Origin of the sequence: Polaromonas sp. (genome assembly GCF_029945685.1) — a bacterium.
Taxonomy (GTDB): domain Bacteria; phylum Pseudomonadota; class Gammaproteobacteria; order Burkholderiales; family Burkholderiaceae_C; genus Polaromonas.
Map to the genome: position 1 here is coordinate 1 of NZ_JAQSDA010000025.1, position 108181 is coordinate 108181.

Genomic DNA, 108181 nt, shown 5'->3' on the forward strand with positions numbered 1-108181 from the left:
CGCAGGGGACCCGGACCATCGGGTCGCCTTTTCTTTGGTGACTTTCTTTTGGCGACGCAAAAGAAAGTTACTTGCTGCCGGGCAACCCCCGGCATGCCTCGCCAACCGAATGCTTTCAAAATCAATACCGCGGCTGTAACGAGCCGGGGTTCGAGGGGACACCCATGACTCCACAAACAAGACCCCTCGACGGCATCACCGTCATCTCCCTCGAACACGCCATCGCCGCGCCGTTCTGCACCCGCCAGCTCGCCGACCTGGGCGCCCGCGTGATCAAGGTTGAACGCCCCGGCGCCGGCGACTTCGCGCGGGCCTACGACCAGCGAGTCGATGGCATGGCCTCGCATTTTGTCTGGGTGAACCGCTCCAAGGAAAGCCTGACGCTGGACCTGAAGCAACCCGCCGCACTGGCTGTGCTCAAACAGCTGCTGGAAACCGCCGACGTGCTGGTGCAGAACCTCGCGCCGGGTGCGGCCGCGCGCATGGGCCTGGGCTATGACGATCTCCGCGTCGCCAACCCGAAAATGATCGTCTGCGACATCTCCGGCTATGGTGACGACGGCCCTTACCGCGACAAGAAGGCCTACGACCTGCTGATCCAGAGCGAAGCCGGCTTCCTGTCAGTGACCGGCACACCCGACGAGCCCTGCAAGGCGGGCAACTCGGTGGCCGACATTGCCGCCGGCATGTATGCCTACAGCAGCATCCTGGCCGCGCTGCTACAACGCGGCAAGACCGGCCAGGGCTCGCACATCGACGTCTCCATGCTCGAGTCGCTGGCCGAGTGGATGGGCTACCCCATGTATTACGCCTACGCCGGTGCCACACCGCCGCCGCGCAGCGCGGCATCCCACGCGACCATTTATCCCTACGGCCCGTTTGTGGCTGGTGACGGCGGCACCGTCATGCTCGGGCTGCAAAACGAACGCGAATGGGTGGTTTTCTGCAAGCTCGTGTTGCAGCAGCCTGCGCTGGCGACCGATCCGCGTTTTGACAGCAACGCGCGGCGCAACGAACACCGCGATGCGCTCAAGGCCATCATCCTTGCGGTCTTTGCAGGCATGAGCACCGCCGAGGTGACCACCCGGCTCGACGGGGCGCAGATTGCCAACGCCCGCATGAACAGCATGGCCGAACTCTGGGCGCATCCGCAGCTGAAGGCGCGCGACCGCTGGCGCCAGGTGGCTTCACCGGTTGGCGACATTCCCGCCTTGCTGCCGCCGGGCCGCATCAACAGCTTCGACTACCGCATGGACCCCATCCCCGCCGTCGGCCAGCACACCCGCGCCATCCTGCGCGAGCTGGGGCAGGACGATGACGCCGTTGCCGCGCTGCAGCAGACAGATGCTATTTAATTGATAGCTGCTTGCGCTTTACCCATAAGGGCCGGCGCCTGATTTTATTAAAAATACGGACTCACCATGAGCAACACCCCCACCGCCCAACTCGCCGCTTTCGCCGCTGGCCTGACTTTCGACGCCATTCCTGCGACCGTCGTGCGCAAGGCCGAAGACCTGCTGGTGGACTGGTTTGGCTCGGCCATTGCAGGCAAGGGCTCGCGCCCGGTGGAAACCATCACCCGTTTTGCCGCCAGCATGGGGCCGACCGGCGGCGAGGCCGAAGTGCTGATCAACCGCAGCCGGACCAGCGCCTACTTTGCCGCCATGGCCAACGCCGCCGCCTCGCATGTCGCCGAGCAGGACGACGTGCACAACGGTTCGGTGTTCCACCCCGCCACGGTGGTGTTTCCGGTGGCGCTGGCGATGGCGCAGACGTTCGGTAGCAGCGGACGGCAGATGCTCACCGCCGCCGTCGCCGGTTACGAGGTGGGCATCCGTGTCGGCGAATTTCTGGGTCGCTCGCACTACAAGGTGTTTCACACCACCGGCACGGCAGGCACCCTGGCCGCGGCCGCCACGGCGGGAAGCCTGCTGGGCCTGAGTCCGGCGCAGATGCAGCATGCCTTCGGCTCGGCCGGCACACAGTCGGCCGGGCTCTGGGAGTTTTTGCGCACGGCCGCCGACTCCAAACAGCTGCACACCGCGCACGCTGCCGCCGCCGGCCTGATGTCGGCCTGCCTCGCATTGGACGGTTTTACTGGCGCGGCCCAGATCCTCGAAGGACCGCAAGGCATGGCCGCCGGCATGTCCAGCGACGCCGATCCCGCCAGGCTGACCGCCGGCCTGGGCGCTCGCTGGGCCACCGCAGAGACCTCGTTCAAGTACCACGCGTCCTGCCGCCACACCCACCCGGCGGCAGATGCGCTGCTGCAGGTCATGCAGGCGCACCAGCTGGCGCCCGCCGACATCGCCAGTGTGGTCACCCATGTGCACCAGGGCGCCATCGATGTGCTGGGCCCGGTGCTGGACCCGGCCACGGTGCACCAGAGCAAGTTCTCCATGGGCACGGTGCTGGCGCTGGTCGCACGTTTCGGCCACGCCGGTCTGGTCGAGTTCGACAGACATTTCCGCGAAGACGCCACCACGGTCCTGCGTGACCGGGTCACGATGTTGCTGGACGCCGAAGTGGACGCGGCCTATCCGCAGCGCTGGATTGGCAAGGTCACTGTCACCACGCTAGATGGCCGCGTGCTGCAAGGCAGGGTGGACGAACCCAAGGGCGACCCCGGGAACACCCTGAGCCGTGAAGAGATCACCGCCAAAGCCCTGCGGCTGGCCGCCTTCAGCGGCGGCGCAACGCCGGGCGATATGCGGTCGGCGGTCGATGCCCTGTGGCAGGTTGCGTCATGGCCGCGTGTGGGCCCGCTGCTCGAAGGCAAGGCATGATCGAGTCCGCCAGCCAGCCATTGGCGCTGGCCCGCTCCTTTCTGTTCGTGCCGGCCACCCGGCCCGAGCGCTTTGCCAAGGCGCTGGCCTCGGGGGCGGACGCCGTCATCATCGACCTCGAAGACGCGGTGGCCCCCGGCGAAAAGGTGCAGGCGCGGCAAGGGTTGGCGCAGGCCTGGCCGGGCCTTGCAGCGCAAGGGCGCGCGCGCGTGATGGTGCGTGTCAATGCGGGAAACACCACCTGGCACGGCGACGACCTGAACCTGCTGGGCGCGCTGGTTGGGTCGGGTGTAGCCGGTGTGGTGCTGCCCAAGGCGGAACATGCAGCCCAGCTCTCGCACGTGGCGGCGGTACTCGGCCCGGCGTGTGCGCTGGTTCCGTTGATCGAATCAGTCGCCGGTCTCGATGCCGCCGATACCCTCGCGCGTTGCCCCCAGGTGCTGCGGCTGGCCTTTGGCAACATCGACTTCCAGGCCGACGCCGGCCTGGCCTGCGGTCCGGACGAGGCTGAGCTGACGGCGGTGCGTCTTGCCTTGCTGCTGGCCACGCGCCGCGCGCAGCTGCCCTCGCCGATCGACGGGGTGAGCGCCGACACGCAGGACGCGGCTCAGCTTGCGCACGATCTGCTGCGCAGCCGCCGCGGCGGCTTCGGTGCCAAGCTGTGTATTCATCCCTCGCAGGTGGCGGCGGTCAATGCGGCCTTCACCCCCAGTCCGTCCGACATCGACTGGGCGCGGCGCGTGCTGGCTGCCAGCGAGGCCGCAGGCGGTGGTGTGGTCAGCCTGGATGGCCGCATGGTGGACATGCCGGTGCTGCTGCTGGCGCAGCGCACATTGGCCCGTGCAGGCCATGGGCACTGAAGTGCGGAACATGCCTGAGAAGGGTTTGTCCGAATGTTTTCCGGAGCCATTCGCCGCAAGATGGAGCCCTTACCCCCATCTGCGACAAGATGGCATTTCCCCAGAGGGGAGATCCGGCCCGACCCTGCTGCAAAACCATGCCCGGGCATCGGTTTGTACGTATGGCGATTGAGCGCTGACAAGTCTATATTCCCACACAGACGGATGCCCAATTCGCACTCTTTTTTTAACCAGGAGACATCATGAAAACCATCCATCGTTTGCGCCGCACCCTTCTTGCCACGGCCCTTGCTGCCGGTGCGCTGGCTCTGCCGTTCGCCGCTTCGGCCCAGGCGCCCATCGTCATCAAGTTCAGCCACGTGGTGGCCGAGCAGACGCCCAAGGGGCAGGGCGCGCTGAAGTTCAAGGAGCTCGCCGAGAAAAAACTCCCCGGCAAGGTCCAGGTGCAGGTGTTCCCCAGCTCGCAGCTGTTCGGTGATGCCAAGGAACTCGAGGCGCTGCTGCTCGGCGACGTGCAGTTCATCGCGCCTTCGCTGTCCAAGTTTGACCGCTACACCAAGAAGATCCAGGTCTTCGACCTGCCTTTCCTGTTTGACGACATCGAGGCAGTGGACCGCTTCCAGTCCGGCCCGCAGGGCAAGGCCTTGCTGGAGGCCATGAAGGGTCGTGGCCTGCTCGGCCTGGGCTACTGGCACAACGGCATGAAGCAGTTGTCCACCAACAAGGACAAGCTGGTTCGCCCTGACGATGTCAAGGGCCTGAAGTTCCGCATCCAGGCGTCCGACGTGCTCGAAGCGCAGTTCCGTGCGCTCGGTGCCAACCCGCAGAAGATGGCTTTCGCCGAGGTCTACCAGGCCCTGCAGACCGGCGTGGTCGATGGCCAGGAAAACACCTGGTCCAACATCTACTCGCAGAAGTTCCATGAAGTGCAGAAGACCATTGCCGAAACCAACCACGGCGTGATCGACTACATGGTTGTGACCAATGTCAAATGGTGGGACGGCCTGCCGGCTGACGTGCGCAAGGGCCTGACCGAAGCCATGACCGAAGCCACCGCGTACGCCAACAAGCTGGCGCTGGACATCAATGAAGCCGACCGCAAAAAGATTGCCGACGCGGGCAAGGCCAAGATCCAGAAGCTGTCCAAGGACGACGTGGCTGCCTGGCGCAAGTCCATGGAGCCGGTGTGGAAGAAGTTCGAAGGCGACATCGGGCGTGACCTGATCGACGGTGCCCTGAAGTCCAACAAGTAACCACAAGGAAAGGGCCCGCCAGGCGGGCCCTTTGTACATCTATGCGCTGGCTGGAACATTTGGAGGAGGGTCTGATCACCTTCCTGATGGCGGCAATGACCCTGGTCACCTTCATGCAGGTGATTGCACGTTACGTTTTCAACTACAGCTTTGTCTGGGCGCTGGAACTCACCGGCGTCATGTTTGCGTGGCTGATCTTTGTGGGCATGTCTTACGGCGTGCGTGTCGGTGCCCACATCGGCGTCGATGCGGCGGTCAAGTTGCTGGGCAAACGCCCGGCCCGCGTGGTCGAGTCGATTGCCGCCTCGCTTTGCATCGCGTACGCCCTGATCGTGGCTTTCGGAAGCTACCAGTATGTCTACAAAATTTACAGTGTCGGCATCCTGATGCAGGACATTCCCATCCAGACCTGGATACCCCGCATCATCCTGCCACTGGGTTTCCTGCTGCTGGCCTTCCGCTTTGCGCAGGTGCTGTGGCGGCTGGCCACCGGCCAGGAAGTGCACCTGCTCGGTGACGAAGCCAAGGATGCGCTCAAGCTTCAGGAAGAACCGGCCGTCGGCGAGGTGCGTTCATGACCATTGCCACACTGTTTATCCTGCTGCTGGTCTTCATGGCACTGGGCATGCCGATCGCGGTGGCGCTCGGCCTGTCGTCCCTCCTGACCATTCTGGTATTTGCACAGGACTCTCTGGCCTCACTGACGCTCAAGCTGTTCGAGACCTCCGAGCTGTACACCCTGCTGGCCATTCCGTTTTTCATTCTCGGCGGCAACTTCATGACGACGGGCGGGGTGGCGCGGCGCATGATTCGTTTCGCCAATGCCTGCATCGGGCACTTTCGGGGTGGCCTGGCCATGGCGTCGGTGCTGGCCTGCATGTTGTTCGCCGCAGTGTCGGGCTCCTCGCCAGCCACGGTGGTCGCCGTCGGGGCCATCGTGATTGCCGGCATGGTCAAGGCCGGTTATCCGCAGAATTTTGCAGCGGGGGTCATCTGCAACGCAGGCACGCTCGGCATCCTGATCCCGCCTTCCATCGTGATGGTGGTTTACGGCGCCGCGACCGAGACTTCCGTCGGCAAGCTCTTCATGGCCGGCGTCATACCGGGCCTCCTGCTCGGGCTGATGCTGATGCTGGCCATTTACGTGCGGGCCCGCATGCTGAATTTGCCGCGCCAGCCGCGCGCGCCCCTGGTCGAGATCCTGAAGGCCGGCCGTGACTCGCTCTGGGGCCTGCTGCTGATCGTCATCATTCTGGGTGGTATCTACGGCGGCATCTTCACGCCAACCGAAGCTGCGGCCGTGGCCGCGATCTACGCCTTTTTCATTGCCGTGTTTGTCTACCGCGACATCGGCATGAAAGAGGTGCCCAGGGTGCTGCTGGATTCCGGCAAGGTCACCATCATGCTCATGTTCATCGTGGCCAATGCGCTGCTGTTTGCGCATGTGCTGACGACCGAACGCATTCCGCAGACCATTGCCGAAACCATCATCAGCTGGGGCATGCCGGCCTGGCAGTTCCTCGTGGTGGTCAACATCCTGCTGCTGATTGCCGGCATGTTCATGGAGCCGACCGGCATCATCCTGATCATGGCGCCCATCCTGTTTCCCATTGCCACAAGGCTGGGCATCGATCCCGTTCACCTGGGCATCATCATGGTGGTGAACCTGGAGATAGGCATGGTGACGCCGCCGGTGGGGCTGAACCTGTTTGTCACTGCGGGCATCACCAAAATGTCCATTCTCGGTGTGGCGCGCGCGGCCCTGCCGTGGACGCTGGTGCTGTTGCTGTTCCTGATGATCATCACCTACGTGCCGGCCATCACCCTGTTCCTGCCCAACATGCTGTTCTAGGGCGCGCCCGGCCTGCCGGTGAACCGATGAGCGCCGCCCCCACGGGCGGCGTTTTTCATGGAAGCTTGATATCAAATTGGCCTCCAGCCCAGTCGGGATAAGCGCGAACAGCTATAAAAACAGGAGTAAATCCGCTGGATGTTCTGCCCCGGCCGGGTGCCCGCAACGGCCACCCGGCCTCAGCCCGGCTGCGGCGTCTTCGGCGTGTAGTCGCAATACGGCGCCACCGCGCACTGCCAGCACAGCGGCTTGCGCGCCAGGCACACATAACGCCCGTGCAGGATCAGCCAGTGGTGCGCGTCCACAAGATACTCGGGCGGAATGCGCTTGAGCAGTTTCAGCTCGACTTCCAGTGGCGTCTTGCCCGGCGCCAGCCCGGTGCGGTTTCCCATGCGGAAGATATGCGTGTCCACCGCCATGGTCGCTTCGCCGAACGCCGAGTTGAGCACCACGTTGGCCGTCTTGCGGCCCACGCCGGGCAGGGCCTGCAGTGCCTCGCGGCTGCGCGGCACCTGGCCGCCGTGTTGGTCCACCAGCATGCGGCAGGCATGCATCAGGTGTCTGGCCTTGCTGCGGTACAGCCCGATGGTCTTGATGTAGCCCTCCAGCCCGTCCTGGCCCAGCTCCAGGATCTTCTGCGGCGTGTTGGCCACCGGGAAAAGTTTGCGTGTGGCCTTGTTCACGCTCACGTCGGTGGCCTGGGCGCTCAGCAGCACGGCCGCCAGCAGCTCGAACACGCTGCTGTATTCCAGTTCGGTCACCGGCAGGGGGTTGGCGGCTTTGAGCGTGGCAAAAAAAGGGGCAATGTCGACGGTTTTCATGCCCTGCAGTGTATGGCTTGCCTCGGTGACGCTGGCCCGTGGCGTCCATCCGGCCGGGCAGGCCGGCAGAGCGGGACGTCCTAAGTAAAAACCCTTGGGTGCCTACATATTCCCGAAGGATTGCCGTAATGCAGGGAGTCAGCAGAGAACAAGCTGTCAGGTAGTCAGGTGGGGTGGCTGCGTACAGAAACAGTCAGGAGCAGAGCTCTTGTCGGGACAAGGCAGACGAGGGGGATCTCCTGGTGATGGCCTGCAGCGCACGGGGAAATGGGTTTTACGAGTGGTCCGGCAGCCCGGATTTTTAAGATATCAAGGAAATTTCATCATGAAAAAATTGTTTCAAGGAATCGTGGTCGCCGTGTTGGCGCTGTCATTCAACATGGGTGCCATGGCCACCGCCGACAAGGGGTCGGCCGAAGAAGCCACCGCGCTCGTCAAGAAGGCGGCCGCGTACATGAAAGCCAACGGCAAGGAAAAAGCCTTCGCGGAAATCAACAATCCCAGCGGCCAGTTCAAGGACCGCGATCTGTACATCACCGTTCTGGACATGAGCGGCAAGGTGCTGGCTCATGGCGCGAACGCCAAGCTCATCGACAAGAACCTCATCGAACTCAAGGATGTCGACGGCAAGTATTTCGTCAAGGGTTTTGTCGAAGTTGCCGGCGGCAAGGGCAAGGGCTGGGTCGATTACAAATGGCCCAATCCCATCACCAAGGCCGTGGAACCAAAGTCGTCCTACGTGGAAAAGGTCGACGACATGATCTTCATGGGCGGCATCTACAAGTAAGAACCCACCGGGTCGCATGCCCGGCGCCCTGCCACCGGAGGGCGGCGTCCGGCATGCGGCGGCACCGGCTTTTTTGGTGAATTGACATGGAGAGGAGGGGTTGATCGCAACCGCTCCTTTGGGGTTGCATGCCTGCTTTCCCAGGAATCAACAGTGCGTTAGTTTTGGAGTGATCATGAATTTACGTAGTTTGCGTATCGGGGCGCGTCTTGGAATCGGGTTCGGCATCATCCTGATGATTCTTGTGCTGGTGCTCGTTATCAACACCTGGGTCGGCCTGAAAAACAGGACTGCATTGATCGAGGGGCTGGAGAAAGCCAATGCGAGAAGTGCATTGGCCGTCACCATGCGCAGCGCCCTGCTCGAAGGCGGGATCGCCATACGCAACATCGCCCTCCAGTCAGACGTCGGCGCCATGCAGATGCAGGAGGCGCGGGGCAAGGCCGAGCGCAAGCGTTCCGCGCAGGCACGCGACAAGCTGCTGGCCACCGACCTTTCTGAAACCGAAAAGAAACTCGTGGCAGAGATTGCGCGACTCGACAAGGATATCGAGGCCCCTTTCGCCGAGGCTGTCGCACAGGCCCTGGCGTTCGATCCCGAAGGCGCGGCAAAAATCATTGCTGGCCGCATTGAACCGGCGCACCAGAAAGCGATGACCGAGATCAACAAGATGGTTGAACTGGAGCATGCCAACGTCAACGCAACAATGGAAGAAGCCGTCGCCGCCGGAAAGCAGTTGACGATTCTGCTGTTTGGTCTGGGCCTGGCCGCACTGACCATCGGCGCCGTGCTGGCCTGGGTCTTTACCCGAAGCATCATCCATCCGCTGCGCCAAGCCCTGTTGCTGGCGCAAGCCGTGGCTGGCGGCGACCTGACATCGCGGGTCAAGGTGACCGGCCAGGATGAAGTCAGCGATCTCATGCAGGCCCTGAAAGACATGAACGACAGCCTGGCCAAGGTCGTCGGCAACGTCCGCAGCGGTACCGACACCATAGCGACCGCATCCAGCCAGATCGCCGCCGGCAACCACGACCTGTCCTCGCGCACCGAAGAGCAGGCCAGCTCGCTTGAGGAGACGGCGGCGTCGATGGAAGAGTTGACCAGCACCGTCAAACAGAATGCCGACAACGCCCGCCAGGCCAACCAGCTGGCCGTCACCGCCTCCAGCGTGGCCGTCAAGGGCGGCAGCGTGGTCGCCGAGGTGGTCGGCACCATGGGCGCCATCAATGCTTCTTCCAGAAAGATCGTCGACATCATCGGCGTGATCGACGGCATTGCCTTCCAGACCAACATCCTGGCCCTGAACGCCGCCGTTGAAGCGGCCCGGGCCGGCGAGCAGGGAAGAGGTTTTGCCGTGGTGGCCGCAGAAGTCCGAAACCTGGCCCAGAGAAGTGCGGCAGCGGCCAAGGAAATCAAGACCCTGATCGGCGACTCCGTCGACAAGGTCGAGGAAGGCAGCAAACAGGTGGCCGAGGCCGGCAAGACCATGGACGAGATTGTGGACAGCGTCAAACGCGTGACCGACATCATGGCCGAGATCACGGCGGCCAGCCAGGAGCAGACGGCGGGAATAGAGCAGATCAACCAGGCGATCACGCAGATGGACCAGGTGACGCAGCAAAACGCTGCGCTGGTGGAAGAAGCCGCTGCTGCAGCGTCCTCGCTGCAGGAGCAGGCCAGCGGGCTCAGCCAGGTGGTCAGTGTGTTCAGGCTGGATCAGGAGCAGCTGAACCAGGTGGCGCCACCGCAGCGCGCTGCCTCTGCGAAACCTTCCAACCGGAAAGCCTCGCCCCAACAGCCGCCCAAGGCCAAGCCGGCCATTGCCGGGCCGGCAGGCCAGATGGCAGCAGCCGGGGGCAGCTGGGAAACCTTTTAAGCCATCAGCGCGAGATTCTCCTCCGCAAGGAGTATTTCTTCCTGCGGGGAGACCGGTGGTTGATGGAATATTGACACCGATCAAGTCCCGGTCGGGGTACCGATCGGAAACTATGTATGCATATTGATCAGCCGGTTGGCGAGCAGCGGGCCTTCCAGGGCATGGTCCGGGGGGTCGAGCGCGCTTGACCGGCTTCCAGAAAGAACCATGCCTTCCTCTTCGACCGACCCCCTGGATCCCGGCGGCAGCACACCTGGCGGGGCAGCGGCCCTGCTGGCGGGTTTGCTGGAATCCGCCATGGACGCCATCATCACCGTGGACGAGCAGCAGCGGATCGTCATGTACAACCATGCGGCGGAACAGGTCTTCGGCTGGTCGCGGCAAGAGGTGTTGCTGCAGCCCCTCGAGAAGCTGATGCCCGAGCGTTTTCGCGCGGGTCATGCCCAGAACGTCGAGCGTTTCGGCAACACCGGCGTGACTTCCCGGCGCATGGGCGGGCGCCGGGTCATCCATGGCCTGCGTCGCAATGGCGAGGAGTTTCCCCTCGACGCCTCGATCTCCGTGCTCCAGACAGCCGAGGGCAAGCTTTACACGACCATCGTTCGCGACATCACCGAACTCGACCGTCTTCAGCGGGAGCAGGCCGACAATGACGCCCGCCTGCGCGAAAGCCAGCGCCGCCTGCAGGCGGCGCAGCGCCTTGCACGCATTGGCTACTGGCAGATTGATCTCGACACCAACCTGATGTGGTGGTGCGATCAGGCCTGTGACGTGCTTGGTGTGGAGCGTTCGCTGCTGGACGCTTCCTATGACGGGCTGCTCCGGCTGATCCACCCCGGTGACCGCCAGGCTTTCGCTGCTGCACGTGACGCAGCCGTCCAGGCCGCATCGCCGCTTGATGCCGAGTTCCGGGTGATCACGGGTTCGGGTGGAGAACGCTGGATCCATCTGCTCGGCTGGATCGAAGGTGAGGGCCAGGGGGAGGAATCGCCGGCTCGCCGGCGTACCGGTTTGATCAGGGAGATCTCCAGCCGCAAGCGTTCCGAAGGACTGATTGCCCGCAGTCTTGAACTGCTCAACCGCACCGGAGCGTTGGCCAAGGTGGGCGGCTGGGAGGTGGTGATGGCGTCCACGGCAACCTATTGCTCCGACGAGATTTACCGCATCCATGAGATTGACCCCTCGGCGGCCATCACCCTGGAGGGTCTTCTCGGCTTTTACGCCGCTGAAGCGCAGCCCGCGATTCGCGCCGCGGTAGACGCTGCCCTGCAGCACGGCGCTTCGTGGGACCTGGATCTCCCGCTTCTCACGGCCAAAGGCAGGCGCATCTGGATTCGGACGCAGGGGCAGGCCATCCTGCAGGACGGCACGGTGGTGCGACTTTTTGGCGTGTTGCAGGACATCACTGAAATCAAGGCAGCCGAAGCCGCCTTGCGAGTTTCGAACCACGACCTCGAGGCCTTTTCGTATTCGGTCTCCCATGACCTTCGCTCGCCGCTCAATTCCATCAACGGCTTCAGCCATTTGCTGGCCGGAAAAGTAGCCGGCACCCTGGACGCGCAAGGGGAGCATTACCTGGCGCGCATCCAGGCCGGCACGCAGCAAATGGGGCAATTGATCGACGGTCTGCTTTCGCTCGCCGAGGTCTCACGTGCCTTGCTGGGCGGCGCGCCGGTGGACCTGTCCGTCATGGCTCGCGCCATTCTGGACGATTGGCAGGTACGCGAGCCGGGGCGTCATGTGGTGGTGCAGGTTGAAAAGGGCCTGCAGAGCCGTGGCGACGCCCGGCTCCTGCGGGCGGCGATGGAAAATCTGCTGGAAAATGCCTGGAAGTTCACCTCGAAAAAGGCCCTGGCCGAAATCACTGTCGGCCACAAACCCGGCGCGGACGGTCTGCCGGTGTTTTTTGTCAGCGACAACGGTGCCGGCTTCGACATGGCCTATGTCAACAAGCTGTTTACTCCGTTCCAGCGTTTGCACGGCGTCACGGAGTTTCCCGGCATGGGTATTGGCCTGGCCACCGTCAGCCGCGTGATTGCGCGGCACGGCGGCCGCCTGTGGGCCGAGGCGGCGCCGGAGCGCGGGGCCACTTTTTTCTTTACCCTGCCAGGCAGCGCGGTTGTGGCGAGCGGCGGCACCGACAGCGCCACGCAGACAGGCCCTGGTTGATCTTCAGCGCTGACGGCACCGGGTTACCTGGTACCGAGCCGGCGGCAAAAGCGTGCAGCTTTGGGTTCAGCATGGCGCTGAAAGGCTGCAGGCTGAGAAGGTGCTGGCCCTGGGCAAACATGTCAGCGGACGCGGGCATCGCCCTGCAGGGTTTGCGGCCTGGCCTTGCCGGCCGACAGCAGCCAGCGCAATACCCGCACGCGCGCCGGCCAGGGCACCACCAGCGGCGTGTTGCCGACGGCACGCTGAGCCTGGGACAGCGCGTCCTCCACGCAGGCGTTGTGCAGGTGACGAATTGCCAGTTCCCAGATCAGGGTGGCGCGGCCCTGGGTTTCCATTTCAATGCGGTGCTCCAGCACGCAGTCTTCTGCAGTGGCGCCCAGCACCGTGAAGCTGTGCCAGCCCCTGAAGCCCTCGGGCTCGGTGAACTGGAAGCGAACCGACTCGCCCGGCGTGTAGGCCGTCACAAAGTAGCGAATGGGTCCGTGCCCGCCCGCAGCGCCCACAGCCAGTGGCCGGTCGAGCGTCATGCGCGGCCAATCAGGTGGCCACACGCGGTCGGCCTGCGAGCCCAGCGATGCCATCAGCAGGGCCACCTGCGCCGGCGTGGCTTCCAGCCGCCGCTGGTGGACGTTCACAATGTTCATGCGTCACTCCTTGCGTTGTTGAGCTGCAGCGTGCGCCTGAACAGGTCAAACAGCCGCTCCCAGTGCCGCTCGGCGGCTGACTGGTGGTAAATGCCGGCCCGCCGGGGAAAAACAAAACCGTGCTCGGTGCCCGGGTACCACTCAATGCGGTGGGGCGTGCCGCCGGCGACCAGCGCTTGCTGCAGCGCCTGCACGATCTCGGGCGGTGCCCAGCGGTCGGTTTCGGCGCAGGCAAAGTAGCTTTCGCAGCGGATCATCGGCGCCATCCGGTGCGGGGAGTCGTCGCGCTCGGTCACCAGGTTGGCGCCGTGAATGCAGGCAATGCCGCTGATGCGGTCGGGCAGGGCAGCGGCGGCCGCCATCACGAACGGGCCGCTCATGCAGTAGCCCACCGCGCCCACGCGGCTGGCGTCGGCCTCTGGCTGCGTGTCTACAAAACGCAGCATGGCCTCGGTGTCGCGCACCACCATGGCGTTGGTGAGCGAGTTCATGTGTTCAAACATCACGGCCATCGCCGGCTCTGTGCGTTCGGTCAGCCAGAAATCGCGCGAGCGCCGGTAATACAGGTTGGGCAGTACCACGTAATAGCCGACCGCGGCAATACGCCGCGCCATGTCGTGCAGTTCCTCCCGCTTGCCGGGCGCGTCCATGTAAAACAGCACCACCGGGTGTGGCCCGCCTTCTTCGGGGTACACCACAAAACTGTTCATGGCGCCATCGGCGCCGGAGATGTCAATGTGTTGCTCAATCATGGATGCGCCTCAAACAAAATAAGCCAGCAGCCCCAGGCCATAGAGCACCGTGGCCAGCAAAATGCCGTGAAAAGGAATACTGAACCAGTACACCTTGCCCAGCACCACATAGGCCACCAGCAACAGCAGACCCAGCCCCAGCAGGAAAAATGACTGGAACAGAAACAACGGATGCAGCAGTGCCAGGTAAGCCCATACCGCGCCGAAAAGCATGGCGCCGAAGGAATGGCTGGCGTTAAAACCTGTCCAGGCCCGCCACATCGTCGTCTCGCGGCTGATCACCGGCGAGACCGCCATCATCCTGGCCTTGAGCGCCGGGTCGCGCGGGTCGAATTTCGGCCCCTTGAAGGTAAAAACCAGGTGCATCATGCCCAGCCCGAAAAGGACGGCTGCACTGGCGGCAATGAAGAAGGCAGGTGTGATCATGCCTCCATTCTGCCGCCGCCTTGCCCGGCTGCAAAGCAGGCAGACCCCGCGCGGCACCGTTGCCCGCCCCCAAGCAGGAAGGCGGCGCCCAAATTGGCGACAATGCACAGCAGAAAGAGAGACCACCATGCCCCTGCCATTTGCCGACCGCCTCAACAACGTTGAAACCTCCGCCATCCGCGAACTGTTCAAGCTGCTGGGCAAGCCCGGCATCATCAGCTTTGCCGGCGGCTTTCCCGACAGCGCCATGTTCGACGTGGCCGGCATCCAGGAGGCCGTCAATCTGGCGTTGACGGAAGAGCCCGGGGCCGCGCTGCAATACGGCGCCACCGAAGGCTACACCCCACTGCGCGAACAGCTCGCTGCCTTCATGGGCAGCAAGGACGTGAGCGTGGCTCCCGACGGTCTGATCGTCACCACCGGCAGCCAGCAGGCGCTGGACCTGCTGGGCAAAACCATGATCGACCCCGGCGACAAGGTGATTGTGGAAGGCCCGACCTTTCTGGCCACCATCCAGTGTTTCAGGCTTTACGGTGCCGACCTGGTCAGCGCCCCGGTGGACGCCAACGGCGTGGACACCGACGCGCTGGAAAAACTCATGGCCGAACATAGACCGAAGTTTGTGTATTTGATTCCCACCTTCGGCAACCCCAGCGGCGCCATGCTGAGCCTGGAGCGCCGCAAGAAGGTGCTGGCCCTGGCCGTCAAGTACAACACCCTGATCGTCGAGGACGACCCGTACGGCGACCTCTACTTCAACGAAGCGCCGCCCCCCAGCATCCTGAGCTTGAGCAAAGACGTGCCCGGCAGCCGCGAACTGATCGCCCACTGCGGCAGCATGAGCAAAGTCTTGAGCCCTGGCCTGCGCGTGGGCTGGATGATCGGCCCCGCCGAACTGCTGGCCAAGGCGACCATGTGCAAACAGTTCAGCGACGCCCACACCAGCACCTTTGCCCAGGCGACGGCCGCGCAATACCTGAAAGCCGGCCGCATGCCCGCCACCCTGGCCCGCGTGCGCAAGGTGTACGGCGAACGCGCCGTGGCCATGGGCGCCGCGCTCAAACGTGAACTGGGTGACGCGGTCGAGTTCACGCAACCGCAGGGCGGCCTGTTCTTCTGGGCCCGGCTCACGGGCGCAGGCGGCAAGGCCAAAGACGCCGGCGAGTTTGCGAAGAAGGCGATCGAGCAGGGCGTCGCCTTTGTGCCGGGGGCGCCGTTTTATGCTGGGAATCCGGACATGGCGACCTTCAGGCTTAGTTTCGCTACTGCGGACGTCGCAAAAATCAACGAAGGAATGCAGCGGCTCAAGCAGGCGATTGCGTGATGAAGAAGGCGCTTGCCTTCGCGGCAGTCCTTGTCGCCGCCGCGGCAGCGATGGTGCAGGCTCAGCCGGTGACAGGCGCAAACGACCCTTCCAGTGCGATGCCATCCCTGGCTGCCAACGCCCGACCCGAAAAGCCTTTGTCGCCGGAATATCCGGCGAGGGCCAAACGCCTGGAGCAAGAGGGCCTGGTGATGGTCAGTTTGAGGGTGCTGGCCAGCGGTGTCGTCACCGACGCCCAGGTGCGCTCCAGCTCGGGGTATGTGTTGCTCGACGAAGCGGCGTTGCACTACTTGCGCGACGCGAAGTTTGTTCCGGCGCGGGACCAAAGCGGGGCGCCGGTGGACAGCCTGGTGCAGATTCCAGTGAGCTTCGTGTTGCAGGACTAGAGGCGTTCAGCCGCTGCAATAGAAAAAAAGCCAGCTACGGCGACGTAGCAGGCTTTTTGTCTTGACAGGGCCGGGCCCCGTTGCTCAGCCCGGAAGTTATTCGTCCTTGTCAGCCGTCTCTGCGTTGGTGTCGGGTTTGTCCGTGGTTTCGAGATGTGGTTTCTTGCCGGGCTGAACGCCATGTTCTGCGCCGGGAGCGATCTCTTCGCCGCGGTGTTTCTTTTTCTGCTGAACTTTTTTGTCCGGGGCAATGTTGCGTGGGTCTGTCATGGGGGTCCTGTGGTGGTAGTTGGAAATTCAGGCCCTGAGTAGACCTGGACCTCTTCAGTGCATGCGCGGCAAGCGCGGCACTACCCCCGCAACACCTGAGCTCCTGTGGGAGAGGTCCCACGTCACGCCGAACCTCAAGAGCGCCGGCCCACTCAAACCACGCGCCGGCAACCGTGGCAAAAAAATACCGATAAAAGCGGCGAAAAAATGCAACAGAAGCCGCGCAGCCCATCGGCTGGCTGGTGTCAATTGCTATCAAAGTAGAAGCTGCTTGCGCACGCGGCATAAGGGCTGGAGGCCGATTTGTAGATGACCACGGCGCAGATACCCGGCGCAAGGCCGGGAAGGCGGGGCGAGCGCTGCCGCCCCGGCAGATCAGTTTGCTGCGAAACAGTAGAACTTGCCTGAGCCGCCCGTGCGGACCAGCGCTTCCTGGCTGCAGCCGGCCGACTGGTGCGAGAAGTTCCATGACTTGGCCCAGTTGTCGGTGTTGGGGCCAACGCGGTCGTGGTGGCCGACGATGGCCGAGCCGTCGGTGGAGCTGGTCCACGACTTGCAGGTGGTGTCGGTCTGCGGTGCAAAAGCGGTGCCGTCCGAGCGCGTACCCGTCAGCATGTCATGTTCGTTGGGCGTGTCGCCGCGGCCCTTGATGCCGTTGCCGCGTTCGTCCAGTGCGGTTTCCTTGCCGAGGTTGTTGCCGTTGTGCAGGTGGTCCAGGTTGCGGGCAATCAGCATGCCCTTGGCGTTGTACCAGGGGCCGTTGCCGATGCGGTCACGCGCGTGGGTGGCGGCCGCTGCGGGTGCGGTGGCTGTGGCAAAGGTCGGGGGCGTGCTCAGGTAGGCGCGCCAGGTCTTGTTGCCGGCGCCTGCTGCGCTGGCCAGTTTCTGGCAGTGGGCATCTGCACCAGCCAGGCCGCCCAGGTCGGCGCCTTTGCCGCTGCCCACGCTGGTCACAAAAAAGCTCATCGGGCCGTTTGACGTGGTGGCACAGGCGGCCAGCAGCGCCAGCGTGGCGCCGGCGGCTGCAAGGGTTCGGAACTTGCGCATGGTGGATGTCCTTTGAGGTGGGAGGGTGATGGGTAGATGTGGAAATGGGTGGGCTGGGATGCGCCGTTCAGGTTTGCTGCTTTCCCGCTGCGATCAGCGCAGGATGATTGAACCGCACTTGGGCTCCTGCTGCATTCGGGATGACCCACCCCCCGGGCGCCGTTCGCGCGGCTTTCGCCGGTTTTCCGGTCCACGGGCGCGCTGGCAAACCATCGGCAGCGCCGTTTCGTCCGGCGTCTGCACTTCACCCGTCGCGCTAAAAGCCGGCCATTTCAGGACAACGGAACGCCCATGCCTTGCGCCGGTACGGGTCGGGCTGGAGTGGACAGTGCTCCGGACTGGCCGCCGTGGCAGATTTCTGAAGGGGTCTGCCAGCACCTCTACTCACAGATCCGCAGGCGGCCAGTCGCTGAAGGGAAAGGGCAGGGTCTCGGTGGCGAAGCAGACGAAGCCCGCAATCTGCGCCAGGTAGTGGCCCATGCTGCGGCCGAAGCCTTGCAGGCGCGGGTTGGGCTGGTCGGTGAAAAGGGCAAAACCCAGCTGCAGCAGCGCAACGGCCACCAGCACCCAGGCGGCCAGCTGGAAGGCCGCGCACATCAGCAGCATGAGCAGGGCGCGCACCCACAGTTTGCGTGGCGGTGGCAGGGTGACGAGGGTGTTGTCGGTCATGTCGGCTCCTTCGGGGTAGTCGGAAATAGTGCACGCCCAAGGCGGCGGCAGGCTTGACCTGCATCAAGCCCTGTTCCTGAGCGGGTTGTGCGAAAAAATGGTTTCGCCGCAGGCCAGCAGCTGCGCAAACCCGTTCTCCGGCCGGGCAAGTTCTTCTTCTGTTCCCCTTCTTCCATTTCTTCTTTCATGACTTATCCTTCGGTCAGGAGGCTCCGCCGCGTTTGGCAGGATGGGGCGTGTGATGAGCGACGAGAACATCAAAAATGGAGGCCCCAAGATGCTGATGCAGCGCTTCATGGAAAACTACAAAAAAGCCTGGGAAACCAGAGACGAGTTCCTCCTGGCCTCGCTGTTCACCGAAGACGGCCAGTACCACAACACGCCGTTTGCGGTGCAGACCGGGCACGCGCAGATCCGGCAGTACTGGCAGCGCGTCAAGCTGCAGACCGACATTGTGCTCACCTTCGACATCCTGCATGCCGAGGCGCTGCGCGGCATGGCGCACTGGCACACCACCTACCAGGTCACCTCGGAAGAAATGTTTGCGATGTGGGCCGCCTCCACCGGAACCAGCCAGCTGGCGCGCCAGCCGGGCGACCCCTTGCCGCGCCTGGTGCTCGACGGCGTGGCGGTGGCCGGGTTTGAAGCCGGCGGCCTGTGCCGCGACTTCAGGATCTGGTGGCATTCGGTGGTGGCGTCGTAGGCGGCGCCTGTTGCTATTAAAAGCGTAGCTGCTCGCGTCCATTCCGCATGGGCTTGTGCCCGATTTCATTCAATAAATTCACCAAACCCGCGCTTGACTGAAGCGCGTGGCTCGAACGTTTCACACGTTCTGCTTCTGCATCGGAGGGGGGCTGGCAACGCCGTTCGGGCCGCGCACTTGAACAAAGCCAGATGGATTTCCACCGATTCAAACGGCACAAACACGGTGTCGTCGGGGGAGTGCTTGACTTCGAGTGCACTCGAGCTTTTCCAATCGGGGTCTTTTCAACTTTTTTGCATGAAAGGGTCCTCAACATGAGCACCGAATCGTCAACCAACAAACAGCGGATGCAGGCCATCTTTGCCGAACTGGCGCAAGGCAATGGCCGGCCTTTTGTGGACGCCATGGCCGATGACTTCTGCTGGATCCTGCAGGGCCGGAGGGCCTGGTCGCGACGCTACGAAGGCAAACAGGTGGTGCGGGACGAGCTGTTTCGCCCGCTGTTTGCGCAGTTTGCCGACCAGTACACCAACCAGGCCACGCGTTTCATCGCCGAGGGCGACATCGTCGTGGTGGAGTGCCGCGGCCAGGTGAGCACGAAAAAAGGCAAGCCCTACAACAACAGCTACTGTTATGTCTGCCGCTTCGAAGGCGGCCAGCTCAGGGAACTGGTGGAGTACCTGGACACACAGTTGGTGGATGCTGTGCTGGACGCCCCGGCTTGAACGTTAACCGGCCCTGGTCTTCCTGTCTCCGGTTGCCGCGCGGGCCAGCCACTTGTCGTACAGCGCGATCTTGTGGTTCACCAGCGCCATGGCTTCGTTCAGCTGGTCGGCGCGCTGTTGCACCTTGAGGCGGTGTTGCTGCAGCATCTCGCGGCAGTCGGCCAGTGTGTCCTTGCCCTGGCGTACCAGGCGCGCATAGGCCTGCATGTCGCGCACGCTCATGCCCGAGGCGCGCAGGCGGCTCAGCAGGCCCAGCCATTCCACATGCGCCTGCGAGAACACGCGCCGCCCGCCCGCGTCGCGCGCGGCGCCGGGCATGAGGTGCTGGGCTTCGTACCAGCGGATGGTGTACACGCTGCGTCCGCTCAGGCGCGCGAGTTCGCCGATGCGCAGCGTCGGGGTGTTCTGAAAAGGAAGGGGGGTGCGGGCAGCCATGCGCTGCATTCTGTCGCAGCGCAGCGCGGGTTTCAAGTCCGACCGTCGCGGGCAGGGAGCAGCGCCTTGCGGCGCCCGCTCCCTGCCCGGCAGGCGAAGGGAAATTACTTTTTCATCGCATCCTTGGCCATGGCATCCTTGGCCATGGCGTCTTTCGCCATCGGGTCTTTCTTCATGGCATCCTTTTTCATCGCATCCTTGGCCATGGTGTCTTTGCCCATGGTGTCCTTGGCCATGGCGTCTTTCGCCATAGGGTCTTTTTTCATCGCATCCTGGGCGAAGGCGCTGGCGCCGGCGAACAGCAGGCAGGCAGACAGAAGGGAAGCGGTCAATTTGTTCATGGTAATTCCTTGAATTGGAGTGGATCAATCGTCGAATGAAAACGGCGGGATTGCCGTTGTGTCAGGGGCGCTGAGCAAGCTCAGCTGCCTCCGAACCAGTTGTAGCCCTGGTCTTCCCAGTAGCCGCCAGGGTAGGTGTTGGTCACAAAAATTGCCTGGATGTGTTTGGGGTTCTTGTAGCCCAGCTTGGTGGGCATGCGCAGCTTCATCGGAAAGCCGTACCTGGGCGGCAGCACCTGGCCGTCGTAGGTCAGCGCCAGCAGGGTTTGCGGGTGCAGTGCGGTGGGCATGTCGATGCTGGTGAAGTAGTCGTCGGCACACTTGAAGCCCACATATTTGGCGCTGGTGTCGGCACCCACCTGGCGCAGAAAGCTGGCAAAGGAAACACCGCCCCATTTGCCGATGGCGCTCCAGCCCTCCACGCAGATGTGGCGCGTGACCTGGTCGATCTGCGGCATGGCGCGCAGCTCGGGCAGCGACCACTTGCGCTTGTCGGCGACCAGGCCGGTGACTTCGAGCCGGTAGCCGCTTTCCTCGACCTGGCGGACTTCGTTTTCGCCGTAGTAGGCGTTGAACGGGAAGGGGCGCGTGATCATCGATTCGGGGTAGGTGGGCGCCAGGCGCGTCGGGTCGAACAGCCAGCCCTGCACGTCGTCGTTGACGCGCGAAATCCGGGTCAGGGCGGAGCTGATGCCTTCGCTGTCGTCCAGCACGCATCCGGTCAGCATCGAGAGGCCGCCCAGGGTGAGCGAGGCGCGCAGGAAGTTGCGGCGGCTGCTGCCCAGCTTGTGGGCGTGGGCAATTCGCGCGGTGGCTTCATCGAGCACGGCGGCGCCGTCGATGTCCATGCGGGGAGGGGACTGGATGATCATGGGACAACTCCTTGCGGCAATCGGGTGATGGGCGGTTCAGCGGCCGCGAACCATGTAGAGCAGGGTGCGCGGCACCAGAGCCACCATGACGAGGTGGATCGCCACGAACGCGGCGAGTGCGGCCATTGCAAAAAAGTGGAACAGGCGAGCGCCTTCGTAGCCGCCCATCAGTTCGCGCAGCAGCGGAAACTGCACCGACTTCCAGAGCACCAGCCCTGAGAGCACCAGTAGCAGGCCGTCGGCCATCACAAACAGGTAGGCCAGGCGCTGCACCATGTTGTAGTGCTGCGGGTCGGCATGCGCCAGTTTCCCCTTGAGGGCGGCCAGCACGTCAGCCACGAAGGCCCGCGGCGAGAGCGGGAAAAACTTGCGCCGCAGGCGGCCGGTCGCGATGTTGAAGGCCAGGTAGAGCAGGCCATTGATGCCCAGCACCCACATGGCCGCAAAATGCCACTGCAGCGCGCCGCCCAGCCAGCCGCCCAGGGTGAGCTCGCCGGGGATGGAGAAGCCGAGGAAGGCCGTGGCGTTGTAGATGCGCCAGCCGCTCATGATGAGGACCACCACCGCCAGGGCATTGAGCCAGTGCATGAGCCGTAGCCACCCGGGGTGAATTGTCTGTTTGCTGGGGTTCATGGTAGATGCTCGCGCCTGTTGTTTGCTGTACTGGTCGTTGGTCGCAGCAGGTCCGCATTTATTACAGGGATGGAAAAATTTATTTCTGCGCCCGGGGTGGATTCACGGGCCGCGTGGAGACGCGCCGCCCGCGCCGCAGATGCGGGCCTGGGGCGGCGGGGTGAGGGCGCCCGACTTATTTGGGCGCGTTGCCCGCGTCCAGCACCAGCACGGGCTTGTCGCGGTACAGCTCGGGCAGGGTGGTCTTGAGGTTGGCGATTTTCGGCAGGTCGAACCGCACGATGTAGGGCTGGCGCGGGTTCAGGGTGGCGTAGTCCTGGTGGTAAGCCTCGGCCGGGTAGAAGGCCAGCGGCGCCGCCAGTGGGGTGAGCTGCGTCACGATCTTGCCCGGGAAAACCTTCGCGGCCTCAAGCTGGGCGATGTAGCGTTCAGCCACCTGCTTTTGCGTGGCGTTCTGGTAAAAAATGGCCGAGCGGTACTGCGTGCCCGAATCCGGGCCCTGGCGGTTGAGCGTGGTCGGGTCGTGCGCGACAGAAAAATAGATCTGCAGCAGCTTGCCGTAAGAAACCTGCCTGGGGTCATAGGTGATCTGCACCGACTCGGCGTGGCCGGTGCGGCCTGAGCCGATGAGGTTGTAGTTGGCGCTGGCCTTGTCGCCGCCGGCGTAACCCGACACGGCGTTGAGCACGCCCCGCGTGTGCTGGAACACCGCCTGCACGCCCCAGAAGCAGCCGCCGGCAAACACCGCGGTTTCGCGCCCGGCCTGCGCCGGTGCGGGTATGTCGAATGCCGGTGCGGGCAGCACGACAGCCGCCTCTGACGACGCGGCGCTGGCGCTCCTGCCGCCGCCCACATACACCCAGGCGGACATGGACAACACGCCGCCGACCATGAGAACCAGTGAATTGCGCATACTCATGTTCATGCAGCCTTGAAGTCGAGGGAGACACCGTTCATGCAGTAGCGCAGTCCGGTGGGCTTGGGGCCGTCGTCAAACACATGGCCCAGGTGGCCGCCGCAGCGGCGGCACAAAACCTCGGTGCGTTTCATGAACAGGGTGGTGTCGCTTTCCTCGACCACCGCTTTTTCCAGCGGCTGCCAGAAGCTGGGCCAGCCGGTGCCGCTGTCGAACTTGGTGCTTGAGGAAAACAGCGGCAGGGCGCAGCCGGCACAGGTGTACACGCCGGCGCGCTTTTCCTTGTTCAGCGGGCTGGTGTATGGCCTCTCGGTGCCCGCCTTGCGCAACACGCGGTAGGCGTCGGGCTTGAGAAGCTTCTGCCACTCGGCATCGGTGTGCGTGACTTCATAGCTGCGCGCGGCATGGGCGGCCGAGCTCGGGAACAGGCCGCGCGCGCTCGCCAGAACGGCGGAGAAAGCGCCAAGGCCCAGCAGGGTATGTCTTCGGCTCATCATGGGGTGTCCTTATGCATGGTCTGGGGAACTCAGGTGCAACTCTGCACCGGCTGTTGGTCGACGGGGCCGGGTTTTTCTTACAGCAGCAACGCCAGCAGGGCTATGGCTCTCCGCATGACAGGGATACGCAGCCCGACGGACGGGCGATTCAACTGCCGTAAAAACCTGACGGCGGGCGGGCCGGCGAACCCCGGACGGACAGTCTGGGAAAATGCAGCTTTCACCGTTCAACGAAGCCCCCCATGCCCCTGCCCGCACCGCAAGCCCGAAAACACCTGCACACCCGAGCCGTCGTCTACCGCGGCTACCAACGCGAGGATGGCCTGTGGGACATCGAGGCCGAAATGACCGATGTGCGCACCTATGAGCATGTCCGCTCCGAGCGCGAGGTGCCGCCGGGCACACCCATCCACGGCATGGCCATACGCGCCACGGTGGACGACGGCCTGGTGATTCGTGACATTGCCAGCGCCAGCGACCACGCCCCGTTTGACGAGTGCCAGCAGGGCATCGACCCAATGCAGCGGATGGTGGGTGTCACCATGGGGCCGGGCTGGCGCCAGGCGATCGAAAAGGCGCTGGGCGGCATACGTGGCTGCACCCACCTGCGGGAGATGCTGTTCAACATGGCGACGGCGGCGTACCAGACGGTGCCGGTGTACCGCGGCCACCTGCGCGCGCAGGCCGGGCTGGCAGAGTCCGCCAATGCCGAGCCGCCTTACCACCTGGGCAAGTGCATCGCCTGGGATTTCGATGGCACGGTGGTGCAGCGCCATTACCCCAGGTTTGCCGGCTGGCAGCCGCTGGCCCGAAAAGATTGACCCGTGGACCGGCTGGCCTTTGTTCACCGGTTCTCGTTGGGATTTCCGCTGGCTTGCCAAGCCCGGTGTCGTGCGTGAGCGTAAGCGTAAGCGTGCACGTGAGGTGCACGGCACACTGCATCAGGCCGGCATGAATTGAATGGGACGCCCGTCCTGCAGAAGGCCGAGCGCATCCAGTGCGTGAAGGCTGCCGGCGACCGAATCGGCATGGGCACTCAAGGTATCGGGCAGAAATCGGGTGTAGGTGGGGTCCGTCAACACGTTCTGGCAAGCCTCGCAGTTGCCTCCCACGTCCAGGCTGCTGGGTTCGGGCAGGCCGTTTTCAGCCGCGATGGTCTTCATGAGGTGAAAAGGCCCGTGAACGTACAGCCAATTGAGCAGCACCGATTTCTGCGCTTTCTCCATGGCCCCGTCAAGGTGGGAAGGCTCAAAATGCGGATCAATGACCAGCGACGGGATTTCCGGCACAACGCCGCAGCAGGCCAGCAGTTTGCCTTTTGCAGACAGGGTGGGACCCGTCAGTACATAGGGGCAGGGCCCCAGATGGGAAGTTGCCAGTTTCTGCTTGTCCTGCAAGTCAATTTCGGCGCGACCGGTTTTATTCAGGGGGGAGTCACAGACTGTCAGCAACGCGTCTGCGAGCGGACCGAGTTCAGACCTGATTCGGGCAGAGTTCCACTTGGAGCCCTGGTCTTCCGTGGCCGATATGGCAACGCCGATTCCAAGCTCTAGGCCAATACGAACGGCCCGCCGTACGTTCTCGAACGATACAAATTCTTCGTGGTAGTCGTCCCAGCTGATGGACAGTTCATCCAAGCCCGCCTTTTTCAGGGCAGTCAGGCGTGAAGAGGCGATGTTGTCGCGAACAGCGAAGTGCACACTGGAAACCACACGGGTTTTGAAGCCGCGACGGCTGGCGAGTGAAACCAGGTCAACGAGCTTGCTGCCCAGCAACATGGGCTCGCCACCCGTAAATGCGACCAGACGATACTTTGACGCGTCAAGCGCTTCTATCGTTTGTGCCAGAAGATCGTAGTCGAGCCTATCCTTGTTGCTGGGGCTGGACTTGAAACAACAGTGTTTGCAGGTCAGGGGGCAGGTATAGGTGACGTGCAGCGCAAGCGAGCTCGGCTGCACCGCGCTGGTACTGTTCAAAATGCTACAGCGATTTTGGATGTTGCAACGGAATACGCGCCCGCGGCGACGGCCCAGGCGGTTGCACCGGCGCCACCGTCGTCACCGCCCCGGTACAGTGCCTGAAGATCCCCCAGGGATTTCACACCCGTGAGCTTTCCTGCCAATGCGCCTGAAACGGAGGGGTCAATGGTCAGATCAAACTTCTTGGCAAATGCAGCAGGGTCAGTGGCGAACTTTGCAAACTGTGCGTCGTCTTGCAGGGCCTTGTTGAACTCAAAGTTGAGCTTGGAAGGCTTCTTGATTTCAATGGTCTTGCCGTCAGCGAGCAGTGACAAGTTGGTGGTTTTGATTTCAGCCATGGTGACGACTCCTTCTGTTGAACTGAAAAATTCAGTTGGTACCAAGAATTGGAAACAGTAAAAATGCGCATTCAATATTAGTCAGGCAGTGATCGGCTGTCACGCACTATTTACGTGTGAGAAGACGACTATTTGCTGTGAATTACTGCTTTTGGTTGCCGGGGTATCCCGCATGTCCCGCAATCTGCTTCCGCCATGTCTTGCAGGGAAAAGGTGGTGGTACCGGTGGGTACGGGCGGTGTGCCGCGTAAAAAAGTCGGGTGAGCTGGAGCGACCCGCTCCCGCGCGCAAGGGTGCGGAGTCATACGGTGATTGGTTATAAACAAATAGCGCCTTTTTCCTTTGCGCAAAAATGGGTGATGCAATGATTTCATGCCGTAGTCCGGAAGCTCGGCATCCGGCTCCCCCAACAGGCGGTTTTGTACCTTCTGTCGCCTGCAGAAGCTATCCTACGGACCGCTTCATTTGCAGCGCCTACACTTGCAGGCGATGAAAAACCTCCTCTCCCGCATTCAACTTTTTGTTACGCCCTTGCTGGCGCAGGCGCTGCATCACCTGCGCAACCCCACCCGGCGCGGCGTGGCCCTGTCGGTGGCCGCCATTCCTGCGCTGCTGCTTCTCTATGCGCTGGTCCTGATTCCCTTCACGCCCAGCATCAGCGACCTGCGCAAGGCCAAGGAAGAAAAGCCCGCCCGGGTGCTGTCGATCGACGGCAAGGAACTGGCCGTGTTCAAGCGCGCCAACCGCGACTGGGTCAAGCTGGCCGACATGTCGCCCAGCGTGCTGGCCGCGCTGGTGGCCACCGAAGACCATCGCTTCTACGAGCACCACGGCATCGACTTCAAGCGCACCGCCTCGGCCGTGTTCCAGACTTTCACCGGCGACCTGCAGGGCGGCTCCACCATCACGCAGCAGCTGGCCCGCAACATGTATCCCAAGGAGATCGGGCGCTCGGCCACGGTCACGCGCAAGATCAAGGAAGCCATCACCGCGCTGAAGATCGAGGCGGTCTACACCAAGGACGAGATCCTCGAGACCTACCTCAACACCGTGCCTTTTCTGTACAACGCCTACGGCATTGAAATGGCGGCGCGCACCTACTTCGACAAGTCGGCCGACAAGCTCGACGTGCTGGAAAGCGCCACGCTGATCGGCATGCTCAAGGGCACCAGTTATTACAACCCGGTGCTCAACCCCGAGCGCGCCACGCAGCGCCGCAACACCGTGCTGGCCCAGATGGTCAAACACGGCAAGCTGCCGGAGGCGAAGTTCCAGGCCCTGAAGAAGCGTCCGCTCAAGATTGACTTCGAACGGCAGACCGAGCCGCTCGGCCCCGCGCCGCACTTCTCCCAGTTTGTGCGCCGCTGGCTGATCGAATGGGCCGACCGCAACGACTACAACATCTACGCCGACGGGCTGGTGGTGCGCACCACCATCGACTCGCGGCTGCAGGCCCAGGCCAACCAGGCGCTGATGCGCCAGGCCGACAAGCTGCAGGGCGTGGCCAACGGCGAATGGGGGCCGCGCGCCTGGGCCGCCAAAAAAGACATCGTGAAAGCCTTTGTGCGCGAGAGCCCCGAGTACAAGGCCGCCCGCGAGTCCGGCCAGACCGACGAGGTCGCCCTCAAGCAGCTGCAGGCCGACACGGCCTTCATGCTGGCGCTGCGCCAGGACAAGACGCGGCTGCAGGCCGGCTTTGTGGCCATGGACCCGCGCAACGGCCAGGTGCGGGCGTGGGTGGGCAGCCGCAATTTTGTGCAGGACCCGTTCGACCACGTGCAGCAGGCGCGGCGCCAGCCGGGCTCGACCTTCAAGCCCTTTGTGTACGGCGCCGCGTTTGAAAACGGCGCACGCCCCGGTGACACCTTCATCGATGGCGATGTGGAGATTCCGCTGGGCAACGGCGCCGTCTGGCGCCCGCGGGACAGCGGTACCCCCACCTACGCGCCCATGACGCTTCGCGACGGTCTGGCTTTTTCCAGGAACACCATCACCGCCCAGGTCATGCAGAGCGTCGGCCCGGCCAAGGTGGCCAGCCTGGCGCAGGCCATGGGGGTGCGCCAAAGCAAGCTCGACGTGGTGCCCTCGCTGGCCTTGGGCACCAGCCCGGTGACGCTCAGGGAAATGGTCTCGGCCTACAGCACCATCGCCAACAGCGGCAGCTACATCGAGCCGCTCCTGATCACCGGCGTGGAAGACCGCAACGGCAAGGTGCTGCAGACCTTCCAGGCCGCGGTGCCTGAACAAGCCTTGTCCATTCCTTCTGCGCAGGTGCTGCTGGACGTGATGCGCGGCGTGATTGACCGCGGCACCGGCACCGGCATCCGCTCGCGTTTCGGCATCCAGGCCGACGTGGCCGGCAAGACCGGCACCACACAGGACAACACCGACGGCTGGTTTGTGCTGATGCACTCGCAACTGGTGGCAGGCGCCTGGGTCGGCTTCAACGACAACCGGGTGACGCTCAGCGACTACTGGGGCCAGGGCGCCCACAGCGCGCTGCCCATCGTGGGCGATTTTTTCCAGCAGGCGCTGCGCACCCGGGTGGTGGACACCAATGCGCGCTTTGACGCGCCGCGCGGCAGCGGCCAGGCCGAGCCGGTGACCGAGCTGCCCGTGGTCGACCAGGTCAACGACTGGCTGCGCGGGCTTTTCCCGTCGCCGTCGCAACCCGTCACGCCGCGTCAGCCGCCAGCTGAAGAGCAGGCCATGCCGACGTACACGCCACCGCCACCCGTCTACGCCCCGCCGGTGTACAGCCCGGCACCACCGTCCGCGCCACCGCCGCCGGGCGGCGATCCGCGCTGGGAGCCTATCCCCGGCGCCCGGCCCACGTCGGGGGGCGGCGGCAGCGGCGGCGCACAGCCCGGTGTGGTGATCGGCCTGCCGCAGGGCGAACGCCAGCCGCAGTACGTGCCCCTGCCGCCCGGCCAGGTGCGCTAAACGAGCCGGCCGCGCCTGCGCGCCAAGCGCGTTTGCCGACGCCTGCCTACAATGGGCCGGCGCCTGCCCCTTGAGGTTTGCAGCGCATCAACCAACTTCTTTGCTGCGTGACCACCCCCTCCGTTTCTGCCCCTTTGTCCGCGGCCACGCGCCGCTCCATCGTGCTGCTGTCGCTGGCCACTTTTGCCAGCATGTCGGCCCAGCGCATCTGCGACGCCATGCTGCCCGAGCTGTCGCGCGTGTTTGCCGTCAGCCTGGGGCAGGCGGCGCTGGTGGTGTCGGTGTTTGCGGTGACCTACGGTGTGGCGCAGCTGTTCTACGGCCCGCTGGGCGACCGGTTCGGCAAGTTCCGTATCGTCACCTTTGCCACGCTGGGTTGCTGCGTCGGCAGCGTTGCGGCCACGCTGGCCACCAGCCTGGACATGCTGGTGTGGGCGCGCCTGCTGATGGCGCTGGGCGCCGCCGCCCTGATTCCGCTCACCATGGCCTGGGTCGGCGACACCGTGCCGTCCGACCAGTTGCAGGAAATGCTCACCCGCACCGGTCTGGGCAGCACGCTGGGCATTGTGGGCGGCCAGCTTGCCGGTGGCCTGCTGACCGACGCGCTGGGCTGGCGCTGGGCCTTTGCCTTTCTGACGCTGTTGTTCGGCGTGGTCGGCTCGCTGCTGTGGGGCGACTGGCGCCGGCAGCAGGCGGCCCCGGCTGTGCCGGCGCCAGCAGCGGCCGTGCCCGGCGCGCGGCACGGTTTTGTGAAACAGGCGCTACTCATCATCACCGGCCCGTGGTCACGCGTGGTGCTGTTGATGGCGCTGGTCGAAGGCGCGGCGGGCTTTGGCGTGCTGGCCATCTGGGCCTCGCACCTGCACCGCTCGCTGGGCCTGTCGCTGTCGCTGGCCGGCGCCATCGTGGCGCTGTTCGGCCTGGGCGGGGTGATGTACATGGCGGTCGGGCGCCACATGATCCACCGCTTCGGCCAGCAAAGGCTGGTGCTGCTGGGCGGCCTGCTGGTGGGGCTGTGCGCGCTGGTGCTGGCTTTCACGCCGCACTGGCTGCCCGCCGTGCCCGCCAGCCTGCTGGCCGGCTTTGGTTTTTTCATGTTCCACAACACCATGCAGGCCAACGCCACCCAGATGGCGCCCGGCGCGCGCGGCACGGCCGTCTCGCTGTTTGCTTCTTTCCTGTTCCTGGGCCAGTCGGTGGGCGTGGTGGTGGCCGCCGGCCTGATCAGCCGCATCGGCACCGGCGCGGTGGTGGCGCTGGGCGGCGCCGTGATGGCGGCCGAAGGTGTGTTTTTCGCCTGGGCGCTGCGCCGGCGCGATGCGTAGCGCAGCAGATGAGTGGTCTTTTCCAAATACACGACAGTGAATTGGACTGCTCTCACCCTCGCCCTTTGGGAGAGGGTCGGGGTGAGGGGTTGAGCGGTCCGACTGTCACGAGTTTTGAAACGCTCAATAAGCGCCGTCCTCAGTGGCCCGGCCGGCGCGGATGCGCCATGAAAAAGCGCAGCATCTCGGCACTGGCGTCGGGGCCGTGCGCGTCGGTGTAACTGCCCTGGGTGCTGCCGCCTGACCAGGCGTGCGCCGCACCGTGCACCAGCCAGTGCTCGGCCACCACCGTGCCATCGGGCGCGCGGTGCACGCTGCGTGTGTGGGCACGCCCGCCCGGCGTGGCCAGCTGCTCCACATCCACGCTGCTGCCCGGGCCGGCGCTGGCCGCCACCACCTGTTGGGCGTTGGCGGGGTGCACCGTGGTGTCGGCGTCGCCATGAAAAACAATGGTGGCCACGCCGCTGGCGCTGGCGCTGTCGGGCGCGGGCTGGCCGCCACCTTTCATGGCGCCCAGGGCCGAGGGCAGGTCGGTCGCGCTGCCGGCGGCCAGGCCGGAATGCACACCTACCGCCGCATACAGATCCGGGTAGGCCTTGCCCAGAATCGCCGCCATGGCACCGCCCGCCGACAGGCCGGCCACATACACGCGATCGGCATCCACCGTGTGGGCGGCCATCACCTCGCGCGTCATGCCGGCCAGCAGCGCCGGCTCGCCACGGCCGCGCGCCTGGTGGTTGTGTTTGAACCAGTTCCAGCAGCGCTGCGGGTTGGCCTGCTGCGACTGCGCGGGGTACAGCACATAAAAGCCCTGCGCGGCGGCGAGTTCGTTCATGGCGGTGCCGGCGGCAAAGTCGTCCGGGGTCTGGGTGCAGCCGTGCAGCATCACCACCAGCGGCAGCGCACGCTGCCCCGCGCCCGGCGGAATATAGAGCTTGAAGTCGCGGCGACCGGCAGCGCCGCTGTGGCTGCCGGCGATGAAGCGCCCGGGGCCAGGCGTGTCATTGGCGGGGCGCGGCGGCGCGGGCGCATCAGTGTCGGGCAATTCGCGCGCCACCACGTCGATCACCTCCGCCCTGGCACGCATCGCGCCAGGGGCCGCTGGGGCAGCGGCCGGGGCAGTGCCCGCCAGCGCGGCCTGTATGGCGGCGGTGGCGGCGCGCAGGTCGCCGCTGCGGGTCAGGTCTACGGCGTTGCGCATCATCTGCTGGAAGTCGGGGCTCATCGGGTTCATCAGGCTCTTTCGGTTCTGTTCAGGGGTCAGGCCATGCGCTGCACCAGCGCGGCCTTGACGGCGGGGCTGGCATGCAGGGCACCGAGCACGGTGAGAGATTCAATGGTGGCCAGCGCCAGCGCGGGCGTGACCTCGGGCGCAATCGAGGCCAGCCCCAGCACGCGGATCTGCAGCTTCTCGCCGGCCGCCTGCACGGCCAGCAGGTCGGCCTGACTGTAATGCTGGATGCCCAGCACCAGCGTCTTGCGCGACACCACCTGGCGCACCACCTCGCCGTGGGCGCTGAGCTGGTTGCGGATGGCGGTGCGTATCAGGTCGGTGCGGTTGGCGTAAAACCCTTCCTGCACCAGCAGGTCGATCTGGCCCAGATCCACACACCCGAGGTTGATGGTGATTTTTTCGTCCACCGGCCGGGGCGGGGAGGTCTGCGAGTTTTTGCTGGGTTTGGGCATGAAATCATCTTAGCACCATCTGGATGGATGGTTTATAGATGGTTTCTGTGGTTTTATGCCTTGCCTCCCGATGAGGGGCCAGGGACAGCGGCGCCCGGCCCTCTGATGCGATATTTGATGAATGAAAGCGGCCTTCAGCCCTTACCGGGCGGGCGCGGGCAGCTATTAATCTGGTAGCAAACCGGGCGTCCGTTCACTTGCCGCATACTTCCCCCACCATGGCTACCGCGCCCCGCAAGACCCCCCAAAAGAAGAACCCGCCGGCCGCAAAAGCCGAGGCTGCGCCTGCCAAACCGCGCGCCAAAAAACCACCACGCACCCCGCGCAGCCACCACTACCACGTGTACGTGATCGAACTGTCCGACGAGGTGTGGAACGTGGGGCGCTTCCGCCGCGCCAACCCCGACTACCAGCTCGGCAAACCGTTTGTGTACGTCGGCATGACGGGGCTGGACCCCGATGTGCGTTTCGACAAACACAAGGCCGGCATCCAGTCCAACGTGTATGTGCAGAAGTGGGGTGTGCGCCTGCTACCCGGCCTGTACGCCATGTACAACCCCATGCCGTACGAAGGCGCGCGGGACATGGAGGTGGAGTTGGGGATTGCGTTGCGGGAGTTGGGGTATGGGGTTTGGCAGGCTTGAGAAGTGTTTTTCAACTTGCTGGAGCAGCTTGGGTGATGCTGCGTCATGAATAAGAGTGCGTTTGCCTAGTCTGATTGCAGGATGACGGGTTGTAACCCGAGCTCCATACTTCACGTTTAATGCTATTTGCAGCCCCGTGTTACTCGAACGGGGGGCAAAGCTCGACCATCATTTCGTCCAGCTCCAATGAGTTTGATTGACCAACTTGAGAGAAAGATACGCCGATGGAACGTGTAAAGCCGCGAAAACCGAGGGGCGCCCTCACCGATGAGGCAAAAGCAGATCGAGATGATCGGCGCTCCATCGTGGCTGTAAGGCATACGGTAATCAATGCCGGAATAAGGGGGTTAGCCGTATTAAACAGCGCCGGGGTTGTTGCAATGCTTGGCTTTTTTCAAGCAATTGTGGGGAAAACCGTATTACCTGTCTTCAAACCTTACGGGGTGACGGCGCTGAACGCGTTTTTAATAGGCCTAATCACCGCAACGCTTCTCTTTATTCCCTACGGAACATACATTCAGGAGCGAAACAGAAAATATAAGCGACTCGTCTTGTATTTCTGTTTCATGTTGGGTGCGCTGTCTGTCGGTTGCGTTATTTTCGGCGCCGCAATGATAGTGTGGGGCATCGATAAAGCGTTCATCTGATCTATCTCCTGTGGCGGCGCACAGCATGATGGCGATTCAGCTCTTCTTTTTCATCTTCGGTCACGCCGTGAGGCCATAACACCGAGGTCCGGTGCCTGTCAGCATGACACTTGGCGCATAGAACCTCCAGATTGGCTGGGTGACTGTCTAACTTGTCACCATCGACGTGGTGCACCTGCATTAGGCCAGAGTACAACTTTTGATAGCCGCAATGACCACAGCGCCATCCGCGCAGATTCTTCAGCGCAGTGGATACCTCAGCCCAATCCAGTGGATAGTCCGCTTTCGATGGATCAGGCACCGGAGACAGCAATCCTGCTGACACCAGCTCGGGATTGATTGCACCTATTCGCGCACCCCAATCGTTGCCGTCGAGATCATCGACATTTACGCTGCACGATTGATTTTCTACAGCTAGTTCACGCGATAGCATCTCTACAAGCTCGGTTTCGTGCCACGCTCGTCCCGACTGCGTACCCTGCATTTCTTGGAAGTGTTTAAGTGCGTACGGGTTGTTGTCTTTGCACATCTTCTTTAACAATCGCTGTGTCTCACTCGGTGCGATGTCGGGATTGTCGCGATATTCACCGCACCAAAACTCAAATTCTTCGAGGCTATTCATGGGTCGATTCCTTCTCGTCATAAAGTGTAGCTGACAGGTATTCCCTCTATGAGCCAATTGGCGCCTCTAATATCAAGCTCCCAGCATAGACCGAGTCAGGGAGCGAATACAGGCTCGAACGGCTGGCTAGGTTGCGCCAACCCCAAGTGGGCATTGCTCATGACCTCAATTGGATGCCCCATTGTTTCGGCATTCCACAATCAGTAAGTCGTTCGACAGCGTGATCATTCCCGCATTCATGAGTCGAACACACTAAGCCCCACCCATGCGCTTCGAAGGCACCCTCAAAAGCTGGAACGACGACAAGGGCTTTGGCTTCATCAGCCCCAGCCAGGGCGGGCAGGACATCTTTGTCCACATTTCTGAATACCGGCGCGGTGGCCGGCCGGTACTCGATGAGGCGCTGACCTTTGAAGTGGCGCTCAATCCCCAAGGCAAGAAACGCGCGATGAATGTGCAGGGGGTGGGTGCGCAGCAGGCCGCGTACCAGCCCGAGCGCAGCCGGCGCCCCGTGCGGGTCAGCCGTTCGGGCAACGCGACCGGCGGCGGTCTGAAGACGGTGGTGGGCCTGCTGCTGGTGGCGGCGCTGGGCTGGCAGGCTTATGCGTATTACCAGAAGGTGGCGCCGGCCGGTCGTGCCGGTGAAGCGGTGTCGCCCGCCAGCCAGCCCTTGCTGGACCTGGCGCCGTCACGCGCCGCGACCCCTTCCTTTGTCTGCGACGGCCGGCAGTATTGCTCGCAGATGACGTCCTGCGCCGAAGCCACTTACTTCCTGAAGAACTGCCCGGGCACCAAGATGGACGGCGACCACGATGGTGTGCCCTGCGAAGACCAGTTGTGCAGGTAGTCGCGGCCTGACCGTATTTGACTTGCTATCAATAGCAGAGCTGCTGGCGCCCGACAGACAAGGGCTGCAGGCCGATTTGACCTTCAACTTTGGTTGACAGCCCGTAGCGCGGGCCTGGTGCTGCCAGGTGCCACGCGCCTGTGGTGGGCCCGCTGTCCGACATGCAAGGTGTTACCGCGCCTACACGTGCGCCGTGATCTGGCCTTAAATTGGAGCTTACGTCCGCGGTGCGGACATCAGCAGGAACACAAGTCATGGACATTTCCCCCGGCGGCGAGAAGAAGGCGTCTGTGAGCAAGGCGCATGCGATGGAGCAGCGGGCGGCACAGCGTTTTGGTGTGGCGCTGCGCCTGACGGTGGACGGCGACGAGGGCGCGACGCATGACCTGAGTGCGACCGGGCTGTACTTCCAGTCGGAGCGCAGTTACGAGCCTGGCGCCAACATGGCGCTGGTGCTGGAGTTTCCCGGCACCGGCCGTGTCCACCCGCTGACCTGCGAGGCGCAGGTGGTGCGGGTAAAACCAGCCGGCGACGGCTTCAACATTGCCGTGCGCCTGTTGACGCCGCTGTTTCCCGACCGGGCGTAGCCGGGCAGTCTCCCGCAACCTTGGGCCCCTCAGGCCAGCCCGATGTTTTTCAGCGCGGGTTTCCAGCACTGCATGGCTATTTTTTTGAAACCCGAACCCTTGGGGTGCAACTCGTTGGCCCAGTCGCCCGCGCCCAGGGTGCCGCGGCTGTCCACCACGTGCAGGTGGGCGGGGTCCATTTTCGTGATGTTGTCCAGCACCTTGTAGAAGGCGTCCAGCAGGTAGACCACGCAGGCCTGGTGCAGCTCGGGCTTGACGCCGGCGGCGGTCAGCGCGGGCTGCAGCCAGCCGTCCTTGCCGAACACGCCCTTGCCGTCCGGGATGGCGTAGTCGTAGGTGTGCATGACGATCAGGCAGTCCAGCGGGGTGCGGGTGTAGACCACGCCAATCAGCTTGCGGTAGTAAGTGTCCATACGGTCCAGAAACCCCTGCAGGCCCTGCGGGCCGCTGCGAAAGCAGCCGTTGGCCGTGGTTTCGCCCGAGCAGCTGTCCTTGAGCAGCGGCCGCATGTCGTTGAAGCCGGCGAAGTCGTTGCCGCCGCCGCTCAGGAACACGGCCGACAGGCCGGCGCCATACAGCTTGAGCGTGCTGCGCACGCTGTCGGCGTATTTGCCGTCCACGTAGTCAAAGGCTTCGGCGCCGTTCATGCCCTTGGCCAGAATGACGTGGCTTTTGGGCGCCACGATCTGGCCCAGGTAGTTGGTCAGGCTGCCCCCGAAGAAGGGGTACCAGAACCAGGAGTCGCCGATCGCCAGGATGGTCGGGTTGGCGCCGTCGGCCTTCATTTGCGTTTCGTCCCAGTAGAAGTTGCTCATGCTGTTTCCAGTCAATGAAGTGGATGAGGAGAAAATACTCGCGCTGGCGCCGCCGGCTGTCGTCCCTCAATTGGAGGAGAAAGTGGCAGAAGTCACACAGATTGGCGGGGTGGCAGCGGGTGGCTGGCCCCTGTCACCGCCGTTGCATGCCGGGCGCGCCGGGCGGCATAAACTCGGGGCCACCTTTCCAGGAGACAACACCATGCTTACCCTTTGCGGCTTTCCCGTTTCCAACTACTACAACAAGGTCAAACTCGCGCTGCTTGAAAAAGACGTGCCTTTTGCCGAACAGGTCGTCGGCACGTCCAGCAAGGACGAGGCGGTTCTGGGCGACTCCCCGCTGGGCAAGATTCCCTTTATCCGCACCGAGCACGGCGGGCTGTGCGAGAGCCAGGCCATCCTGGACTACATCGAGGCCGCCTTCCCGCAGCCGCCGCTGCTGCCGGCCGATGCCTTTGCCGCCGCCAAGGTGCGCGAGCTCACCACCTTCATCGACTGGCACCTGGAGATCGTCGCGCGCCAGCTGTATGGCGCGGCCTTTTTCGGCGCCGAGCCGCTGAGCGAGGGCAACCTGGCCCGCATCCGCAAACAGCTGGAGACCAACATCGCCGCCTTCAAAAAGCTGGCGAAGTTTTCGCCCTATGTGGCGGGCGACACTTTCACCCAGGCCGACTGCGCCGCCTTTGCCAGCCTGCCGCTGGTGGGCATGGCCAGCAAGATCGCGCTTGGCGAAGACCTGCTGCTGGCCGGCGGGGTGGACTACAAGGCGTATGTCAAGCACATCGGCGAGCGGCCGTCGGCCCAGAAAGTCGTGGCCGACCGCAAGGCCGCGCAGACCAAGGCGTGAGTGGTCGCCGCTAAGCGATGATGGCGTTTGAACAGCTGATGGCGCAAGCCGTCTACCTTGCCTACCGCGTCGGCGGCTACGCGCTGCTGAACCTGGTGGAAGACCCGGCGCTGCTGGCCATCATCTTCTGCTGACTATCAAATCAATAGCTGCTTGCGCCCGCCGGTATTGGGCTGGAGGCCGATTTGACTTCTAGTCCAGCGCAATCGACTTGAACGATGCCGTGGGCAGCTTGTCGGAGCTGGTGCTGCTCAGCTTGTTGACATCGGTGAGCACCCGGGCGTCCAGCGGGGTCATGCTTTCCTTGGCTTCAATGTGGGTGCCAAGGACGCGCAGGTTCCTGTAAAAATCGGCCTTGCTGGGCGAGACCTTGATCTGGGCGGCCGTGTTCTGGCCATACAGGCGCAGCGCCGAATTCTTCAGCAGCACATTGGAAATGCCGACCGAGAAGTTGTCCCACAGGGCCGCGGGCGCGGTCTCCTTGTCGGAGGCCTTTTCCAGCGCGATTTCGCCGGTCAGCGCGCGCAGCTGGTCGAGCTTCTGGCGGCCGGCCGGCGTGGCGCCGAGTTGCTCCCACTCCTTGCTGGCGGCGTCGAACTTTGTGTTCCAGCCCGGTGTGCCCGCGCTGGCGAACTGTGTTTCCAGCGGGGTGCCGCGGGTCAGCTCGCGCAGTGCCACCGCAAAGTCCACGTAGACAAACTCGAGCTCGGCCACCGACAGCTGGCAGCCCTGCAGGGACACCTCGCGCGTCGTGGGTGCGGTGAAGCCGCGCGTTCTTTCATTGCGGGGCGGAACGATCTTGAAATTCCTGGCGCTCTGGTCTTGCGGCGAGCACACAAAGCGGCAGCTGACTCTTCCGTTGGTGTCGGTGTTGCCGGGGCATTCGCCCTCGCTGGAGCTGGTATTGCCGAGCCGGATGTCAAACCGCCCCAGGTCGCGAAACGGCCTGGGGGTGTTGGGCGAGGCGGATTGCTTGACCAGCAGTTGCAGTGTGGCCTGGGCCGACACCAGCGGCGTGGCTGACGCCAGAACAAGGCTGATGACCAGTGTGCGCATATCAATCTCCTTTTTTGCTCCATCCCGTCAAGACCATCACGGCGTAACCCGCGACCAGAAGCAGTGCGGCCGAAGCCAGTATCTTGGCCAGCGGGCCCGCACGCACGGGCCAGTTGAAGATGCTGGCGTTTTCCACGCGGCATACGCCGTTTTTCAGCCCCGACTGGTAGACCACGAAAACGCCGAGATCGTCCAGCGTTCCGGGGTTTGCCAGCCGGATGTGAAACCTGTAAAGAAAGGACTCGCTGAGATCGCCCAGCGTGAAGTTGATTCTTGGCTCGCCGCCCTCGGTGTAGACAGTGCCCTCGCAGAGCGCGCCCGGACAGGTTTCACCGGCCAGGGGGTGCAGGCCGAGGTTGGCGTCCCGGTTGGATCCGCTGAGGTCTTCCGAGCTCAGGAACTTGACGTTCAGGATCAGGGGCTTGTTGGCGCTGAAGCTCAAGGGCAATGCGGCGGGCGCCTGGCCGCGCATGTAGCCGGTGACCATCAGCTTGCCCGGGCCGAGCTGCTCCTTCTCGAGAACGATCAGGCAACGCTCCAGCCAGCCGGACATCAATGACTTGAGGGTCGATTCGCTGAAGGTGACCAGCGGCACCAGAACGGCCAACACCACGGCCGCCAGCGCGGGGCGAAGGGACTTGACGGCTTCCTGGATGGTCATGCGCTGACTCCTTCAAAACAGAAACTTGCCGTTGGCGGGACCGTCCCGGGTGCCGGCAGGCGCGGGGCTTGTCTCGCCGCGTCCGATGTCACCCAGAGGGGCCCAGCCGCCGGAAGGGAATCCGGAAAATGATTGTTGTAGACCAAAAATGCGGCCTTGTCATCCTGCGTTTGGATGAGACGTGGATGAGACGTGGATGAGCCATTGCCGACGCGTTAAGCTTGACCCATGACCCCCGAACAACTTCTTCACCATCACGACCAGGCCGGTTTCTGGCCCGCCGCCTCGGGCCTGGACGTGCCTGAGGCTTATCAGCGCGCGCTGGCGGTGCGGCAGTTGCGCATGGACCGCGGCGAACAGCCGCGCGGCTACAAGGTGGGTTTTACCAACCGCAGCATCTGGCCGCGCTACCAGGTGTTTGGACCGATCTGGGGCACGGTCTGGGACAGCACCCTGTCGTATTGCGAAGGGCAGGGCGAGGTGTCGCTGGCGGGAACCTGCCAGCCGCGGCTGGAACCGGAAGCGGTCTTCGGCATCGCCGCCACGCCGCCGGCCAACGCCTCGCTCGATGAGTTGTTGGCCTGTATCGCCTGGGTCGCGCCCGGTTTCGAGATCGTGCAGTCGCACCAGCCTGGCTGGAAGTTCGTGGCGGCTGATACCGTGGCCGACGGCGCGCTGCATGCGCGCCTGCTGGTAGGCGCGCGGGTGCCGTTGGCCATGCTCGCCAGCGATGCCCGGACCTTCGAGAAAAGCCTGGCGGCGGCACACATCACGCTGTCCTGCGGCGGGCGGCAGGTGGACCAGGGCATGGGCGCGAACGTGCTCGACGGGCCGCTGCATGCGCTGCAGCATTTTCTGCAGGAGCTGCGCAGCTGCCCCGGCGCGCCCGAACTGCAGCCGGGCGACGTGGTGACCACCGGCACCTGGACGGACGCCTGGCCGGTGGCGCCGGGCGAGACCTGGACGGCGGCATTCGACGCGCCGCTGTCCGGCCTGACGGTCAGGTTCTGCTGATGGCGGGCACCGTTCCCCGGCGCATCCTGCCGGTGATCGTGCTGTCGCAGTTTGCCGGCACCTCACTGTGGTTTGCGGTCAATGCCGTCATGCCCGACCTGCAGCGCGCCTGGGGCTTGCCGCCGGGCGCCGTGGGCATGTTGACCTCGGCGGTGCAGCTCGGCTTTGTGGCGGGCACGCTGGTGTTTGCCTTGCTGATGCTGGCCGACCGCTTTGCACCTTCACGCGTGTTCCTGATCTGCTCGCTGCTGGGCGCGGCGCTCAATGCGGCCACCGTGGGGGTGCAGGGGGACTTCACCTTGCTGCTGGCGCTGCGTTTTGGGGTGGGTTTTCTGCTGGCCGGTATTTACCCGGTGGGCATGAAAATCGCGGCGAGCTGGTACCGCGAACGCCTGGGTGCGGTGATGGGTGTGCTGATCGGCGCGCTGGTACTCGGCACCGCCTTGCCGCACGGCTTGCGTGCGCTGGCCGGTGACGCGGGCCTGCCGGCCTTTGCCGGGGGCGGCTCGCCCTGGCAGGCGGTGGTGCTGGGCGTGTCGCTGCTGGCCGCGCTGGGCGGCCTGGCCACCGCCTGGCTGGTGCCCGAGAGCCCGTACCTGGTGCGCGGCGCGCGCATCACGCCGCGGGCGCTGGGCCTGATCTGGACCGACCGGCGCCTGCGCGCATCGGTGTTCGGCTACTTCGGCCACATGTGGGAGCTGTACGCCTTTTTTGTGCTGGTGCCGCTGATCGTGGCGACCCGGCTGGCCGGCACGTCGGTGAGCGCCGCGGCCTTCTGGATCATTGCGGTCGGCAGCGCCGGCTGCGTGGGCGGCGGCCTTCTGGTGCGGCGTTTCGGCAGTGCGCGCGTGGCGCAGCTGCAACTGGCCGTCAGCGGCGCCTGCTGCGTGGCGGCACCGCTGATGCTGGCCGCGCCGCTGCCGTGGTTCATGGCCTGGATGCTGCTGTGGGGCGTGACGGTCTCGGGCGACTCGCCGCAGTTCTCCACCCTGACTGCGCAGAACGCGCCGCCTGCGGTGGCCGGCAGCGTGCTGACCTTTGCCAATTGCATCGGCTTTGCCATCTCGGTGCTCAGCATCGAAGTTTTCGTGCGGGCCACACAGGCCTGGCCCCTGGCAGTGGTGCTGCCCTGGCTGGCACTGGGGCCGGCCCTGGGTCTGCTGATGGTCAGGCCGCTGCTGCGCAGGCGCGGCTGACGCGCCTGACAAGCCTTGCGTTGAAGCCCCTTGTCGGGGCCGGTCTACGGGCTGTAGGGCGCACCCTACACACTGAAAAGTTGCGTGTGTCGCTACCTTGCCGTGGCACGCTGTTTGCATGCTAACCCTTCGCACAACCGTCCGGTTGCGCAGCAGATGCTGGCTCAGCAGCTTATCTACACCAAGGAATATCGCATGACCTCCACAAGACGTTCACTGCTCAGTCAGGCCTCCGTTGCTGCGGCTGCCGGAACCGCACTCGGCTTTCCCATGATTGCCCGCGCCCAGCAGAATTTCAGCTGGAAGATGACCAGCGCCTACGGCAAGGGTTCACCGTTTTACATGGAAGGGCCGGGCAGTGCGACCGACCTGGCCAAACGCATCGACACGATGTCGGGCGGGCGCCTGAAGATCCAGGTGTTTGGTGCAGGCGAGCTGATTCCGGCGCTGGAAGGTTTCGACGCGGTGCGTGCCGGCACGGTGGAAATGAACCATGCCAACAGCTACTTCTGGACCGGCAAGACCTTTGCCGCGCAGTACTTCACGGCGGTGCCTTTCGGCCTGAACTTCCAGGGCATCAACGGCTGGCTCTACGACGGCGGCGGCCAGCAGCTGTGGAACGAGGTGTATGCACCCTTCGGCATGGTCGCCATGCCCTGCGGCAACACCGGCGTGCAGATGACCGGCTGGTTCAAGAAAGAGATCAAGTCGAGCGCCGACCTCAAGGGCCTGAAGATGCGCATCCCCGGCCTGGCGGGCCGTGTCTATGCGGCACTGGGCGTGGACGTGAAGCTGCTGCCCGGCGGCGAAATTTTTCCGGCGCTCGAGCGCGGCGTGATCGACGCGGCCGAGTTTGTCGGCCCCTTCCAGGACCGCAAGCTGGGTCTGCACAAGGCGGCCAAGTACCTCTACACCACGGGCTGGCACGAGTCGGCCACGGTGTCGGAACTGCTGATCAACAAGGCCGCCTGGGACAAGCTGCCCAAGGACCTGCAGGCCGTGGTGGAAAACGCCTCGGCTGCCTGCAACGTTATCAGTGAAGCCTGGTGCCAGCGCAACAATGCCGAGGCCATGGACGACCTGATTAAAAACCAGGGCGTGATCGCCAAGCCGCTGCCCGACGAGGTGCTCAAGAAGCTGCGCGAGGTCACCAACCAGGTGCTGGCCGAAGCGGTGGCCAAGGATGCGATGACCAAAAAAGTGCACGACTCCTACATGGCGTACAAGAAAAAGTACGACGCCTGGGCCGGCTACAGCGAAGGCCCGTACCACAACAAGATCCTCACGGCCTGACCCGCCCATGACTGACTCAACAACTGCCGGCGCCTCCGGAGGCGCCGCCGGGACGGCGCGCGCGTTTGTGGCGCGCGTCGAGGCCGCGGTGGACCTGATCGGCCGCGCCGCTTCCTGGCTCACGCTGGCCATCGTGGTGCTCATGGCCATTGATGTGCTGATGCGTTACGCCTTCAGCATCGGCTCGGTGTGGGCGCAGGAGCTCGAGTGGCACCTGCTGGCGCCGCTGGTGCTGTTCGGCATGACCTACGCGCTGCTCAAGGGTGAACATGTGCGCGTCGATGTGTTCTATGCGCGCTACTCGCCGCGTACCCAGGCGGCGGTCGATCTGCTGTCGGCGCTGCTGGCCCTTGCGATGGCGGCACTGGTGATCCGTTACTCGATCCAGTTCGTGAGCCAGTCCTATGTGATCGACGAAATCTCGTCCGATCCCGGCGGCCTGACGCACCGCTGGTTGCTCAAGGCGCTGATCCCGGTGGGCTTTGCCGTGTTCGGCCTGATGGCGGCGGCGCAGGGCGTAGCGGCCGCGCTGCGCCTGTTCGGCCCGCAGCCCTCCACTCCGCCGGAGGCCCGGCCATGAGCATGAACGAATGGCTGGCGATCGGCCTGCTGATCGGTTTTTTCCTGATGCTGATGGGCGGCATCCCGGTTGGCATCACGCTGGCCGCCAGCGGCTTCATCTTCGGCTTCATGGGTTTCGGCGAGTCGCTGTTCAACCTGCTGCCGGCACGCATTTACGGCGTGGTCGCCAACTACCAGTGGCTGGCGATTCCGCTGTTTGTTTTCATGGGAGTCATGCTGGAAAAGTCGCGCCTGGCCGAAGACCTGCTCGACGTGATCGGCCACCTGGCCGGCGGACTGCGCGGCGGCATGGCGCTGGGCATCATTGGCGTGGGTGTGCTGATGGGTGCCACCACCGGCATCGTGGGTGCCACCGTGATCACGCTGGGCCTGCTGACCTTGCCGACACTGCTGCGGCGTGGCTACGACCCGGCGATTTCCTGCGGCGCGATCTGCGCCTCGGGCACGCTGGGGCAGATCATCCCGCCCAGCCTGGTGCTGATCCTGCTGTCCGACATCATGCAGCTGTCGGTGGGCACGCTGTTCGCGGCGGCAGTGCTGCCGGGCCTGATGCTGGCCGGGCTGTACGTGAGCTGGATCGTGATCTACGGCATGATCCGGCCCGATTCGATGCCACCGGTGCCGCAGGCCGAGCGTGATGCGGTGTCGCGTTCGCAGCTGTGGCTGCGCGTCGTCAAGGTGGCGCTGCCACCGCTGGCGCTGGTGCTGTCGGTGCTGGGCTCCATCATCGGCGGCATTGCCGCGCCGACCGAGGCCGCCTCGATGGGTGCGCTGGGCTCCATCCTGGTGGTGGCGCTGGCGCGCCGGCTCTCGCTGGCGGTGCTGCGCGACGTGATGCAGACCACCACGCGCATCTCGGCCATGGTGCTGTTCATCCTGATCTGCTCGCAGGTCTTCAGCCTGGCATTTCGCGGCCTGCAGGGCGAAAAGCTGATCGAGGACCTGTTCGCGTTTTTGCCGGGCGGCATCAACACCGCGGTGTGGTTCCTGATGGGCCTGATCTTCGTGCTCGGCTTTTTCATCGAGTGGATCGAGATCAGCTACATCGCGGTGCCGTTGTTTTTGCCGATCTTCGCGGCCGCCGGTGTCGACATGGTCTGGCTGGCCATGATGATCACCATCAACCTGCAGACCTCGTTTCTCACGCCACCTTTCGGCTGGGCGCTGTTTTTCCTGCGCGGCGTGGCGCCGTCGGGCGTGACCACGCGCCACATTTACCTGGGCGTGATTCCGTTTGTAGTGCTGCAGATCCTGGGCATCGTGCTGGTGTTCTTCTTCCCGGCGATTGCGACCTGGCTGCCCATGGCCATCGGCTGGTAGGCGGCCGCAACCGCAGCCGCTCAGCGCGCGATCAGCACCGGCACCGGCGACTCGGCCGCCACCTTGGCGGCCACGCTGCCCAGCATCAGCCGGACGATGCCGGTGCGGCCGTGGGAGCCCATGACCACGAGGTCGGCGCCTTCGTCCTTGACCGTCTGGACAATGCCGTTGGCGGCGGACACGTTTTCGGCCATGCGCGCTTCGAGCTTGACGCCGGCGCCCGGCGCTTCGCACAGGGCCGCGACCCTGGCGTGGGCCTGCGCAGCGTGTTGCTGGGCGGCGTTCATGTAGGCCTGAACGCCCAGCGGGTTGGTCTCGCCGATGCTCAGGTAAGGGTAGGGGTCCACGACATACAGGGCGGTGAGTCTGGCGCCGTGCGTACGCGCCAGGTTGACGGCGAGCTGGGCCGCGTGGGCGGATGCTTCGGAACCGTCGGTCGCCAGAAGAATGTTCTTGAACATGGGAGCCTTGTCTGGTGATGAACAGGCCCTTATCTTGCTGGGGCGCGCGGCCGCTTTCTTGATGTGCATCAAGCCGGGCGCACAGGCGCCCCCCTATATTGGCGGCATGAAAACCCATCCCGCCGCGCACGACCCGGGCCATTCCAGCGAGCCGCTGACCGGTTTTTCCCAGTGTCATCTGGGCATTCTGTCCAAGCTTCAGGCCTTCGGGGAACTGCCTGCGCTCCAGGCGGCGGCGGCCCAGGCCCGAACCATCGCCACCGACACGCTGGCCCTCTTCCACCATGCCGTGTACGAGCACCACGCGGACGAGGAGCGTGAACTTTTTCCGGCCGTGTTGCGCAGCGCGGCCCGGGGCCAGGAGGCCGATGAAGTCCAGACCATGGTGCAGCGCCTGACGGCGCAGCACCGCCAGATCGAGGCGATGTGGAAAAAGCTGGAGCCCGCCGTCAAGGCCGTGGCGAAGGCCCAGTCTGTCGATCTGGACCTCGATGCCGTGGAAGAACTGGTGCACGCCTATTCCTCGCACGCGCGTTTCGAGGAGGAGTTTTTTCTGCCACTGGCCGAAACCATTCTCGGCCGCGACGGCAACCACATGCAGGCGCTGGGCCTGTCGCTTCACTTGCGGCACACGCCGCAGCCCGTCGGCCACATCTGAGGGCGGTGCCACGCGGGCTTGCCGGTGATTCCTGCCCGCATCGCTGTACGATAGCCGGTGGTGCTCGGGCCGATCGGACCTGAGGCCTTTCCTTTCTATCGGTGCATTCCATGAAAAGTCATTCAAGCCCCGGCGGACTCGTTTACTCGACCGAGGCCGGGCGCATGTGCCCGGCTTGCCGCAAGGCGCTGGCCCAGTGCGTGTGCCGCCAGACGCGGCCGCTGCCCCCGTCCGATGGCATTGTCCGGGTGTCGCGCGAGACCAAAGGCCGTGGCGGTAAAAGCGTGACCGTGGTCAAGGGACTGGCCCTGCAGGACGCGGCGCTGGTTCTGGTCGGCAAACAGCTCAAGACGGCCTGCGGCTCCGGTGGCACGGTCAAGGACGGCGTCATCGAAGTGCAGGGCGACCATGCCGCGCTGGTGGTGGACCTGCTTGCCAAACAGGGCTGGACCGTCAAGCGTGCGGGTGCATGAAGCCTGAAGACCTGCAACTGCTGGTGACGCGCGAGATGCCTTTTGGCAAGTACAAGGGGCGGCTGATCGCCGACCTGCCGGGCAATTACCTCGCGTGGTTTGCCCGCGAAGGTTTCCCCAACAACGAGATCGGTCGCCTGCTGGCGCTGATGCTGGAAATCGACCACAACGGGCTGTCCGCGTTGCTGCAGCCCCTGCGCAGGCGCTGACCGGGGGGCTTGTTTCCGGGCAGCGCCAGGCATACGATGAACAGGCCGCTGCGTGAAAGTCGCGCAAACGGCCTGGAAGCAGCAGGAGGCCTTATGCCGCAGTTGATCGCATCGGTTGAGGGGGTCGAAATCAAGCATGTCCACCTGCGCAAGGACCGGACCACGCTGGGCCGGCGGCCGCACAACGACATTGTCTTCAACAACCTGGTGGTCAGCGGTGAGCACTGCGTGTTTGAACTGGAAGGCCTGGCCGACGTGTATGTCGAAGACCTGCATAGCACCAACGGCACCTATATCAACGGCAAGATGATCAAGTCGCGGCAGTTGCTGCATGACAACGACACCATCGCGATCGGAAACTTCAGGATCCAGTACCTTTCGGCCTCGGAAGATTCCGGCTACCACGAGACCGCTGCGATGAAGCTCGAAGGCCATGGCCTGCCGGGCGCGGCGGGTGCGTTGCACGCCAGTTTCAAGGTGCTATCGGGTTCGTCGGCCGGACTGGAGGTGCCCGTGGTCAAGGCGGTGACCACCTTCGGCAAGCCCGATGTCAGCGTTGTGGCCGTTTCCCACCGGCGCTACGGCTACTACGTGGCGCACATGGCCGGCGAGGCCTTGCCGACCCTCAATGGCCAGCCGATCGGTGCCGACGCGGTGCCGCTGGCCCACAACGACGTGCTGGAACTCGCGGGAACCAGCATGCAGTTTTTACTCAAGGACCGTTAGTTCCCGGTCCAGGGCCCGTTTGCGGGTGATTCCGCATATTTTGTATATTAATACCAAAGATTGACAGGGTTTTATAGACCTTTTTTTACGTAAGTTCGTACCCAGATCCTTCCGCAATACCAAGAAGAATCAAGAAGAATCAAGAAGAAGAACAACAGGCTACGCACAGAGCTTGTTTGGAAGGCGCCGGCAGGGCGCCTGTTTCAAGCCTTTTCACGGTCACTGCGCACCGTAGCTGCGTTCCGCGCGAACGCTAAATTCTCTATCCAGAGACAAATTTTCTATCGAGGCGGGAGCCTAACCTCTAGACTATGAGCGTTCACACATTAATCAGGGAAGGCCGCAAACGGCTGGGCATGAGCGAGCAGCAGTTTGCTGACGCTGCCGGCGTCAGCCGCGGGGCCGTACAACAATGGGAAAGACCAGGCGGCACCGCGCCAAAACGTTCCAACCAGCGCAGGGTGGCAGAGCTGCTTGGCGTTTCCGTGGCGGAGTTGATCTCTGGGGGTTCCAATGTCAGCCCGGGCTTTGACGTGAGGGCTGAAGTGCCGCTGATTTCTGAAGTGCAGGCCGGAAATTACACGGTGATTGACAACTTCAATCCCGGGGACGGACTGGAAATGGTGCCGGTGACGGTCGCCATCAAGCGCCACACCTTTGCGCTGCGGGTCCAGGGGGACAGCATGGTGGGCACCAACCTCGACTCCTTCCCTGAAGGCTCCCTGTTGATCGTGGAGCCCGAAATGCAGGCCGTTCCAGGCGACTATGTGATCGCACTCAACAGCGACAACGAGACGACCTTCAAGCAGCTCATCAGGGATGGCGGCGAGCTTTTCCTCAAACCGCTCAACGTGCGCTACCCCATCCGTCCCCTGGGGAGTGCAGAGATCATCGGCGTCGTACGCGAATTCACCAAAAAATTCCGCTAGCCTTTGCGACTGGCACGGACCCCTGACCATCGGTCGGGATAGCACCAAAGCCTTCGGCCGGTATCGGCAGGTTAAAAAAAGTTTTGGTTTAGATAGAAAAATCATCTTTTTCCCCGCATTTGGGTAGACTCCCCAAAAAGGGGGGTACGCGTGCTCGATGATTTGACGGAGCCGGTCGTTCTGGGGCTCTTGCTGCTGGTAGCTGTGGCCGGCGCCTGCGCTCTGCTTTACAGAGGCCATCTGCGGCGCGACGCCCTGCGCAGCATGAGTGCCCCCAGCCAGTGGCCGATCACGGCGCGCGAGCTGGTCGCGCCGGATGAACATGAAGTCTGGCCGTGGTTGCGCGGAGTTTTTGCGGACTACCACGTCATGCTGAAGATTCCGCTGGCGCGCTACACCGCGCCCACCACCCCCGCAGAAAGCAAGGTCTGGCACAAGCGCCTGAGCGGCGTCTACTGCACGTTCACCGTCTGTGGTGCGGACGGAACCGTGATTGGTTGCGTGGACGTCGTGGGAGCAGGCGACAGTGACCGGGCGCACTGGTACGTCAAGGAATCGGTTCTGGGCAAATGCGGCATCCCCTATGTGATGGTCAGCTGCGGCAAGCTGCCGACGGGTGAAAGCCTTCGCGCGGCTTTCATCGGGCAGATCGAGTTGAGCGGGACCGACACGAACGACCCCCTGGCCCTGGAAGCACTGGCCGGCAGCGGATCGCTGGAACTGACGGCCGTCGACCCGATGGAGGCTTCGCCGGTCGAGCCGGCGCGCGGCGATCTGCACGCCAGCCTGGAGCAGCAGCGCCGGCCACGTGTTTTTCCCCCGGCAGGAGTCATCAATTCCTGAGCGCCGCCCGGCAGCCGTTGCGACAGTGCCGCCCGCGCTGCGCTGCTGCTTCCGTGCTTCATTTGGTAACCGTTCCCGCGGCCCTGCTTTGACCGGCGGGGTGTTTGTGACTTATGCTGGCTGCCAGAGGCGGGCTGGATCCGCCAGCGTGTTTACACAAGAAGGAGCTACCGTGAACCTGTCCACATGGCTGATGACTGCGCTGGGCCTTTTGCTGGGCATCGGGCTGGGGGTTCTGGCGCATTGGGGCTGGTCACGCCGGCGCGTCGAACGCAAGCTGCGTCTGCCGGCACGCTGGCTGCTCAATGCCCGTGGCCTGATGACCAGCGAGGAGCAGGAGGTGTGGAAGTGGCTGCGCACGGCGTTTGCGGACCATGCGGTGATGATCAAGGTGCCCGTCATGCGCTTCACGATTCCAAGCACCAAAAACCGGCCCGAAAACAAGGACCAGCACTGGCACGAACTGCTGGAGGGGGTTTACTGCAGCTTCACCGTCTGCACGCTGGACGGCAAGGTGGTCGGCTGTGTCGACGTGCCGGGCAAGCGGGGCCTGACCAAAGCGCAGAAGGACATGAAGGAAAGCCTGTTGCTCGAATGCGGCATTGGCTACACCACGGTGCGCAGCGGGAGCCTGCCCACCGGCGGCGCCATGCGGGCGGCATTTCTGGGTGAAGTCCCGATGTCGGAGGCCGAAGCCGACGAGACCCGGGGCGGCGACAGCAGCTTTCATGCGGCGCTCGACGAGTTCACCAGCGAAAAGGTGCGCGCCGCCAAGGCTGCTGCGCTCAAGGAGCTCAAGGACAAACAGGCTGTCGACACCGACCCGCGGGAGAAAAACCGCAACGTCGGCTTCAACCCCGATGGCACCGGGTCCTTCATGACAGGTGACAAGCCGGGCCGTTTTGCGACCCCCTGGGAAGACTCCTTCACCCTGCCGGCAGACGGATCGCGAGGCAGGTAGTCCCGACACCGGCAGAGGCAGCGCCCCGAGCCTGTGCGGGCGGCCCGGCCGCCTTTTTTTTGCCCCTGAAAGACCTGTCCTACAGACACTCGCGTGGGTCGCGCTGTCGGTCGGGCGTGATCTCCCTCAGGCCGGCCGCGCCCGTCTGCCTAGACTGGGGCATCTTTCACCGTTCAGGACCACCACATGATCACCACCAACCTCGTTTTCCGTGCACACCGCGCCTGGGCCGGCCTGGGGCTGTCCCTGCTCATGGGCGCAGCCCTGGCGCAGGCACCCATCACGGCGACCGGCACCACGGGTATTGATGCCTCGGGCAATGCACAGAAGGAGCGCGCTGCCTGCATGGAAGGCCGGTCCCAGCAGGACCAGGCCACCTGTCTGCGGGAAGTCAACAATGCCGGGGCTGAAAAACGCAGCGGCAAGATGGACAACAGCGGCGCCCAGTTTGAAGCCAATGCCCGCTTGCGCTGTGAAGCGCTCACGGGCGAAGACCGCTCGGCCTGCGAAGCCCGCGTCAGCGGTTATGGCAACGCCAGCGGCAGTGTCGCCGGCGGCGGGGTGATTCGCGAGGTCGAAACCGTGGTGGTGCCGGCCGGCGCCACCTCGGTGCGCATTGAGCCGCAGACCAATGCGCCGGTGCTGCTGGTTCCGGTGCCGCAGAAATAAGTAAATAAAGTACGGCATGGCAGGCCGCCAGGCTGGCCGGACCGATACGATCACCGATGAAAGCAGGCGCCCTTGACTGACAAGCCCAGACATTTTTCCATGTTGCGCGAGTTTCACCTCGCGGATTTCCTCACGCTGTGTAATGCGGCCTGCGGGGTTGCGGGTGTTTTTCTGGCGATGCTGTACGCGGTGGAGGGTGCCAAGGCCTGGTTTTATGCGGCTGCGGCGATGGCTCCGGCGGCCTTTATCTTCGACGTGCTGGATGGCCGCGTGGCACGCTGGCGCAGCCAGCATTCGGCGCTGGGGCGTGAGCTTGATTCGCTGGCAGACATCATTTCATTTGGTGTGGCCCCTGCCGCGCTGGCGTTTGCGGCGGGTCTGCGGGGCGGCTGGGACTGGATCGCGCTGATCTACTTTGTCTGCTGCGGCGTGAGCCGGCTGGCACGCTACAACGTCACGGCGGAAACCTTGTCGGCAGGTGCCGACAAGGTGGCCTATTTCGAGGGCACACCGATTCCCACCAGTGTGCTGCTCACCGCCTTGCTGGCGGTGGCGGCCTGGCAGGACCGTCTGGGAGACCAGCTCTACGGCGGTGTCTGGATGCTGGGCCCTTGGGCGCTGCACCCTCTGTCCCTGCTGTTCGTGCTGTCCGGCACGCTGATGCTGAGCAAGACACTGCGTATTCCCAAATTCTGAGTTCCGCGTTGGGTGATCCTTGTCGTGAAGCCAAATGGGGCTCCAGCCCTTGTGTGGATTGCGCGAGATGCTATCAAAAAGGGAGCGTTGACGCATAGAGTGGCGCGCTACCGGTTGCTGTGTCGGCCGCCACTGACAGAGCCTTTCAGATTCCGCCTATGGAAAAAGCGTCGCGTTTCACCAAAAATAGCGGCATGCCAATCGTTAAAGATACCTCCCCTCCGAAGTCCGCCGGGCTGTCCGCTACACCGCCCCCGGGTGTGTGGGGTTCGCTGGTGGCCTATGTCTCATCGGTGTCGGCGGGCATTGCCGCGGTAGCCGCGCTGGCGACTGTAGGGGTTCCGGTGCAATCCTGGATCACTGCTTTCTGACGACCATGTCGGCCACCCACCGTACCCACCCCTCCGAAAATGGCGAGCCGCTGTCGCCTGGCGGAAAAACCGTGCCGGCGCCTGCCGAGTTTCCGGTCGAGCCCGACCTTGGGCCCGTGCCCCCGCCGGCGCATCCGGAAGAACCCGGAACGGTTCAACCCCCTATTTAAGGCCCGACCCATGACTGCTCCCCTCACGAAAGCGCAGGAAGCCCTGGCAGACTACGACGAGGCGCGGGCGGACTACATGCGTTTTCTGAGCATGGACCCGCCGGACTACAAGGCGGTCAACGACGCCATGGTGGCCATGGACGAAGCCCACATCCGCTTCAAGATGGCGATGGGCGACTCGGACCCGCCTACCCATCTCCGTCCGCTGTAGCAGCCTGGGCTTTCGTCGCTCATAACCAGCCGAGACACCGGCTTTCGTCCCGCTGCATACAATCGTGGCTTCACGCCACGGTCGCCCGGCCACCTACTGAAAGCCCCCCAGTGCAAGACTGCTTTGACGACATTGCCAAATTCAAGGCAGTGCTGGCGGACCAAGGGGTTCCCGGCGCGCTGGCCTTCCTGAACCGCCGCGCGCCGCACCGCTACACGGCCATCTACAAACTCGACGGTGATGTGATGCTGAACGTGGGTATTCACGACCGGCTGGGCCAGGTGGCCTCTCCCTTGCCACCCACGCCCCGCGACCACTCGCTTTGCAGTTTTGTGGAAGCCAGCCAGGCCTTTGTCAGCGAGGATGTCCTGGCCGACCCGCGCCTGGCCACCCACATCCAGCGTGGGCGGATCAATGCCTATGTGGGCTTGCCGCTGTCGCGCGGTCCGAGTCATCTGTACGGCACACTTTGCCAGATGGACCCCGACGCCCAACACCTGCCTGAAGGCGAATACCGCTTTCTGGAAATGGTTGCGCCGCTGCTGCTCGACCACCTGGATTGATGCAGCGGCCGCCCCGGTAGGTGGCCTCCGACATCGGGAGTTTGAGTTGACCTATGCCAAAGTCGGTCCGGCCCGCCCACAATGAGTTACATGTGGGGCAGGGATCGGCCGACCCTGCATCGTGGACCACCCAGCCGGAGATGACATGCAGGCACACCTCACCAGCTCTCACACTCGCCCCACCGTGGCCCTGGCCGACTACGATTTTCTGCGGGCCACTTACGACATGCTGCTGCGCGCACCGGTGCCCGACCAGCGTGCCATCGACGCGGCCTTCGCCGCACTGGACGCGGCCCACGCGCGCCTGAAGGCAGCCCACTTGCAGCGGGTGTTGGGCCTGTTGAACTAGGATTTTTTCATGGCGACCGCGTCTGCATTTTTGCCGACAGCCCGTTCCGGCCCATGGTGGCCCCGACCCTTCTGACCCGTAAAAGCAGGAAAACCCTTGGCGCTCATTACCTATCTCGTTGAGGACAACCAGACCATCCTCGACAACCTGATCGACACGCTGGAAGAGATCGCGTCGGTCACCGTGGTCGGTCATGCCGCCACCGAAGTCGAAGCCACGCGCTGGCTCTCGCTGCATGATGGGCAGTGGCAACTGGCCATCGTCGACATGTTCCTGCGCGAGGGCAGCGGCCTGGGCGTGCTGGCCGGCTGCCGCCAGCGAGAGTCCCACCAGAAGGTGGTGGTGCTGACCAATTTCGCCACGATTGATATTCGCCGGCGCAGCCTGGCGCTGGGCGCCGATGCGGTGTTCGACAAGTCCAATGAACTCGACGAGTTCTTTGCCTATTGCATTGCCGAAACCGCCCGTGACCTGCCGCTGCCGGTGGATTGAGGCCTGAGGCCCGGGCTTTCCCGGCGCCGCCTGTGGTTGTTTGCTGAAAACAGGATGCAGCCCTTATCCTGCAAGCGCAGGCAGCTATCAAAAAAGTAGCATCCGGCCTTGATGACCTGGCCGCGCCGGGGCCCGCTGCTCAGGGGTTCAGCAAGATGGTGACCAGCAGCGAGGCGTCCGTGGTGGCCTGCAGCGCATGGGGCTCGCCGCCGGGCAGGGCCATCAGCTCGCCCGGGCCGAGCGTGCGCGAAAGTCCGGGTGTGCTGACCACGGCCTGCCCCTCGAGGCAATGGATGGTGATTTCCCCGGACACCTGGTGTTCGGGCACGTTCTGGCCGGCCGCCAGCACCAGGCGCATCAGCTGAAGTTTTCCGGTCTTGAGCAGGCTGTGGGTTTTTACATCCGGCAGTTTGCCGGCAAGGGGCTGCACATTGATGACATCGAGCGGCTGCGCGTGGTCCAGGGCCATGGTGTTTTCCTTCGGGGTGGCCTGTCACACTAACCAGCCCGGACGGGTTTGTCCATAGGCAGGGTTCGCCAGCTTCCACGCCCGGTCCGGCGTAGGATAATGGGCGCCAAAAAGGGGCTTTGCGCCACCCACATGCCTGAACTCCCGTGCTTCCGACACCTTGTCCCCCCGCGTCTGGCGCTGCGCGGGTTGCTGCTGGTGCTGGCGCTGCTGATGTTTCCGCTGCTGCATGCGCAGAGCGGCACGCTGGTGATCGGCCAGGAGGGCAGCTACCCCTTGTCGCGCGCCTTCATGGTGCTGGAAGACCGTGCTGGCCAGCTGACCCTGGACGAGGTGCTGCAGCCGGGCCAGCAGGCGCGCTTCAGGCCCGTGGCCCAGAGCGGGTCGGCCACCAATTTCGGCCTGACCTCGTCGGCCTTCTGGCTGCGCATCACGCTGCAGGCCCGGGCAGACACACCGGCGCCCTGGCTGCTGGAGCTCGGCTATCCGGCGATCGACCAGCTGGACCTCTATACGCAGAACCCCCGTGGCGGGTTTGACCACCAAAGGGGCGGGGATCTGCTGCCTTTTGCCAGCCGGGCCGTGCCCCACCGCAATCATGTGTTGCCCGTGACGCTGCAGCCCGGTGCCGAGACCCTGCTTTATCTCCGTGTCCAGTCGGAGGGAACCGTGTCGGCCCCGACCTCCCTGTGGCAGCCGGGGGCACTGTGGCAGCATGACCAGCAGGAATACGCGCTGCTCAGCCTCTACTTCGGCCTGCTGGTCGGCCTGCTGCTGTACAACCTGCTGCTGTATTTTTCCGTGCGCGACCGGGCTTACCTGATTTATGTCGGTTTTGTCGGTGGCATGGCCGTGTCGCAGGCCGCATTGACGGGACTCGGCGGGCAGTTTCTCTGGCCTGGACAAACCTGGTGGAACAGCGTGTCGCCGCCGGTGGGCATGGCCACCGCGGCCGCGTTCGGGCTTTTGTTCGCCCGCAGGTTTCTCGACACTGCCCTGCGCATGCCGCGCATCAACCGCGTGATGCAGCTCCTGACCGGCGCCTGGCTGCTGGCGCTGCTGGCGGGGCTGCTGCTTCCCTACACGGTTTCATCGTGGATGGTGACCGTGCTGGCCATCGTCAGTGTGCCGGTGGTTGTGCTGGCCGGCGTGCTCAGTGTGCTGGAGAAATTTCCCGGCGCGCCTTATTTTCTGACCGCCTGGACGGTGTTGCTGCTGGGGGTGGCGACTTTTGTGCTGCACAACACGGGCATCCTGCCTTCCAACCTGCTGACTTCCAATGCACTCCTGGTCGGTTCGGCGCTGGAGATGGTGCTCCTTTCCTTTGCGCTGGCAGACCGCATCAATGTGGCGCTGGCTGAAAAGGAAAAGGCCCAGGCCGCCAGCCAGGCCGACCATGCCATGGTTGAAGCCCTGCGCCAGTCGCAGGAGCGTTACCGCGCCGTGCTGCAGGAGCGCGAAACCATTCTTGCCAACTCCATCGTCGGCATCGCGTTCCTGACGCCGGAAGGGCGCTTTCGCTGGGCGAACCAGGCCATGCTCGACATTTTTGCCGCCGGCGACCAGCCGCTGACCTCGATGGAGCCGTTTTACCTGTCGCGCGAGGACTACCTGCGTATCGGGGGAGAGGTGGCGGCCTGCATCCGGGCGGGGCAGGCTTACGCGACCGAGATCCAGGTCCGCCAGTGCACCGGTACCCACATCTGGATTTCCCTGTCCGGCAAGGCGGTCAGCCCGCGCGACCTGACGCAGGGCACGGTGTGGGTGATGACGGATATCACCCGGCGCAAGGAGCTGGAGGCCGAGCTGATACGGACCTCGTCGGAGCGGGAAGCCATCCTGAACAGCGCGCTGGTCGGCATCGTGTTGTCGGTGGCGCGCCGGCTGGAGTGGGTCAACGCCAAGTTCGCCGAGATGATGGGCTACACGCGCGAGGACCTGATCGGCCATTCGGCCCTGCAGCTGCACACGGACGCCGCAGCGTGGGAAAACTTCGGGCAGCGCGCGCACGAAGCCCTGAGAACCGCCGGCACCTATACCTGCGAGCAGCAGTTTCGGCGGCGCGGCGGCGAGTTGTTCTGGGTGCAGGCGGGTGGCAGTTGCCTGCAGCCGCTGGACCCGCAGGCGGGGGTGATCTGGACTTTTCTTGACATCACCGAACGCAAGAAATCGGAACAGGATACCCGCGAGGCGCTGCAGCGCCAGCGGGAACTCAATGAGCTGCGCAGCCGTTTTGTGGCCATGACCAGCCACGAGTTCCGCACGCCACTGGCAAGCATCCTTTCATCCGGGGAAATTCTCAAGCATTACGGCGAGCGCCTGCCTGCGCCCGAGAAGACGGAAGTGCTTGACACCATCGCGGCCAGCGTTCAACGCATGACGCGCATGCTCGATCGCGTGCTGCTGATCGGCAAGTCCGACGCCCAGATGCTGGAGTTCGAACCCCGGCCTCTGGACCTTGAAAAACTCTGCCAGCAACTGGTCCGGGAAGCGCGCACCCTGCAGCCTGACAACCCGTGCGAGCTGCGCCTGCTGTTTACGGCCGCGGGCGAGACCGGGCTGCATGACGAGAAACTCCTCAGGCACATCCTGGGCAACCTGCTGTCCAACGCCGTCAAGTATTCGCCGCTGGGCGGTGTTGTGCTGTGCCGTGTTTTTCTGGCGGACCAGCACCTGGTACTGGAAGTGTCGGACAAGGGCATCGGCATTCCTGCCGATGAAATCAGCCACCTGTTCGAGTCTTTTCACCGCGCCAGCAATGTCGGCGCGATTCCCGGCACCGGCCTGGGACTGGCGATTGTCAAGAACGCGGTGGACCTGTACGGTGGCACGATCGAGGTCAGCAGCCTGGTGGTCCCGGCGGGTTCGGGCACCTGTTTCACGGTGCGTCTGCCGCTGGCATTGCAGGCGCAGGACGCGCTGGTGCAACCGGCCCTGCTGTAGGCCGCCTTCAGTTTCACGCCGGCGGCATGGACCGCCCGCGTCAGCAGGCCGGCGTAGCGGTCTGGCCGGAAGGGGGGCTGAACACTTCCAGCAGGCGGTCGAGACCCCCCTCGTTGATGGCAACCATGGCCTGCTCGCGCACCTTCGGCTTGGCGTGGTAAGCCACCGACAGGCCGGCCTCGCCCATCATCGGCAGGTCGTTGGCCCCATCCCCCATGGCAATGGCCTGGTCAGGGGTGATGTCGAGCATGGCGCAGGTCTGCAGCAGCATTTTTCTCTTTTCCTCGCCGTCACAGATGTCGCCCCAGGGCTGGTCCACCATGCGGCCGGTCAGCAGGCCGTTCTCGACTTCCAGCACGTTCGAGCGCGTGTAGTCGATGCCGAGCTCGTCGCGCACCCGGTCGGTGAAAAAGGTGAAGCCCCCGCTGACCAGCAGCACCTTCAGGCCGGCCGCCTTGCAGGCATGCACCAGTTCGGCGGCGCCAGGGTTGAGCTTGAGCCGCTGGTGGTAGACCTCGTCCATGCTGGTGACGCTGACGCCCTTGAGCAGCGCCACACGCCGACGCAGACTTTCCTTGTAGTCGGCAATTTCGCCGCGCATGGCCGCTTCGGTGATGGCCGACACCTCGGCCTTGCGGCCGGCGGCATCCGCGATTTCGTCGACACACTCGATGTTGATCAGGGTCGAGTCCATGTCGAAAGCGATCAGCTTGAAGTCACCGAGTTTGAGATCGGGCGTGGTGAGCTTGACGACAAGGCCGGGGAGGGTTTCAGCGGGGGTCATGCGGGCGTGGCTTCCGTGGTGGTTTTGGGTTGTCCGAGGGATTTCAATACATCGCGAACCATCTGCGCGCGGTCCTTGGGTTCCTTGAGTTCGCGTTCAATGCGCAGCTTGTCGTTGCCGGCCAGCTTGATGTGTTTGTTCTTCTGGATCAGGTGCATGATGGCCATCGGGTCGATGGGCGGGTCCTTCCGGAAGGTGATGTTGATCACGGTGGGCGCAGCATCGACCTTGACCACGCCGTAGGGCTTGGCGATCACGCGCAGGCGGTGCACGTCGATCAGGGTCTGCGCCTGCGCCGGCAGCTTGCCGAAACGGTCCACGATCTCCTCGAGCAGCGCGTCGATCTGGTCGGTATTTTTGGCGGTCGCCAGCTTTTTATAGAAACTCAGGCGCAGATGCACATCGCCGCAGTAGTCGCTCGGCAGCAGGGCCGGCGCATGCAGGTTGATCTCGGTGCTGACATTGAGCGGCGCCAGCAGGTCCGGCTCGCGGCCGGCCTTGAGCGAGGCTACGGCTTCGTTGAGCATTTCGTTGTAGAGCTGAAAACCGATTTCCATCATGTTGCCGCTCTGGTTTTCGCCCAGCACCTCGCCGGTGCCGCGGATTTCCAGGTCGTGCATGGCGAGGTAAAAACCGGAGCCGAGTTCTTCCATCTGCTGGATGGCTTCCAGCCGCTGGCTGGCCTGTTTGGTCAGGCCCTCGATGTCGGGCACCATCAGATAGGCATAGGCCTGGTGGTGGCTGCGGCCCACACGCCCGCGCAACTGGTGCAGCTGTGCCAGGCCGAACTTGTCGGCACGGCTCATCACAATGGTGTTGGCGCTGGGCACGTCAATCCCGGTTTCGATGATGGTTGAGCACAGCAGCAGGTTGTAGCGCTGCGCCACGAAGTCCTTCATGACTTTCTCGAGTTCACGCTCCGGCATCTGGCCGTGCGCCACCGCAATGCGCGCCTCGGGCAGCAGCGCTTCGAGCTTTTCGCGGCGGTTCTGGATGGTCTCGACCTCGTTGTGCAGGAAGTAGACCTGGCCGCCGCGTTTCAGTTCGCGCAGCACCGCCTCGCGGATCACGCCATTGCTTTCGCTGCGCACAAAGGTCTTGATCGCCAGGCGCCGCTGCGGCGCGGTGGCGATCACGCTGAGGTCGCGCAGGCCCTCGAGCGCCATGCCCAGGGTGCGCGGAATCGGCGTGGCGGTCAGGGTCAGCACATCGACCTCGGCGCGCATGGCCTTCATGGCCTCCTTGTGGCGCACGCCGAAGCGGTGTTCCTCGTCGATGATGAGCAGGCCCAGGCGCTGGAACTTCACGTCCTGGCTCAACAGCTTGTGCGTGCCGACCACGATGTCGATGCTGCCGTCGGCGATGCCCTTGATGGCGGCGGTGATCTCCTTGCCGGAGCGGAAGCGGCTCATCTCGGCGACCTTGACCGGCCATTTGGCAAAGCGGTCCACCAGCGTCTGGTAATGCTGCTCGGCCAGCAGCGTGGTGGGCGCCAGCAGCGCGACCTGCTTGCCGCCGGTGATGGCGATGAAGGCCGCGCGCAGGGCGACTTCGGTCTTGCCAAAACCGACATCGCCGCAGACCAGGCGGTCCATGGGGCGCGGGCTGATCATGTCCTGGATCACGGCGTGGATGGCGGCGCGCTGGTCGGCGGTTTCCTCGAAGCCGAAGTCGTTGGCAAAACTTTCGTAGTCGTCCGGCGAATAGCGGAAGGCATGGCCTTCACGCGCGGCGCGGCGCGCGTAGATGTTGAGCAGTTCGGCGGCCGAGTCGCGCACCTGTTCGGCGGCCTTGCGCTTGGCTTTTTCCCACTGGCCGCTGCCCAGGCGGTGCAGCGGCGCCTCGTCGGCGCTGACGCCGGTGTAGCGGCTGATCTGCTGCAGCTGGCTGACCGGCACGTAGAGCGTTGCGTCGTCGGCGTACTGGAGGTGCAGGAACTCGGTGTTGCCCTGGCCCAGGTCCATGTTGACCAGGCCCTTGTAGCGGCCGATGCCGTGCGCGCTGTGCACCACCGGGTCGCCGACATTGAGCTCGGACAGGTCCTTGATCAGCGCCTCGACGTCGCTGACCTGCTCCTGTTTCTTGTTGCGGCGCCGGGTCACGACACCCGCGGCGAACAGCTCGGTTTCGGTGACGAAGTCAATGTCGCCGGCCAGCCAGCTGAAGCCTGTGTTCAGGGCCGCCGTCGCAATGCCGAGTTTTTCGCTGCTGTGCTGGAAGTCTTCCAGCGAATCAAAAGCCGGCGGACTGACGCTGCTGGCGCGCAGGAAATCGAGCAGGCTTTCGCGCCGCCCGTCGCTTTCGGCCAGCAGCAGCACCCGCTGCGGTGTGTTGCGGATATGTGCCTTCAGGCGCGCCAGCGGGTCTTCCGCGCCGCGCACCACCGACATCTCACCGAGTTTCTGGAAGTTCGCGTTGTCGGCCACGTCCTCGACCGCGGGGCGGATGGCCAGCTGCGCGTAGTCGTTGGCGCGGGCATAAAACTGCTCGGTGCCCAGGAACAGCGCTTCCGGCGGCAGGGCCGGGCGGTCCGGCGCACCCTGCACCAGGCGGTAGCGGTCCTTGGTGTCCTGCCAGAAACGCTGGAAGGCCGGTTCCAGGTCGCCGTGCAGGACCACGGTGGCGTCAGTGCCGAGGTAGTCGAACACGGTCGCCGTGTCGTCGAAAAACAGTGGCAGGTAGTACTCGATGCCGGCCGTCGCCACGCCGTTGCCGATGTCCTTGTAGATGCGGCTTTTGGTCGGGTCGCCGTCCAGCAGTTCGCGCCAGCGGTTCCTGAATTTGGCACGCGCGTCGTCATCCATCGGGAACTCGCGGCCTGGCAGCAGCCGCACTTCGGGCACCGGGTACAGGCTGCGCTGGCTGTCGGGGTCGAAGGTGCGGATCGAGTCGATCTCGTCGTCGAACAGGTCCACCCGGTAAGGCACGGCCGAACCCATGGGAAACAGGTCGATCAGGCCGCCGCGCACCGCATATTCGCCGGGGCTCACGACCTGCGAGACGTGGGTGTAGCCGGCCAGGGTGAGCTGGCTCTTGAGCTTGGCCTCATCGAGCTTTTGCTTGACCTTGAAGTGAAAGGTGTAGCCGGCCAGGAAGGACGGCGGCGCCAGACGGTACAGCGCCGTGGTGGCGGGCACGATCACCACATCGACGCCGCTCTCCTTGTCGCGCTGGCCGCCGGAGACATGCAGGCGCCACAGGGTGGCCAGCCGTTCGCTGATCAGGTCCTGGTGCGGCGAGAAAGTGTCGTAGGGCAGGGTTTCCCAGTCGGGAAACAGGGCACAGCGCAGGTCAGGCGCAAAAAAGGCCAGCTCGTCCAGCAGGCGTTGCGCCGTGGCCGCGTCCGCGGTGACGATGGCGGTGAGGCGACCGGCCGCTTTTTCCCGCAGGCCCAGCTGCGCCAGCAACAGGGCGTCGGCAGAGCCGGCGGGTTGCGGCAGGGTGTAGCGTTTGCCAGGGAGAAGTTTGGGTAAATCCATGAAGCAGTCGGAATGGGGTGACAGAAAAGCGGCGGAAAAAAGGAAAACACCCCAAACGGTGCGGAGTGGGGTGTGAACGGCCCTGGCTGGCCTTTGAGTCCCTGATTTTAGAATCTATGATCAGGCCATGACGCCGATCCCGCCAAAATCCCTGGTTCCCCGCTTTTTTGCGCTGATTCCGTGCGCGGGTCAGGGCATGCGCGCCATGGACGAGAGCGCTGCTCAGAGGGCAGGCGCCGCCTTGCCCAAGCAGTACCAGCCGATCGCGGGCGTGCCCATGGTGCAGCACACGCTGCAGGCTTTTGCCGGGGTGGCGCGTATCGATTCCTGCCTCGTGGTGGTCGCCCCCGGTGACGATTTTTTCAAGGGACAGACCGGCACCGGCTACGAGGTGGTAGCCTGTGGCGGCGCCACACGTGCCGCCAGCGTGCTGGGCGGCCTGGAGCAACTCGCGGCCAGCGGCGCCGAACCTGACGATTGGGTGCTGGTCCATGACGCCGCACGTTGCCTGGTCACCCCCGCGCTGATCGACCGGCTGATCGATGCCTGCCACAGCGACCCGGTGGGCGGCCTGCTGGCCCAGCCGGTGCCCGACACGCTCAAGCAGGGGCGCGACGAACGCGTGGCTGCCACCCTGGATCGCTCGGACAAATGGCTGGCACAGACACCGCAGATGTTTCGCCTGGGCGCCTTGACGCAGGCACTGAAGATGGCGCAAACCCTGGGCGAGCCGGTGACCGACGAAGCCAGCGCCATGGAAGCGGCTGGTGTGGCGCCGCAACTGGTGCGCGGCAGCGCCCACAACTTCAAGGTCACCTGGCCGGAAGATTTCCTGCTGGCCGAAGCCCTGATCAAAAGCCGGACGCCAGCCAGGCCGCGGGCGCGCAAACCCGCCGCACCGAAAGCTGCACAGAAAGTTTTATCTGATGACACCGGCCGCGAATCCATCTGACTCTTTACCAGCCGGGGCCGCGGATCCGGCTTTGCCGGTCCGCAGGCGCAGCGCCCCTTTTCCTGGTACCAGGGGCAGCGAAACGCCGGAGGCTCGCGAAGTGGGGAGCGTAGGGGCACCATTCCGCATCGGTGAGGGCTGGGACACCCATGCACTGGTGCCGGGCCGGGCGCTGATCATTGGCGGTGTGACGGTGCCGCACAGCGCCGGCCTGCTGGGCCACTCGGACGCCGACGTGCTGATTCACGCGATCATCGACGCCCTGCTGGGCGCGGCCGGTCTCGGCGACATCGGCAGCCATTTCCCCGACACCGACGTCCACTTCAAGGGGGCGGACTCGGTGCTGCTGCTGCGCGAAACCGGCCGACGGCTGGCCGAACGCGGCTTGCATATCGGCAATATCGACAGCACGGTGATCGCGCAGGCGCCCAAACTGGCCAGCCACATTCCGGCCATGCGCGAACGCATCGCGCAAACCCTGGGGCTGGAGGCCAGCCGCGTCAACGTGAAAGCCAAGACCGCCGAGAAGCTGGGGCCGGTGGGGCAGGGGCTGAGCATCGAAGCGCGTGCCGTGGCGCTATTGTTTTAGTAGCTGCTTGCGCCCGACAGATAAGGGCTGAGGCACGATTTGATTCATCATCCGTCGACAAGCTCAGTACGAACGGATTCCTGGAAGTGAACGCGTGAGCCTCTCTTTTCAAGCAGGGGCCGCGGGTCCGGCTCTGCCGGCCCGTAGGCGCAGCGGCCCCCTCGGGGGGCAGGGAGCTACACGCAGTGAGCGACCGTGGGGGCGCTATTCAACCTCTTCTTAGTTTGATATGCGCCGCCAACCCGCCCGAGCCGGTGTTGGCCAGCGCAAACACGCCGCCCATGCGGTGCAGGGTTTTTTCGACAATCGCCAGGCCGAGACCGGCGCCGGTCGCTGCAGTGCGTGCTGCGTCGCCGCGGAAAAAGGGTTTGGTCAGGTTGTTCAGGGCCTGGGGCGCAACGCCGGTGCCGTGGTCGCGCACCTTGATCAGCACCCACTGGTCGCGTTCCTTGGCCGCAATATCCACCACGGCGATGCCGGTGTCCGGCGTCTTGCCATAACGCCGCGCATTTTCCAGCAGGTTGGCGATCACGCGGGACAGTTCGACCTCGTCGGCCAGCACAGCAATCTGGCCCGGCAACGTCACATTGACGCGCATGTCGGTGTATTCGGCCACGGAATAGACGGCCGCCTCGATGATGGCATTGAGCGACACCGACCCCAGCTGCGGCGGATCGGGCCGGGCGTAGTCGAGGAATTTGTCGATGATCGCGTCGAGCTGGGTGATGTCGGCGGCCATGTGGGCGCGGGCCTCCGGATCGGCCACGCTCATTTCTGTTTCGAGTCGCAGCCGCGCCAGCGGCGTGCGCAGGTCGTGCGAAATGCCGGCCAGCATGATGACGCGGTCTTCCTCGATTTTGGAGAGCTGCTCGGCCATACGGTTGAAGCCGATGTTGACTTCGCGGATCTCGCTGGTCGCCACCTGTTCATCAAGCAGGCTGGCGTCAAAGTCACCGTCACGCATGCGGCTGGCGGCAAAAGACAGTTGCTTGAGCGGCCGGTTGATGAGGCGCGCAATCAGCGCGGCGCCGAGCAGCGACAGGATGGCTGCGGTGATCAGCCAGATCAGCCAGGTGCCGCCCTGCAGGGGCCCCAGCCGCGAGGGGTCGGTCAGCAGCCAGTAGGCGTCGCCGTCAATGTTGAACCCCACCCACAGACCTTTGACACCGTTGACGGATCGGGCCACCACCGTGCCTTCGCCCATGCGCGCGGTGAGCTCTTCACCGATGCGCTCACTGAAGGGATCGTTGACAAAGCGCTCGAACTTGTCGCGCGGCTCGCGCGGCGAGATGCGCACGCCTTCTTCCTCGGCCAGGGTCTTGATCAGCCAGACCCGGGTGATGGAGTCCGAGTACTTCAGCGCGGCGCGGCTCAGGTTGACCAACGAGGCAAGTTGCCTGGCGCTTTGCACGGCGCGCGGCTCGAATTCCAGCGCGCGGAAGGTTTGCAGCCAGGCGACGATGCAGCCGATCAGCAGCAGCGACAGGAACAAAAAGGTGCGCCAGAACAGGCTCAGGCCGACGCGCGGCCGCATCTCCAGGGGCGCAGGTGCAGTTTCAAGCGCCACGGGGGCGGTTTCCAGGTGTTCGGCGCGTGTGCCTTGCATTCGGGGACTCGGAAGGCGGAGAGGTGGATCGGCCCGGTCAGCCAGACAGCAGTCGGGCGTGCGGCAGCATGTGGCTCTTTAGCTGGTTCCGTCCGGCACGAAAACGTAGCCTATGCCCCACACGGTCTGGATGTAGCGGGGCGCAGCGGCGTCCAACTCGATCAGCTTGCGCAGGCGCGAGACCTGTACGTCCAGGCTGCGGTCGAAGGGCTCGAACTCCCGGCCGCGCGCCAGTTGCGCCAGCTTTTCGCGCGACAGCGGCTGGCGCGGATGCCGCACCAGCGTCTTGAGCATGGCGAATTCGCCGGTGGTCAGAGGCAGCTCCTCGCCATTTTTCTGCAGGGTGCGCAAGCCCATGTCGAAACTGAAAGGTCCGAAATTGACCACTTCCTGCTCGCTCGACGGCGCGCCCGGCACTTCGACCGCGGGGCGACGGCGCAGCACCGCATGAATCCGCGCGAGCAGCTCGCGCGGATTGAAAGGCTTGGCCAGGTAGTCGTCGGCGCCGACTTCGAGGCCGACGATACGGTCCACGTCCTCGCCCTTGGCGGTCAGCATGATGATGGGGGTGCGGTCGTTGGCGGCGCGCAGGCGGCGGCAGATGGACAGGCCGTCTTCGCCGGGCATCATCAGGTCGAGCACGATCAGGTCCACGGCATCGCGCATCATGATGCGGTTCAGGGCCTTGCTGTCCTCCGCCAGGATGACCTCGAAGCCTTCCTGCGTCAGGTAGCGCCGCAGCAGGTCGCGAATGCGGGCATCGTCGTCAAGAATCAGGATCTTGTCAGCACGGGTGGAATTGCTAGCTTGTGTCATAAGGCGATCGTAATTTGTAACAGAGCCAATTCTGCGGGCTAAAAACGCGGATTCCGTATTTTTCGTGCACTTTGACAGACTGTTACAGAAGTTGCAGCTGCGGGCAAGCGCGATAAGGTGCAGATGCAAACCAATGGCAGGCTTGGGCCATTCGATGGCAACCATTGGCGGCCGATGCTGACAAGCCGGTCGCCGCAAATCGTCTATCGTTCCGCCGGCGGTGCAGATTCACACGTGTGCCGGTCTTTTTTTTGTCCAACCGAAAGTGATCCCTTGAAAAAAGCCAACCAACTCTTCGCCGCCTGCGCGCTGCTGGCCGCAAGCACCGGCGTTTTTGCCCAGAACCCACCCCCGTTTGCCCCGCTGCAAAACGTCGCGCAACTATCGGCCAGCGCAGCCGTTGAAGTGCAGCAGGACCTGCTGTCCATCGCGATGACCACGACCCGCGACGGCAGCGATGCCGCCACCGTGCAGAACCAGCTCAAGGCGGCCCTGGAGGCGGCACTGGCCGAGGCCAGAAAAAACGCCCAGCCCGGCCTGATGGATGTGCGCACAGGCAACTTCAGCCTGTACCCGCGTTACGGCAAGGACGGCAAGATCAACGGCTGGCAGGGCAGTACCGAGATGGTGCTGGAGGGCCGGGATTTCGCGCGTATCACGGCGGCCGCCGGCAAGGTCCAGACCCTGAGTCTGGGCAATGTCGGTTTTGCACTGAGCCGCGAGGCCCGTGCCCGCGTCGAAGGGGACGCGCAGGCGCAGGCGATCGAGGGGTTCAAGGCCAAGGCCAGCGAGATCGCGCGGGGCTTCGGTTTTTCCGGCTACACGCTGCGTGAAGTTGCCATCAACGCCAATGACCAGGGCCCCATCCGCCCGCGCATGATGGCTGTGGAAGCCAAGTCCGCGATGTCGGATTCGGCGATACCGGTCGAAGCCGGCAAGAGCACTGTCATGGTCAACGTGTCGGGCTCCGTGCAGATGAAGTGACGACGTGCCCTCGGCGGGTGATCCGGCCGTACCGGACCCTCCCGGAAGGGCGTTTGCCTGACAGACGCAAGCCACGCCGGACCGTAAGCTGGCGGGCATGAATGTTCATTTTCTGGCGCAGGACGCCGCGCGGCGGGGCCCCCTGCTGATTGTCATCAATGCCGGCTCGGGCCGCCACAACACCGACGACGAACAGGCGGTCATGGCTCGCGTGTTCACGCAGGCCGGCCGCGAGTTCGAGTTTTTTCCGGTCGACGAGCCGGACCAGATCGACGAGGTGGCGCGCCGCGCTGTCCGCCAGGCCCAGGCCCGGGGTGGCGTGGTGGTGGCGGCCGGTGGGGATGGCACCATCAACGCCGTGGCCCGCGCCGTGCTGGGCAGCGGCTGCCCCTTCGGCGTCCTGCCGCAAGGCACCTTCAATTATTTCGGCCGTGTCCATGCGATCCCGCAGGAGACCGAGGCCGCCGCCAACGCCCTGGTCGGCGCGAGCGTGTCGCCGGTCCAGGTCGGGCAGGTCAACGGCAGGCTGTTTCTGGTCAATGCCAGTCTGGGCCTGTACCCGCGATTGCTGGAGGACAGGGAAGCCTGGAAGCAGCAGTTCGGTCGCAGCCGCCTGGTGGCGTTTGTCTCGGGGCTGGCCTCGCTGCTGCAGACGCGCCGCCAGTTGCACCTGCAGATCGAATCGGCCGGGCAGGTGGCCGCCTTGCGCACCCCGACGCTGTTTGTCGGCAACAACCACCTGCAACTCACGCGTGTGGGTATTGCCGAAAAAGACGCCAATGCGGTGATCAACGGCCAGTTGGCCGGGGTGGTGGTGCGCCCCATCGGCTCGCTGGCGCTGTTTGGCCTGATGCTGCGCGGCCTGCTGGGGCGGCTCGGCGACGCGGACAACATCCGCAGTTTTTCGTTTCGCCGCCTGACGGTCACGCCGCGGGGGCGCCGGCGCGTCAAGGTGGCCACCGACGGGGAGGTCTGCTGGATGGAGGCGCCGCTGGTGTTCGAGGTGGCCGACCAAGCCCTGCTCCTGATGGTTCCCGCGCCGGCCGACCGGGTGGATGTCGCCTGATGAAGACGCTGCTGCAGATTTCCGATCCCCATTTCGGCACGGCGCAGCCGCTGGTGATGGAGGCGCTGGTGGCGCTGGCGCGGCAGCAGCGCCCCGACGTGCTGGTGCTGTCGGGAGACATCACGCAGCGTGCGACGGCGACGCAGTTTCGCGAGGCGAGGGCGTTTTGTGAGCGTCTGCAGATTCCGCAGATGCTGGCTTTGCCCGGCAACCACGACATTCCGCTGTTCAATCCCTGGCAGCGCCTGGTGACGCCGTATGCCCGTTACCTGCAGGCCTTCGGACCCGAACTGGAACCGGTGCTGGACACCGCCTGGCTGCAGCTGAGCACCGTGAAGACCACGCGCCGCTGGAGGCACAAAAACGGCGAGGTGTCGGGCCGGCAGATTGAACGGGTGAGCGCGCGCCTGCGACAGTCCGCACCGGGGCAACTGCGCGTGGTGGTGGTGCACCAGCCGGTGATGGTGCTGCGTGCTGAGGACGAGCACGACCGCCTGCGCGGCTGGGAGGCCGCCGTACGCGCATGGGCGGCTGCCGGTGCGGACATCGTCATGGGGGGGCACATTCACCTGCCTTATGTCTGCGAGCTGTCGTCCTGCGTGAACGACCTGCCGCGGCGCCTGTGGTGCGTGCAGGCCGGTACCGCCCTGTCCTCGCGCATCCGGCGTGAGGCGCCGAACTCGGTGAACCTGCTGCTGTGCGACCCGGCCCACCAGCCGTTCCAGGGCCGGCTCGAACGCTGGGACTTCCGCGGCGCCGGCGCAGCGGGCCGTTTCGAATTGGCGCACACCAGTGAGCTGATGCCGGACCGGGCAGGGGTCCGCTGAACCTGCGGACCGATCAGGCGGCGGACAGCGCTTTCTTGCGCAATCGCCGGGCCACGACGATCTCCCGCAGGTGGTCGTAGGTCCAGTTGAAGGCAAAGGTGTAAGGCAGAAAAAACAGCACGATGCCGATGTCCAGCACAAAGGCTTCCCACAGCCCGATGTCCAGCCACCAGGCGGCCAGTGGCACCACGGCCAGGATCAGGCCGACCTCGAACAGCACCGAATGCACCGCCCGCGCGCCCAGCGTGCGCCGAAAACCCAGTCGGCGCTGGGCGCCGTCAAACACCGCATTGAACACCATGTTCCAGGCCATCGCAATCAGCGAAATCATCAGCGTCAGCAGGCCCATGTGGGCCAGCGAATAACCGAGCAGCCAGGCGCCCAGCGGCGCGCAGAGGGCAATCGCCAGCACCTCGAATCCGAGGGCGTGGAAAAAACGTTCCTTGACAGACTTCTGCAGGCTCATGGGTGACTTTTGGGGCTTTGAAAAGGGGAATGGCTGTATTTTTATCGCTATTTCCAATACATTAAAGTTGATAATCATCGGAAAAATAGATACATAAGCCCCATGCGCCACTCTCCCGAAGCCCTGACCGCCTTCGCCGAAGCCGCCACCCTGGGCTCGTTTTCGGCCGCAGCGCGCAAACTCGGCAAGAGCCAGTCCACCGTGAGCAGCGCGATTGCCAACCTCGAGATCGACCTGGGCCTCTGCCTGTTCGACCGCAGCCGCCGCAAACCTGCGCTCAGCGAACATGGCCGGGTGATGCTGGGCAAGGTGCAGGAGATCCTGGCCGCCAGCGACCGGCTCGACTTGTCTGCCAGCCAGCTCGGCGGCGGGCTGGAGGCCAGACTCAGCGTGGTCTGGTCCGACACCTACCAGTCGGACCGCTTTGAGGACATGCTGACCGCCTTTGAGCAGCGTTTTCCCGACCTGGAGTTCGAATGCCTGATCGCCGAACACGGCGACCTGGTGTCGCTGGTACAGACCGGCCGCGCTCACATCGGCGTGGTCGGCGCACAAGGCGTGTACCCGCCCGACATCGGCTCGGCCACGATTGCCGAGCAGTCGGAGATCGCGCTGTTTGTCGCCACCGGCCATGCGCTGGCTGGCAAAACGGACATCACGCCCGAGCTGTTGGCCCGGCACCGTGAGCTGCGGCTGGACACCTACCTGGGCCGGGCCGACCAGGTCAGGCCGGCGGCGCGCCGCTCCTGGTCGGCGCCCAGCTACCTGATGCTGCTGGAGATGGCGGTGCTGGGCTTCGGCTGGGCCGCCATCCCGCGCTGGATGGTCACGCGGTTTGCCGTCGGCAAACTCACCGAGCTGGCCGCGCGCGGCTGGCCGCAGCGCGTGCCGGTGGACGCCGTCTGGTCGCGCCAGCGGCCACTGGGCCGCGCCGGCACCTGGTTGCTGCAGGAAATGCTGGCGCCGCCGGCGCCGCCCCCTTTACAGGAAAAATGAGGCTCCAGCCCTTACGGGGTGGGCGCCGGCAGCTCTTTATTTGATAGCGTCCGGGGCGGCGTTGCGCTGGCGGGTGCGGCCTTGCCGACCTCGCCCAGCAGCCACTGCCGGAAGACGCCCAGCGGCTTGAGGTGACTGCGCGACTCGGGGTAACACAGGTAGTAACCCATCTCGTCCCGGTAGCCGTCGTCCAGCGGCGTGGCCACCAGGCCGGCGGCAATGTCGTCCTGCACCAGGCAGTGCGGCACCAGCGCCAGGCCCATGCCGGCCCGCACCGCGCGTATCAGGCTGTGGTACTGGTCCAGCTGCGGGCCCATCAAGGTGTTGACGCCGCCGACACCGTGCGCCGCGCACCAGTGGGTCCAGGCGTGCGGCACGCTGACATGCTGGAGCAGGGTGAAACCGGTGATGTCCTGGGCCTGGCGCAGCGGCGGCTGCGCCGGCAGCCCCGGCGGAGCGATCAGCACCACTTCCCGGCCGGTCAGGTAGTCGGCCCGGGCACCGGGCCAACTGCCGTTGCCGAACAGGATCGCGCAGTCCAGGTCTTCCCGCTGAAAGTCATAACCCTGGGCATAAGGCACATAGTGCAGTTCGATCTGCGGATGCTGGCGCTGGAAGGCTGGCAAGCGCGGGATCAGCCATTTGGCGCCGAAGGTGGGCAGGGTGGACAGGTGCAGGGCGCCGCCGCCGTCGCCGCTGGTGATGAGTTCCAGCGTGGCGGCTTCGAGTTGCGCCAGCACCGGCCGCACGGCGGCCTCGTAACGCACACCGGCGGGCGTCAGGGTCAGGCGCTGGCGGATGCGCTCGAACAGCAACACGCCGGTGAGCTGCTCGAGCTCGCTGATCTGTTTGCTGACGGCGCTTTGCGACAGGTGCAAGGCCTCGCAGGCGCGCGAGACACTGCCGAAGCGCGCCGTGGTGGTGAACGCGCGCAGCAGGTGAATCGGCGGCTGGAGGCGTTTCATGATCCGATTTTACGTGAAGTTCATTCCATAATGGACTGAACCCAGTCGAAGACTTCACCGGCGAGTTCCGCAGACTGGCACCTCTCCTGCTTCACAATGGATTCACAAATTCATTTTGAAAAGGATCATCATGCAAAGACGTCACCTCATCGCACTCGCAGCTACTTCAGTACTCCCGGGAATGGGTTGGGCGCAGTCGAACAAACCACTGCGCCTGGTCGTGCCCTTTCCTCCGGGCGGCGCCACCGACATCACCGCGCGGGTGGTGTCAGAGGCGCTGGCGCGCGTTCTGGGCCAGCCGGTGATCGTTGAGAACCGCGGTGGCGCCGGCGGCTCCATCGGCATGAGCGAGGTGGCCAAGTCCGCGCCTGACGGGCTGACACTCGGCGTGGCGACCCTGTCCACGCACGGCGTCAACCCGGCTGTCTACAAAAAATTGCCTTACGACCCGATCAAGGATTTTGTGGCCGTGACCGAGCTCGTCAAGGCTCCGGGGGTGGTGGTGGTCAATGCGGCCCTGCCGGTGAAGAACTTTGCCGAACTGGTCGCCTACCTCAAGGCCAACCCCGGCAAGCTCAGTTATGCGTCGCCCGGCAACGGCACCATCGGCCACATGTGGGGCGAGCTGTTCAAGAGCACCACCAACACCTTCATGGTGCACATTCCCTACCGCGGTGCGGGCCCGGCCCTGAACGACGTTGTTGGCGGGCAGGTGATGGTGTACTTCGACCAGGTGGCCGCTTCGTTGCCTTTCATCCAGTCGGGCAAGCTGCGCGCCATCGCCGTGTCCTGGGACAAACGCCTGGAGGTCCTGCCCAACACCCCGACCTATGCGGAACTTTCGCTGTTTTCCAGTAATGACCCTTCATGGTTCGGTCTGGTGGCACCCGCAGGCACACCGGCGGCCGCGGTGAACCGCATCCAGCAGGCGGTGGTCAAGGCCCTGCAGGAGCCGGCCGTGCGCACCAAGCTGGCAGCGCAGGGGCTGTTTGCCTCCGGCACCACGCCGGCCGAGTTTGATGCGCAGATCAAGAAGGAAATCGACAAGATGAAACGCATCGCCAAGTTCGCCAAAATCAGCATCGAGTAAATCAGCATCGAGTAAAGCGGAAGGAGCCGGACCGCAGCGCCTGCGCGCTGTGGCCGGCCTCCCATGCACCCCCGGCCGCAACATGGCCTTGGCCTCTAGTACTGCAACCCAAAAATATCGAAACATGAAAGCGCGCCTTCGCACCCATGGCGGCGTTGCAATCCTTGCGAAGGCGCACAGCCTTCGCGGCGGCTTGCGTCTTGCCCTGGGCACGAAGTCATCACTTTCATTTTGTTTCGCTACTTCCGTGCTGCAGTACCAGGGCCACCGCAGGGGTGCCGACAGGACCACAATCAACACCATGACCCCATTTCTCCGCTCTCTTCCCGGCAGCACCGCCCTGGTGCTCGATTTACCCCACAGCGGAACCGACTACCCCGACGACTTTGCCTACGCCTGCGCGCTGCCTGTCCTGCGCCGCGCCGAAGACACCCATGTGGAAAAACTCTATGACTTCGCCCACGGCCAGGGCGCCGGCTGGGTCGAGGCCTTTTTTCCGCGCAGCTACCTCGACGCCAACCGTGACACCACCGAGATCGATGTCAGCCTGTTCGACGAACCCTGGCCCGACGCCGTGTCCACCGACACCAAGGTGATGAGCAAGGTGCGGCTGGGCAAGGGCCTGATCTGGCGCACCACCGACGACGGCCAGGCCATTTACACGCGCAAGCTCGGCGTGGCCGAAGTGCAGGCGCGTATCGCGCGCTGCTGGGAGCCTTACCATGCGGCGGTGGCCCAGGCCATCGACAGCGCGCACCAGCGCCACGGCTACAGCATCCACCTGAACTGCCACTCGATGCCGGCCGTTGCGTCCAGCCACGCGACCGAATTTCCAGGCGAGGCGCATGCCGACTTCGTGGTCGGCAACCGCGATGGTTCCACGTCCAGCGAGCCGCTGGCCCGTCTGGTGTGTGAACACCTCGAGGGCCTGGGCTACAGCGTGTCGTACAACCACCCCTACAAGGGCGTGGAACTCGTGCGCCGTTATGGCGAGCCGCTGCAGCAGCGCCACAGCCTCCAGCTCGAGGTCAACCGCAAGCTCTACATGGACGAGCAGACGCTGGCCATGCATGAAGGGGCGGTGCCGCTCAAGGCCAGCCTGCAATCCCTGGTGCAACTGCTGCTGGCCACCGACCCGCGCAAGCTGTAGCCGCCCGGCGGGGTGGCAGGGCTCGCGGATAATCGTGGGCCATGATCACCCTGTTCAGCGACCAACACGCCCTGCATGCACCCGCCTTCGAATTTTTCCGGGGCGAGCGTGTGCCCTGTTTTGAAACGCCGGCGCGCGCCGCGTTTGTCCAGCGGCGCCTGCTCCAGCACGGGCACGTGCTGCGCGAACCGCATGTCGACAGCCGCGCGGTGCTGGGCCAGGTGCACAGCGCGCGTTACCTCGCGTTTCTCGAGCATGCCTGGGACCATTGGCTGAGCCTGGACCCGGGCAACGCGGCACGCCAGCCTTTTCCGTCGGTCTGGCCGGTGCGCACCCTGCGCAGCGACGTCGAACCGGCCAACTTCACCGCACGCCTGGGCCTGTATTCGATGGACAACGGATCGCCGCTGTCGGCTGGCACCTGGCTTGCTGCCAAGGCCGGGGCCGACGCCGCGGCCAGCGCGGCGGTGCTGATCGGGGAGGGCGCAAGCGCGGTGTTTTGCTGCAGCCGCCCGCCCGGCCACCATGCCGGCGCCGACTTCATGGGCGGCTACTGCTTTCTGAACAACGCCGCGGTTGCGGCGCAGGCCTTGCGCAACGGCGGCGCGGAGCGCGTGGCCGTGCTCGATGTGGACTACCACCACGGCAACGGCACACAAAGCATTTTTTACGATCGCGCCGACGTGTTTTTTGTCAGCCTGCACGGCGACCCGCTGACCGAGTACCCGTTTTACCTCGGACATGCCGACGAGGCGGGCGAGGGTGCCGGCCTGGGCTGCAACCTGAATCTGCCGCTGCCCGCGGGCTCGCCAGTTAACACCTGGTTCGAGGCGCTGGAGCAGGCTTGCCGGCGCATCTCGCGGTACGGCGCGCGGGCGCTGGTCGTGTCGCTGGGGCTGGACACCTTCGCGGACGACCCGATCTCGACCTTTGCACTGCAGGCGGCCGACTTCGGCCGGCTCGGCCGGCGCCTGGCGGCGCTCGGCTTGCCGACGGTGTTTGTGCTCGAAGGCGGTTATGCGGCCGAAGCGCTGGGCAGCAACGCGGTCCAGGTCATCGACGGTTTTGAACAGGAGCATTGAACCTGATGGACAACGTGGAAGTGGTGGTGATTGGCGCGGGGGTGGTCGGCCTGGCGGTGGCACGTGCGTTGGCGCTGCAGGGGCGCGAGGTGATGGTGCTGGAAGCGGCGGACGCCATCGGCACCGGCACCAGCTCGCGCAACAGCGAGGTGATCCACGCCGGCATTTATTACCCGCAAGGCTCGCTCAAGGCGCAACTGTGCGTGGAGGGCAAGGCGCTGCTGTACGACTACTGCGCGCAGCGTGGCATCGGCCACAGCCGCTGCGGCAAGCTGATCGTCGCCACGCATGAATCGCAGATTCCCCAGTTGCAGGTCATCATCACCAGGGCCGCCTCCAACGGGGTGCACGACCTGACGCTGCTCACGCGCGAGCAGGCGCAGGCGCTGGAGCCCGGGCTGGAGGGCGTGGCGGCGGTGTTGTCGCCGAGCACCGGCATTGTGGACAGCCACGCGCTCATGCTGGCGCTGCAGGGTGATCTGGAGAACGCCGGCGGCATGGTGGTACTCAATTCGCCACTAGCCAAAGCCCACTGTACGCCGTCAGCTATTGTTTTAATAGCAGAAGACGGCACCGAACTGGCCGCGCAAACGGTGGTGAATGCCGCCGGCCTGCACGCGCAGCTGCTGGCCCGCCGTTTCGAGGGGCTGGACGCCCGGCATGTGCCGCCCAGCCATTACGCCAAGGGCAACTACTTCACGCTCTCGGGTCGCTCACCCTTCAGCCGCCTGATCTACCCGGTGCCCGAAGCGGCCGGGCTCGGTGTGCACCTGACACTGGACCTGGGCGGTCAGGCCAAGTTCGGCCCCGACGTGCAGTGGGTGGATTCGCCCGATGACCTGGTGGTGGACCCGCGCCGCGGCGATGCGTTTTACGCCGAGGTGCGCAAGTACTGGCCGGGCCTGCCCGATGGTGCGCTGCAGGCCGGTTATGCCGGCATACGGCCCAAGATCCAGGCGCCCGACCAGCCGGCCCGTGACTTCCTGATCCAGGGCCCCGGCGAACATGGCGTGACTGGCCTGGTCAACCTGTTCGGCATCGAGTCACCGGGTCTGACCAGTTCGCTGGCGATCGGCCGCCATGTCGGAGAACTGCTCTCAAAAAAATAGCTGCCAGCGCCCGGTACACGGGCGCGGCAGCTGTTTTTGAGTGCGAAGCTTTAGCCGCGTTTGCCGCTCACCATGCGGTAGATGAAGAGCAACAGCATCGCGCCCAGCACGGCCGCGATGAAACCGGCGGACTCGCCGACCTGGTACAGGCCCAGCGCCCCGCCCAGGTAGCTGGCAAGCACCGAACCGACGATACCAATCAGCACCGTGATGATGAAGCCGGACGGGTCGCGCCCGGGCATCAGGAACTTGGCAACCACGCCAACGATGAAACCGATAAGAATGGTCCAGAGAATGCCCATGGAAATACTTTCAAAAATAGGGGAAAGGAATCAGGCCTGCGTGCCGTGGCACTCAAGAGCTTTGCTCAGTCGCGCAGATCGGCCGGCACGGTGCCACCGTTGGCGGCCAGCTTGTTCATGACCTGGCGGTGCAGCCAGATGTTCATGGCAGCGCTGTCGCTGGTGTCGCCGGTGTAACCCAGTTCTTTCGCCAGTTCCTTGCGCTCGCCCAGGCTGCTGTCGAGGTCGAGCAGTTTCATCAGGTCAACGATAGAGGTTTTCCAGTTGAGTTTTTGCGGGTTTTTCTGTGCCATGCCGTCGAGCAGCGATTCGACGTCGACCTGCGCCATCGGGGCCGGTGCGGCGGTGGCGGCACCCGCTCTGGCTGCGCCGGCTGCCGCGGCGGCGGCGGAAACGTCATCGCTGCTGGGCGACGCCGGGGTTGGCGCCGGTGCGGCCTGGGCCGACGGAAAAATTTTGCTGAAGATCTTGCCGAGAATGCTCATGGTGGGTTCCAGTCGATGAAGTAAAGCATTCATGGTGGCGCGGGCGTCCGTCGGGTGACAGAGGACGCCGGCGTATTTGCATGTAGGAAAAGCGGCTGGTGGGGTCGGGCCGCGAACTCGTGTCCAATAGTGCTTATGCAAACCGTCATCGAGATTGAAAAACGCCTGACCGACCTGGAGATCAAGGCCAGCTTTGGCGAAGACCTGCTCGACGAGCTCAACCAGGTCATCGTCCGCCAGCAGCAGCAGATCGACCTGCTGATGCGCGAGCTCAGCCAGCTGCGCCAGCAGCTGCCCGAGTCCGGCGCCGCGCCCCTGACCCGCGCCGGTGACGACCTGCCGCCGCATTACTGAAGCGCAACCAATGGCCACTGCAAAAAGCATTACCACCGACGAGTACAAGCTTTTCCCGTCGCCGCGCAACCGGCACCGGAGCATCTTCCTGCACCAGGTGTTTGTGCCTTATCCCTACATGCTGATTGACCTGGACAGCTACAACTTCAAGGGCAAAGCCAGCCTGTTCGCGGCCTGCCGCAACTCCGACAGCAAGATGGGCCAGCTGGTCACGGTGGAGTTGCCCGAGGACGAGACGCGCTTCAAGCAGCAGTTTGTGCCGGATTGAGGCAAGGCGCTGGCCCGCGCCAGGGACGACTGGATGGAATATGTATCTGCACGCCGCAGCGTTGCCGAAGATGGTCCACCGGCCCCGCTCCTCGGTCGTTGTGGTGCCGCCATTCATGCTCAAATCGAGTTCCAGCCATTGATGGGCTTGCGCAGTCAGCTATTAAATGAATAGCAAGCCTGCGGCTGCGGGTCCCTCGCATGGCGTGCGCGCCGGGACCAGCCAGCGTCCGCTGGCGCTGGCCGGGCGGGCGTCAGCGCAAGCCCGGGATAGTCCACCCTGCGGCTTGTCATTCGGGCCTCCTACAATTGCAGGAGAACATTCTCATAGAACTCATCGTTCATCCAGCAAGGAGATTTCCGACGTGCCCAATATCGCTTCTGTTCTCAAAGCCGAAATTTCCCGGGTTGCCCGCAAGGACGCCCGCGCGGAAACCCAGCCGCTGAAAAAAGCCTCGTCGCAGCACCGCAGCGATATCGCCGCCCTGAAACGGCGTGTGCTGGCGCTGGAAAAGCAGCTGAGCCGCGTGCTCCGGTCCGGCCGGAAGGCGGCGCCTGAGGAGGCCAAAGAGGGCGCCGGCAGTGGCTTGCGCTTCAGCGCCAAGGGACTGGCTGCCCAGCGGCGCCGGCTCGGGCTGACCGCCGCCGCGACGGCCAGACTCCTGAACGTGTCGGTACAGTCTGTCTACAAGTGGGAGGACGGCAAAACCCGTCCCCGCGCCAGCCAGCTGCCGGCGATTGCGAAGCTGCGGAAAATGGGCAAGCTCGAAGCGGCGAAAATCCTGGATGGTTTGCCGGAGTAGGAGCCATCCGTTCATGGGCGTGTTCCGCCCATCTCTCCCTGGCTATCGACTCTTTTTGAGGGCCAGTGCAGCCTCGGTAACGAGGCCAGGTCCCTTGTAGATCAGCCCGGTGTAGATCTGCACCACGTCGGCGCCGGCCTCGATCTTGGACACGGCGTCGGCACCGTTCATGATGCCGCCCACGCCGATGATGGGAAAACCTTTGCCCAGTGCCGCGCGCAACTGGCGGATCACGCGATTGCTCGCGGCCAGCACCGGCGCGCCGCTGAGGCCGCCGGCTTCTTCGGCGTGCGGCATGCCGTGGACGGCCTCACGGCTGAGCGTGGTGTTGGTCGCCACCACGCCGTCCATGCCGTGGCGTTTCAGGGTGGCGGCGATCACTTCCACCTGCGCCTCGTCGAGGTCGGGCGCAATCTTCACAAAAATCGGCACGCGTTTGCCATGCTGCTTCGCCAGCGTTTCGCGGCGTTCGGCAATGCGGCCCAGCAGCGCGTCCAGTGCCTCGTCGCTTTGCAGCGCGCGCAGGTTTTTGGTGTTCGGGCTGGAGATGTTGACGGTCACGTAGTCGGCATGCGGGTAGACGCCATCGAGGCAGATCAGGTAGTCGTCCACCGCGTTTTCAATGGGCGTGGCAGCGTTCTTGCCGATGTTCAGGCCCAGCAGCAGCGGGCTGGCGCCCCCACGTTTGCGAAAGGTGGATTGCTGCACGTGGGTGATGAAGGCGTCCAGCCCCTCGTTGTTGAAGCCGAGCCGGTTGATCAGCGCGTTGGCCTGCGGCAGGCGGAACATGCGCGGCTTGGGGTTGCCCGGCTGGGCTTTTGGCGTGACCGTGCCGACTTCGACAAAGCCGAAACCCATGGCGGCCAGGCCGTCGATGCAGCGCGCGTTTTTGTCGAGCCCGGCCGCCAGCCCGACGCGGTTGGGAAACTTCAGGCCGGCCAGCGTGACGGGATCGTCCACCCGGCCCGAACAGTAGGCCAGCGCCAGCGGCGTACGCTGCGTACCGGCCAGCGAGGCCATGGTCAGTTCATGGGCGGTTTCCGGGTCCAGACCAAATAAAAAGGGGCGGGCAAGGGCGTAGGGGAGCAGGGACATTGGATAATTTGTGTTGTTCTGTGCGGCAGGCCCCATTGTCGCAAACCCCATCCACCCCTTTCCCATCCCTTTTTTCCGGACCGACATGACCCAAGACGAACTCAAAACCCTGGTCGGCCAGGCCGCCCTGGCCTATGTCGAACCCGGCAGCATTGTCGGCGTCGGCACCGGCTCCACCGTCAACAAGTTCATCGATGCACTGGCCGGCATCAAGGACACGATCATCGGCGCGGTATCCAGCTCGGTGGCCTCCACGGAACGCCTGAAAGCACTGGGCATCCAGGTTTTCGAGGCGGCCGATGTCGAGGAGCTGGCGGTCTACATCGACGGCGCTGACGAGATCGATCCTGCGGGCTACATGATCAAGGGGGGCGGCGCAGCGCTCACGCGCGAAAAAATCGTGGCTGCCCAGTCGCGCAAGTTTGTCTGCATCGCCGACGAGTCCAAGCTGGTGCAGACGCTCGGCCAGTTCCCCTTGCCGGTGGAAGTCATTCCCATGGCGGCGCAGCGCATCCGGCGCCAGTTTGCCGCGCTCGGTGGCACGGCCACCCTGCGCCTGAAAAACGGCGTGCCGCTGGTCACCGACAACGGCCAGCACATCCTGGACGTGGCCGGCCTGAAGATCAGCGAGCCGCTGGCCTTCGAGTCCGAGGTCAACCAGTGGCCCGGCGTGGTGACGGTCGGGGTGTTCGCCTTCCAGAAAGCGCATGTCTGCCTGCTGGGCACGGACGGGGGCGTCAAGACCCTGGTGTTTTAGCCCCGAAATCGGCTGCCGGATGTTGTAGAGTTGTCCGACAAATTTTCCGGATCCCCATGAGCCACCGTTTCCAGTCCATCACGCCCGGCATTCACCTCTCGGAACAGGTGGCTGAGGCCCTGTCGGCCGAAATTCACGCCGGCCGGCCGGCGGCGGGCGACAAGCTGCCGACCGAGGCCGCGCTGGTGGAGCAGTTTGCGGTCAGCCGCACGGTGGTGCGCGAGGCCGTGTCGCGCCTGAAGTCCCTGGGCCTGGTGGAATCGCGCCAGGGCAGCGGCGTGTTTGTCAGGCGCGCCGCCTTTGCGCCGCTGAACTTCGACACCCGTTCTGCAGCGTCCATGCAGGCGGTCATCCAGATGGTGGAGGTGCGCCGCGCGCTGGAAGCCGAGGTCGCCGCGCTGGCGGCGCAGCGGCGCACGGCGGACGATGTCAAGCGTATCCGCCAGGCGATGGCGGCGCTCGACAAGGCGGTCAAGGCCGGCGGCGACGGTGCGGAGGAAGACGTGAACTACCACCGCGCGATTGCGGACGCGGCGCAAAACCCTTTTCTGATCAGCACGCTGGACTACCTGCGCCAGTTCCTGCGCGGCGTCACCCGGGTCACCCGTGCCAACGAGGCGCGCCGGGCCGACTTTGCCGGGCAGGTGCGCGAGGAGCACGAAGCCATCACCCGGGCCATCGAGGCCGGCGACCCCTTGCCGGCGCGCCAGGCCGCCGCGCGCCACATGGACAACGCGATCGAACGCATCCGGCATGCCGACCCCGCGTTCTGGGAACAGGAGGGTGTGCAACTGGCCAGCGCCCTGGTCTCGGGCGCAGTCCGGCCCTGATACCGGCTGGAGGCGAAGGGAATACGCGTATGGATTCGCGCTTGTCTTTTGCCTATAATTTGTATGATGACCATATGAATAAAGGGGACGAGATGGATCTTGTGGCAGGTGTGATCGGTCTCGGTGCCATGGGCGGCGGCATGGCGCAATCGCTGCGCCGCGCCGGCTACCTCGTGCACGTGTTTGACGTGCGACCCGGCGTGGCCCAGGTTTTTGCCGAAGGCGGCGGTGTCGCCTGTGCCTCGCCGGCCGAGCTGGCGGCGGCCTGCGACGTGATCGTGTCGGTGGTGGTCAATGCGGCGCAGACTGAGGCCGTGCTGTTCGGCCCCGGCGGCTGTGCGGCGGCCATGAAGCCCGGCAGCGTGTTTGTCATGTGTTCCACGGTCGACGCGAACTGGTCCATGGCGCTGGAAAAACGGCTCAATGACCTGGGCCTGCTCTACATCGATGCCCCGATTTCCGGCGGCGCAGCCAAAGCCGCCAGCGGCGAGATGACCATGATGACCTCCGGTGCGCCGGCGGCCTATGCCAGGGCCGAACCCGTGCTCAACGCCATGGCCGCCAGGGTCTACAAGCTCGGTGACGCGGCCGGCGCCGGCAGCAAGGTCAAGATCATCAACCAGTTGCTGGCGGGTGTGCATATCGCGGCGGCTGCCGAAGCCATGGCGCTGGGCCTGCGCGAAGGTGTGGACCCGGCCGCGCTCTACGAAGTCATCACGCACAGCGCGGGCAACAGCTGGATGTTCGAAAACCGCATGGCGCATGTGCTGGCAGCCGACTACACGCCGCTGTCGGCGGTGGACATCTTCGTGAAAGACCTCGGCATCGTGCTCGACATGGCGCGCGCCAGCAAATTCCCGCTGCCGCTGTCGTCGACGGCGCACCAGATGTTCATGCAGGCCTCCACCGCTGGTTTTGCGAAAGAGGACGACAGCGCGGTGATCAAGATTTTTCCGGGCATCGATTTGCCGAAGAAACCATGAGCAGCACTGAGCGCAGCGAGGACCCTCTCAAACCAGCCGGGGCCGCGGGTCCGGCTTCCCCGGCCCGCAGGCGCAGCGCCCCCTTGGGGGGCAGCGAAGCACACGCAGTGGGGAGCGTGGGGGCTCTATTTCTAGGTTGTATTGCCGACGACTTCACCGGCGCGACGGATCTGGCCAACAACCTCGTGCGCGCCGGCATGCGGGTGGTGCAGACGATTGGTGTGCCGTCCGGGCCGCTGGGCGCCGAGGTGGATGCCGTGGTGGTGGCGCTCAAATCGCGCACCGTGCCGCCCGCGCAGGCCGTCGCCGAATCGCTGGCCGCCCTGGCCTGGCTGCAGGCGCAGGGCGCGCAGCAGATCTATTTCAAGTACTGCTCGACCTTCGACAGCACGGCCCGCGGCAACATCGGCCCGGTGACCGAGGCGCTGATGGACGCGCTGGCCACCGGCTTCACGATTGCCACGCCGGCCTTTCCCGACAACCAGCGCACGGTGTTCAAGGGTTATCTGTTTGTCGGCGATGTGCTGCTTTCCGAAAGCGGCATGCAGAACCACCCGCTGACACCGATGACGGACGCGAACCTGGTGCGGGTGCTGCAGTCGCAGACCACGCGGCGTGTCGGCCTGATCGATCACAGGGTCGTGGCGCGCGGCGAAGCAGCGGTGCGCGAACGCATGGCGCAACTCCAGGCGGAAGGCGTCGGCGTGGCCATCGTGGATGCAGTCTCCAACGATGACCTGCTGCGCCTCGGCCCTGCGCTCAAGGACATGCCACTGGTGACGGCCGGTTCCGGCGTGGCCATCGCCCTGCCTGCCAACTTCGGCATCACGCCTTCGGACCAGGCCAGCCGTCTGCCCGCCGCCATCGGCCTGCAGGCGGTGGTGTCGGGCAGCTGTTCGCTGGCGACGAATCGGCAGGTGCTGGACTTCATGAAGCAGGGCCATCCCGCGCTGGCGATTGATCCGCTGCGTATTGCGTCGGGTGCCGATGTGGCGGCCGAGGTGCTGGCCTGGGCCCGGCCGCTGCTGGCGCAGGGGCCGGTGCTGGTCTATTCGACGGCCGACAGCAGCGACGTCAAGTCGGTGCAGGGCCGGCTCGGCGTGGAAGAAGCCGGCGCCCTGGTCGAACGCACGCTGGCCGCGGTGGCGCGCGGTTTGGTGCAGCTGGGTGTGCGGCAACTGGTGGTGGCCGGCGGTGAAACCTCGGGCGCCTGCGTGCAGGCGCTGGGCATCACGCAGATGCAAATCGGCCCGCAGATCGATCCCGGTGTGCCCTGGTGTCATGCACTGTGCGAGCTTGCTCCGCAGGAAGGCCTGCACCTGACGCTGAAGTCGGGCAACTTCGGCACCGACGATTTTTTCAGCAAAGCCTTTACGATGCTGGCATGACCCTATTGACCGAAAACCAGGCGCGCGAAGAAATCTGCCGCGTTGGCAAAAGCCTGTTCGAGCGCGGCTATGTGCATGCGACCGCCGGCAACATCAGTGTGCGGCTGGATGAATCGGCGGGCGGTGGCTTCCTGATCACCCCGACCGATGCCTGTCTGGGCTTCCTCGACCCGGCGCGGCTGGCCCGGCTCGATGCCAATGCGAAGCAGATCAGCGGCGACACCGCGAGCAAGACCATCGCGCTGCATGCCGGCATTTACGCGGCAGCCTCCGCGTTTGACCCGGCCACGCGCTGCATCATCCACACTCACAGCACCCATTGCGTCGCGCTGAGCCTGCGTGCGGCGGATGAGGAGTTGCTGCCTGCGCTCACACCCTATTTCGTCATGAAGGTGGGCCATGTGCCTGTCATCGACTACCACCGCCCGGGCGACCCGGCGGCGGCGGCGCTGGTGGCCCAGGCCATCACGCGTTACGGCCGGCAGGGCACACCGATACGCGCGGTGATGCTGGCACGGCTGGGGCCCAATGTCTGGCATGACAGCCCGGCGGCGGCCATGGCTGTGCTGGAAGAACTCGATGAAACCGCCCGACTCCAGTGCCTGTGCGGTGAGCCGGTGCAGCCCTTGAGTGCCGCGCAGATCGACGAGCTGCGCCAGGCCTTCGGCGCCCGCTGGTGAGTTTTTTTTACAGTCAAACAGGCCTGCAGCCCTTTCCCTGCAAGCGCGAGCAGCTATCTATTCCATAGCATTTTTCAAAAGAACCAACATGCCGAAATTCGCCGCCAATCTGTCCATGATGTACCCCGAGTTGCCGTTTCTGGACCGTTTTGAAGCGGCGGCGAAAGACGGTTTCAGGGCGGTGGAGTTTCTTTTTCCTTACGCCTTCAGCAAGCAGGAACTGGCCGCGCGGCTCAGGGGCAACGGCCTGCAGCAGGTGCTGTTCAACGCGCCGCCGGGCGGCACCGACGCGGCGTCCATCGCCCAGGCCTGGGACAAAGCCGGGGACAAGGGCACGGCCGCCGTGCCCGGCCGCGAGGCGGAGTTCCGCGCCGGTGTGTTGCTGGCTCTTGACTATGCCGAAGCGCTGGACTGCCCGCGCATCCATCTGATGGCCGGCCTGGTCGCCGCAGGGCAGGAGCGCGAGGACCTGCGGCCCTTGTACGTGACCCATCTGCGCTGGGCGGCGGCCGAAGCGGCGAAACACGGGCGTGAGGTCTTGATCGAGCCGATCAACACGCGTGACGTTCCGCGTTTCTTTTTGAACCGGCAGGACCATGCGCACGAGATCGTGACCGAGGTCGGCGCGCCCAACCTCAAGGTGCAGATGGACCTGTACCACTGCCAGATCGTCGAGGGGGATGTGGCCACCAAGATCCGCCACTACCTGCCGACTGGGGGCGTCGGCCATTTCCAGATTGCCGGTGTGCCCGAGCGGCACGAGCCCGACCTCGGGGAGCTCAACTACCCCTATCTGTTCAGTGTGATTGACGAGGTGTCCTCGGCCTGCGGCTGGCAGGGCTGGGTAGGTTGCGAATACAAGCCGAAGAAAGGCGGTCAGCCGGGCGGCACGTCGGCAGGCCTGGGCTGGTTGGCACGCTGAGCGCCAAAGGCGCGGTTTCCGCTGAAAGTTTAAAAACGGATGCCGGCGGGGTTGGCCGGCGGCGGCGTCACCGGGGCCGGGGCGGCTGCCGGTGTGGCGGGCCGCGCGGCCGTGGTGGCGGCCGCCGGTGCGGGCGCGGGCGCCACCGTCACCAGGGGGGTGGCCGCAGCCTGTCGGTAGCTGGCCGGCAGCACCGACGATTTGGGGTAACCCGCTGCATCGAGAAACTGCGTCCATTCCGCATCCGAGAAACCCTTGAGTTGCTGGCTGCCTATGGTCAGAAAAGGCAGGGAGCTGTCGCCGCTGATGCGCTGCAAAGCCTGCGCGTCTTCATTGGTCGCGATGGTTTTTTCTGCAAACGGCACACCGCGCGTGGTCAGCAGCGAACGCGCCGAGGCGCAGGGGCCGCAGTTCTCGCCCGAATAAAGCGTGACCGGGTACTGGCTCACCACCTTGCGCAACTCAAACGGCAACGACGCCGTGACGACGCCGCGGGCCCCGTCGGCGCCGCCCGCCGTCACCTTGGCATTGCCGGTCGCAGGGGGCGGCTTGTCGGAATAGGTGACCTTGCCGTCCGGACCGACGATGCGGTAGACCGGCTGAGCCTGGGAAAGAGAAGAAAATGTGCCGCCCGCCAGCGCCAGCAGGGCGCCAACAGCTGCAAATTTAACAACATTCGAGGTCATACATCACTCCGTTAGAGGTCACTCACGCCATGCCCTGGTGGCGCAGCAGCGCGTCGATGGAAGGCTCGCGGCCACGGAAGGCCTTGAACGATTCCATGGCCGGGCGGCTGCCACCGGCCTCCAGAATGGCTTGCCGGTATTTTCTGCCAGTTTCCAGACTAACGGGGCTGGGGCCGGCTTCGGCGTCGGTGTTTACACCTGCAGTTGTGGCGCCCTGTGCACTTTCCTCGAAGGCCGCGTAGGCGTCGGCCGAGAGGACTTCGGCCCATTTGTAGCTGTAATAACCGGCCGCATACCCACCCGAAAAGATGTGACTGAATGTGTGCGCCGTGCGGCTGTAGGGTGGCGGGGTGATCACGGCGTATTCCTCGCGCACGCCGGCCAGCAGCGCCATCACGTCGCCGCCCGGTTGCCACTCGGTGTGCAGCAACATGTCGAACAGCGAAAACTCGATCTGGCGCAGGGTCTGCATGCCGCTCTGGAAGTTTTTCGCAGCCAGCATCTTGTCAAAGAGGGCGCGCGGCAGAGGCTCGCCGGTGTCCACGTGGGCCGTCATGTGTTTGAGCACATCCCATTCCCAGCAGAAGTTTTCCATGAACTGGCTGGGCAGCTCGACCGCGTCCCATTCAACGCCGCTGATGCCGGACACATCGCGCTCGTTGACCTGGGTCAGCATGTGGTGCAGGCCGTGACCGAACTCGTGGAACAGTGTGGTCACGTCGTCATGGGTGAGCAGGGCCGGCTTGCCGCCGACGCCGTCCGCGAAGTTGCACACCAGGTGCGCCACCGGGGTCTGCAGTTGGCCGGTGTCTGGGCGCAGCCAGCGGGCGCGCACATCGTCCATCCAGGCGCCGCCGCGTTTGCCGGTGCGCGCCGGCCGGTCCAGGTAGAACTGGCCCACCAGGTGCCCGTCGCGTTCGATGCGGTAGAACTCGACGCCGGAGTTCCAGACCGGGGCCGTGTCGGGCCGGATCGCCACCTCGAACAGGATCTCGACAATCCTGAACAGGCCGGCCAGCACCTTGGGGGCGGTGAAGTACTGTTTGACTTCCTGCTCGCTGAAGGCATAACGCGCTTCCTTGAGCTTTTCGGCTATCCAGGTGAAGTCCCAGGCTTGCGGGTCTTTCAGGCCCAGTTTTTCCGCGGCAAAGGTGCGCAGGTCGGCCACGTCCTTGAGGCCGTAGGGTTTGGCGCGCTGGCCGAGGTCGCGCAGGAAGCTGATCACCTGCTCGGGCGAGTCGGCCATCTTGGGGACCACCGAGACCTCGCCAAAATTGCGGTAACCGAGCAACTGCGCTTCCTCCAGCCGCAAGGCAAGAATTTCCTGCATCACGGCGCTGTTGTCAAAGCGGCTGAACTCCGGCGCCGACTGGTCGCTGGCGCGCGTGCTGTAGGCCCTGTACAGGGTTTCGCGCAGGGCGGAACTGTCGGCAAACTGCATGACCGGCAGGTAGCAGGGCATCTTCAGCGTGAGCTTGTAGCCCGCTTTGCCCTCGGCTTCGGCCTGCGCGCGCGCCGTCTGGACCACGTCGGCCGGCACCCCGGCGAGCTCGTCTTCACGGGCGTAGTAGGCGTAAGCGTCGGTGGCGTCGAGCGCGTTTTCGCTGAATTTCTGGCTCAGTTCGGCCTGGCGCTCCTGGATGGCGGCAAAGCGTTCCTTGGCCGCCCCCACCAGTTCGGCGCCCGACAGCACGAAGTTGCGCACCGCATTCTTGTGCGCCTGGCGCTGTTCGGGGTTCAGCGATGCCACGTCAATGACTTTGTATTTGGCGTACAGCCGTTCGTCGGCGCCCAGGCGGGTCCAGAACTCGGTGATGCGGGGCAGGGTGGCGTTGTAGGCGGCGCGTAGTTCGGGGGTGTCCGCCACGCTGTTGAGGTGGCTGACCGCGCCCCAGGCCCGGCCCAGGTTTTCGGTGGCGACGTCCAGCACGCCGGCAATGTCCGCCCAGCGCGCCGGAAACGCCGGCGCGGTGACGCGTTCGAGTGCGGCTTCGGCCTGTGCCAGCAACACATCGACTGCAGGGCCGACATGCCCGGGCGCGATGCGGTCAAACAGGGGAAGGCCGGAAAAATCGAGAAGCGGGTTGGAGGCGTTCAATGGGGTCAAGGTAGTCATGTCCATCAGTTGTGGGCGCAGGCACCCGATCTAAAGGGGGGCGCGCGGGACAAAAGAAGGAAAGTGCCGCGCTGGCCGGGCCAGGGGCCGGGCAGATCACGCCGGCGTGTTGGCTCAGCTTCTCAGCCTTGCGCGCGTTTCTTGGCGCTTTGCTGCTTCTTCGGTTTCGCGCGTTTGACCGTGCCGCCCGGCGTCAGGCGCTGGTTGCCCAGCACGCGCAGGGTCTTGACCTCGGGACGCTGGCCGTAACGCGCGCTGTTTTTCAGCACCTTGACGTCGCGCGGGCCGGGCATGCGGTCCTCATTGACCTTTTTTTCCTTTTCAGGCACCGGACGCCACAACACCAGCAGCTTGCCGATGTGCTGGATGGGTGCGGCGCCAAGTTCGTCGGCCAGTGCCTGGAACATGGCTTCGCGCGCGGGGCGGTCGTCCGACTGCACGCGGACCTTGATCAGGCCGTGCGCCTTCAGGGCCAGGTCGATTTCCCTTTTGACGGCGGGGGTCAGGCCGTCGGAGCCGACCATCACGACGGGGTCCAGGTGGTGCGCCTCGGCGCGGTGGTCTTTGCGCTGGGCGGGGGTAAGTAGTATTTGAGCCATGCCCCGATTATCCGGGAAGCTGCCGCTGCCGTTGATTTATCGTTGGGGAAACCGCAGCGCCGCAGGGCGCTAAGAGGACAATAGAGGCATGAAAGTAAAAACCCAAAGCAAAAAGGTCAACAAAGCGTGGCTGAATGACCACGTCAACGATACCTACGTCAAGCTGGCCAAAAGAGAGGGGTACCGGGCTCGTGCCGCCTACAAGCTCAAGGAAATCGATGACATGCTGGGCCTGATCAGGCCAGGCCACTGTGTGGTGGACCTGGGCAGCGTACCCGGCGCCTGGAGCCAGTACGCGCGCCGCAAGCTCTCGCCGGCGGGCGCTGCAGCCGGCGAACTCAACGGCCGCATCGTGGCGCTGGACATCCTGCCGATGGACCCGGTCGAAGGCGTGGTGTTCATCCAGGGGGACTTCCGGGAACCTGAGGTGCTACAGATTCTGGAGCAGACTCTGGCCGCCGACAAAGGCTTTACCAAGGTCGACGTGGTGATTTCCGACATGGCGCCGAACCTCTCGGGCATCGAATCGGCCGACGCCGCCCGCATTGCCCACCTGGTGGAACTGGCGGTGGATTTTTCCGTGCAGCACCTCAAACCGGAGGGCGCGCTGGTCGTCAAGTTGTTTCACGGCGGGGCCTACAGCCCGCTGGTCAAGCTGTTCAAGGAGACCTTCAAGGTCGTCAAGCCCATCAAGCCCAAGGCCTCGCGCTCGGAGTCGTCGGAAACCTTTCTGGTCGGCATGGGGCTCAAAAACAGGCCGGCCCCAACCATCTGAGCTTGCTCAAACGCAATAAATACCGCAATCCCGCTTCAAACCAAGGGATGTCCCGGGCTTGTTATGAGGCTTTTGCCCTTGAAACGCCTAAAATCAGGCGCATGTGCCTTGTGTTCCTCTATCGGAGACATCCTTGAACAATCAGTGGTTTTCAAAAATTGCAATCTGGCTGGTGATCGCCATGGTGCTGTTCACCGTTTTCAAGCAATTTGATACACGCGGTGGCGCCGGTACGAATTACCTTGGGTACTCCGAGTTCCTTGACGAGGTCAAGGGCAAACGCATCAAGTCCGCGACCATCGCGGAAGGCCAGGGCGGCACGGAAATCTCGGCCGTCACCACCGATGACCGCCGCATTCGCACCACGGCCACCTACCTGGACCGCGGTCTGGTCGGCGACCTGATCGCCAACGACGTCAAGTTCGACGTGAAGCCGCGCGAAGAAGGCTCGCTCCTGATGACCCTGCTGGTCAGCTGGGGTCCGATGCTGCTGCTGATTGGTGTCTGGGTCTACTTCATGCGGCAAATGCAGGGCGGCGGCAAGGGCGGGGCCTTCAGCTTTGGCAAGTCCAAGGCCCGCATGCTCGACGAGTCCACCAATACCGTGACCTTTGCCGACGTTGCAGGCTGCGACGAGGCCAAGGAAGAGGTCAAGGAAGTGGTCGACTTCCTGAAAGACCCGCAAAAATTCCAGAAGCTGGGTGGACGCATTCCGCGTGGCCTGTTGCTGGTTGGCCCTCCGGGCACCGGCAAGACCCTGCTCGCCAAAGGCATCGCCGGTGAAGCCAAGGTTCCGTTTTTCTCGATTTCCGGCTCCGACTTCGTCGAGATGTTCGTCGGCGTGGGCGCGGCCCGCGTGCGCGACATGTTCGACAACGCCAAGAAAAACGCGCCCTGCATCATCTTCATCGACGAGATCGACGCTGTCGGCCGCCAGCGTGGCGCTGGCCTGGGCGGTGGCAATGACGAGCGCGAGCAGACCCTGAACCAGATGTTGGTTGAGATGGACGGTTTTGAAACCAATGTCGGCGTGATTGTGGTGGCCGCCACCAACCGGCCCGACATCCTGGACTCCGCCTTGCTGCGTCCCGGCCGTTTTGACCGTCAGGTCTATGTGACGCTGCCCGACATCCGTGGCCGCGAGCAGATCCTCAATGTGCACATGCGCAAGGTCCCGCTCGGCCAGGACGTCAATGCCAGCGTGATCGCCCGCGGCACGCCCGGCATGTCCGGCGCCGACCTGGCCAACCTCTGCAACGAAGCCGCCCTGATGGCCGCACGCCGCAATGCGCGCACCGTGGAAATGCAGGACTTCGAAAAAGCCAAGGACAAGATCCTGATGGGCCCCGAGCGCAAGAGCATGGTCATGCCCGAGTCCGAACGCAGGAACACGGCCTATCACGAGTCGGGCCACGCCCTGCTCGGCAAGATGCTGCCCAAGTGTGACCCGGTGCACAAGGTCACCATCATTCCGCGCGGCCGTGCGCTGGGCGTCACCATGAGCCTGCCGGCCCAGGACCGCTACAGCTATGACCGCGAGTACATGCTGAGCCAGATCAGCATGCTGTTCGGCGGGCGCATCGCCGAAGAAGTCTTCATGAACCAGATGACCACCGGTGCCAGCAACGACTTCGAACGCGCCACCGCGCTGGCCAGGGACATGGTCACGCGTTACGGCATGAGCGAGGCGCTCGGCCCCATGGTGTACGCCGAGAATGAAGGCGAAGTGTTCCTGGGCCGTTCGGTGACCAAGACCAACAACATGAGCGAGTCGACCCTGAAAAAGGTCGACGACGAGGTTCGCCGCATCATCGACCAGCAGTACGCCCAGGCGCGCACGCTGATTGAGGACAACCAGGACAAGATTCACGCGATGGCCAAGGCCCTGCTGGAGTGGGAGACCATTGACGTCGAGCAACTCGACGACATCATGGCCGGCCGGGAGCCGCGTCCACCGAAAGACTGGACACCGCGCAACCCGTCGGTGGGCGGTAGCGGTGGCCCCAGCGGCGGCACGCCGGCGGTCACGACCGACCCGGCACCCACGGTGGCCTGAGCGCCTCCATCCACATGACAACCGGGGCAAGTCCCCGGTTTTTCTTTGGCTCGACAATACCCCATGATCTGGCAAACCTCGCGCTTTCAAATTGACCTCGGGCAGCCCCGCGTGATGGGCATCGTCAATGTCACGCCTGACTCGTTTTCAGACGGCGGCAAATACTTCTCCGCGGACGGCGCGCAACGCGCCGCGTTTGCGCATTGCGAGCAGCTGGTCAGGGACGGCGCTGACCTGCTGGACATCGGCGGCGAATCGACCCGCCCCGGCGCACCACCGGTGCCGCTGGACGAAGAGCTGGCCCGCGTGTTGCCGGTGGTGCGCCATGCGGTCACCCTGGGTGTGCCGGTATCGGTGGACACCTACAAGCCTGAGGTCATGGCCGCCGTGCTGGACCTGGGGGCCGACATCATCAACGACATCTGGGCGCTGCGCCAGCCCGGTGCAGCCGCTGTCGTGGCAGCGCACCCCGCGTGTGGCGTCTGCCTGATGCACATGCACCGTGAACCGCAGACCATGCAGGCCGCGCCCATGGAGGGCGACGTGGTGCCGCAGGTGCTGGATTTCCTGCTTCAGGCGGCGGTCGGGCTGCGCGCGCTGGGCGTGGCTGCCGGCCGCATTGTGCTGGACCCGGGCATCGGTTTTGGCAAGACCGTGGCGCAGAATTTTGCGTTGCTGGCGCGCCAGAGCGAGCTGCTTGCGGCTGGTTACCCGCTGCTGGCCGGCTGGTCGCGCAAGTCCTCGCTGGCGGCCGTCAGCAGCAACTCCCTGGCCCAGGTGGCGCAGCTCGACATTCTCGACCGCATGGTGCCCAGCGTGACTGCCGCCGTGCTGGCTGCGGACCGCGGTGCGCGGGTCGTGCGTGTGCACGATGTCCGGGAAACCGTGCAGGCCCTGAAGGTCTGGCTGGCTGCCACGGCGCCACAGCCTACAGGCGGGCCGGTCGGCGCACCTTAGAATTTCCCCCGGCATTGATCGACGCCATCACAACCAGAGACTCACCGCAATGACAAGAAAATACTTCGGCACCGACGGCATTCGCGGCACGGTGGGCCAGGCGCCCATCACGCCCGATTTTGTGCTGCGCCTGGCGCATGCGGTCGGCCGCGTGCTGAAGAAGACCGAGGCCCGGCCCACCGTGCTGATCGGCAAGGACACCCGCATTTCCGGCTACATGCTCGAGAGTGCGCTGGAGTCGGGTTTCAACTCCGCGGGTGTTGATGTGGTGCTGCTCGGGCCCTTGCCGACTCCCGGCGTGGCCTACCTCACGCGCACGCAACGTGCCAGCCTGGGCGTGGTGATCAGTGCCAGCCACAACGCCTTTCCCGACAACGGCATCAAGTTTTTCAGCGCCCAGGGTGCCAAGCTGTCGGACGCCTGGGAAGAGGAAGTCGAAGCCGTGCTGGAACAGGCACCGGTGTGGGCAGACTCGCCCAACCTCGGCAAGACGCGCCGGCTCGACGACGCCGCCGGCCGCTACATCGAGTTCTGCAAAAGCACCTTTGCCAATGACCTGACGCTCAAGGGCATGAAGATCGTCGTGGATGCGGCGCACGGTGCGGCCTACCACATTGCACCGGAAGTCTTTCATGAGCTCGGGGCTGAGGTCATTGCCATTGGCTGCGCGCCCGACGGCATGAACATCAACCACGAGGTCGGCGCGACCCATCCCGAGGCGCTGATCAAGGCCGTCAAGGCCTATGGGGCGGATTACGGCGTGGCGCTGGACGGCGACGCCGACCGGCTGCAACTGGTGGACGCCCAGGGCCGGCTTTTCAATGGCGACGAAGTGCTCTACCTGATGGTGGCCGAACGCCTGGCGCGCGGCGAAAAGGTGCCGGGCGCGGTCGGTACCCTGATGACCAACATGGCTGTCGAGGTGGCCCTGAAAGCCCGGGGCGTCGAGTTTGTACGCGCCAAGGTCGGCGACCGTTATGTGCTGGAAGAACTGGAGAAGCACGGCTGGCTGCTCGGCGGCGAAGGCTCCGGCCACCTGCTGGCGCTGGACAAACACAGCACCGGTGACGGCCTGATCAGCGCGCTGCAGGTCTTGCAGGCCTGCGTGCGCAGCGGCAAGACCTTGGCCCAGCTGTTGTCCGATGTGACCCTGTTTCCGCAGACGCTGATCAACGTGCGGCTGCAGCCCGGCCAGGACTGGAAAAGCAGCGCGGCCCTGGCCGACATGAGCCGCAGCGTCGAAGCCGAGCTGGGTGACAGCGGCCGGCTGCTGATCCGCGCCAGCGGCACCGAGCCGCTGCTGCGCGTCATGGTAGAGGCGCGTGACGCCGCGCAGGCGCTGGCCTGCGCTGAACGCGTGGCCGACACCATCAGGCGCTGACGCCGGCTTTCGGCAATAAAAGTGCCTCTGGCCCAAGGTGGCCGGGCGCGGACAGCTATCAAAAGCAGAGCATCCCGACCAGGATGATGGCTCTTCGTGCCGGGGTCTCTGGCGCATGGATTCATGACCTGGATCAAGTTTTTTCCGCGATGGATTGCGTAAGCTTGCGCATCACCCCTGCCGGAGCCTTGAACATGCCGAATCTTGAATGGTCTGACGCGCTGGCGTTAGACCTGCCCGCGATGGACGACACCCATCGGGAATTTGTCGAGCTGCTGGCGCAGGTGGAAAACGCCGCAGACCACGCGCTGCTGGCCCACTGGCGCGTCTTGCTGGACCACACCGATGAACATTTCAGCCGGGAAGACCGCTGGATGCAGGACACGCGGTTTTCATCGTCCAACTGCCACAGCGTGCAGCACAAGGTCGTGCTGCAGGTCATGCGAGAAGGCCTGGCCGGCGGCGAAACCGGCAACCTGAAGATGCTGCGCGACATGGCGCGTGAACTCGCGCTCTGGTTTCCCCAGCACGCCCAGACCATGGATGCCGCACTGGCCCTGCACCTGCGCGGCATCGGTTACGACCCGGTCACGGGTGTGGTCGCCATGCCCGCGGCCTTGCCCAGGGACATGATTCACGGTTGCGGCGGTGCCAGCTGCACCGATACCCAGGCGCCCGCAGCCACCGCCCGGGCGGCATGAGCACCGCACCTGCCGTTGCGGCCGGCGCCATGGGCGTGCCGCGCCACCGCCTGCATGAGGATGTGCAGGCCCTGACCACGGGCACCCTGTTTGTGGCGCTGGGCGTGGTCATGTTCGGTCACGCCGGCCTGTTGACGGGCGGCACGGCCGGCATCGCTTTTCTGATTCACTACGCCACCGGCCTGAGTTTCAGCCTCGCGTTTTTTATGGTGAACCTGCCCTTTTATTTCTTTGCCTGGCGGCGCATGGGGCTGGCCTTCACCCTCAAGACCTTTGCGGCCGTGGGCCTGCTGTCGCTGTTCACCTGGGTCCTGCCGCAGGGGCTGGCCTTCGGCTACCTGTCACCCGCGCTGGCGGCGGTGCTCGGTGGCCTGCTCTGCGGCGCAGGCATGCTCATCGTGTTTCGCCATGGCGCCAGCCTGGGCGGCCTGAACATCGTGGTGCTTTATCTGCAGGATCGCCTGGGCTGGCGCGCCGGCAAGGTGCAGATGGCCATGGACGGCCTGATCGTGCTGGGTGCGCTGTGGGTCACCGACTGGCAGCGTGTCGCGCTGTCGGTGCTGGGCGCCGTCGTGCTGAACCTCGCGCTGGCCATCAACCACCGGCCCGGCCGCTACATGGCGATGTAGCTGCTTTTCTTCAGGGCCGGGCCTCGGCCCCCGGACTTATTTGCCGGCGCGTTTGGCGTCCTGGTCCATCTTGCCCATGAACAGCATGAAGAAAAACACGCCCATCCCAATCATGAAGGCAATGCCGATAACGGTCATGATGCCGTAGTCGGTGGAAAACAGGTCAGTCAACAATTTCATGATGGTCGCTCCTTGGTAGTGTTGCCACTATGGCCTGTCTGCCTGAAAGACATACTGACGCAAGTCAACAATATGTGCCTGAAGCCGCCCTCCAGGCCTGGGACCTGTGTGGAACTGTACAAGATTCAGGCCTGCAGCCCAATGAATACGTACGCCGGATGCTACTGAAAACGAAGCATGACCGGCTCGCTCAGGGCGACGGCTCCGCCTGCCAGCCGCCACCGAGCGACTGGATCAGCGCCACAGCGGTCGTCTGGCGGTCTGCCATGGCCTGCACCAGTGCGCGGCGCGCGCTCAGCGCGGTGGCCTGTGCTGAAATGACTTCGGTATAGCCCACCAGGCCGCTGCGGTAGCGGTTGAGCACCTGCTGCTCGACCTGGTCGGCCGATGCGGAGGCCTGCCGGCGCAGTTCCTGCTGCCTCAAGAGCACGCGGGTGGCGGCCAGCTGGTCCTCGACATCCTGGAAGGCGGCCAGCACGGTCTGCCGGTAACGCGCCACGGTTTGTGCATGGGCCGCCTCGCTGCCGTCCACGCGGGCGCTGGTGGCTCCGGCATTGAACAGCACCTGCGCAGCCGACAGGCCCAGCGACCAGGCCATGCTGGACGCGCTGAACAGGTCCGCCACGCGGCTCGCGCCCAGGCCATAGGAGGCGCTCAGGGACAGTTTGGGGTAATAGGCGCTTTTGGCGATGCCGATCTGCTCATTGGCAGCGGCCACGCGGCGTTCGGCTGCGGCGATGTCTGGCCGACGCTGCAACAGCGTCGACGGCACACCCACCGGCACCTCAGGCACCGAAGGTTTCCACGCCGCACGGGCGAGCGAGAAATTGCCCGGGGCCTCACCGACCAGCACCGCGATCGCATGCTCCAGTTGCGCGCGCTGCCGCCCCAGGCCGGCATCGTCTGCCTGGGCGTTGGCGAGCTGGGTTTGCGCCTGCAGCACATCGGTTTTTCCGACAATGCCGGCGTTGTAGCGGTTCTGGGCAATTTCCAGTGCGCGTCGGTAGCCGGTGAGGGTGTCCTCGAGCAGGCCCTTTTGCGCGTCCAGCTGGCGCAGCGAAAAGTAGTTGATGGCCAGTTCGCCTTGCGCAGACAGTCTGGCCGAGGCCAGATCAGCCGCGCTGGCCTGGGCGCCCGCGCTGGCGCCCTCGACCGCACGGCCGAGACGGCCCCAGACGTCGGGCTCCCAGCTGCCGCCTATGCTGAGCTGGTAGTTGTTGCTGGTGCGTCCGCCCGTACCGCCTGCCGTGTTTGTGCTGGTACTGCTGCTGCCATCGCTGCCGGAGCGGGTGGCGCCGCTGCCCAGCGTGACCGCCGGAAAGAGGGACGCGCGTTGCTCGCGCACCAGCGCACGGGCCTGGGCGTAGCCGGCCACTGCGGCCGCCACATTCTGGTTGGACACCTCCACCCGCGCGGCCAGCTGGTCAAGCACCGGGTCGCCGAACAGTGACCACCAGGGGCCACGTTCCAGTGCATCGGCCGGCGCCGCGGGCACCCAGCCTTCGGCCTCCTTGTAACTGCCGACCTCGGGTGTGAGCGGCCGCTGGTAGGTGGGGCCGACAGCGCAGCCGCCGAGCAGAACGACAAGCGCGGCGGCGATGGGGTAAAGCGTGAATCTGGATCGCATGGCAGGCCTCATAACAGTTGCAGCGGCGCACCGGGCGGTGGCACGCCGGCATCGTCGGGGTGACGGCTCAGGTGGCGCTCGGACGGGCTGCGGCGGCGCAGCTTGTCGAGCAGGATGTAGACCACCGGCGTGGTGAGCAGCGTGAGCAACTGGCTGGCAATCAGGCCGCCGATGATGGAAATGCCCAGCGGCCGCCGCAGCTCGGCACCTTCGCCGAAACCGATGGCCAGCGGCAGCGCGCCCAGGATGGCGGCCAGCGTGGTCATCAGGATGGGCCGGAAGCGCAGCAGGCAGGCCTCGCGCACCGCGTCGATGGCCGACAGGCCGCGCGAGCGCTCGGCCTCGATCGCAAAGTCAATGATCAGGATGGCATTTTTCTTGACGATGCCGATCAGCAGAAAGACGCCGATCAGCGCAATGATGGAAAACTCCATCTTGAACAGCATCAGCGCCAGCACCGCCCCCACGCCGGCCGAGGGCAGGGTGGACAGCACCGTGACTGGGTGCACCAGGCTTTCGTACAGGATGCCCAGCACGATGTAGATCACGATCAGCGCCGCCAGGATCAGCAGCGGCTGCTCGTTTTGCGACTGCTGCGCGCTGAGCGCAGTCCCTGAAAAACTGCCACGCACGTTGGTGGGCAGGCGGATCTCGGCTTCAGCCTGCTTGACGGCATCCTGGGCCTGGCTGAGCGGGATCCCCTCGGCCAGGTTGAAGGACACCGTGGTCGACAGCTCGCCGTCTTCGTGGCTGATCGACGCCGCCGTCGGGTTTTCGCTGAAGCTCGCAATCGCCGAGAGCGGCACCATGGTGGTCACCGCTGCGCTCAGCGCCTGGCCCGACGATGGGTCGCGCAGCGCCGGATTGACGACGCTGGTGCTGGCAGCCGGGGTTGCGGCTGCGAGTGTCGTGCCGCCACCACCTTTGGCGGGAACATAAATGTCCTTCAGCGATTCCGGGCTCTGGATGTAACGCGGCGCCACGCCCATGATGACCTTGTACTGGTTCAGGTCGGCATAAATCGTGGCGACCTGGCGCTGGCCGAAGCCGTTGTACAGCGCGTTGTCCACATCGCGCGAGTTGATGCCCAGTCGCGCGGCGCTGTCCTTGTCCACGGTGACCATGGTCTCCACGCCGTTTTCCTGCTGGTCGGTGTCCACGTCGGTCAGCGCCGGCTGCAGCTTCATCTGCTCGGCCAGGCGTGTGGCCCAGACCTTCAGGTCGGCGGCATTGTCGCTCTTGAGGGTGTACTGGTAGGTGGAGTTGCTGGCCCGTCCGCCGCCGCGCAGGTCCTGCACCGGGTTGAGGAAGATGCTGATGCCGGTGATCTGCGCCAGTTGCGGACGCAGCCGGGTGATCACCGCCTGGCCCTTGTCCGTGCGCTGGCTCACCGGCTTGAGATTGATGAACATGAAGCCGCCGCCGGCGCGCGAGCCGCCGGTAAAACCGACCACGGTATCGACCGCCGGGTCGGCGCGGATGATGTCCACGATGGCCTTGAGCTTGGTCTGCATGGCCTGGAAGGAAATGCTGCGGTCCGCGCGTATGCCGCCACTGATCTGCCCGCTGTCCTGCTGCGGGAAGTAGCCCTTGGGAATGGCGACGAACAGGTAGACATTGAGTGCAATGACCGCCAGCAGGCTCAGCATCACAATCACGCGGCTGGCCAGTGCCCAGTCGAGGCTGATCTCGTAGCCGCGGTGCAGGCGCCTGAAGGCCGCCTCGAACCAGCGCGCCACCCGCCCCGGCGGCTTGGTGTGGGCGTCGGGCTTGAGCAACCAGGCGCACATCATGGGGGTGGTGGTCAGCGAGATCAGCAGCGAGATCAGCACTGCGGCCGACAGCGTGACCGCAAACTCGCGGAACAGCCGGCCGGTTTGCCCACCCATGAAGAGCAGGGGAATGAACACCGCCACCAGCGACAGGCTGATGGACAGCACGGTGAAGCCGACCTCGCGCGCGCCGAGCAGCGCGGCCTGGAAACGGTCCATGCCGGCCTCGATGTGCCGGCTGGTGTTTTCCAGCACCACGATGGCGTCGTCCACCACGAAGCCGGTGGCCACGGTGAGCGCCATCAGGCTCAGGTTGTTCAGGCTGAAGCCCAGGAAATACATCACGCCGAAGGTGCCCAGCAGCGAGACCGCGGTGGCGACGGCGGGAATCACGGTAGCGCGCGCGCTGCGCAAGAAGGCGCTCACCACCAGCACCACCAGTGCGATCGAGATCAGCAGCGTGATCTCGATCTCCTTGAGCGAGGCTCGTATCGAATTGGTGCGGTCCGACGCGACGTGCAGCACCACGTCCTGCGGCAGCTGGGCCTGCAGCTCGGGCAGCAGGGCGCGCACGCCGTCCACCGTGGCGATCACGTTGGCATCGGGCTGGCGCGTCACCAGCACGATCACGGCCGGCTCGCCATTGAACAGGCCCAGCGTGTTGACGTTCTCCACGCCATCGACCACCTCGGCCACGTCGCGCAGGCGGATCGCCGCATTGTTGCGCCAGGCCACCACGAGGTCGCGGTAGTCGGCCGCCTTGCGCCCGCCGCTGGCGGTGCTTGCTCCGGAATAGATCTGCAGGCGCTGGCCGTTGCCTTCAATCGCGCCCTTGGGTCGATTCGCGTTGGACGCCTGCAGGGCGGCGCGCACGTCTTCCATGCTGACGCCGTAGCGGTTCAGTGCAAACGGCAGCAGGTCCACCCGCACGGCCGGCAGGGAACCACCGCCAAGCTCGACGTCGCCGACGCCCTGCACCTGGGCGATTTTCTGCTGCACGAGGTTGGAGACCTCGTCGTAAATCTGGCCAGGTGCGCGGGTTCTGGAGGTCAGCGCCAGGATGATGACGGGCGCCGCGGCCGGGTTCGCCTTGCGGTAGGTCGGGTTGCTGCGCAAAGTGGCGGGCAGGTCCGCGCGCGAGGCATTGATGGCGGCCTGCACCTCGCGCGCGGCCGCATCGATCTTGCGGTTCAGGTCGAACTGCAGGCTGATACGGGTCGAGCCGTTGCTGCTGTTGGACGTCATTTCGTTGACGCCGGCGATCGTGCCCAGACGCCGCTCCAGCGGTGTCGCCACACTGCTGGCCATGGTGGACGGGCTGGCGCCGGGCAGCGAGGCGCTGACCGAAATCGTCGGGAAATCAACCTGCGGTAGGGGCGACACCGGCAGCACGAAAAACGCACCCATGCCGGCCAGGGCCAGGCCTATGGTCAGCAGCACTGTGGCGACTGGGCGGCGGACGAAGGGTTCGGAGAGGTTCATTTGTCCGCCTCCGTTGCGTCGGAGGCGGTTTGCCGCTTTACGCATGGTGCTTCAGCCGCTTGGCCGGGAGGTGTCCCTTCAACCGTTCGGGCTGAGCCTGTCGAAGCCGTCTCTTGATTCCACGGGCGGTGGTTCGCCAGCAAGCCGGGGGTTGCCCGGCGGCAAGTAACTTTCTTTTGCGTCGCCAAAAGAAAGTCACCAAAGAAAAGGCGACCCGACAGTCTGGGTCCCTCCGCTTCGCTGCGGGCAACCTGCGGTGCTCGGCAAAAGCGGGGTCTCGCTCGAACTCGCCTTCGGCTCAGACAATCGCGAGCCCTGATCCGCTTTTGCCTGCGCTCCTCGGCCCAGCCTAACGGGTGGGGGAATGAATTCGGGTGCGGGTGCGGGGAGGCGAGGACGCGCAAAGCGCGCCCTCGCTGGAGCCCGATTCCGGTCCCGAATCCGGCTCCGCTTCCGATCCCGTCCCCACCGCCCTTCTGGCTGCGCCGAGGAGCGGAGGGCCAGACGGACAAGGGCGGGCGATTGTCTGAGCGAAGCGAGTTCGAGCCCGGCCCCGGCTGGACCGAGCACCGCAGGTTGCCCCGTAGCGAAGCGAAGGGGTCGCAGACAGCAGGGTCGCCTTTTCTTTTGCTTACTTTTCTTTTGGCGACGCAAAAGAAAAGTGAGTTGCCGCCGGGCAACCCCCGGCTAGTGGGCACACCTCCAACGCGGGAAGGGAAGGCGGCTTCGACAGGCTCTGCCCGAACGGTGGTGGTCTTCGAGCATGGTTCCCGGATCAAGTCAGGGATGACAGCCCGCGGAAGGAGGAGGGCGTTCACACAGAACCCCTCCGCCCAAACCTCTGCCCCATCCTGTCAAACGCCAGATAAATCACCGGCGTTGTGAACAGCGTGAGCACCTGGCTGACGATCAGGCCGCCGAAGATGGCCAGGCCCAGCGGCCGTCGTAGCTCCGCACCTTCGCCCCAGCCCAGCATCAGCGGCACGGCGGCAAACAGCGCGGCCAGGGTGGTCATCAGAATGGGGCGAAAGCGCAACAGCGCCGCCTGGTGAATCGCTTCCTGGGGCGACTTGCCTTCGCTGCGTTCGGCGTCGATGGCGAAGTCGATCATCATGATCGCGTTCTTTTTCACGATACCGATCAGGAGGATGATGCCGATGATGCCGATCACGCCGAGGTCGGAACCGCTGATCATCAGGGCCAGCAGCGCACCAACACCGGCCGAAGGCAGGGTCGAGAGAATCGTCAGCGGGTGGATGTAGCTTTCGTACAGCACGCCGAGCACGATGTAGACACAGATCACCGCCGCCAGGATCAGCCACAGCTGGCTGGACAGCGAGGTCTGGTAGGCGCCCGCTGCGCCCAGGAAGGTCAGGGTCACGCTGGCGGGCAGGGCGATGTCCTTCGCTGCCTGCTTGACCTGGCTCACCGCCTTGCCGAGCGATACGCCCGCTGCCGTGTCGAAGCCCAGCGTCGTGGCCGGGTACTGGGCCACGCGGGTGATCTGCAGTGGCGCGGGCTGCTCGGTGATGGTGGCGATGCTGGACAGCGGTGTGGTGACGCCCGAGCCGGTCTTGAGCGGCAGGCTGCCCAGCGAGGCTGCGGTCATCAGGGGGTCGGGCAGGGCCTCGAGGATCACGCGGTACTGGTTGGTCTCGGTGAAAATCGTCGAGACGATGCGCTGGCCAAAAGCGCTGTAGAGCGCGTCGTCAATCGCCGAGGTCGTCACGCCCACGCGCGAGGCGGTGTCGCGGTCCACCGAGATGTAGGCCGAGGTGCCGGTGGCGCCGGCGTCCGAGGCGATGTTGCGCAGGGCCGGCAATTCCTGCATGCGCTGCGCCAGCTTGTTGGCCCACAGCGCCACCGTGGCCGTGTCCGAACCCTCGAGCGAAACACGGAACTGCGTCGGGCCGGTTTCAGCGTCGATGGTCAGGTCCTGCGTGGGCTGAAGGTACATGGTGACGCCGGCCACCGCGCCGGCACGGCGTTGCAGCCGGTCCATGGTTTCCTGCTGGCTGGTGCTGCGCGTGCGTTTGAGGTTGATCAGCATGCGGCCGGTGTGCAGCATGGTGTTGTTGGCGGCATCCACGCCGATGAAGGAACTCAAGGTGTCCACATCGGGGTCTTCCAGAATGGCTTTGGCCGCGGCCTGTTGCAACTCGGCCATGCGTGCATACGACACCGACTGGGCGGTCTCGATGCGGGCCTGCAGCTGGCCGGTGTCCTGCGTCGGGAACAGGCCCTTGGGAATCAGCACATACAGCAGCACGGTGAGCAGCAGCGTGGCCAGCGCCACCAGCAGGGTCAGGCCCTGGCGCCTGAGCACCCAGGTCAGCGACAGGTCGTAACGCGTGATCACGCCGTCGAAAAACTTCTGCAGTTTCGCGCCGGTCGGGCTGCCGCCGATGTCCGGTTCATGCTTGAGCCATCTGGCCGACATCATGGGCACCAGCGTGAGTGACACCACCGCCGAGATCAGGATGGTGATGGCCAGCGTCACCGCAAATTCGCGGAACAACCGTCCGACCACATCCCCCATGAAGAGCAGCGGGATGAGCACCGCAATCAGTGACACCGTCAGCGAAATGATGGTGAAGCCGATCTGCTGCGCGCCCTTGAGCGCGGCGGCCATCGGGGCCTCGCCTTTTTCGATGTAGCGCGAGATGTTTTCTATCATCACAATCGCGTCGTCCACCACAAACCCGGTGGCAATCGTCAGCGCCATCAGGCTCAGGTTGTTCAGGCTGTACCCCAGCAGGTACATGGCGCCGCAGGTGCCGATCAGCGAAATCGGCACGGCCAAGCTGGCGATCACGGTGGCGCGCAGGTTTCGCAAGAAGGCAAAAATCACCAGCACCACCATGACCACGGCCAGCAGCAGTTCGATCTCCACATGCAGCACCGAGGCGCGTATGCCGGTGGTGCGGTCGCTCAGCACATCGACCTTCATGGCTTCTGGCAGGCCGGCCTGCAGCTCGGGCAGGCGTGCCTTGATCGCGTCCACCGTGGCAATCACGTTGGCGCCGGGCTGGCGCTGCACGTTCAGGATGATGGCGGGCTTCAAGCCACTCCAGGCGCCCAGCTTGACGTTTTCAGCGCTGTCCACCACCTGCGCCACATCGGCGACACGCACCGCCGCGCCATTGCGAAAGGCAATGATCAGGTTTTTGTACTCCGTCGCCGCCAGCAGCTGGTCGTTGGAATTGATGGAGTACGAACGTGTCGGGCCGTCGATGCTGCCCTTGGCGCCGTTGGCATTGGCCGCCGCAATCGCCGTGCGCAGCGAATCGAGACCGAGACCGTAGGAGGCCAGGGCGCGCGTGTCCGCCTGGATGCGCACGGCGGGCCGCTGGCCGCCGCTGAGCGAGACCAGGCCGACGCCGCTGACCTGGCTGATCTTGAGCGCGAGGCGGGTGTTGACGATGTTCTGCACCTCGGTGAGCGGCAGGCTGTCGGAGGTGATGGCCAGCGTGAGCACCGGCGCGTCGGCCGGGTTGACCTTGGCGTACACCGGTGGCGCCGGCAGGTCGGCCGGTAGCAGCGAACCGCCGGCATTGATGGCCGCCTGCACCTGCTGCTCGGCCACGTCCAGGCCCAGGCCCAGGCCAAACTGCAAGGTGACGATGGAGACGCCGGCCGCGCTGGTCGAACTCAGGCGCTGCAGCCCGGCCATCTGGCCGAACTGGCGCTCCAGCGGCGCGGTGACGGTTTGCGCCATGACCTCGGGGCTGGCGCCGGGGTACAGCGTCTGCACCTGGATGGTCGGGTAGTCCACCTGCGGCAGGGCTGACAGCGGCAAAAATTTGAAGCCGACCAGGCCCGCCAGCACGATGGCCACCATCAGCAGCGCGGTGGCAACCGGCCGCTGGATGAAGGGACTCGACGGGCTCATGCGGGCAGTCGCCTGGGGACCGTCATTGTGCCGGCGCAGGGGCGCCCTGGCGTCGCCGTTCCATGATCTGCTGCCAGCGCGCCAACGCGGCCGGGTCGCCGCGGTCGATTTGCGCGAGCAGCGCCTGGCGACGGGCCAGCGCCTCCGGGTCGTCCTTCACCTGGTCGAGAAAACGCTGGCGCTGCTGGACGGAAGGCGGGGTGGTCGCAGCGGCCGCTGCGGCCGGCGTTTGCGCTGCCACAGCGGGCGTGCCTGCCGTTGCAGAGGCGCTGGCTTGCGGCATGGCCGCGCCGGCGGGCGCCCTGGCGTCGCTGAGCGGGGCCGACGCTGCGCCCTGGGGCCGGCGCGCGCCCGCGGCACGACCGCCGCCGCCCGGCGCATCGCCCGGCAGCACCACGCGTGCGCCGTCCTTGAGCCGGTCGGCGCCTTCGGTGATGACGCGTTCGCCCACCTGCAGGCCGGAGCTGATCACGATTTTGTCGACCGTGGCCGTTCCGCGTTTGACGGGGCGCAGGCTCACGGTGCGCTCGGCCGCATTGAGCACATACACATAGTCGCCGCTGCTGCCCAGGCGCACGGCGGTGACCTGCACCACCACGGCGTTGTCGATGGTGCGGACCAGCAACTGCACATTCACGAACTGGCTGGGAAACAGCGTGAGCTTGCTGTTGGCAAAACGCGCCTTGGCCTTGACGGTGCCGGTGGTGGTGTCGATCTGGTTGTCCAGCGAGGCGAACACACCGGTGTCCAGCGTGCCCGAGCGGGTACGGTCGAGCGCGGTGACCTTCATCACGGTGCCGGCGCTGACGGCCTGCTGCAATTCGCCGACCTGGTCCTGCGGGATGGAAAACACCACGTCGATCGGGGTGACCTGGGTGATCGTGGCTATGCCGTTGGCATCGCTGGGGTTCACCACATTGCCCACGTCCACGGCGCGCAGGCCGACGCGGCCGCTGACCGGTGCGACCACGCGGGTGTAGCCCAGGTTCAGGCGGGCCGCGCCTTCGTTGGCCTTGTCGATCACCACCGTGCCCTCGAGCTGCTTGACCAGCGCGGCCTGGGAGTCGACCTCCTGGCGGGCTATCGAGTCCTGACCCAGCAGGGTCCTGAAACGCTGCAGCGTGACACGTGCGCTGTCGAGTTGGGCCTCGTCGCGCTGGCGCTGGCCGCTGGCCTGCTGCAGGGCCAGTTCAAACTGGCGCGGGTCGATGGTGGCCATCAGCTCGCCGGCACGCAGCATCTGGCCTTCCTTGAACAGTACTTTCTGCAGCACACCGGAGACCTGCGGGCGCACCTTCACCGTGGCTTGCGGTGTGACCGTGCCCAGGGCGTCCAGAAGAATGGGAATGCTGGCCCGCTCGGCGGTGGCGACGCCGACCGTGGTGGCCGGCGGGCCGCGGCGGGCGCCGCCGCCCGGGGCGGCGGTGCTGGCGTCTGCCGCGGGATGGGTCAGGCGCCAGGCGAGCCAGCCGGTGCCGGTCAGCGCGACCACCGCGATCAGGCCGCCAATCAGGGTCGCGCGTCGGCTGAGGCGTTTACGGGGGAGGGTCTCGGGGCCGGCGGTCGGCGCCTCGGATTTCAGGTCCATCAGCTGTCCTTGTTGCCCACCGCACCAGCGGTCTGGCGCGGCACTTTTTTGTGTTTGATGGGTGTTGTCACCAGCGGCGCATTGGCGCTGCCAGCGTGTATTTTTCAGCTCGCCAAAGAATTATCACTGCAAGGCTTCGCGCTCAGGTGTAGCGCCGGAAAGGGCTTCGTAAATGTCCGGTAAAGAGCGGTGGCCCGGCACCTGCCGTGGCGGAACGTGCTGGCGACAACTGTCTGGCAGCGCACATTGCTCTGTTTTTGATAGCTGCTGGCGCTTTCCCTGCCTGCGCTGGAGGCCGATTGGATGCCTGTTTCAGGCGGTGGCGCCGCGCCGGGCGCGTGGATTCGCTGCTTAGAATCACTACATCCACTTGTCCACAGGGCTCCCCGCATGACATCTATCGCCGCTTCCGGCCTGCGCATCAGCCGCGCTGACTACCGCAACCCAGTACACGCCGACGCGCTGGTCTTCCTGCTCGACGCCTACGCGCGTGACAAGGCCGGCGGCGGGCAGCCCCTGAGCGACTTCGCCAAAACCCACCTGGTGGCGGAACTGGCCGCACGGCCCCAGGCCTTCAGCGTGCTGGCCTTCGACGGCGCGCAGCCGGTCGGGCTGGTCAACTGCATCGAAGGTTTTTCAACCTTTGCCTGCCGCCCGCTGGTCAATGTGCACGACGTGGTGGTGCTGGCCAGCCACCGCGGCCGGCGGGTCGGTGAGTTGATGCTGGCCGAGGTCGAGGCCATCGCACGCGAGCGTGGCGCCTGCAAACTCACGCTGGAAGTGCTGCAGGGCAATGCGTCCGCCATCAAACTTTATGAACGCATCGGTTTTGCCGGCTACCAGCTTGACCCGGTGTTGGGCAGCGCGCAGTTTTTGCAGAAGTGGCTGGGTTGAGTCGTTTGGCCAGCCGTCAGATCACGCAGGGACGTAGGTCAACCTGATGACCTCCTCGCCCATCCGGTCGCTGGTCATCAGGCGAAGCGGCGGCCGCGATCCGGCGAAATAGGGCTTGCCCTGACCCAGCACAACGGGGTGCAGGTAGATCCGGTACTCATCGATCAGCCCAAGCCCGGTCAGGCTGTGCGCCAGCTCCGGACCGGCGACTTCGATTTCCCCGTCACGTTCGGCCTTCAACTGGCGGATCGCGCCCGCAAGGTCATCCTCAACCAGCGTCGCATTGGGGCCGACCGACTTCAAGGTGCGCGAGACGACCCATTTGGGCTGCTTCCGCCACGCCGCCGCAAAGGCGCGCTCCGCGTCATCCCACTCCGGATGCTCGTCGTCCCAGTAACGCATGATCTCGTACATCCGGCGGCCGTAGATGCTGCCCGTCTGCCCTTTGACTTCTTCGATGAAGTGGCGGAAGAGCTTCGGGCCAGGCGCGAACGCCGTGTGATCGACGTAGCCGTCCAGCGACTGGTTCATTCCGAAAACTAGCTTGGCCATAAGTACTTCCTTTCGCAACACGGTAGTTTCCACATGAGAATGATTACAGACTTCCGGGTCCCGCGAGCCAACCACACGCCAGCTGCCTCAAGATCTGGTCGTTCGGTTTAGCCGATCGATTGGGATGGGCACTCCAAGCATCCACCAGGGGAGAAAATCCCGGATCAGTTTGAGCACGAAATTTGGTCCATATTCATCAACGCGATTCAGACCTCATCCCGGATTCCTTTGGAAGAAGCATCCCGCATCGCCATTAGCGCGGCAAAAGCCAGCGCGCCCAGCGCCGCTGAAAACCACAGCGCGCTCGCGCCGAAGCGGTCAATCGCCAGGCCGAACAGCCACGGCGACAGCGCCTGCGCAAAACGCGCCGGCACCATCAGCAGGCCCTGGCGCGCGCCATAGTTCTTGGCGCCGAACAGCACCAGCGGCAGCGTGCCCTTGGCAATCGTCAGCACGCCGTTGCCGGCACCGTGCAGCACGGTGAACACGGCACCCGCCGGCACGCCGACAGCCAGAAACACCAGGGCGCCCAGCGTGTGCATGGCGCCGGCGACGCGCGCCGAGATCAGCGGATGGATGTTGCGCAGCAGCCCGTATTCGAGCAGCCGCCCGGCCACCTGCGCCGGGCCGACCAGCCCGGCAAACACCAGCGCGGTGGCCAGCGGCACGCCGTGCACCTGCAGCAGGCGCGGCAGGTGTGCGGCCATGGCGGTGCTGATGAACCAGGTCGCGGCAAACACAAAGGCCAGCAGCGCCGCCGTGCGCGCCGGGTTTTGTACGGACGCGGTTTCAGATGCGGAGAGGGTGCCGGCCGGCGCCGGTTCTGCTGGCATGGCCTGCACGGCCGGCGGCTCAGCTGGCGCTACCGGTGTGGAAGGCAGCATCCAGTTCAGCGGCAGCGCCACCAGCAGGTGCAGGCCGGCCCACACCCCGCAGGCGGCACGCCAGCCCCATTCGAGTTCCAGCCAGGCCGACAGCGGCCAGCCCACGGTGCTGGCAAAACCGGCCAGCAGTGTGATGCCGGTGATGGCGCCGCGCGCGTCCTTGCCGTACAGGTGCACCAGCGTGGCAAAAGCGGCTTCATACAGTCCGGCGGCCATGGCCACACCCAGAATGGCCCAGGCCACGAACAGGCCGACCGGCCCCTGTGCCAGGGCCAGGGCGGCCAGCCCGGCGGCAAAGATGAAGCTGGTGGCGACGAGCACCGGCCGGCCGCCATAACGGTCAATCGTCTTGCCGGCAAAGGGGCCCAGCAGGGCGGAAACCACCAGCGCCAGCGAAAACCCGAGGAACACGGTGGCTGTGCTGATGCCCAGATCACGCGCCATGGATGTGGCCAGCATGGCCGGCAGGTAATAGCTGGAAGCCCAGGCCAGCGTCTGCGCGACGCCCAGGCTGCCAACGGTGGCGCTGCGGCGCTGGCCCCCGGTCAGCGCGCCGCGTAGTTTCAAGCCTGGCCCGTGTATCTGCGGCCGTCCAGCCCCCGGTCCAGCAGCACACCCAGCGCAGCCCCAGCGACTTCGGCGATCACAAAGCCGGGCGCGCTGGCTGGTGAAATGCCGGCAAAGCTGTCTGACAACATGCGGCCCAGCACGGCGGCCGGGTTGGCAAACGAGGTGCTGGCTGTGAACCAGTAGGCCGCGCCTATATAGCAGGCTACCAATGCCGACGCCTTGCCAACAGGTGCGCGAAGAATCACCAGAATCAACCCGGCGGTGGCCACCGCTTCAGCCAGCCACTGGCCCCAGCCACCGCGCAGCTTGTTGCTGACCTGGAGCACGCTCATGTCGAACATCGCGTTTGCCAGCCAGGCGCCAAGCACTGCGCCTGCGAGTTGAAATGCTATGAAAAAGAGAGCTGTCTGCGTACGGCCAGCATGGTCTGAAGGCGTTTTTGACCATAAAACCAGGGTCACCACCGGGTTCAGGTGCGCACCGCTGACCGGGCCCAGCGTTTCAATCAGCACATACAGCGCAAACACCGTGGCCAGCGTGTTGGCCAGCAGGGCGATGGCGGTGTTGCCGCCGGCCAGGCGCTCGGCCATGATGCCCGAGCCAATCACGGCGCAGAGCAGGCCGGCGGTGCCCAGAAATTCGGCGAACAGGCGCTGCGCCATTGGCGGCAGCTTGGCCGCCGTGGAAGCTGCGCCGCTCATGAGCCGGCCAGATCGCGTGCGGTCTGCTGCACCATCGCGCGCTCCAGCTTGTCAGACGGCAAATTGATCAATAGCCCCAGCCGTCTGTGGATGGCGTGCAGGGTCTGGCGGAAGGCTTCGAGTTTGTGCGCCTCATCGCCGTCGCCCTCGGACGGGTCGGCATAACCCCAGTGCGCGGTGGCGGGCTGGCCGGGCCAGTAGGGGCAGACCTCTCCCGCTGCGTTATCGCAGACGGTGATGACCAAGTCCATCCGCTCTGAGTCCGGTTTGCCAAATTCGTCCCAGCTTTTGCTGCGCAAGCCCTCGGTGGATATACCTGCGTTTTGCAAGACCCGCAGGCCCAGCGGATTCGGCTGCTGATTGTCGCGCGGGCTGCTGCCGGCCGAGAAGGCCTTGAAGCGCCCCTGGCCGATGTGGTTCAGCACCGCTTCGGCCAAAATGCTGCGGGCCGAGTTGTGGGTACACAGAAACAGGACGTTGAGGGGGCGCTCAGCCATGAAGGTTCTCCGGGGCGATGGTTTGAGGTTGTGATGAATCTGACCTAAGGGCAGTGCTGTTCGTTTAAGCGCTACAACGCGGATCGGGCTTAGCCCTTCGACGGGCTCAGGGCAGGCCCTGTCGAAGCCCCTTGGCATGGAGGCGACCCTTCGACAAGCTCAGGGCGAACGGTCAAACGAGCCTTATCTGGTCCAACGGGCAACACCACCACCGGCGAAAAGCCGCCACCCGCCGTGCGGAAGTTGGTGGTCTGCCCGGTGTAGGTGCGCGCGGCCAGCAGTTGCACCTGGCCGCGGTAGGTGTAGGCGCGTATGTCCAGCTTCAGGCGTGTTGCCACGCCATCCACATCCACCAGCCTTTCGCTGGGGGGCACCAGCGCCTGGGCGATAAAGCCGCCCGCCGTGATGTGCGCCCAGACACTTTTCGTGAGTTTTTCGCCCCGGTACGCGGCCTTGCCGCCGTAACCTGCCACCGGTTTGAAGAACAATTGCCGCCGCCGCGCCCACAGGGCATCGGCATCTTCGGCTTTGACCAGCTCGGTGCGCGGCACCACCGCCTGCAGCAGGCGCCGGTCTTCAGCAGAGACGCCCCATGAGGCCAGCAGGGCGTCGTCACCCAGCGTGATCAGGTTGCGCTTGTCTGCAAACATCGCATGGGCACGCGGATGCGGCGTGACCACCGCCGCGCCTGCCACATAGGCGGCACGCAAAGCCGCGTGGGTGGGCTCAGACAGGCTGAAGTCGGTCAGGCGGTTGTAGACCAGATCGACCGCCTGGTCTGGCAGGGCGGGGTGCCACAAGGCGCCGTCTTTCCACTCAAAATCGCGCGCATCCCCCACCGCAGCGCTGAGGCCGTGCGCCAGAAACAGCTGGCGCGCCAGCGCAAACTCTGGCGCCAGGTACTGGTCATCGGGCGCGTCATCCACAATCAGCACGCTGCGCAGCGGTGCCGTGCCGCGCAGGGCCTGCCACTCGCTGCGAAACATTGCTACAAAGGTGTCGTCCAGCCCCGTCAGATCGCTGTTGGCATCCATCAGCCCCTGCATCGGTGCGCAGCAGTCGCGGTGCGCGCGCGCCAGCGCGGCGTTCAGCAGCGCACCACCGGCGTTGGTGTTGATTTCGATCAAGCGCGGGCCGCCTTCAGCCAGGTGAAAGTCATAACCCATGAAGACA

General features: G+C 64.7%; 113 protein-coding genes (1 of these 113 cut by a window edge). 68 read left to right on the forward strand and 45 right to left on the reverse strand.

The window, feature by feature from the left end; genetic code table 11:
• The first annotated feature begins 164 nt into the window (after positions 1 to 164).
• The 6 genes from PSV26_RS15770 to PSV26_RS15795 all read left to right on the forward strand — a co-directional run bounded on the left by PSV26_RS15770 (position 165) and on the right by PSV26_RS15795 (position 6751).
• On the forward strand, positions 165 to 1355 hold the full coding sequence (locus PSV26_RS15770) for a CaiB/BaiF CoA-transferase family protein (protein ID WP_300572066.1): 1191 nt from the start codon (positions 165 to 167) through the stop codon (positions 1353 to 1355).
• 66 nt (positions 1356 to 1421) lie between these two features.
• Positions 1422 to 2786 (forward strand): MmgE/PrpD family protein, encoded by a 1365-nt coding sequence (locus PSV26_RS15775; RefSeq protein WP_300572067.1) that lies wholly within the window; start codon positions 1422 to 1424, stop codon positions 2784 to 2786.
• Complete coding sequence (locus PSV26_RS15780; RefSeq protein ID WP_300572069.1) at positions 2783 to 3646, forward strand: CoA ester lyase; 864 nt, start codon at positions 2783 to 2785, stop codon at positions 3644 to 3646. Before PSV26_RS15775 ends, PSV26_RS15780 begins: the two co-directional genes overlap by 4 nt.
• Before the next feature lie 242 nt (positions 3647 to 3888).
• Entirely contained in the window at positions 3889 to 4899 is a 1011-nt protein-coding gene (locus PSV26_RS15785) for a TRAP transporter substrate-binding protein (protein WP_300516588.1), read from the forward strand.
• An 86-nt stretch (positions 4900 to 4985) separates the two neighbouring features.
• Positions 4986 to 5477 carry a TRAP transporter small permease gene (locus PSV26_RS15790; protein ID WP_300516591.1) on the forward strand — a complete coding sequence of 164 codons (492 nt, stop codon included), beginning with the start codon at positions 4986 to 4988 and terminating at the stop codon, positions 5475 to 5477.
• Positions 5474 to 6751 carry a TRAP transporter large permease gene (locus tag PSV26_RS15795; protein WP_300516594.1) on the forward strand — a complete coding sequence of 426 codons (1278 nt, stop codon included), beginning with the start codon at positions 5474 to 5476 and terminating at the stop codon, positions 6749 to 6751. Before PSV26_RS15790 ends, PSV26_RS15795 begins: the two co-directional genes overlap by 4 nt.
• A gap of 179 nt (positions 6752 to 6930) precedes the next feature.
• Here PSV26_RS15795 and nth read toward each other — a convergent pair whose 3' ends face one another.
• Entirely contained in the window at positions 6931 to 7572 is a 642-nt protein-coding gene (gene nth / locus PSV26_RS15800; protein WP_300516597.1) for an endonuclease III, read from the reverse strand.
• Positions 7573 to 7897: 325 nt separating this feature from the next.
• Here nth and PSV26_RS15805 point away from each other — a divergent pair, with 325 nt between their 5' ends.
• The 3 genes from PSV26_RS15805 (at position 7898) to PSV26_RS15815 (ending at position 12404) form a co-directional block, all read left to right on the forward strand.
• Positions 7898 to 8359: a cache domain-containing protein gene (locus tag PSV26_RS15805; protein WP_300572071.1), complete on the forward strand. Its 462-nt coding sequence runs from the start codon at positions 7898 to 7900 to the stop codon at positions 8357 to 8359.
• A gap of 175 nt (positions 8360 to 8534) precedes the next feature.
• On the forward strand, positions 8535 to 10235 hold the full coding sequence (locus PSV26_RS15810; protein WP_300516602.1) for a methyl-accepting chemotaxis protein: 1701 nt from the start codon (positions 8535 to 8537) through the stop codon (positions 10233 to 10235).
• A gap of 207 nt (positions 10236 to 10442) precedes the next feature.
• The gene (locus tag PSV26_RS15815) at positions 10443 to 12404 is read left to right on the forward strand and encodes a PAS domain S-box protein (RefSeq protein ID WP_300572073.1); all 1962 of its coding nucleotides are present in this window, start codon (positions 10443 to 10445) and stop codon (positions 12402 to 12404) included.
• Between the two features lie 122 nt (positions 12405 to 12526).
• On the opposite strand, the gene PSV26_RS15820 is transcribed toward PSV26_RS15815, so the two are convergent.
• From PSV26_RS15820 to PSV26_RS15830, 3 genes are read right to left on the reverse strand one after another with little or no spacing between them, the layout of a single operon-like run.
• On the reverse strand, positions 12527 to 13051 hold the full coding sequence (locus tag PSV26_RS15820) for an SRPBCC family protein (protein WP_300572075.1): 525 nt from the start codon (positions 13049 to 13051) through the stop codon (positions 12527 to 12529).
• A complete protein-coding gene (locus PSV26_RS15825) occupies positions 13048 to 13803 on the reverse strand; it encodes a dienelactone hydrolase family protein (protein WP_300572077.1) in 756 nt (251 codons plus the stop codon). The genes PSV26_RS15820 and PSV26_RS15825 overlap by 4 nt, the downstream gene beginning before the upstream one ends.
• 9 nt (positions 13804 to 13812) lie before the next feature.
• Positions 13813 to 14229: a hypothetical protein gene (locus PSV26_RS15830; protein ID WP_300516611.1), complete on the reverse strand. Its 417-nt coding sequence runs from the start codon at positions 14227 to 14229 to the stop codon at positions 13813 to 13815.
• Positions 14230 to 14362: 133 nt separating this feature from the next.
• Here PSV26_RS15830 and PSV26_RS15835 point away from each other — a divergent pair, with 133 nt between their 5' ends.
• Positions 14363 to 15553: a PLP-dependent aminotransferase family protein gene (locus PSV26_RS15835; protein ID WP_300572681.1), complete on the forward strand. Its 1191-nt coding sequence runs from the start codon at positions 14363 to 14365 to the stop codon at positions 15551 to 15553.
• Positions 15553 to 15939 (forward strand): energy transducer TonB, encoded by a 387-nt coding sequence (locus PSV26_RS15840; protein ID WP_300572079.1) that lies wholly within the window; start codon positions 15553 to 15555, stop codon positions 15937 to 15939. The genes PSV26_RS15835 and PSV26_RS15840 overlap by 1 nt, the downstream gene beginning before the upstream one ends.
• A gap of 96 nt (positions 15940 to 16035) precedes the next feature.
• Here the strand turns inward: PSV26_RS15840 and PSV26_RS15845 are convergent, their stop codons facing one another.
• From PSV26_RS15845 to PSV26_RS15855, 3 genes are all read right to left on the reverse strand, one after another.
• On the reverse strand, positions 16036 to 16209 hold the full coding sequence (locus PSV26_RS15845; protein ID WP_300516618.1) for a hypothetical protein: 174 nt from the start codon (positions 16207 to 16209) through the stop codon (positions 16036 to 16038).
• A 375-nt stretch (positions 16210 to 16584) separates the two neighbouring features.
• Entirely contained in the window at positions 16585 to 17256 is a 672-nt protein-coding gene (locus PSV26_RS15850) for a hypothetical protein (protein WP_300572081.1), read from the reverse strand.
• A 384-nt stretch (positions 17257 to 17640) separates the two neighbouring features.
• A complete protein-coding gene (locus tag PSV26_RS15855) occupies positions 17641 to 17925 on the reverse strand; it encodes a DUF4389 domain-containing protein (protein ID WP_300516622.1) in 285 nt (94 codons plus the stop codon).
• A gap of 241 nt (positions 17926 to 18166) precedes the next feature.
• Here PSV26_RS15855 and PSV26_RS15860 point away from each other — a divergent pair, with 241 nt between their 5' ends.
• Together PSV26_RS15860 and PSV26_RS15865 are read left to right on the forward strand one after the other, a co-directional pair.
• Complete coding sequence (locus PSV26_RS15860; RefSeq protein WP_300572083.1) at positions 18167 to 18628, forward strand: nuclear transport factor 2 family protein; 462 nt, start codon at positions 18167 to 18169, stop codon at positions 18626 to 18628.
• 314 nt (positions 18629 to 18942) lie between these two features.
• Positions 18943 to 19353 carry a nuclear transport factor 2 family protein gene (locus tag PSV26_RS15865; RefSeq protein ID WP_300572085.1) on the forward strand — a complete coding sequence of 137 codons (411 nt, stop codon included), beginning with the start codon at positions 18943 to 18945 and terminating at the stop codon, positions 19351 to 19353.
• Positions 19354 to 19356: 3 nt separating this feature from the next.
• Here PSV26_RS15865 and PSV26_RS15870 read toward each other — a convergent pair whose 3' ends face one another.
• The 6 genes from PSV26_RS15870 to msrB form a co-directional block, all read right to left on the reverse strand.
• On the reverse strand, positions 19357 to 19788 hold the full coding sequence (locus PSV26_RS15870; RefSeq protein ID WP_300572087.1) for a MerR family transcriptional regulator: 432 nt from the start codon (positions 19786 to 19788) through the stop codon (positions 19357 to 19359).
• A 104-nt stretch (positions 19789 to 19892) separates the two neighbouring features.
• Positions 19893 to 20129 (reverse strand): pentapeptide MXKDX repeat protein, encoded by a 237-nt coding sequence (locus PSV26_RS15875; protein WP_300516633.1) that lies wholly within the window; start codon positions 20127 to 20129, stop codon positions 19893 to 19895.
• 80 nt (positions 20130 to 20209) lie between these two features.
• Positions 20210 to 21001 carry a molybdopterin-binding protein gene (locus PSV26_RS15880; RefSeq protein ID WP_300516635.1) on the reverse strand — a complete coding sequence of 264 codons (792 nt, stop codon included), beginning with the start codon at positions 20999 to 21001 and terminating at the stop codon, positions 20210 to 20212.
• Between the two features lie 36 nt (positions 21002 to 21037).
• Positions 21038 to 21634, reverse strand: a complete 597-nt coding sequence (locus PSV26_RS15885) for a cytochrome b/b6 domain-containing protein (RefSeq protein WP_300572089.1) — start codon at positions 21632 to 21634, stop codon at positions 21038 to 21040.
• Positions 21635 to 21809: 175 nt separating this feature from the next.
• Positions 21810 to 22505, reverse strand: coding sequence for a peptide-methionine (S)-S-oxide reductase MsrA (msrA, locus tag PSV26_RS15890; RefSeq protein ID WP_300572684.1), 696 nt, complete (start codon positions 22503 to 22505; stop codon positions 21810 to 21812).
• A 50-nt stretch (positions 22506 to 22555) separates the two neighbouring features.
• A complete protein-coding gene (gene msrB / locus PSV26_RS15895) occupies positions 22556 to 23047 on the reverse strand; it encodes a peptide-methionine (R)-S-oxide reductase MsrB (protein ID WP_300572091.1) in 492 nt (163 codons plus the stop codon).
• Positions 23048 to 23289: 242 nt separating this feature from the next.
• Here msrB and PSV26_RS15900 point away from each other — a divergent pair, with 242 nt between their 5' ends.
• The gene (locus PSV26_RS15900; protein WP_300516642.1) at positions 23290 to 23868 is read left to right on the forward strand and encodes a DUF2889 domain-containing protein; all 579 of its coding nucleotides are present in this window, start codon (positions 23290 to 23292) and stop codon (positions 23866 to 23868) included.
• Positions 23869 to 23988: 120 nt separating this feature from the next.
• Here PSV26_RS15900 and PSV26_RS15905 read toward each other — a convergent pair whose 3' ends face one another.
• Positions 23989 to 25023, reverse strand: a complete 1035-nt coding sequence (locus tag PSV26_RS15905; protein ID WP_300572093.1) for a radical SAM protein — start codon at positions 25021 to 25023, stop codon at positions 23989 to 23991.
• Positions 25020 to 25364, reverse strand: coding sequence for a hypothetical protein (locus PSV26_RS15910; protein WP_300572095.1), 345 nt, complete (start codon positions 25362 to 25364; stop codon positions 25020 to 25022). The genes PSV26_RS15905 and PSV26_RS15910 overlap by 4 nt, the downstream gene beginning before the upstream one ends.
• Positions 25365 to 25853: 489 nt before the next feature.
• On the opposite strand from PSV26_RS15910, the gene PSV26_RS15915 reads away from it, so the two are divergent.
• Both PSV26_RS15915 and PSV26_RS15920 read left to right on the forward strand, forming a co-directional pair.
• Positions 25854 to 28307 carry a transglycosylase domain-containing protein gene (locus PSV26_RS15915; RefSeq protein WP_300572097.1) on the forward strand — a complete coding sequence of 818 codons (2454 nt, stop codon included), beginning with the start codon at positions 25854 to 25856 and terminating at the stop codon, positions 28305 to 28307.
• Between the two features lie 107 nt (positions 28308 to 28414).
• Positions 28415 to 29632 (forward strand): MFS transporter, encoded by a 1218-nt coding sequence (locus PSV26_RS15920; RefSeq protein WP_300572099.1) that lies wholly within the window; start codon positions 28415 to 28417, stop codon positions 29630 to 29632.
• A gap of 139 nt (positions 29633 to 29771) precedes the next feature.
• Here the strand turns inward: PSV26_RS15920 and PSV26_RS15925 are convergent, their stop codons facing one another.
• Both PSV26_RS15925 and PSV26_RS15930 read right to left on the reverse strand, forming a co-directional pair.
• Positions 29772 to 30857, reverse strand: coding sequence for a PHB depolymerase family esterase (locus PSV26_RS15925; protein ID WP_300572686.1), 1086 nt, complete (start codon positions 30855 to 30857; stop codon positions 29772 to 29774).
• A 35-nt stretch (positions 30858 to 30892) separates the two neighbouring features.
• The gene (locus PSV26_RS15930; protein WP_300572101.1) at positions 30893 to 31318 is read right to left on the reverse strand and encodes a CopG family transcriptional regulator; all 426 of its coding nucleotides are present in this window, start codon (positions 31316 to 31318) and stop codon (positions 30893 to 30895) included.
• A gap of 341 nt (positions 31319 to 31659) precedes the next feature.
• Between PSV26_RS15930 and PSV26_RS15935 the strand changes: the two genes are divergently transcribed.
• Positions 31660 to 31962, forward strand: coding sequence for a hypothetical protein (locus tag PSV26_RS15935; RefSeq protein ID WP_300516824.1), 303 nt, complete (start codon positions 31660 to 31662; stop codon positions 31960 to 31962).
• 224 nt (positions 31963 to 32186) lie between these two features.
• Positions 32187 to 32609: a hypothetical protein gene (locus PSV26_RS15940; RefSeq protein WP_300572103.1), complete on the forward strand. Its 423-nt coding sequence runs from the start codon at positions 32187 to 32189 to the stop codon at positions 32607 to 32609.
• Between the two features lies 1 nt (position 32610).
• Here PSV26_RS15940 and PSV26_RS15945 read toward each other — a convergent pair whose 3' ends face one another.
• Positions 32611 to 33231, reverse strand: a complete 621-nt coding sequence (locus PSV26_RS15945; protein ID WP_300572105.1) for an HNH endonuclease — start codon at positions 33229 to 33231, stop codon at positions 32611 to 32613.
• Between the two features lie 265 nt (positions 33232 to 33496).
• Here PSV26_RS15945 and PSV26_RS15950 point away from each other — a divergent pair, with 265 nt between their 5' ends.
• Both PSV26_RS15950 and PSV26_RS15955 read left to right on the forward strand, forming a co-directional pair.
• Positions 33497 to 34078, forward strand: a complete 582-nt coding sequence (locus PSV26_RS15950; protein WP_300572107.1) for a cold shock domain-containing protein — start codon at positions 33497 to 33499, stop codon at positions 34076 to 34078.
• 254 nt (positions 34079 to 34332) lie between these two features.
• Positions 34333 to 34665: a PilZ domain-containing protein gene (locus PSV26_RS15955; protein ID WP_300572109.1), complete on the forward strand. Its 333-nt coding sequence runs from the start codon at positions 34333 to 34335 to the stop codon at positions 34663 to 34665.
• A gap of 29 nt (positions 34666 to 34694) precedes the next feature.
• On the opposite strand, the gene PSV26_RS15960 is transcribed toward PSV26_RS15955, so the two are convergent.
• Positions 34695 to 35480 carry an SGNH/GDSL hydrolase family protein gene (locus tag PSV26_RS15960; protein WP_300572111.1) on the reverse strand — a complete coding sequence of 262 codons (786 nt, stop codon included), beginning with the start codon at positions 35478 to 35480 and terminating at the stop codon, positions 34695 to 34697.
• Between the two features lie 202 nt (positions 35481 to 35682).
• Here PSV26_RS15960 and PSV26_RS15965 point away from each other — a divergent pair, with 202 nt between their 5' ends.
• Positions 35683 to 36327 (forward strand): glutathione S-transferase family protein, encoded by a 645-nt coding sequence (locus tag PSV26_RS15965; protein ID WP_300572113.1) that lies wholly within the window; start codon positions 35683 to 35685, stop codon positions 36325 to 36327.
• A 192-nt stretch (positions 36328 to 36519) separates the two neighbouring features.
• Here PSV26_RS15965 and PSV26_RS15970 read toward each other — a convergent pair whose 3' ends face one another.
• Both PSV26_RS15970 and PSV26_RS15975 read right to left on the reverse strand, forming a co-directional pair.
• Positions 36520 to 37383 carry a hypothetical protein gene (locus PSV26_RS15970; RefSeq protein WP_300572115.1) on the reverse strand — a complete coding sequence of 288 codons (864 nt, stop codon included), beginning with the start codon at positions 37381 to 37383 and terminating at the stop codon, positions 36520 to 36522.
• Position 37384: 1 nt separating this feature from the next.
• The gene (locus tag PSV26_RS15975) at positions 37385 to 38044 is read right to left on the reverse strand and encodes a hypothetical protein (RefSeq protein ID WP_300572117.1); all 660 of its coding nucleotides are present in this window, start codon (positions 38042 to 38044) and stop codon (positions 37385 to 37387) included.
• Between the two features lie 228 nt (positions 38045 to 38272).
• Between PSV26_RS15975 and PSV26_RS15980 the strand changes: the two genes are divergently transcribed.
• The 5 genes from PSV26_RS15980 (at position 38273) to PSV26_RS16000 (ending at position 43449) form a co-directional block, all read left to right on the forward strand.
• Positions 38273 to 39058, forward strand: a complete 786-nt coding sequence (locus PSV26_RS15980; RefSeq protein ID WP_300572119.1) for a hydratase — start codon at positions 38273 to 38275, stop codon at positions 39056 to 39058.
• A complete protein-coding gene (locus PSV26_RS15985; RefSeq protein ID WP_300516677.1) occupies positions 39058 to 40254 on the forward strand; it encodes a nitrate/nitrite transporter in 1197 nt (398 codons plus the stop codon). The genes PSV26_RS15980 and PSV26_RS15985 overlap by 1 nt, the downstream gene beginning before the upstream one ends.
• A 195-nt stretch (positions 40255 to 40449) precedes the next feature.
• Positions 40450 to 41547 (forward strand): TRAP transporter substrate-binding protein, encoded by a 1098-nt coding sequence (gene dctP, locus PSV26_RS15990; RefSeq protein ID WP_300516679.1) that lies wholly within the window; start codon positions 40450 to 40452, stop codon positions 41545 to 41547.
• A 7-nt stretch (positions 41548 to 41554) separates the two neighbouring features.
• On the forward strand, positions 41555 to 42127 hold the full coding sequence (locus PSV26_RS15995; protein WP_300572120.1) for a TRAP transporter small permease subunit: 573 nt from the start codon (positions 41555 to 41557) through the stop codon (positions 42125 to 42127).
• Complete coding sequence (locus PSV26_RS16000) at positions 42124 to 43449, forward strand: TRAP transporter large permease subunit (RefSeq protein WP_300572122.1); 1326 nt, start codon at positions 42124 to 42126, stop codon at positions 43447 to 43449. Before PSV26_RS15995 ends, PSV26_RS16000 begins: the two co-directional genes overlap by 4 nt.
• A gap of 20 nt (positions 43450 to 43469) precedes the next feature.
• Here the strand turns inward: PSV26_RS16000 and PSV26_RS16005 are convergent, their stop codons facing one another.
• The gene (locus tag PSV26_RS16005; protein WP_300516686.1) at positions 43470 to 43910 is read right to left on the reverse strand and encodes a universal stress protein; all 441 of its coding nucleotides are present in this window, start codon (positions 43908 to 43910) and stop codon (positions 43470 to 43472) included.
• Between the two features lie 106 nt (positions 43911 to 44016).
• Here PSV26_RS16005 and PSV26_RS16010 point away from each other — a divergent pair, with 106 nt between their 5' ends.
• The 15 genes from PSV26_RS16010 (at position 44017) to PSV26_RS16080 (ending at position 52230) form a co-directional block, all read left to right on the forward strand.
• The gene (locus PSV26_RS16010) at positions 44017 to 44568 is read left to right on the forward strand and encodes a hemerythrin domain-containing protein (RefSeq protein WP_300516688.1); all 552 of its coding nucleotides are present in this window, start codon (positions 44017 to 44019) and stop codon (positions 44566 to 44568) included.
• Positions 44569 to 44678: 110 nt separating this feature from the next.
• On the forward strand, positions 44679 to 45041 hold the full coding sequence (locus tag PSV26_RS16015) for a translation initiation factor Sui1 (protein WP_300572124.1): 363 nt from the start codon (positions 44679 to 44681) through the stop codon (positions 45039 to 45041).
• Positions 45038 to 45250 (forward strand): DUF3820 family protein, encoded by a 213-nt coding sequence (locus PSV26_RS16020; RefSeq protein WP_300516692.1) that lies wholly within the window; start codon positions 45038 to 45040, stop codon positions 45248 to 45250. Before PSV26_RS16015 ends, PSV26_RS16020 begins: the two co-directional genes overlap by 4 nt.
• A gap of 93 nt (positions 45251 to 45343) precedes the next feature.
• On the forward strand, positions 45344 to 45976 hold the full coding sequence (locus tag PSV26_RS16025; RefSeq protein WP_300572126.1) for an FHA domain-containing protein: 633 nt from the start codon (positions 45344 to 45346) through the stop codon (positions 45974 to 45976).
• A gap of 311 nt (positions 45977 to 46287) precedes the next feature.
• Complete coding sequence (locus PSV26_RS16030) at positions 46288 to 46905, forward strand: S24 family peptidase (protein ID WP_300516696.1); 618 nt, start codon at positions 46288 to 46290, stop codon at positions 46903 to 46905.
• 150 nt (positions 46906 to 47055) lie between these two features.
• Positions 47056 to 47748 carry a DUF2726 domain-containing protein gene (locus PSV26_RS16035; RefSeq protein WP_300572128.1) on the forward strand — a complete coding sequence of 231 codons (693 nt, stop codon included), beginning with the start codon at positions 47056 to 47058 and terminating at the stop codon, positions 47746 to 47748.
• A 172-nt stretch (positions 47749 to 47920) separates the two neighbouring features.
• Positions 47921 to 48709: a DUF2726 domain-containing protein gene (locus PSV26_RS16040; protein WP_300516700.1), complete on the forward strand. Its 789-nt coding sequence runs from the start codon at positions 47921 to 47923 to the stop codon at positions 48707 to 48709.
• Between the two features lie 186 nt (positions 48710 to 48895).
• A complete protein-coding gene (locus PSV26_RS16045) occupies positions 48896 to 49378 on the forward strand; it encodes a hypothetical protein (protein WP_300572130.1) in 483 nt (160 codons plus the stop codon).
• A 99-nt stretch (positions 49379 to 49477) separates the two neighbouring features.
• Entirely contained in the window at positions 49478 to 50074 is a 597-nt protein-coding gene (locus tag PSV26_RS16050) for a CDP-alcohol phosphatidyltransferase family protein (RefSeq protein ID WP_300516825.1), read from the forward strand.
• Positions 50075 to 50268: 194 nt separating this feature from the next.
• Complete coding sequence (locus PSV26_RS16055) at positions 50269 to 50445, forward strand: hypothetical protein (RefSeq protein ID WP_300516704.1); 177 nt, start codon at positions 50269 to 50271, stop codon at positions 50443 to 50445.
• A gap of 5 nt (positions 50446 to 50450) precedes the next feature.
• On the forward strand, positions 50451 to 50615 hold the full coding sequence (locus tag PSV26_RS16060) for a hypothetical protein (RefSeq protein WP_300572132.1): 165 nt from the start codon (positions 50451 to 50453) through the stop codon (positions 50613 to 50615).
• A gap of 10 nt (positions 50616 to 50625) precedes the next feature.
• On the forward strand, positions 50626 to 50826 hold the full coding sequence (locus tag PSV26_RS16065; RefSeq protein ID WP_300516705.1) for a hypothetical protein: 201 nt from the start codon (positions 50626 to 50628) through the stop codon (positions 50824 to 50826).
• 110 nt (positions 50827 to 50936) lie between these two features.
• Entirely contained in the window at positions 50937 to 51389 is a 453-nt protein-coding gene (locus PSV26_RS16070; RefSeq protein ID WP_300516708.1) for a hypothetical protein, read from the forward strand.
• 145 nt (positions 51390 to 51534) lie between these two features.
• On the forward strand, positions 51535 to 51738 hold the full coding sequence (locus PSV26_RS16075; protein ID WP_300572134.1) for a hypothetical protein: 204 nt from the start codon (positions 51535 to 51537) through the stop codon (positions 51736 to 51738).
• 96 nt (positions 51739 to 51834) lie between these two features.
• Positions 51835 to 52230, forward strand: a complete 396-nt coding sequence (locus PSV26_RS16080) for a response regulator (RefSeq protein WP_300516713.1) — start codon at positions 51835 to 51837, stop codon at positions 52228 to 52230.
• A gap of 139 nt (positions 52231 to 52369) precedes the next feature.
• Here PSV26_RS16080 and PSV26_RS16085 read toward each other — a convergent pair whose 3' ends face one another.
• Entirely contained in the window at positions 52370 to 52699 is a 330-nt protein-coding gene (locus PSV26_RS16085) for a cupin domain-containing protein (RefSeq protein ID WP_300516715.1), read from the reverse strand.
• A gap of 132 nt (positions 52700 to 52831) precedes the next feature.
• Between PSV26_RS16085 and PSV26_RS16090 the strand changes: the two genes are divergently transcribed.
• The gene (locus tag PSV26_RS16090) at positions 52832 to 55642 is read left to right on the forward strand and encodes a 7TM diverse intracellular signaling domain-containing protein (RefSeq protein WP_300572136.1); all 2811 of its coding nucleotides are present in this window, start codon (positions 52832 to 52834) and stop codon (positions 55640 to 55642) included.
• 40 nt (positions 55643 to 55682) lie between these two features.
• Here the strand turns inward: PSV26_RS16090 and serB are convergent, their stop codons facing one another.
• Together serB and mfd are read right to left on the reverse strand one after the other, a co-directional pair.
• On the reverse strand, positions 55683 to 56426 hold the full coding sequence (serB, locus tag PSV26_RS16095) for a phosphoserine phosphatase SerB (RefSeq protein WP_300516719.1): 744 nt from the start codon (positions 56424 to 56426) through the stop codon (positions 55683 to 55685).
• A complete protein-coding gene (mfd, locus tag PSV26_RS16100; protein ID WP_300516721.1) occupies positions 56423 to 59905 on the reverse strand; it encodes a transcription-repair coupling factor in 3483 nt (1160 codons plus the stop codon). The genes serB and mfd overlap by 4 nt, the downstream gene beginning before the upstream one ends.
• Before the next feature lie 127 nt (positions 59906 to 60032).
• Here mfd and ispD point away from each other — a divergent pair, with 127 nt between their 5' ends.
• Positions 60033 to 60857, forward strand: a complete 825-nt coding sequence (ispD, locus tag PSV26_RS16105) for a 2-C-methyl-D-erythritol 4-phosphate cytidylyltransferase (protein WP_300516723.1) — start codon at positions 60033 to 60035, stop codon at positions 60855 to 60857.
• A gap of 100 nt (positions 60858 to 60957) precedes the next feature.
• On the forward strand, positions 60958 to 61446 hold the full coding sequence (ispF, locus tag PSV26_RS16110; RefSeq protein ID WP_300516725.1) for a 2-C-methyl-D-erythritol 2,4-cyclodiphosphate synthase: 489 nt from the start codon (positions 60958 to 60960) through the stop codon (positions 61444 to 61446).
• Between the two features lie 208 nt (positions 61447 to 61654).
• On the opposite strand, the gene PSV26_RS16115 is transcribed toward ispF, so the two are convergent.
• Both PSV26_RS16115 and ompR read right to left on the reverse strand, forming a co-directional pair.
• Positions 61655 to 62980 carry a sensor histidine kinase gene (locus PSV26_RS16115; RefSeq protein ID WP_300516827.1) on the reverse strand — a complete coding sequence of 442 codons (1326 nt, stop codon included), beginning with the start codon at positions 62978 to 62980 and terminating at the stop codon, positions 61655 to 61657.
• Between the two features lie 150 nt (positions 62981 to 63130).
• Positions 63131 to 63868 carry a two-component system response regulator OmpR gene (gene ompR / locus PSV26_RS16120; protein ID WP_300516728.1) on the reverse strand — a complete coding sequence of 246 codons (738 nt, stop codon included), beginning with the start codon at positions 63866 to 63868 and terminating at the stop codon, positions 63131 to 63133.
• Between the two features lie 273 nt (positions 63869 to 64141).
• On the opposite strand from ompR, the gene PSV26_RS16125 reads away from it, so the two are divergent.
• From PSV26_RS16125 to PSV26_RS16135, 3 genes are all read left to right on the forward strand, one after another.
• A complete protein-coding gene (locus PSV26_RS16125; RefSeq protein ID WP_300516731.1) occupies positions 64142 to 64852 on the forward strand; it encodes an SIMPL domain-containing protein in 711 nt (236 codons plus the stop codon).
• Positions 64853 to 64949: 97 nt separating this feature from the next.
• Positions 64950 to 65918, forward strand: coding sequence for a diacylglycerol kinase family protein (locus PSV26_RS16130; RefSeq protein WP_300572138.1), 969 nt, complete (start codon positions 64950 to 64952; stop codon positions 65916 to 65918).
• Positions 65918 to 66745 (forward strand): metallophosphoesterase, encoded by an 828-nt coding sequence (locus tag PSV26_RS16135; protein WP_300516735.1) that lies wholly within the window; start codon positions 65918 to 65920, stop codon positions 66743 to 66745. Before PSV26_RS16130 ends, PSV26_RS16135 begins: the two co-directional genes overlap by 1 nt.
• Positions 66746 to 66758: 13 nt before the next feature.
• Here the strand turns inward: PSV26_RS16135 and PSV26_RS16140 are convergent, their stop codons facing one another.
• Positions 66759 to 67211, reverse strand: a complete 453-nt coding sequence (locus PSV26_RS16140; protein ID WP_300516738.1) for a multidrug/biocide efflux PACE transporter — start codon at positions 67209 to 67211, stop codon at positions 66759 to 66761.
• 102 nt (positions 67212 to 67313) lie between these two features.
• Between PSV26_RS16140 and PSV26_RS16145 the strand changes: the two genes are divergently transcribed.
• Entirely contained in the window at positions 67314 to 68207 is an 894-nt protein-coding gene (locus PSV26_RS16145) for a LysR family transcriptional regulator (protein WP_300516740.1), read from the forward strand.
• Positions 68208 to 68218: 11 nt separating this feature from the next.
• Here the strand turns inward: PSV26_RS16145 and PSV26_RS16150 are convergent, their stop codons facing one another.
• The gene (locus tag PSV26_RS16150) at positions 68219 to 69172 is read right to left on the reverse strand and encodes a LysR substrate-binding domain-containing protein (RefSeq protein ID WP_300516743.1); all 954 of its coding nucleotides are present in this window, start codon (positions 69170 to 69172) and stop codon (positions 68219 to 68221) included.
• A gap of 130 nt (positions 69173 to 69302) precedes the next feature.
• Here PSV26_RS16150 and PSV26_RS16155 point away from each other — a divergent pair, with 130 nt between their 5' ends.
• From PSV26_RS16155 to PSV26_RS16170, 4 genes are all read left to right on the forward strand, one after another.
• A complete protein-coding gene (locus PSV26_RS16155; RefSeq protein WP_300516747.1) occupies positions 69303 to 70262 on the forward strand; it encodes a tripartite tricarboxylate transporter substrate binding protein BugE in 960 nt (319 codons plus the stop codon).
• A gap of 301 nt (positions 70263 to 70563) precedes the next feature.
• Positions 70564 to 71412, forward strand: a complete 849-nt coding sequence (locus tag PSV26_RS16160) for an N-formylglutamate amidohydrolase (protein ID WP_300572140.1) — start codon at positions 70564 to 70566, stop codon at positions 71410 to 71412.
• Positions 71413 to 71453: 41 nt separating this feature from the next.
• The gene (locus PSV26_RS16165; RefSeq protein ID WP_300572142.1) at positions 71454 to 72494 is read left to right on the forward strand and encodes a histone deacetylase family protein; all 1041 of its coding nucleotides are present in this window, start codon (positions 71454 to 71456) and stop codon (positions 72492 to 72494) included.
• Between the two features lie 2 nt (positions 72495 to 72496).
• Positions 72497 to 73603, forward strand: a complete 1107-nt coding sequence (locus PSV26_RS16170; RefSeq protein WP_300572689.1) for an NAD(P)/FAD-dependent oxidoreductase — start codon at positions 72497 to 72499, stop codon at positions 73601 to 73603.
• A gap of 50 nt (positions 73604 to 73653) precedes the next feature.
• On the opposite strand, the gene PSV26_RS16175 is transcribed toward PSV26_RS16170, so the two are convergent.
• Both PSV26_RS16175 and PSV26_RS16180 read right to left on the reverse strand, forming a co-directional pair.
• Complete coding sequence (locus PSV26_RS16175; protein ID WP_300516756.1) at positions 73654 to 73905, reverse strand: GlsB/YeaQ/YmgE family stress response membrane protein; 252 nt, start codon at positions 73903 to 73905, stop codon at positions 73654 to 73656.
• Between the two features lie 65 nt (positions 73906 to 73970).
• A complete protein-coding gene (locus PSV26_RS16180) occupies positions 73971 to 74390 on the reverse strand; it encodes a DUF3597 domain-containing protein (RefSeq protein WP_300516758.1) in 420 nt (139 codons plus the stop codon).
• Between the two features lie 135 nt (positions 74391 to 74525).
• Between PSV26_RS16180 and PSV26_RS16185 the strand changes: the two genes are divergently transcribed.
• The 3 genes from PSV26_RS16185 (at position 74526) to PSV26_RS16195 (ending at position 75814) form a co-directional block, all read left to right on the forward strand.
• On the forward strand, positions 74526 to 74744 hold the full coding sequence (locus PSV26_RS16185; protein ID WP_300516760.1) for a SlyX family protein: 219 nt from the start codon (positions 74526 to 74528) through the stop codon (positions 74742 to 74744).
• A 10-nt stretch (positions 74745 to 74754) separates the two neighbouring features.
• Positions 74755 to 75012, forward strand: coding sequence for a hypothetical protein (locus PSV26_RS16190; protein WP_300516763.1), 258 nt, complete (start codon positions 74755 to 74757; stop codon positions 75010 to 75012).
• 364 nt (positions 75013 to 75376) lie between these two features.
• Positions 75377 to 75814 (forward strand): helix-turn-helix transcriptional regulator, encoded by a 438-nt coding sequence (locus PSV26_RS16195; RefSeq protein ID WP_300516765.1) that lies wholly within the window; start codon positions 75377 to 75379, stop codon positions 75812 to 75814.
• Positions 75815 to 75856: 42 nt separating this feature from the next.
• Here the strand turns inward: PSV26_RS16195 and PSV26_RS16200 are convergent, their stop codons facing one another.
• A complete protein-coding gene (locus PSV26_RS16200) occupies positions 75857 to 76909 on the reverse strand; it encodes a quinone-dependent dihydroorotate dehydrogenase (protein WP_300572144.1) in 1053 nt (350 codons plus the stop codon).
• An 85-nt stretch (positions 76910 to 76994) separates the two neighbouring features.
• Between PSV26_RS16200 and rpiA the strand changes: the two genes are divergently transcribed.
• The 6 genes from rpiA (at position 76995) to otnI (ending at position 82469) form a co-directional block, all read left to right on the forward strand.
• A complete protein-coding gene (gene rpiA, locus PSV26_RS16205; protein WP_300572146.1) occupies positions 76995 to 77666 on the forward strand; it encodes a ribose-5-phosphate isomerase RpiA in 672 nt (223 codons plus the stop codon).
• Between the two features lie 56 nt (positions 77667 to 77722).
• Positions 77723 to 78496 (forward strand): FadR/GntR family transcriptional regulator, encoded by a 774-nt coding sequence (locus PSV26_RS16210; RefSeq protein ID WP_300516772.1) that lies wholly within the window; start codon positions 77723 to 77725, stop codon positions 78494 to 78496.
• 74 nt (positions 78497 to 78570) lie between these two features.
• A complete protein-coding gene (ltnD, locus tag PSV26_RS16215) occupies positions 78571 to 79479 on the forward strand; it encodes an L-threonate dehydrogenase (protein WP_300516775.1) in 909 nt (302 codons plus the stop codon).
• 116 nt (positions 79480 to 79595) lie between these two features.
• Positions 79596 to 80867, forward strand: coding sequence for a 3-oxo-tetronate kinase (gene otnK / locus PSV26_RS16220; RefSeq protein WP_300572148.1), 1272 nt, complete (start codon positions 79596 to 79598; stop codon positions 80865 to 80867).
• A gap of 5 nt (positions 80868 to 80872) precedes the next feature.
• Complete coding sequence (locus PSV26_RS16225; RefSeq protein ID WP_300572692.1) at positions 80873 to 81547, forward strand: aldolase; 675 nt, start codon at positions 80873 to 80875, stop codon at positions 81545 to 81547.
• 88 nt (positions 81548 to 81635) lie between these two features.
• Positions 81636 to 82469 carry a 2-oxo-tetronate isomerase gene (otnI, locus tag PSV26_RS16230; protein ID WP_300572149.1) on the forward strand — a complete coding sequence of 278 codons (834 nt, stop codon included), beginning with the start codon at positions 81636 to 81638 and terminating at the stop codon, positions 82467 to 82469.
• A 29-nt stretch (positions 82470 to 82498) separates the two neighbouring features.
• On the opposite strand, the gene PSV26_RS16235 is transcribed toward otnI, so the two are convergent.
• The 3 genes from PSV26_RS16235 to PSV26_RS16245 form a co-directional block, all read right to left on the reverse strand.
• The gene (locus PSV26_RS16235) at positions 82499 to 83155 is read right to left on the reverse strand and encodes a glutaredoxin domain-containing protein (protein ID WP_300572151.1); all 657 of its coding nucleotides are present in this window, start codon (positions 83153 to 83155) and stop codon (positions 82499 to 82501) included.
• A gap of 22 nt (positions 83156 to 83177) precedes the next feature.
• Entirely contained in the window at positions 83178 to 85271 is a 2094-nt protein-coding gene (locus PSV26_RS16240; RefSeq protein WP_300572153.1) for a M3 family metallopeptidase, read from the reverse strand.
• A gap of 122 nt (positions 85272 to 85393) precedes the next feature.
• Positions 85394 to 85870, reverse strand: coding sequence for a YhbY family RNA-binding protein (locus tag PSV26_RS16245; protein WP_300516791.1), 477 nt, complete (start codon positions 85868 to 85870; stop codon positions 85394 to 85396).
• A gap of 88 nt (positions 85871 to 85958) precedes the next feature.
• On the opposite strand from PSV26_RS16245, the gene PSV26_RS16250 reads away from it, so the two are divergent.
• From PSV26_RS16250 to PSV26_RS16275, 6 genes are all read left to right on the forward strand, one after another.
• A complete protein-coding gene (locus tag PSV26_RS16250; RefSeq protein ID WP_300516794.1) occupies positions 85959 to 86645 on the forward strand; it encodes an RlmE family RNA methyltransferase in 687 nt (228 codons plus the stop codon).
• Positions 86646 to 86778: 133 nt separating this feature from the next.
• The gene (ftsH, locus tag PSV26_RS16255) at positions 86779 to 88701 is read left to right on the forward strand and encodes an ATP-dependent zinc metalloprotease FtsH (RefSeq protein ID WP_300516797.1); all 1923 of its coding nucleotides are present in this window, start codon (positions 86779 to 86781) and stop codon (positions 88699 to 88701) included.
• Positions 88702 to 88764: 63 nt separating this feature from the next.
• Entirely contained in the window at positions 88765 to 89658 is an 894-nt protein-coding gene (gene folP / locus PSV26_RS16260) for a dihydropteroate synthase (RefSeq protein ID WP_300516799.1), read from the forward strand.
• Positions 89659 to 89707: 49 nt separating this feature from the next.
• Positions 89708 to 91039 carry a phosphoglucosamine mutase gene (gene glmM / locus PSV26_RS16265; protein WP_300516801.1) on the forward strand — a complete coding sequence of 444 codons (1332 nt, stop codon included), beginning with the start codon at positions 89708 to 89710 and terminating at the stop codon, positions 91037 to 91039.
• Positions 91040 to 91233: 194 nt separating this feature from the next.
• A complete protein-coding gene (locus PSV26_RS16270; RefSeq protein ID WP_300516803.1) occupies positions 91234 to 91740 on the forward strand; it encodes a hemerythrin domain-containing protein in 507 nt (168 codons plus the stop codon).
• Positions 91737 to 92369, forward strand: coding sequence for a YitT family protein (locus tag PSV26_RS16275; RefSeq protein ID WP_300572155.1), 633 nt, complete (start codon positions 91737 to 91739; stop codon positions 92367 to 92369). The genes PSV26_RS16270 and PSV26_RS16275 overlap by 4 nt, the downstream gene beginning before the upstream one ends.
• A 36-nt stretch (positions 92370 to 92405) precedes the next feature.
• On the opposite strand, the gene PSV26_RS16280 is transcribed toward PSV26_RS16275, so the two are convergent.
• The 5 genes from PSV26_RS16280 to PSV26_RS16300 all read right to left on the reverse strand — a co-directional run bounded on the left by PSV26_RS16280 (position 92406) and on the right by PSV26_RS16300 (position 102910).
• Complete coding sequence (locus tag PSV26_RS16280; protein WP_096695920.1) at positions 92406 to 92549, reverse strand: DUF3149 domain-containing protein; 144 nt, start codon at positions 92547 to 92549, stop codon at positions 92406 to 92408.
• Positions 92550 to 92739: 190 nt separating this feature from the next.
• Positions 92740 to 94176 (reverse strand): efflux transporter outer membrane subunit, encoded by a 1437-nt coding sequence (locus PSV26_RS16285; protein ID WP_300572157.1) that lies wholly within the window; start codon positions 94174 to 94176, stop codon positions 92740 to 92742.
• An 8-nt stretch (positions 94177 to 94184) separates the two neighbouring features.
• Positions 94185 to 97430 (reverse strand): efflux RND transporter permease subunit, encoded by a 3246-nt coding sequence (locus PSV26_RS16290; protein ID WP_300572159.1) that lies wholly within the window; start codon positions 97428 to 97430, stop codon positions 94185 to 94187.
• 814 nt (positions 97431 to 98244) lie between these two features.
• Positions 98245 to 101322, reverse strand: a complete 3078-nt coding sequence (locus PSV26_RS16295) for an efflux RND transporter permease subunit (RefSeq protein ID WP_300572160.1) — start codon at positions 101320 to 101322, stop codon at positions 98245 to 98247.
• Positions 101323 to 101344: 22 nt separating this feature from the next.
• A complete protein-coding gene (locus tag PSV26_RS16300; protein ID WP_300572162.1) occupies positions 101345 to 102910 on the reverse strand; it encodes an efflux RND transporter periplasmic adaptor subunit in 1566 nt (521 codons plus the stop codon).
• Positions 102911 to 103300: 390 nt separating this feature from the next.
• On the opposite strand from PSV26_RS16300, the gene PSV26_RS16305 reads away from it, so the two are divergent.
• Positions 103301 to 103804, forward strand: a complete 504-nt coding sequence (locus tag PSV26_RS16305; RefSeq protein ID WP_300572164.1) for an N-acetyltransferase — start codon at positions 103301 to 103303, stop codon at positions 103802 to 103804.
• A 21-nt stretch (positions 103805 to 103825) separates the two neighbouring features.
• On the opposite strand, the gene PSV26_RS16310 is transcribed toward PSV26_RS16305, so the two are convergent.
• The 5 genes from PSV26_RS16310 to PSV26_RS16330 form a co-directional block, all read right to left on the reverse strand.
• Entirely contained in the window at positions 103826 to 104356 is a 531-nt protein-coding gene (locus PSV26_RS16310; protein WP_300572166.1) for a dihydrofolate reductase family protein, read from the reverse strand.
• 206 nt (positions 104357 to 104562) lie between these two features.
• Complete coding sequence (locus PSV26_RS16315) at positions 104563 to 105807, reverse strand: MFS transporter (protein ID WP_300572168.1); 1245 nt, start codon at positions 105805 to 105807, stop codon at positions 104563 to 104565.
• Positions 105804 to 106511, reverse strand: a complete 708-nt coding sequence (locus PSV26_RS16320; RefSeq protein WP_300572170.1) for an MIP/aquaporin family protein — start codon at positions 106509 to 106511, stop codon at positions 105804 to 105806. Before PSV26_RS16320 ends, PSV26_RS16315 begins: the two co-directional genes overlap by 4 nt.
• On the reverse strand, positions 106508 to 107008 hold the full coding sequence (locus tag PSV26_RS16325) for an arsenate reductase ArsC (RefSeq protein WP_300572172.1): 501 nt from the start codon (positions 107006 to 107008) through the stop codon (positions 106508 to 106510). Before PSV26_RS16325 ends, PSV26_RS16320 begins: the two co-directional genes overlap by 4 nt.
• A gap of 89 nt (positions 107009 to 107097) precedes the next feature.
• Positions 107098 to 108181 carry the 3' portion of a hypothetical protein gene (locus PSV26_RS16330; RefSeq protein ID WP_300572174.1) on the reverse strand. The gene runs 290 nt beyond the window's last position, so the window shows 1084 of its 1374 coding nt (coding positions 291-1374); the start codon falls outside the window, past its right edge; the stop codon is at positions 107098 to 107100.

Bases quoted from the DNA above. Each gene is read 5' to 3' on its own strand.
- PSV26_RS15950 (WP_300572107.1), top strand. From the start codon at position 33,497: ATGCGCTTCGAAGGCACCCTCAAAAGCTGGAACGACGACAAGGGCTTT.
- PSV26_RS15885 (WP_300572089.1), bottom strand. From the start codon at position 21,634: ATGAACCCCAGCAAACAGACAATTCACCCCGGGTGGCTACGGCTCATG.
- PSV26_RS15805 (WP_300572071.1), top strand. From the start codon at position 7,898: ATGAAAAAATTGTTTCAAGGAATCGTGGTCGCCGTGTTGGCGCTGTCA.
- PSV26_RS15870 (WP_300572087.1), bottom strand. From the start codon at position 19,788: ATGGCTGCCCGCACCCCCCTTCCTTTTCAGAACACCCCGACGCTGCGC.
- PSV26_RS15850 (WP_300572081.1), bottom strand. From the start codon at position 17,256: ATGCGCAAGTTCCGAACCCTTGCAGCCGCCGGCGCCACGCTGGCGCTG.
- PSV26_RS15880 (WP_300516635.1), bottom strand. From the start codon at position 21,001: ATGATCATCCAGTCCCCTCCCCGCATGGACATCGACGGCGCCGCCGTG.
- otnI (WP_300572149.1), top strand. From the start codon at position 81,636: ATGCCGAAATTCGCCGCCAATCTGTCCATGATGTACCCCGAGTTGCCG.
- PSV26_RS16005 (WP_300516686.1), bottom strand. From the start codon at position 43,910: ATGTTCAAGAACATTCTTCTGGCGACCGACGGTTCCGAAGCATCCGCC.
- PSV26_RS16280 (WP_096695920.1), bottom strand. From the start codon at position 92,549: ATGAAATTGTTGACTGACCTGTTTTCCACCGACTACGGCATCATGACC.
- PSV26_RS15910 (WP_300572095.1), bottom strand. From the start codon at position 25,364: ATGGCTGAAATCAAAACCACCAACTTGTCACTGCTCGCTGACGGCAAG.
- PSV26_RS15840 (WP_300572079.1), top strand. From the start codon at position 15,553: ATGAAGAAGGCGCTTGCCTTCGCGGCAGTCCTTGTCGCCGCCGCGGCA.
- PSV26_RS15815 (WP_300572073.1), top strand. From the start codon at position 10,443: ATGCCTTCCTCTTCGACCGACCCCCTGGATCCCGGCGGCAGCACACCT.
- PSV26_RS16000 (WP_300572122.1), top strand. From the start codon at position 42,124: ATGAGCATGAACGAATGGCTGGCGATCGGCCTGCTGATCGGTTTTTTC.
- PSV26_RS16050 (WP_300516825.1), top strand. From the start codon at position 49,478: ATGTTGCGCGAGTTTCACCTCGCGGATTTCCTCACGCTGTGTAATGCG.
- PSV26_RS16210 (WP_300516772.1), top strand. From the start codon at position 77,723: ATGAGCCACCGTTTCCAGTCCATCACGCCCGGCATTCACCTCTCGGAA.
- PSV26_RS15980 (WP_300572119.1), top strand. From the start codon at position 38,273: ATGACCCCCGAACAACTTCTTCACCATCACGACCAGGCCGGTTTCTGG.
- PSV26_RS16235 (WP_300572151.1), bottom strand. From the start codon at position 83,155: ATGACCTCGAATGTTGTTAAATTTGCAGCTGTTGGCGCCCTGCTGGCG.
- PSV26_RS15955 (WP_300572109.1), top strand. From the start codon at position 34,333: ATGGACATTTCCCCCGGCGGCGAGAAGAAGGCGTCTGTGAGCAAGGCG.
- PSV26_RS16015 (WP_300572124.1), top strand. From the start codon at position 44,679: ATGAAAAGTCATTCAAGCCCCGGCGGACTCGTTTACTCGACCGAGGCC.
- PSV26_RS16200 (WP_300572144.1), bottom strand. From the start codon at position 76,909: ATGTCCCTGCTCCCCTACGCCCTTGCCCGCCCCTTTTTATTTGGTCTG.
- PSV26_RS15780 (WP_300572069.1), top strand. From the start codon at position 2,783: ATGATCGAGTCCGCCAGCCAGCCATTGGCGCTGGCCCGCTCCTTTCTG.
- PSV26_RS15795 (WP_300516594.1), top strand. From the start codon at position 5,474: ATGACCATTGCCACACTGTTTATCCTGCTGCTGGTCTTCATGGCACTG.
- ompR (WP_300516728.1), bottom strand. From the start codon at position 63,868: ATGACACAAGCTAGCAATTCCACCCGTGCTGACAAGATCCTGATTCTT.
- PSV26_RS15930 (WP_300572101.1), bottom strand. From the start codon at position 31,318: ATGCCCAAACCCAGCAAAAACTCGCAGACCTCCCCGCCCCGGCCGGTG.
- PSV26_RS16150 (WP_300516743.1), bottom strand. From the start codon at position 69,172: ATGAAACGCCTCCAGCCGCCGATTCACCTGCTGCGCGCGTTCACCACC.
- PSV26_RS16165 (WP_300572142.1), top strand. From the start codon at position 71,454: ATGATCACCCTGTTCAGCGACCAACACGCCCTGCATGCACCCGCCTTC.
- glmM (WP_300516801.1), top strand. From the start codon at position 89,708: ATGACAAGAAAATACTTCGGCACCGACGGCATTCGCGGCACGGTGGGC.
- PSV26_RS15860 (WP_300572083.1), top strand. From the start codon at position 18,167: ATGAGCGACGAGAACATCAAAAATGGAGGCCCCAAGATGCTGATGCAG.
- PSV26_RS15855 (WP_300516622.1), bottom strand. From the start codon at position 17,925: ATGACCGACAACACCCTCGTCACCCTGCCACCGCCACGCAAACTGTGG.
- PSV26_RS16185 (WP_300516760.1), top strand. From the start codon at position 74,526: ATGCAAACCGTCATCGAGATTGAAAAACGCCTGACCGACCTGGAGATC.
- PSV26_RS16075 (WP_300572134.1), top strand. From the start codon at position 51,535: ATGCAGGCACACCTCACCAGCTCTCACACTCGCCCCACCGTGGCCCTG.
- PSV26_RS16085 (WP_300516715.1), bottom strand. From the start codon at position 52,699: ATGGCCCTGGACCACGCGCAGCCGCTCGATGTCATCAATGTGCAGCCC.
- PSV26_RS16245 (WP_300516791.1), bottom strand. From the start codon at position 85,870: ATGGCTCAAATACTACTTACCCCCGCCCAGCGCAAAGACCACCGCGCC.
- PSV26_RS15995 (WP_300572120.1), top strand. From the start codon at position 41,555: ATGACTGACTCAACAACTGCCGGCGCCTCCGGAGGCGCCGCCGGGACG.
- PSV26_RS16060 (WP_300572132.1), top strand. From the start codon at position 50,451: ATGTCGGCCACCCACCGTACCCACCCCTCCGAAAATGGCGAGCCGCTG.
- PSV26_RS16055 (WP_300516704.1), top strand. From the start codon at position 50,269: ATGCCAATCGTTAAAGATACCTCCCCTCCGAAGTCCGCCGGGCTGTCC.
- ispD (WP_300516723.1), top strand. From the start codon at position 60,033: ATGACGCCGATCCCGCCAAAATCCCTGGTTCCCCGCTTTTTTGCGCTG.
- PSV26_RS16135 (WP_300516735.1), top strand. From the start codon at position 65,918: ATGAAGACGCTGCTGCAGATTTCCGATCCCCATTTCGGCACGGCGCAG.
- nth (WP_300516597.1), bottom strand. From the start codon at position 7,572: ATGAAAACCGTCGACATTGCCCCTTTTTTTGCCACGCTCAAAGCCGCC.
- PSV26_RS15865 (WP_300572085.1), top strand. From the start codon at position 18,943: ATGAGCACCGAATCGTCAACCAACAAACAGCGGATGCAGGCCATCTTT.
- PSV26_RS16285 (WP_300572157.1), bottom strand. From the start codon at position 94,176: ATGCGATCCAGATTCACGCTTTACCCCATCGCCGCCGCGCTTGTCGTT.
- PSV26_RS15985 (WP_300516677.1), top strand. From the start codon at position 39,058: ATGGCGGGCACCGTTCCCCGGCGCATCCTGCCGGTGATCGTGCTGTCG.
- PSV26_RS16030 (WP_300516696.1), top strand. From the start codon at position 46,288: ATGAGCGTTCACACATTAATCAGGGAAGGCCGCAAACGGCTGGGCATG.
- PSV26_RS16145 (WP_300516740.1), top strand. From the start codon at position 67,314: ATGCGCCACTCTCCCGAAGCCCTGACCGCCTTCGCCGAAGCCGCCACC.
- PSV26_RS15940 (WP_300572103.1), top strand. From the start codon at position 32,187: ATGGAACGTGTAAAGCCGCGAAAACCGAGGGGCGCCCTCACCGATGAG.
- dctP (WP_300516679.1), top strand. From the start codon at position 40,450: ATGACCTCCACAAGACGTTCACTGCTCAGTCAGGCCTCCGTTGCTGCG.
- rpiA (WP_300572146.1), top strand. From the start codon at position 76,995: ATGACCCAAGACGAACTCAAAACCCTGGTCGGCCAGGCCGCCCTGGCC.
- PSV26_RS15810 (WP_300516602.1), top strand. From the start codon at position 8,535: ATGAATTTACGTAGTTTGCGTATCGGGGCGCGTCTTGGAATCGGGTTC.
- msrB (WP_300572091.1), bottom strand. From the start codon at position 23,047: ATGATGAGCCGAAGACATACCCTGCTGGGCCTTGGCGCTTTCTCCGCC.
- PSV26_RS16025 (WP_300572126.1), top strand. From the start codon at position 45,344: ATGCCGCAGTTGATCGCATCGGTTGAGGGGGTCGAAATCAAGCATGTC.
- PSV26_RS16310 (WP_300572166.1), bottom strand. From the start codon at position 104,356: ATGGCCAAGCTAGTTTTCGGAATGAACCAGTCGCTGGACGGCTACGTC.
- msrA (WP_300572684.1), bottom strand. From the start codon at position 22,505: ATGTCCGCCTGGGTGTATGTGGGCGGCGGCAGGAGCGCCAGCGCCGCG.
- PSV26_RS16240 (WP_300572153.1), bottom strand. From the start codon at position 85,271: ATGACTACCTTGACCCCATTGAACGCCTCCAACCCGCTTCTCGATTTT.
- PSV26_RS15925 (WP_300572686.1), bottom strand. From the start codon at position 30,857: ATGAGCCCCGACTTCCAGCAGATGATGCGCAACGCCGTAGACCTGACC.
- PSV26_RS15775 (WP_300572067.1), top strand. From the start codon at position 1,422: ATGAGCAACACCCCCACCGCCCAACTCGCCGCTTTCGCCGCTGGCCTG.
- PSV26_RS16115 (WP_300516827.1), bottom strand. From the start codon at position 62,980: ATGCGGCCGCGCGTCGGCCTGAGCCTGTTCTGGCGCACCTTTTTGTTC.
- PSV26_RS16140 (WP_300516738.1), bottom strand. From the start codon at position 67,211: ATGAGCCTGCAGAAGTCTGTCAAGGAACGTTTTTTCCACGCCCTCGGA.
- PSV26_RS15975 (WP_300572117.1), bottom strand. From the start codon at position 38,044: ATGACCATCCAGGAAGCCGTCAAGTCCCTTCGCCCCGCGCTGGCGGCC.
- PSV26_RS15965 (WP_300572113.1), top strand. From the start codon at position 35,683: ATGCTTACCCTTTGCGGCTTTCCCGTTTCCAACTACTACAACAAGGTC.
- PSV26_RS16250 (WP_300516794.1), top strand. From the start codon at position 85,959: ATGAAAGTAAAAACCCAAAGCAAAAAGGTCAACAAAGCGTGGCTGAAT.
- PSV26_RS16295 (WP_300572160.1), bottom strand. From the start codon at position 101,322: ATGAGCCCGTCGAGTCCCTTCATCCAGCGGCCGGTTGCCACCGCGCTG.
- PSV26_RS15945 (WP_300572105.1), bottom strand. From the start codon at position 33,231: ATGAATAGCCTCGAAGAATTTGAGTTTTGGTGCGGTGAATATCGCGAC.
- PSV26_RS15960 (WP_300572111.1), bottom strand. From the start codon at position 35,480: ATGAGCAACTTCTACTGGGACGAAACGCAAATGAAGGCCGACGGCGCC.
- folP (WP_300516799.1), top strand. From the start codon at position 88,765: ATGATCTGGCAAACCTCGCGCTTTCAAATTGACCTCGGGCAGCCCCGC.
- PSV26_RS16275 (WP_300572155.1), top strand. From the start codon at position 91,737: ATGAGCACCGCACCTGCCGTTGCGGCCGGCGCCATGGGCGTGCCGCGC.
- PSV26_RS15790 (WP_300516591.1), top strand. From the start codon at position 4,986: ATGGCGGCAATGACCCTGGTCACCTTCATGCAGGTGATTGCACGTTAC.
- PSV26_RS15915 (WP_300572097.1), top strand. From the start codon at position 25,854: ATGAAAAACCTCCTCTCCCGCATTCAACTTTTTGTTACGCCCTTGCTG.
- PSV26_RS16065 (WP_300516705.1), top strand. From the start codon at position 50,626: ATGACTGCTCCCCTCACGAAAGCGCAGGAAGCCCTGGCAGACTACGAC.
- mfd (WP_300516721.1), bottom strand. From the start codon at position 59,905: ATGGATTTACCCAAACTTCTCCCTGGCAAACGCTACACCCTGCCGCAA.
- PSV26_RS15845 (WP_300516618.1), bottom strand. From the start codon at position 16,209: ATGACAGACCCACGCAACATTGCCCCGGACAAAAAAGTTCAGCAGAAA.
- ltnD (WP_300516775.1), top strand. From the start codon at position 78,571: ATGAATAAAGGGGACGAGATGGATCTTGTGGCAGGTGTGATCGGTCTC.
- PSV26_RS16020 (WP_300516692.1), top strand. From the start codon at position 45,038: ATGAAGCCTGAAGACCTGCAACTGCTGGTGACGCGCGAGATGCCTTTT.
- PSV26_RS16155 (WP_300516747.1), top strand. From the start codon at position 69,303: ATGCAAAGACGTCACCTCATCGCACTCGCAGCTACTTCAGTACTCCCG.
- PSV26_RS15825 (WP_300572077.1), bottom strand. From the start codon at position 13,803: ATGATTGAGCAACACATTGACATCTCCGGCGCCGATGGCGCCATGAAC.
- PSV26_RS16045 (WP_300572130.1), top strand. From the start codon at position 48,896: ATGATCACCACCAACCTCGTTTTCCGTGCACACCGCGCCTGGGCCGGC.
- PSV26_RS16305 (WP_300572164.1), top strand. From the start codon at position 103,301: ATGACATCTATCGCCGCTTCCGGCCTGCGCATCAGCCGCGCTGACTAC.
- serB (WP_300516719.1), bottom strand. From the start codon at position 56,426: ATGACCCCCGCTGAAACCCTCCCCGGCCTTGTCGTCAAGCTCACCACG.
- PSV26_RS16010 (WP_300516688.1), top strand. From the start codon at position 44,017: ATGAAAACCCATCCCGCCGCGCACGACCCGGGCCATTCCAGCGAGCCG.
- PSV26_RS16130 (WP_300572138.1), top strand. From the start codon at position 64,950: ATGAATGTTCATTTTCTGGCGCAGGACGCCGCGCGGCGGGGCCCCCTG.
- PSV26_RS15970 (WP_300572115.1), bottom strand. From the start codon at position 37,383: ATGCGCACACTGGTCATCAGCCTTGTTCTGGCGTCAGCCACGCCGCTG.
- PSV26_RS15820 (WP_300572075.1), bottom strand. From the start codon at position 13,051: ATGAACATTGTGAACGTCCACCAGCGGCGGCTGGAAGCCACGCCGGCG.
- PSV26_RS16290 (WP_300572159.1), bottom strand. From the start codon at position 97,430: ATGAACCTCTCCGAACCCTTCGTCCGCCGCCCAGTCGCCACAGTGCTG.
- PSV26_RS15900 (WP_300516642.1), top strand. From the start codon at position 23,290: ATGCCCCTGCCCGCACCGCAAGCCCGAAAACACCTGCACACCCGAGCC.
- PSV26_RS16175 (WP_300516756.1), bottom strand. From the start codon at position 73,905: ATGGGCATTCTCTGGACCATTCTTATCGGTTTCATCGTTGGCGTGGTT.
- PSV26_RS15875 (WP_300516633.1), bottom strand. From the start codon at position 20,129: ATGAACAAATTGACCGCTTCCCTTCTGTCTGCCTGCCTGCTGTTCGCC.
- PSV26_RS16320 (WP_300572170.1), bottom strand. From the start codon at position 106,511: ATGAGCGGCGCAGCTTCCACGGCGGCCAAGCTGCCGCCAATGGCGCAG.
- PSV26_RS15830 (WP_300516611.1), bottom strand. From the start codon at position 14,229: ATGATCACACCTGCCTTCTTCATTGCCGCCAGTGCAGCCGTCCTTTTC.
- PSV26_RS16180 (WP_300516758.1), bottom strand. From the start codon at position 74,390: ATGAGCATTCTCGGCAAGATCTTCAGCAAAATTTTTCCGTCGGCCCAG.
- PSV26_RS16325 (WP_300572172.1), bottom strand. From the start codon at position 107,008: ATGGCTGAGCGCCCCCTCAACGTCCTGTTTCTGTGTACCCACAACTCG.
- PSV26_RS16090 (WP_300572136.1), top strand. From the start codon at position 52,832: ATGCCTGAACTCCCGTGCTTCCGACACCTTGTCCCCCCGCGTCTGGCG.
- PSV26_RS16160 (WP_300572140.1), top strand. From the start codon at position 70,564: ATGACCCCATTTCTCCGCTCTCTTCCCGGCAGCACCGCCCTGGTGCTC.
- PSV26_RS15785 (WP_300516588.1), top strand. From the start codon at position 3,889: ATGAAAACCATCCATCGTTTGCGCCGCACCCTTCTTGCCACGGCCCTT.
- PSV26_RS16190 (WP_300516763.1), top strand. From the start codon at position 74,755: ATGGCCACTGCAAAAAGCATTACCACCGACGAGTACAAGCTTTTCCCG.
- PSV26_RS15770 (WP_300572066.1), top strand. From the start codon at position 165: ATGACTCCACAAACAAGACCCCTCGACGGCATCACCGTCATCTCCCTC.
- PSV26_RS16270 (WP_300516803.1), top strand. From the start codon at position 91,234: ATGCCGAATCTTGAATGGTCTGACGCGCTGGCGTTAGACCTGCCCGCG.
- PSV26_RS16300 (WP_300572162.1), bottom strand. From the start codon at position 102,910: ATGGACCTGAAATCCGAGGCGCCGACCGCCGGCCCCGAGACCCTCCCC.